This window comes from Nonomuraea sp. GTA35 (genome assembly GCF_041950525.1).
GTDB lineage: Bacteria > Actinomycetota > Actinomycetes > Streptosporangiales > Streptosporangiaceae > Nonomuraea.
In genome coordinates this window covers 1-110,680 of record NZ_JBGNUV010000013.1, presented here as the reverse complement: position 1 = coordinate 110,680, position 110,680 = coordinate 1, and the positions used below count along the sequence as shown (strand labels likewise).

Annotated in this window: 109 protein-coding genes (1 of these 109 cut by a window edge); 58 read left to right on the top strand and 51 right to left on the bottom strand. The window is 72.2% G+C overall.

Annotated features, from left to right (window positions below; genetic code table 11):
• On the top strand, positions 1-509 hold the 3' end of the coding sequence (locus ACBJ32_RS43345) for an ROK family transcriptional regulator (RefSeq protein ID WP_375131767.1). 658 nt of this gene lie to the left of the window's left edge; 509 of the gene's 1,167 nt are visible here — the last part of the coding sequence; its start codon lies beyond the left edge, outside the window; its stop codon occupies positions 507-509.
• A gap of 7 nt (positions 510-516) precedes the next feature.
• On the opposite strand, the gene ACBJ32_RS43340 is transcribed toward ACBJ32_RS43345, so the two are convergent.
• The 3 genes from ACBJ32_RS43340 to ACBJ32_RS43330 are packed head-to-tail and all read right to left on the bottom strand — an operon-like array spanning position 517 to position 3,243.
• On the bottom strand, positions 517-1,176 hold the full coding sequence (locus tag ACBJ32_RS43340; RefSeq protein ID WP_357878194.1) for a response regulator transcription factor: 660 nt from the start codon (positions 1,174-1,176) through the stop codon (positions 517-519).
• Positions 1,177-1,219: 43 nt separating this feature from the next.
• Positions 1,220-2,425: a sensor histidine kinase gene (locus ACBJ32_RS43335; protein ID WP_375131766.1), complete on the bottom strand. Its 1,206-nt coding sequence runs from the start codon at positions 2,423-2,425 to the stop codon at positions 1,220-1,222.
• On the bottom strand, positions 2,422-3,243 hold the full coding sequence (locus tag ACBJ32_RS43330; RefSeq protein WP_375131764.1) for a lysostaphin resistance A-like protein: 822 nt from the start codon (positions 3,241-3,243) through the stop codon (positions 2,422-2,424). The genes ACBJ32_RS43335 and ACBJ32_RS43330 overlap by 4 nt, the downstream gene beginning before the upstream one ends.
• Before the next feature lie 571 nt (positions 3,244-3,814).
• Here ACBJ32_RS43330 and clpX point away from each other — a divergent pair.
• The 3 genes from clpX to ACBJ32_RS43315 all read left to right on the top strand — a co-directional run bounded on the left by clpX (position 3,815) and on the right by ACBJ32_RS43315 (position 7,213).
• The gene (gene clpX, locus ACBJ32_RS43325) at positions 3,815-5,101 is read left to right on the top strand and encodes an ATP-dependent Clp protease ATP-binding subunit ClpX (RefSeq protein ID WP_375131763.1); all 1,287 of its coding nucleotides are present in this window, start codon (positions 3,815-3,817) and stop codon (positions 5,099-5,101) included.
• Positions 5,102-5,405: 304 nt separating this feature from the next.
• The gene (locus tag ACBJ32_RS43320; protein ID WP_375131762.1) at positions 5,406-6,383 is read left to right on the top strand and encodes a Ppx/GppA phosphatase family protein; all 978 of its coding nucleotides are present in this window, start codon (positions 5,406-5,408) and stop codon (positions 6,381-6,383) included.
• A gap of 173 nt (positions 6,384-6,556) precedes the next feature.
• Positions 6,557-7,213: a YqjF family protein gene (locus tag ACBJ32_RS43315; RefSeq protein WP_375131761.1), complete on the top strand. Its 657-nt coding sequence runs from the start codon at positions 6,557-6,559 to the stop codon at positions 7,211-7,213.
• A gap of 133 nt (positions 7,214-7,346) precedes the next feature.
• Here ACBJ32_RS43315 and ACBJ32_RS43310 read toward each other — a convergent pair whose 3' ends face one another.
• The 3 genes from ACBJ32_RS43310 to ACBJ32_RS43300 form a co-directional block, all read right to left on the bottom strand.
• On the bottom strand, positions 7,347-8,528 hold the full coding sequence (locus ACBJ32_RS43310; protein ID WP_375131760.1) for a serine hydrolase domain-containing protein: 1,182 nt from the start codon (positions 8,526-8,528) through the stop codon (positions 7,347-7,349).
• Between the two features lie 121 nt (positions 8,529-8,649).
• A complete protein-coding gene (locus tag ACBJ32_RS43305; RefSeq protein WP_375131759.1) occupies positions 8,650-9,027 on the bottom strand; it encodes a hypothetical protein in 378 nt (125 codons plus the stop codon).
• 124 nt (positions 9,028-9,151) lie between these two features.
• Entirely contained in the window at positions 9,152-9,610 is a 459-nt protein-coding gene (locus tag ACBJ32_RS43300) for a MarR family winged helix-turn-helix transcriptional regulator (RefSeq protein WP_375131758.1), read from the bottom strand.
• A 66-nt stretch (positions 9,611-9,676) separates the two neighbouring features.
• On the opposite strand from ACBJ32_RS43300, the gene ACBJ32_RS43295 reads away from it, so the two are divergent.
• Positions 9,677-10,177, top strand: a complete 501-nt coding sequence (locus tag ACBJ32_RS43295; RefSeq protein ID WP_375131757.1) for an SgcJ/EcaC family oxidoreductase — start codon at positions 9,677-9,679, stop codon at positions 10,175-10,177.
• 38 nt (positions 10,178-10,215) lie between these two features.
• On the opposite strand, the gene ACBJ32_RS43290 is transcribed toward ACBJ32_RS43295, so the two are convergent.
• A complete protein-coding gene (locus tag ACBJ32_RS43290) occupies positions 10,216-10,665 on the bottom strand; it encodes a winged helix-turn-helix transcriptional regulator (protein ID WP_375131756.1) in 450 nt (149 codons plus the stop codon).
• Between the two features lie 66 nt (positions 10,666-10,731).
• Here ACBJ32_RS43290 and ACBJ32_RS43285 point away from each other — a divergent pair, with 66 nt between their 5' ends.
• Positions 10,732-11,214: a pyridoxamine 5'-phosphate oxidase family protein gene (locus ACBJ32_RS43285; RefSeq protein WP_375131755.1), complete on the top strand. Its 483-nt coding sequence runs from the start codon at positions 10,732-10,734 to the stop codon at positions 11,212-11,214.
• Positions 11,215-11,216: 2 nt separating this feature from the next.
• On the opposite strand, the gene ACBJ32_RS43280 is transcribed toward ACBJ32_RS43285, so the two are convergent.
• From ACBJ32_RS43280 to ACBJ32_RS43260, 5 genes are read right to left on the bottom strand one after another with little or no spacing between them, the layout of a single operon-like run.
• On the bottom strand, positions 11,217-13,304 hold the full coding sequence (locus tag ACBJ32_RS43280) for a hypothetical protein (RefSeq protein ID WP_375131754.1): 2,088 nt from the start codon (positions 13,302-13,304) through the stop codon (positions 11,217-11,219).
• Positions 13,301-14,419: a VWA domain-containing protein gene (locus ACBJ32_RS43275; RefSeq protein WP_375131753.1), complete on the bottom strand. Its 1,119-nt coding sequence runs from the start codon at positions 14,417-14,419 to the stop codon at positions 13,301-13,303. The genes ACBJ32_RS43280 and ACBJ32_RS43275 overlap by 4 nt, the downstream gene beginning before the upstream one ends.
• The gene (locus ACBJ32_RS43270) at positions 14,416-16,779 is read right to left on the bottom strand and encodes a DUF5682 family protein (RefSeq protein ID WP_375131752.1); all 2,364 of its coding nucleotides are present in this window, start codon (positions 16,777-16,779) and stop codon (positions 14,416-14,418) included. Before ACBJ32_RS43270 ends, ACBJ32_RS43275 begins: the two co-directional genes overlap by 4 nt.
• Before the next feature lie 2 nt (positions 16,780-16,781).
• Complete coding sequence (locus ACBJ32_RS43265) at positions 16,782-17,861, bottom strand: AAA family ATPase (RefSeq protein WP_375131751.1); 1,080 nt, start codon at positions 17,859-17,861, stop codon at positions 16,782-16,784.
• Entirely contained in the window at positions 17,858-21,331 is a 3,474-nt protein-coding gene (locus ACBJ32_RS43260; RefSeq protein WP_375131750.1) for a DUF4132 domain-containing protein, read from the bottom strand. The genes ACBJ32_RS43265 and ACBJ32_RS43260 overlap by 4 nt, the downstream gene beginning before the upstream one ends.
• A gap of 169 nt (positions 21,332-21,500) precedes the next feature.
• Here ACBJ32_RS43260 and ACBJ32_RS43255 point away from each other — a divergent pair, with 169 nt between their 5' ends.
• Complete coding sequence (locus tag ACBJ32_RS43255; RefSeq protein ID WP_375131749.1) at positions 21,501-21,677, top strand: hypothetical protein; 177 nt, start codon at positions 21,501-21,503, stop codon at positions 21,675-21,677.
• Positions 21,678-21,955: 278 nt separating this feature from the next.
• On the opposite strand, the gene ACBJ32_RS43250 is transcribed toward ACBJ32_RS43255, so the two are convergent.
• Positions 21,956-22,708, bottom strand: coding sequence for a TetR/AcrR family transcriptional regulator (locus tag ACBJ32_RS43250; RefSeq protein ID WP_375131748.1), 753 nt, complete (start codon positions 22,706-22,708; stop codon positions 21,956-21,958).
• Positions 22,709-22,862: 154 nt separating this feature from the next.
• Here ACBJ32_RS43250 and ACBJ32_RS43245 point away from each other — a divergent pair, with 154 nt between their 5' ends.
• Both ACBJ32_RS43245 and ACBJ32_RS43240 read left to right on the top strand, forming a co-directional pair.
• Positions 22,863-24,302, top strand: coding sequence for an MFS transporter (locus tag ACBJ32_RS43245; RefSeq protein ID WP_375131747.1), 1,440 nt, complete (start codon positions 22,863-22,865; stop codon positions 24,300-24,302).
• A gap of 95 nt (positions 24,303-24,397) precedes the next feature.
• Positions 24,398-25,114 (top strand): NAD(P)-binding domain-containing protein, encoded by a 717-nt coding sequence (locus ACBJ32_RS43240; RefSeq protein WP_375131746.1) that lies wholly within the window; start codon positions 24,398-24,400, stop codon positions 25,112-25,114.
• Between the two features lie 61 nt (positions 25,115-25,175).
• Here the strand turns inward: ACBJ32_RS43240 and ACBJ32_RS43235 are convergent, their stop codons facing one another.
• Complete coding sequence (locus tag ACBJ32_RS43235) at positions 25,176-25,790, bottom strand: TetR/AcrR family transcriptional regulator (protein ID WP_375131745.1); 615 nt, start codon at positions 25,788-25,790, stop codon at positions 25,176-25,178.
• Between the two features lie 188 nt (positions 25,791-25,978).
• Here ACBJ32_RS43235 and ACBJ32_RS43230 point away from each other — a divergent pair, with 188 nt between their 5' ends.
• The 3 genes from ACBJ32_RS43230 to ACBJ32_RS43220 all read left to right on the top strand — a co-directional run bounded on the left by ACBJ32_RS43230 (position 25,979) and on the right by ACBJ32_RS43220 (position 29,494).
• Entirely contained in the window at positions 25,979-26,416 is a 438-nt protein-coding gene (locus ACBJ32_RS43230) for a hypothetical protein (RefSeq protein ID WP_375131744.1), read from the top strand.
• A 31-nt stretch (positions 26,417-26,447) separates the two neighbouring features.
• On the top strand, positions 26,448-26,978 hold the full coding sequence (locus ACBJ32_RS43225; protein WP_375131743.1) for a nitroreductase/quinone reductase family protein: 531 nt from the start codon (positions 26,448-26,450) through the stop codon (positions 26,976-26,978).
• Between the two features lie 161 nt (positions 26,979-27,139).
• Positions 27,140-29,494: a polysaccharide lyase 8 family protein gene (locus ACBJ32_RS43220; RefSeq protein ID WP_375131742.1), complete on the top strand. Its 2,355-nt coding sequence runs from the start codon at positions 27,140-27,142 to the stop codon at positions 29,492-29,494.
• A 30-nt stretch (positions 29,495-29,524) separates the two neighbouring features.
• Here the strand turns inward: ACBJ32_RS43220 and ACBJ32_RS43215 are convergent, their stop codons facing one another.
• Positions 29,525-30,574 carry an alpha/beta fold hydrolase gene (locus ACBJ32_RS43215; protein ID WP_375131741.1) on the bottom strand — a complete coding sequence of 350 codons (1,050 nt, stop codon included), beginning with the start codon at positions 30,572-30,574 and terminating at the stop codon, positions 29,525-29,527.
• 94 nt (positions 30,575-30,668) lie between these two features.
• Between ACBJ32_RS43215 and ACBJ32_RS43210 the strand changes: the two genes are divergently transcribed.
• Entirely contained in the window at positions 30,669-31,241 is a 573-nt protein-coding gene (locus ACBJ32_RS43210; protein ID WP_375131740.1) for a helix-turn-helix domain-containing protein, read from the top strand.
• Positions 31,242-31,261: 20 nt separating this feature from the next.
• Here ACBJ32_RS43210 and ACBJ32_RS43205 read toward each other — a convergent pair whose 3' ends face one another.
• Entirely contained in the window at positions 31,262-33,103 is a 1,842-nt protein-coding gene (locus ACBJ32_RS43205; protein ID WP_375131739.1) for a serine hydrolase, read from the bottom strand.
• Between the two features lie 316 nt (positions 33,104-33,419).
• On the opposite strand from ACBJ32_RS43205, the gene ACBJ32_RS43200 reads away from it, so the two are divergent.
• The 4 genes from ACBJ32_RS43200 (at position 33,420) to ACBJ32_RS43185 (ending at position 38,569) form a co-directional block, all read left to right on the top strand.
• The gene (locus ACBJ32_RS43200; RefSeq protein ID WP_375131738.1) at positions 33,420-34,028 is read left to right on the top strand and encodes a hypothetical protein; all 609 of its coding nucleotides are present in this window, start codon (positions 33,420-33,422) and stop codon (positions 34,026-34,028) included.
• 253 nt (positions 34,029-34,281) lie between these two features.
• Positions 34,282-36,654 carry an ATP-dependent Clp protease ATP-binding subunit gene (locus ACBJ32_RS43195; RefSeq protein ID WP_375131737.1) on the top strand — a complete coding sequence of 791 codons (2,373 nt, stop codon included), beginning with the start codon at positions 34,282-34,284 and terminating at the stop codon, positions 36,652-36,654.
• A gap of 444 nt (positions 36,655-37,098) precedes the next feature.
• Positions 37,099-37,422: an STAS domain-containing protein gene (locus ACBJ32_RS43190; RefSeq protein ID WP_375131736.1), complete on the top strand. Its 324-nt coding sequence runs from the start codon at positions 37,099-37,101 to the stop codon at positions 37,420-37,422.
• Between the two features lie 334 nt (positions 37,423-37,756).
• The gene (locus ACBJ32_RS43185) at positions 37,757-38,569 is read left to right on the top strand and encodes a YihY/virulence factor BrkB family protein (RefSeq protein ID WP_375131735.1); all 813 of its coding nucleotides are present in this window, start codon (positions 37,757-37,759) and stop codon (positions 38,567-38,569) included.
• A 58-nt stretch (positions 38,570-38,627) separates the two neighbouring features.
• On the opposite strand, the gene ACBJ32_RS43180 is transcribed toward ACBJ32_RS43185, so the two are convergent.
• From ACBJ32_RS43180 to ACBJ32_RS43160, 5 genes are all read right to left on the bottom strand, one after another.
• The gene (locus ACBJ32_RS43180) at positions 38,628-39,566 is read right to left on the bottom strand and encodes a LysR family transcriptional regulator (protein WP_375131734.1); all 939 of its coding nucleotides are present in this window, start codon (positions 39,564-39,566) and stop codon (positions 38,628-38,630) included.
• A gap of 174 nt (positions 39,567-39,740) precedes the next feature.
• On the bottom strand, positions 39,741-40,781 hold the full coding sequence (locus tag ACBJ32_RS43175; RefSeq protein WP_375131733.1) for an acyl-CoA desaturase: 1,041 nt from the start codon (positions 40,779-40,781) through the stop codon (positions 39,741-39,743).
• A 27-nt stretch (positions 40,782-40,808) separates the two neighbouring features.
• A complete protein-coding gene (locus ACBJ32_RS43170) occupies positions 40,809-41,120 on the bottom strand; it encodes a UBP-type zinc finger domain-containing protein (RefSeq protein ID WP_375131732.1) in 312 nt (103 codons plus the stop codon).
• Positions 41,121-41,352: 232 nt separating this feature from the next.
• Positions 41,353-42,729: an LVIVD repeat-containing protein gene (locus ACBJ32_RS43165; protein ID WP_375131731.1), complete on the bottom strand. Its 1,377-nt coding sequence runs from the start codon at positions 42,727-42,729 to the stop codon at positions 41,353-41,355.
• 137 nt (positions 42,730-42,866) lie between these two features.
• A complete protein-coding gene (locus tag ACBJ32_RS43160) occupies positions 42,867-43,286 on the bottom strand; it encodes an HIT family protein (RefSeq protein WP_375131730.1) in 420 nt (139 codons plus the stop codon).
• A gap of 166 nt (positions 43,287-43,452) precedes the next feature.
• Between ACBJ32_RS43160 and ACBJ32_RS43155 the strand changes: the two genes are divergently transcribed.
• Positions 43,453-44,409: a hypothetical protein gene (locus tag ACBJ32_RS43155; RefSeq protein ID WP_375131729.1), complete on the top strand. Its 957-nt coding sequence runs from the start codon at positions 43,453-43,455 to the stop codon at positions 44,407-44,409.
• Positions 44,410-44,452: 43 nt separating this feature from the next.
• Here ACBJ32_RS43155 and ACBJ32_RS43150 read toward each other — a convergent pair whose 3' ends face one another.
• Together ACBJ32_RS43150 and ACBJ32_RS43145 are read right to left on the bottom strand one after the other, a co-directional pair.
• Positions 44,453-47,035, bottom strand: coding sequence for an FtsX-like permease family protein (locus tag ACBJ32_RS43150; RefSeq protein ID WP_375131728.1), 2,583 nt, complete (start codon positions 47,033-47,035; stop codon positions 44,453-44,455).
• Positions 47,032-50,064, bottom strand: coding sequence for an ABC transporter permease (locus ACBJ32_RS43145; RefSeq protein WP_375131727.1), 3,033 nt, complete (start codon positions 50,062-50,064; stop codon positions 47,032-47,034). Before ACBJ32_RS43145 ends, ACBJ32_RS43150 begins: the two co-directional genes overlap by 4 nt.
• Before the next feature lie 251 nt (positions 50,065-50,315).
• Here ACBJ32_RS43145 and ACBJ32_RS43140 point away from each other — a divergent pair, with 251 nt between their 5' ends.
• Together ACBJ32_RS43140 and ACBJ32_RS43135 are read left to right on the top strand one after the other, a co-directional pair.
• Positions 50,316-51,212, top strand: a complete 897-nt coding sequence (locus ACBJ32_RS43140; RefSeq protein ID WP_375131726.1) for an ATP-binding cassette domain-containing protein — start codon at positions 50,316-50,318, stop codon at positions 51,210-51,212.
• Positions 51,209-52,771, top strand: a complete 1,563-nt coding sequence (locus ACBJ32_RS43135) for an ABC transporter permease (protein ID WP_375131725.1) — start codon at positions 51,209-51,211, stop codon at positions 52,769-52,771. The genes ACBJ32_RS43140 and ACBJ32_RS43135 overlap by 4 nt, the downstream gene beginning before the upstream one ends.
• A 169-nt stretch (positions 52,772-52,940) precedes the next feature.
• On the opposite strand, the gene ACBJ32_RS43130 is transcribed toward ACBJ32_RS43135, so the two are convergent.
• Together ACBJ32_RS43130 and ACBJ32_RS43125 are read right to left on the bottom strand one after the other, a co-directional pair.
• Positions 52,941-54,365, bottom strand: a complete 1,425-nt coding sequence (locus ACBJ32_RS43130; protein ID WP_375131724.1) for a serine hydrolase domain-containing protein — start codon at positions 54,363-54,365, stop codon at positions 52,941-52,943.
• A 119-nt stretch (positions 54,366-54,484) separates the two neighbouring features.
• Positions 54,485-55,300 (bottom strand): class I SAM-dependent methyltransferase, encoded by an 816-nt coding sequence (locus tag ACBJ32_RS43125; RefSeq protein WP_375131723.1) that lies wholly within the window; start codon positions 55,298-55,300, stop codon positions 54,485-54,487.
• 87 nt (positions 55,301-55,387) lie between these two features.
• On the opposite strand from ACBJ32_RS43125, the gene ACBJ32_RS43120 reads away from it, so the two are divergent.
• Positions 55,388-55,870, top strand: coding sequence for a MarR family transcriptional regulator (locus ACBJ32_RS43120; RefSeq protein ID WP_357892577.1), 483 nt, complete (start codon positions 55,388-55,390; stop codon positions 55,868-55,870).
• Positions 55,871-56,036: 166 nt separating this feature from the next.
• Positions 56,037-56,171 (top strand): hypothetical protein, encoded by a 135-nt coding sequence (locus tag ACBJ32_RS43115; protein WP_375131722.1) that lies wholly within the window; start codon positions 56,037-56,039, stop codon positions 56,169-56,171.
• A gap of 124 nt (positions 56,172-56,295) precedes the next feature.
• Here ACBJ32_RS43115 and ACBJ32_RS43110 read toward each other — a convergent pair whose 3' ends face one another.
• From ACBJ32_RS43110 to ACBJ32_RS43090, 5 genes are all read right to left on the bottom strand, one after another.
• A complete protein-coding gene (locus ACBJ32_RS43110; protein WP_375131721.1) occupies positions 56,296-56,658 on the bottom strand; it encodes a DUF4189 domain-containing protein in 363 nt (120 codons plus the stop codon).
• 404 nt (positions 56,659-57,062) lie between these two features.
• Positions 57,063-57,488, bottom strand: a complete 426-nt coding sequence (locus tag ACBJ32_RS43105; RefSeq protein WP_375131720.1) for a hypothetical protein — start codon at positions 57,486-57,488, stop codon at positions 57,063-57,065.
• A gap of 615 nt (positions 57,489-58,103) precedes the next feature.
• A complete protein-coding gene (locus tag ACBJ32_RS43100; protein ID WP_375131719.1) occupies positions 58,104-58,934 on the bottom strand; it encodes a CPBP family intramembrane glutamic endopeptidase in 831 nt (276 codons plus the stop codon).
• A 234-nt stretch (positions 58,935-59,168) separates the two neighbouring features.
• Complete coding sequence (locus ACBJ32_RS43095; RefSeq protein WP_375131718.1) at positions 59,169-60,707, bottom strand: alpha/beta fold hydrolase; 1,539 nt, start codon at positions 60,705-60,707, stop codon at positions 59,169-59,171.
• 151 nt (positions 60,708-60,858) lie between these two features.
• Positions 60,859-61,041: a hypothetical protein gene (locus tag ACBJ32_RS43090; protein ID WP_375131717.1), complete on the bottom strand. Its 183-nt coding sequence runs from the start codon at positions 61,039-61,041 to the stop codon at positions 60,859-60,861.
• Positions 61,042-61,255: 214 nt separating this feature from the next.
• Here ACBJ32_RS43090 and ACBJ32_RS43085 point away from each other — a divergent pair, with 214 nt between their 5' ends.
• Both ACBJ32_RS43085 and ACBJ32_RS43080 read left to right on the top strand, forming a co-directional pair.
• The gene (locus tag ACBJ32_RS43085; protein WP_375131716.1) at positions 61,256-62,965 is read left to right on the top strand and encodes a sensor histidine kinase; all 1,710 of its coding nucleotides are present in this window, start codon (positions 61,256-61,258) and stop codon (positions 62,963-62,965) included.
• Positions 62,956-63,600 carry a response regulator gene (locus ACBJ32_RS43080; RefSeq protein WP_375131715.1) on the top strand — a complete coding sequence of 215 codons (645 nt, stop codon included), beginning with the start codon at positions 62,956-62,958 and terminating at the stop codon, positions 63,598-63,600. The genes ACBJ32_RS43085 and ACBJ32_RS43080 overlap by 10 nt, the downstream gene beginning before the upstream one ends.
• Positions 63,601-63,785: 185 nt before the next feature.
• Here the strand turns inward: ACBJ32_RS43080 and ACBJ32_RS43075 are convergent, their stop codons facing one another.
• Complete coding sequence (locus ACBJ32_RS43075; RefSeq protein ID WP_375131714.1) at positions 63,786-64,295, bottom strand: hypothetical protein; 510 nt, start codon at positions 64,293-64,295, stop codon at positions 63,786-63,788.
• 423 nt (positions 64,296-64,718) lie between these two features.
• Between ACBJ32_RS43075 and ACBJ32_RS43070 the strand changes: the two genes are divergently transcribed.
• Entirely contained in the window at positions 64,719-65,456 is a 738-nt protein-coding gene (locus ACBJ32_RS43070) for an NAD(P)-dependent oxidoreductase (protein WP_375131713.1), read from the top strand.
• Positions 65,457-65,637: 181 nt separating this feature from the next.
• Positions 65,638-66,060, top strand: coding sequence for a pyridoxal-phosphate dependent enzyme (locus ACBJ32_RS43065; protein WP_375131712.1), 423 nt, complete (start codon positions 65,638-65,640; stop codon positions 66,058-66,060).
• 245 nt (positions 66,061-66,305) lie between these two features.
• On the opposite strand, the gene ACBJ32_RS43060 is transcribed toward ACBJ32_RS43065, so the two are convergent.
• Genes ACBJ32_RS43060 through ACBJ32_RS43045 form a run of 4 tightly spaced genes read right to left on the bottom strand, consistent with a single transcriptional unit; the run spans position 66,306 to position 70,735 of the window.
• On the bottom strand, positions 66,306-66,926 hold the full coding sequence (locus ACBJ32_RS43060; protein WP_375131711.1) for a response regulator: 621 nt from the start codon (positions 66,924-66,926) through the stop codon (positions 66,306-66,308).
• A complete protein-coding gene (locus tag ACBJ32_RS43055; RefSeq protein ID WP_375131710.1) occupies positions 66,923-68,131 on the bottom strand; it encodes a sensor histidine kinase in 1,209 nt (402 codons plus the stop codon). The genes ACBJ32_RS43060 and ACBJ32_RS43055 overlap by 4 nt, the downstream gene beginning before the upstream one ends.
• A 34-nt stretch (positions 68,132-68,165) precedes the next feature.
• On the bottom strand, positions 68,166-69,983 hold the full coding sequence (locus ACBJ32_RS43050) for a hypothetical protein (RefSeq protein ID WP_375131709.1): 1,818 nt from the start codon (positions 69,981-69,983) through the stop codon (positions 68,166-68,168).
• On the bottom strand, positions 69,968-70,735 hold the full coding sequence (locus ACBJ32_RS43045) for an ABC transporter ATP-binding protein (RefSeq protein ID WP_375131708.1): 768 nt from the start codon (positions 70,733-70,735) through the stop codon (positions 69,968-69,970). Before ACBJ32_RS43045 ends, ACBJ32_RS43050 begins: the two co-directional genes overlap by 16 nt.
• A 214-nt stretch (positions 70,736-70,949) precedes the next feature.
• Between ACBJ32_RS43045 and ACBJ32_RS43040 the strand changes: the two genes are divergently transcribed.
• On the top strand, positions 70,950-72,017 hold the full coding sequence (locus tag ACBJ32_RS43040) for a class I SAM-dependent methyltransferase (protein ID WP_375131707.1): 1,068 nt from the start codon (positions 70,950-70,952) through the stop codon (positions 72,015-72,017).
• Between the two features lie 126 nt (positions 72,018-72,143).
• Here ACBJ32_RS43040 and ACBJ32_RS43035 read toward each other — a convergent pair whose 3' ends face one another.
• The 3 genes from ACBJ32_RS43035 to ACBJ32_RS43025 are packed head-to-tail and all read right to left on the bottom strand — an operon-like array spanning position 72,144 to position 73,607.
• The gene (locus ACBJ32_RS43035) at positions 72,144-72,884 is read right to left on the bottom strand and encodes a sulfite exporter TauE/SafE family protein (RefSeq protein WP_375131706.1); all 741 of its coding nucleotides are present in this window, start codon (positions 72,882-72,884) and stop codon (positions 72,144-72,146) included.
• On the bottom strand, positions 72,881-73,141 hold the full coding sequence (locus ACBJ32_RS43030; RefSeq protein ID WP_375131705.1) for a nuclear transport factor 2 family protein: 261 nt from the start codon (positions 73,139-73,141) through the stop codon (positions 72,881-72,883). The genes ACBJ32_RS43035 and ACBJ32_RS43030 overlap by 4 nt, the downstream gene beginning before the upstream one ends.
• Positions 73,134-73,607: a hypothetical protein gene (locus ACBJ32_RS43025; protein ID WP_375131704.1), complete on the bottom strand. Its 474-nt coding sequence runs from the start codon at positions 73,605-73,607 to the stop codon at positions 73,134-73,136. The genes ACBJ32_RS43030 and ACBJ32_RS43025 overlap by 8 nt, the downstream gene beginning before the upstream one ends.
• Before the next feature lie 70 nt (positions 73,608-73,677).
• Here ACBJ32_RS43025 and ACBJ32_RS43020 point away from each other — a divergent pair, with 70 nt between their 5' ends.
• Positions 73,678-74,154 carry an Lrp/AsnC family transcriptional regulator gene (locus tag ACBJ32_RS43020; protein WP_375131703.1) on the top strand — a complete coding sequence of 159 codons (477 nt, stop codon included), beginning with the start codon at positions 73,678-73,680 and terminating at the stop codon, positions 74,152-74,154.
• Positions 74,155-74,182: 28 nt separating this feature from the next.
• On the opposite strand, the gene ACBJ32_RS43015 is transcribed toward ACBJ32_RS43020, so the two are convergent.
• A complete protein-coding gene (locus tag ACBJ32_RS43015) occupies positions 74,183-74,818 on the bottom strand; it encodes a TetR/AcrR family transcriptional regulator C-terminal domain-containing protein (protein WP_357892609.1) in 636 nt (211 codons plus the stop codon).
• Positions 74,819-74,887: 69 nt separating this feature from the next.
• Here ACBJ32_RS43015 and ACBJ32_RS43010 point away from each other — a divergent pair, with 69 nt between their 5' ends.
• The 4 genes from ACBJ32_RS43010 to ACBJ32_RS42995 all read left to right on the top strand — a co-directional run bounded on the left by ACBJ32_RS43010 (position 74,888) and on the right by ACBJ32_RS42995 (position 78,515).
• Positions 74,888-75,847 carry a hypothetical protein gene (locus ACBJ32_RS43010; protein ID WP_375131702.1) on the top strand — a complete coding sequence of 320 codons (960 nt, stop codon included), beginning with the start codon at positions 74,888-74,890 and terminating at the stop codon, positions 75,845-75,847.
• Between the two features lie 35 nt (positions 75,848-75,882).
• Positions 75,883-77,073 (top strand): FAD-dependent monooxygenase, encoded by a 1,191-nt coding sequence (locus tag ACBJ32_RS43005; protein WP_375131701.1) that lies wholly within the window; start codon positions 75,883-75,885, stop codon positions 77,071-77,073.
• Complete coding sequence (locus tag ACBJ32_RS43000; protein WP_375131700.1) at positions 77,070-77,207, top strand: hypothetical protein; 138 nt, start codon at positions 77,070-77,072, stop codon at positions 77,205-77,207. The genes ACBJ32_RS43005 and ACBJ32_RS43000 overlap by 4 nt, the downstream gene beginning before the upstream one ends.
• A gap of 279 nt (positions 77,208-77,486) precedes the next feature.
• A complete protein-coding gene (locus tag ACBJ32_RS42995) occupies positions 77,487-78,515 on the top strand; it encodes a hypothetical protein (RefSeq protein WP_375131699.1) in 1,029 nt (342 codons plus the stop codon).
• 179 nt (positions 78,516-78,694) lie between these two features.
• Here the strand turns inward: ACBJ32_RS42995 and ACBJ32_RS42990 are convergent, their stop codons facing one another.
• On the bottom strand, positions 78,695-79,069 hold the full coding sequence (locus tag ACBJ32_RS42990) for a hypothetical protein (RefSeq protein WP_375131698.1): 375 nt from the start codon (positions 79,067-79,069) through the stop codon (positions 78,695-78,697).
• Between ACBJ32_RS42990 and ACBJ32_RS42985 the strand changes: the two genes are divergently transcribed.
• The 8 genes from ACBJ32_RS42985 (at position 79,058) to ACBJ32_RS42950 (ending at position 87,075) form a co-directional block, all read left to right on the top strand.
• Positions 79,058-80,929: a BTAD domain-containing putative transcriptional regulator gene (locus tag ACBJ32_RS42985; protein WP_375131697.1), complete on the top strand. Its 1,872-nt coding sequence runs from the start codon at positions 79,058-79,060 to the stop codon at positions 80,927-80,929. The two genes, ACBJ32_RS42990 and ACBJ32_RS42985, sit on opposite strands and share 12 nt — an antisense overlap.
• A gap of 157 nt (positions 80,930-81,086) precedes the next feature.
• The gene (locus ACBJ32_RS42980) at positions 81,087-81,287 is read left to right on the top strand and encodes a hypothetical protein (protein ID WP_357892622.1); all 201 of its coding nucleotides are present in this window, start codon (positions 81,087-81,089) and stop codon (positions 81,285-81,287) included.
• Between the two features lie 31 nt (positions 81,288-81,318).
• The gene (locus ACBJ32_RS42975) at positions 81,319-81,849 is read left to right on the top strand and encodes a MauE/DoxX family redox-associated membrane protein (RefSeq protein ID WP_375131696.1); all 531 of its coding nucleotides are present in this window, start codon (positions 81,319-81,321) and stop codon (positions 81,847-81,849) included.
• 9 nt (positions 81,850-81,858) lie between these two features.
• Complete coding sequence (locus ACBJ32_RS42970) at positions 81,859-82,368, top strand: hypothetical protein (RefSeq protein WP_375131695.1); 510 nt, start codon at positions 81,859-81,861, stop codon at positions 82,366-82,368.
• A complete protein-coding gene (locus ACBJ32_RS42965) occupies positions 82,365-84,260 on the top strand; it encodes an ABC transporter ATP-binding protein (RefSeq protein ID WP_375131694.1) in 1,896 nt (631 codons plus the stop codon). Before ACBJ32_RS42970 ends, ACBJ32_RS42965 begins: the two co-directional genes overlap by 4 nt.
• A complete protein-coding gene (locus tag ACBJ32_RS42960) occupies positions 84,257-84,730 on the top strand; it encodes a S26 family signal peptidase (protein ID WP_375131693.1) in 474 nt (157 codons plus the stop codon). Before ACBJ32_RS42965 ends, ACBJ32_RS42960 begins: the two co-directional genes overlap by 4 nt.
• Before the next feature lie 114 nt (positions 84,731-84,844).
• Positions 84,845-86,770 (top strand): BTAD domain-containing putative transcriptional regulator, encoded by a 1,926-nt coding sequence (locus tag ACBJ32_RS42955; protein ID WP_375131692.1) that lies wholly within the window; start codon positions 84,845-84,847, stop codon positions 86,768-86,770.
• A 110-nt stretch (positions 86,771-86,880) separates the two neighbouring features.
• Entirely contained in the window at positions 86,881-87,075 is a 195-nt protein-coding gene (locus ACBJ32_RS42950) for a hypothetical protein (protein WP_375131691.1), read from the top strand.
• On the opposite strand, the gene ACBJ32_RS42945 is transcribed toward ACBJ32_RS42950, so the two are convergent.
• The gene (locus tag ACBJ32_RS42945; RefSeq protein ID WP_375131690.1) at positions 87,072-87,422 is read right to left on the bottom strand and encodes a hypothetical protein; all 351 of its coding nucleotides are present in this window, start codon (positions 87,420-87,422) and stop codon (positions 87,072-87,074) included. The two genes, ACBJ32_RS42950 and ACBJ32_RS42945, sit on opposite strands and share 4 nt — an antisense overlap.
• A gap of 209 nt (positions 87,423-87,631) precedes the next feature.
• On the opposite strand from ACBJ32_RS42945, the gene ACBJ32_RS42940 reads away from it, so the two are divergent.
• The 8 genes from ACBJ32_RS42940 to ACBJ32_RS42905 all read left to right on the top strand — a co-directional run bounded on the left by ACBJ32_RS42940 (position 87,632) and on the right by ACBJ32_RS42905 (position 92,182).
• A complete protein-coding gene (locus ACBJ32_RS42940; RefSeq protein WP_375131689.1) occupies positions 87,632-88,147 on the top strand; it encodes a MauE/DoxX family redox-associated membrane protein in 516 nt (171 codons plus the stop codon).
• Between the two features lie 91 nt (positions 88,148-88,238).
• Positions 88,239-88,676, top strand: a complete 438-nt coding sequence (locus ACBJ32_RS42935) for a hypothetical protein (RefSeq protein WP_375131688.1) — start codon at positions 88,239-88,241, stop codon at positions 88,674-88,676.
• 10 nt (positions 88,677-88,686) lie between these two features.
• The gene (locus tag ACBJ32_RS42930; RefSeq protein WP_375131687.1) at positions 88,687-88,845 is read left to right on the top strand and encodes a hypothetical protein; all 159 of its coding nucleotides are present in this window, start codon (positions 88,687-88,689) and stop codon (positions 88,843-88,845) included.
• An 18-nt stretch (positions 88,846-88,863) separates the two neighbouring features.
• Positions 88,864-89,406, top strand: a complete 543-nt coding sequence (locus ACBJ32_RS42925) for a hypothetical protein (protein ID WP_357892641.1) — start codon at positions 88,864-88,866, stop codon at positions 89,404-89,406.
• A 47-nt stretch (positions 89,407-89,453) separates the two neighbouring features.
• Positions 89,454-89,972, top strand: a complete 519-nt coding sequence (locus ACBJ32_RS42920) for a hypothetical protein (protein WP_357892643.1) — start codon at positions 89,454-89,456, stop codon at positions 89,970-89,972.
• Entirely contained in the window at positions 89,972-90,499 is a 528-nt protein-coding gene (locus ACBJ32_RS42915) for a hypothetical protein (RefSeq protein WP_357892645.1), read from the top strand. Before ACBJ32_RS42920 ends, ACBJ32_RS42915 begins: the two co-directional genes overlap by 1 nt.
• Positions 90,496-90,828, top strand: coding sequence for a hypothetical protein (locus tag ACBJ32_RS42910; protein ID WP_357892647.1), 333 nt, complete (start codon positions 90,496-90,498; stop codon positions 90,826-90,828). Before ACBJ32_RS42915 ends, ACBJ32_RS42910 begins: the two co-directional genes overlap by 4 nt.
• 169 nt (positions 90,829-90,997) lie before the next feature.
• The gene (locus ACBJ32_RS42905; protein ID WP_375131686.1) at positions 90,998-92,182 is read left to right on the top strand and encodes a DUF2786 domain-containing protein; all 1,185 of its coding nucleotides are present in this window, start codon (positions 90,998-91,000) and stop codon (positions 92,180-92,182) included.
• A 139-nt stretch (positions 92,183-92,321) separates the two neighbouring features.
• Here ACBJ32_RS42905 and ACBJ32_RS42900 read toward each other — a convergent pair whose 3' ends face one another.
• Positions 92,322-92,561: a hypothetical protein gene (locus ACBJ32_RS42900; RefSeq protein ID WP_375131685.1), complete on the bottom strand. Its 240-nt coding sequence runs from the start codon at positions 92,559-92,561 to the stop codon at positions 92,322-92,324.
• Positions 92,562-92,724: 163 nt separating this feature from the next.
• Between ACBJ32_RS42900 and ACBJ32_RS42895 the strand changes: the two genes are divergently transcribed.
• Together ACBJ32_RS42895 and ACBJ32_RS42890 are read left to right on the top strand one after the other, a co-directional pair.
• Entirely contained in the window at positions 92,725-93,096 is a 372-nt protein-coding gene (locus ACBJ32_RS42895; protein WP_375131684.1) for a PadR family transcriptional regulator, read from the top strand.
• Positions 93,097-93,158: 62 nt separating this feature from the next.
• Positions 93,159-93,689, top strand: coding sequence for a hypothetical protein (locus ACBJ32_RS42890; protein WP_375131683.1), 531 nt, complete (start codon positions 93,159-93,161; stop codon positions 93,687-93,689).
• A gap of 70 nt (positions 93,690-93,759) precedes the next feature.
• Here the strand turns inward: ACBJ32_RS42890 and ACBJ32_RS42885 are convergent, their stop codons facing one another.
• The 3 genes from ACBJ32_RS42885 to ACBJ32_RS42875 all read right to left on the bottom strand — a co-directional run bounded on the left by ACBJ32_RS42885 (position 93,760) and on the right by ACBJ32_RS42875 (position 95,343).
• The gene (locus ACBJ32_RS42885) at positions 93,760-94,401 is read right to left on the bottom strand and encodes a TetR/AcrR family transcriptional regulator (RefSeq protein ID WP_375131682.1); all 642 of its coding nucleotides are present in this window, start codon (positions 94,399-94,401) and stop codon (positions 93,760-93,762) included.
• Between the two features lie 20 nt (positions 94,402-94,421).
• A complete protein-coding gene (locus ACBJ32_RS42880; protein ID WP_375131681.1) occupies positions 94,422-95,072 on the bottom strand; it encodes a hypothetical protein in 651 nt (216 codons plus the stop codon).
• A gap of 88 nt (positions 95,073-95,160) precedes the next feature.
• Positions 95,161-95,343 (bottom strand): hypothetical protein, encoded by a 183-nt coding sequence (locus ACBJ32_RS42875; protein ID WP_375131680.1) that lies wholly within the window; start codon positions 95,341-95,343, stop codon positions 95,161-95,163.
• Positions 95,344-95,668: 325 nt separating this feature from the next.
• Between ACBJ32_RS42875 and ACBJ32_RS42870 the strand changes: the two genes are divergently transcribed.
• Positions 95,669-96,196 carry a nuclear transport factor 2 family protein gene (locus ACBJ32_RS42870; protein ID WP_375131679.1) on the top strand — a complete coding sequence of 176 codons (528 nt, stop codon included), beginning with the start codon at positions 95,669-95,671 and terminating at the stop codon, positions 96,194-96,196.
• Positions 96,197-96,329: 133 nt separating this feature from the next.
• Here ACBJ32_RS42870 and ACBJ32_RS42865 read toward each other — a convergent pair whose 3' ends face one another.
• Together ACBJ32_RS42865 and ACBJ32_RS42860 are read right to left on the bottom strand one after the other, a co-directional pair.
• Positions 96,330-97,973 (bottom strand): AMP-binding protein, encoded by a 1,644-nt coding sequence (locus ACBJ32_RS42865; protein ID WP_375131678.1) that lies wholly within the window; start codon positions 97,971-97,973, stop codon positions 96,330-96,332.
• Positions 97,974-98,172: 199 nt separating this feature from the next.
• Positions 98,173-98,955: a helix-turn-helix transcriptional regulator gene (locus ACBJ32_RS42860; RefSeq protein WP_375131677.1), complete on the bottom strand. Its 783-nt coding sequence runs from the start codon at positions 98,953-98,955 to the stop codon at positions 98,173-98,175.
• 61 nt (positions 98,956-99,016) lie between these two features.
• Between ACBJ32_RS42860 and ACBJ32_RS42855 the strand changes: the two genes are divergently transcribed.
• Positions 99,017-99,913, top strand: a complete 897-nt coding sequence (locus ACBJ32_RS42855; protein ID WP_375131676.1) for an NAD(P)H-binding protein — start codon at positions 99,017-99,019, stop codon at positions 99,911-99,913.
• Positions 99,914-100,070: 157 nt separating this feature from the next.
• Complete coding sequence (locus tag ACBJ32_RS42850) at positions 100,071-100,457, top strand: hypothetical protein (protein WP_375131675.1); 387 nt, start codon at positions 100,071-100,073, stop codon at positions 100,455-100,457.
• Here ACBJ32_RS42850 and ACBJ32_RS42845 read toward each other — a convergent pair.
• Positions 100,432-101,304: an oxidoreductase gene (locus tag ACBJ32_RS42845; RefSeq protein WP_375131674.1), complete on the bottom strand. Its 873-nt coding sequence runs from the start codon at positions 101,302-101,304 to the stop codon at positions 100,432-100,434. The genes ACBJ32_RS42850 and ACBJ32_RS42845 overlap by 26 nt on opposite strands.
• A 70-nt stretch (positions 101,305-101,374) precedes the next feature.
• Positions 101,375-102,136 (bottom strand): alpha/beta fold hydrolase, encoded by a 762-nt coding sequence (locus tag ACBJ32_RS42840; protein ID WP_375131673.1) that lies wholly within the window; start codon positions 102,134-102,136, stop codon positions 101,375-101,377.
• Positions 102,137-102,222: 86 nt separating this feature from the next.
• Here ACBJ32_RS42840 and ACBJ32_RS42835 point away from each other — a divergent pair, with 86 nt between their 5' ends.
• The 3 genes from ACBJ32_RS42835 (at position 102,223) to ACBJ32_RS42825 (ending at position 105,230) form a co-directional block, all read left to right on the top strand.
• Entirely contained in the window at positions 102,223-103,146 is a 924-nt protein-coding gene (locus ACBJ32_RS42835) for a LysR family transcriptional regulator (protein WP_375131672.1), read from the top strand.
• A gap of 213 nt (positions 103,147-103,359) precedes the next feature.
• Positions 103,360-104,544, top strand: a complete 1,185-nt coding sequence (locus tag ACBJ32_RS42830) for a sensor histidine kinase (protein WP_375131671.1) — start codon at positions 103,360-103,362, stop codon at positions 104,542-104,544.
• Complete coding sequence (locus ACBJ32_RS42825) at positions 104,541-105,230, top strand: response regulator (RefSeq protein ID WP_375131670.1); 690 nt, start codon at positions 104,541-104,543, stop codon at positions 105,228-105,230. Before ACBJ32_RS42830 ends, ACBJ32_RS42825 begins: the two co-directional genes overlap by 4 nt.
• Positions 105,231-105,265: 35 nt before the next feature.
• Here the strand turns inward: ACBJ32_RS42825 and ACBJ32_RS42820 are convergent, their stop codons facing one another.
• Positions 105,266-106,096, bottom strand: a complete 831-nt coding sequence (locus ACBJ32_RS42820; RefSeq protein WP_375131669.1) for a lysostaphin resistance A-like protein — start codon at positions 106,094-106,096, stop codon at positions 105,266-105,268.
• Between the two features lie 743 nt (positions 106,097-106,839).
• Positions 106,840-107,145, bottom strand: coding sequence for a DUF1330 domain-containing protein (locus ACBJ32_RS42815; RefSeq protein ID WP_375131668.1), 306 nt, complete (start codon positions 107,143-107,145; stop codon positions 106,840-106,842).
• Between the two features lie 188 nt (positions 107,146-107,333).
• Between ACBJ32_RS42815 and ACBJ32_RS42810 the strand changes: the two genes are divergently transcribed.
• Positions 107,334-108,236, top strand: a complete 903-nt coding sequence (locus ACBJ32_RS42810) for a LysR family transcriptional regulator (RefSeq protein WP_375131667.1) — start codon at positions 107,334-107,336, stop codon at positions 108,234-108,236.
• Positions 108,237-108,698: 462 nt separating this feature from the next.
• Positions 108,699-110,633: a hypothetical protein gene (locus ACBJ32_RS42805; protein ID WP_375131665.1), complete on the top strand. Its 1,935-nt coding sequence runs from the start codon at positions 108,699-108,701 to the stop codon at positions 110,631-110,633.
• Positions 110,634-110,680 lie beyond the last annotated feature (47 nt).

Here is a 110,680-nt window from a genome sequence, read left to right as displayed (position 1 = left end):
TGGCGGGCATGCGCACCGGCGCCGGCCTGATCATCGACGGCACGCTGCGGCGCGGCTACGGCGGCGCCGCGGGCGAGATCGGCGCGCTGCGCGCCGTCCGCTGGCTCACCGCGCCCTCCCACCTGCAGAGCTGCCCGAGCCTGCCCGCGGGCATCGACACCGACGACGCGGCCGCCTGGGTGTTCAACGCCGCCCGCTCCGGCGACAAGGCGGCCAGGACCGCCGTCCGCCGTTACACCCGCGACCTCGCCGTCGGCACCGCCGCCCTGGTGCTCACCCTCGACCCGCAGGTCGTCGTCCTCGGCGGCGGCTTCTCCCGCTCCGCCGACCTCATCCTCGACCAGCTCGCCCGCGAGCTCGGCCGCACCTGCCTGCGCGTCCCCGAGATCCGCGCCTCCACGCTGGGCGCCGAGAGCGTCGCCCTGGGCGCGCTGCGCCTGGCGCTCAACGAGGTGGACGCCCGCCTGTTCGAGGCGGGCCTGCCCGCGCCGGCCGCACCGCGCGCCTGACCAGGACTCAGGTCACCAGGCCGTTGCGGTAGGCGTAGACCACCGCCTGCACGCGGTCACGCAGGTCGAGCTTGGTGAGGATGCGCGACACGTACGTCTTGACGGTCTCCTGGCTGATCACCAGCGTGGCGGCGATCTCGCTGTTGGACAGGCCGTCGGCGATGAGGCGCAGCACCTCCAGCTCGCGCGGGGTCAGCGCGACGTCGTCGGAGTTGTGCTCGGCGGGACGGATCCGGGAGGCGTACCTGCCGACGAGCTGCCGGGTCACCTCCGGCGCCAGCAGCGCGGCGCCGGCCGCTACGGTGCGGATGCCGTGCAGGAGCTGCCCCGGCGGGGCGTCCTTGAGCAGGAACCCGCTGGCCCCCGCGCGCAGCGCCTCGTAGACGTACTCGTCCAGGTTGAACGTGGTCACCACGAGCACCTTGACGGGGTCCGCCACCCCGGCGCCGGCCAGCAGGCGGGTCGCCTCGATGCCGTCGAGCACCGGCATGCGCACGTCCATGACCACGATGTCGGGGCTCAGCCGGCCGGCGAGGTCGACCGCGGCGCGGCCGTCGCCGCACTCGCCCACCACCTCCAGGTCGGGCTGGGCGTCGATGATGGTGGCGAAACCGGTGCGGATCAGCGCCTGGTCGTCGCAGACCAGGACCCGGACCGGCGCGGTCACGCCGTGCTCCCCGCGGGGACGCGGCCCCGGCCGGACCGGCGCGTCACGCCGGGCTCCCCGCGGGGACGCGGGCCTTCACGAGGAAGCCGCCGCCCTCCTGCCGGTCGGCGCTGAACTCGCCGCCGAGGGCCTCGACCCGCTCGCGGAGCCCGGCCAGGCCTCGCCCGCTCCCGCCGGGAGAGGCGGCCCGGGATCCCGGGCCGTCGGTGCTGACCGCCACGCTGATCTCCTTCCGGCCGTAGCGCACGTGAACCACGGTGCGGCTGCCGTGGGCGTGTTTGAGGGCATTCGTCAGGGCTTCCTGCACGACCCTATAGGTGACGAACTCGGCGCTGCCCGCCGTTTCCGCGCGGTCGCCCTCCTCGGCGAGCTCCACCGGCTGCCCGGCCTGGCGCGTCCGCTCCACGAGCGCGTGCAGGTCGCCGGCGGACGGAGTCCTGCCGTCGGTGTCGTGACCGGGGTTGAGCAGGTCCAGCATGTGCCGCAGGTCGGTGATGGCCCGGCGGCCGGTGTCGGTGACGGCGCTCAGGGCCGCGTCGAGGCGGTCCGGCACGGCGGTCAGGTAGCGGGCGGCCTCGGCCTGGACGACCATCGCCGTCACGTGGTGGGTCACGACGTCGTGCAGCTCGCGGGCGATGCGGGTGCGCTCGGCGGCGCGGGTGGCCTCGGCGAGGTGGCGGCGGCGTTCGGCCTCGGCGGCCCGGCTGGAGCGCAGCCAGACGCCGATGCCCCAGGCGAGGGCCAGCGCCAGGTAGAACACCACGTACCCTTCCGGCCGCTCGGTCGCGCCCAGCCGGTTGAGCACGACCGCCAGCGGCACGTACGCCGCGGAGAGCACGGCCACGGCGACGCGCCGGCCGCGCTCCAGATGGGCGCCCGCGCTGATGAGCGCGATGGGCATCGCGTTGCTCGCCAGCACGTGGTACGCGCGGATCTGGTCGAGGACGAAGCCGAGCGACACCAGGACGAGGCAGACGGCCGGCCACCGCCGGCGCACCGCGAGCGGGAGGGTCTGCAGGGCGATCGCCAGGATCGCCAGCTCGTCGAAGGGGCGGGCCGGCAGGTCGCCGACCTGCGTCCCCTTGCCGTGGAGCGCCGGGAGCAGCGACACGGCGGCCAGCAGCAGCCCGAACGGCAGGTCCCGGACCGTGACGTCGCACCGCTGCCACAGCTCCGTGGCGCGCCGGAGGTCGATCGTCGGGAGGGCGTAGCGGGCACGCCGCTCCGCAACTCGCCTGAGGCCGGTCACCGGGAGAGCGTAGCGGTCGCGCGGCGCCGGAGCGGGACCAGATTGCCGCGCCGGCGGGCCAGCCACAGGAACACGGCCGTCAGCAGCAGGCCGAACACCACCGCGTACGGGCTCGCCTCCGGCCCGAACTCGCCACCGGTGAGCAGGGCCGGGCCCGACGTCACACCGTTCAGCAGCCCCTCCGACGCGCCGCTGCCCGAGACCTCGGTGGCGAAGATGCCGGCCGCGGCGAAGTTCCAGCCGAAGTGCAGGCCGATCGGCAGCCACAGGGTGCGGGTGGCGGCGTACGCGGCGGCGAGCATGCCGCCGGCCTCGATCGCGATGGCGATCGCGCCCCACAGGGTGGCGTGCGCGTTGAACAGGTGCATCAGGCCGAACAGCACCCCCGTCAGCACCAGCGCGAGCGACGTGCCGATACGCTCCTCGACGATCCTGAACAGGATGCCGCGGAAGAGGACCTCCTCCGTCACGGCGGCGGCGGCCATGAACCCGACCATCGCCACCGCGCCGGTCACCGACCCCATGCCGTCGACCCGGTAGCCCCCCACGAAGGCGATGTTCAGGATGACGGCGGCGAACATCCCGGCACCGATCAGCATCCCGCGGCCGGTGGCGGCGACGGCGCCCGCCACGGCCACCTCGTCCGGCGCGCGGCGCTCGGACCAGCGCACGGTCCGGGCGTACACGAACAGCGCGAGCGCGGCCGTCGCGACGCCGAGGACCAGGGTGAGGTACGGATTTCCCCCCACCGCCTGCACGGCCGCGCCACCGGCGGCGGCGACCAGCGCCGCGGGCACGAGTTGCTTCAACAGACGCATGACGACTCCCCTTGCGGCCTCCCGCGGCCGGTGCGCCGCGGTCACGCCGAGAACGCTAGGGATCCGGCGGCCTGGAATCGTCACCGCCCGGTGGACAGTCGCGGGTAGCTCTCACGGGGGACAGACACCCTGCGACCGCCCCGGCCCGGCGCCGAGTGCGGCACAGCGGGCGCGGCACGGCGGGCGCGGGGAATCCACTCGCGCACCCGGCTGAATGGCCGAATTCGACCTCCCGGTCGGCCGTGGCATAAAGCGAACCCGCCGGCGTCAACTCTTTCCGAGCCGAAATTCCCGGGTCCCGGCCGGCCATTTACGGCGGGCCCGTCCGCCACCGTGATCGTCCGCCCGCGCAGCCTGTCGCGGGCGCGCCCCGGACGTGTACGCTGTGGAGCGAAAAACGCAGAAGTCCTCGTTCGTCCGCCCGGGATCCTCGCCCCGAGCGGAAGGTCAAGGCAAGCGGATGTCCACCGCCATCACACCTTGACCTGCGAATGTCTCTCTGCCCCCCGAACCCGTCACGGTGGGTGGTGTTCTGGCCGGGCAAAAAGGCCCCGGCGAAGGAGCGATGGAAATGGCGCGCCTCGGTGATCGTGCGGATCAGCTCAAGTGCTCGTTCTGCGACAAGAGCCAGCGGCAGGTCAGAAGGCTCATCGCCGGCCCCGGCGTCTACATCTGCCAGGAGTGCATCGAGATCTGCAACGAGATCATCGAGGAGGAAACCGAGGAGACCTCCGAGGTCAGGCGCGACGATCTGCCCAAGCCGCACGAGATCTACGCGTTCCTCGACGCGCACGTCGTCGGCCAGGAGAAGGCCAAGAAGACGCTCTCGGTCACCGTCTACAACCACTACAAGCGCATCTTCTCCGGCAACACCGGCTCGCGCGGCGACGACGTCGAGCTCGCGAAGTCCAACATCCTGCTGCTCGGGCCGTCGGGATCGGGCAAGACGCTCCTGGCGCAGACCCTCGCCAAGCTGCTCGACCTGCCGTTCGCGATCGCCGACGCGACGGCGCTCACCGAGGCCGGCTACGTCGGCGAGGACGTCGAGAACATCCTGCTCAAGCTCATCCAGGCCGCCGGCCACGACGTACGCAAGGCCGAGACCGGCATCGTCTACATCGACGAGATCGACAAGATCGCCCGCAAGAGCGAGAACCCCTCGATCACCAGGGACGTGTCGGGCGAGGGCGTCCAGCAGGCGCTGCTGCGGATCCTGGAGGGCACCACCGCGTCGGTGCCGCCGCAGGGCGGGCGCAAGCATCCGCAGCAGGAGTTCATCCAGATCGACACCACCAACGTCCTGTTCATCTGCGGGGGCGCCTTCGCGGGCCTGGAGCAGCTCGTCGAGCAGCGCGCCGGGCACAGGAGGACGGGCTTCGGCTCGGTGCTGCGCCCGGCGGGCGAGCAGCCAGGCGGCGGCTCGCTGGCGGCGCTCATGCCGGAGGACCTGGTCAAGTACGGGATGATCCCGGAGTTCGTCGGGCGCCTGCCGGTCATCACGACGGTGCACGACCTCGATCGCGCGGCCCTCATCCGGATCCTGACCGAGCCCAGGAACGCGCTCGTCAAGCAGTACGCGCGGCTGTTCGAGCTGGACGGCGTGGACCTCGGGTTCACCCGCGACGCGCTGGAGGCGATCGCGGAGCTGGCGCTGCTGCGCGGCACCGGAGCGCGCGGGCTGCGGGCCATCATGGAGGAGGTGCTGCTGCCGGTGATGTACGACGTGCCCAGCCGCACCGACGTGACCCGCGTGCTGATCACCGAGGACGCGGTGCTGCAGGGCGTCAACCCGAGCCTGATCCCCCTCGGGCGCGCCGCCATGGCCAGGAATCGCGGCCCCCAGGAGCAGTCGGCGTAACTACCGGCGGGCGTAACTACCGGCGAGCGTAACTGCCGGGCGGGCGTAACTGCCCGGGCGGGCGTAACTGCCCGGGCGGGCGTGGCGCCACAGCGGGAATGGCCGCGGCGGCGTAATGCCCGCCGAGGCGGGGCGCTGCTTTACTGCGCACTCTTAACACCGGCAATAGCATGCCGAAACCCGCCGAGGGCCCACCGGACAATCCCATTGACGGCCGCGAGTGAACACGCTCGTTAACCGGAGAAATTCGTTCCGGACGGGCTCGCGAAGATTGTTCGCGTCATTGCCGGGTATTCGCCTGACCATGCGACTCGGCGTTCTCGACATCGGCTCCAATGCCGCCCATTTACGTATCGCCGACCTCACGGCGGGTTATCCGCCGCAACCGGTGGCCACGCTGAAACGCCAGATCCGCCTGGCCGAGGCGATCAGCCGGGACGGGATCATCGGGCGGGCGGGGATCGACCGGCTGACCGAGGCCGTCAGGGAGGCGGCCGCCGTCGCGGCCCAGCACCGGGTGCACGAGCTGGTGCCGTACGCCACCTCGGCCGTCCGGGACGCCGCCAACCGCGACGCGATCCTGACGGAGATCCGGGCCACCTCGGGGGTCCGCGTCGGCTACCTGGACGCCGAGCAGGAGGCCCGGCTGACCTTCCTGGCGGCCCGGCACTGGTTCGGCTGGTCGGCGGGGCCGATCCTGCTGGCCGACATCGGCGGCGGCTCCATGGAGCTCGCCTACGGCAGCGGCGAGACCCCTGACCTGGCGCTCTCCCTCCCTCTGGGCGCCGGGCGGCTGACCCGCCACCACCTGCCGGACCCCGAGCGGGTGAAGCGGAAGCACCGCAAGCGGCTGCGCGCGCACGTGGAAGCGGTGCTCGCCAGGGATGTCGGCGACATCTCCGCCAGGCACCGCATCGGCCAGGCCACCGCGGTCGCGACGTCCAGGACGTTCGCCCAGCTCGCCCGCCTGTGCGGGGCGCCGAAGGCGAAGGCGGGACCCCATGTCGTCCGCGAGCTCCACCGTGTCGACCTGGGCGGGGCCATCGAGCTCCTGGCCGCCAGGACGCCCGCGGAGCGCGCACAGCTCCCGGGCGTCTCGGCCGCCCGCGCCCGCCAGATCCTCGCCGGCGCCGTCGTCGCCGACGCCACCATGGCGGCCCTGAACCTGGCGGTGGTGCGCATCTGCCCCTGGGCACTGCGCGAAGGCATCCTGCTGGACCGGCTGCACCACTCGGCGGGCCATGCCCGGCACCTGTACGCGATCCAGGGCGAGAGCGCCTGACCGGGGTCACGCGAACGACTCCAGGAAGGGATCGTCCGCACCTGCCCTGCCACGGCTGACGGACACGGACGAACTCCCTGATTGCCCGCGTCGCCGGCGGGCAGAAGTGCGGGATGCGAGCTCCACCGTCACCCCGTGTCGCCTTGCCCGTGATGTACCACCGGTGGTCGCGCATGACCTTCGTCCATTGGCGCTACCGGCCGGAGCAGGTGCAGGCGCTGCTCCCGGCCCAGCTCCGGGTCGAGACCTTCGACGGGGCGGCGTGGGTCGGGCTCACCTGCTTCCTCATGCGGGACGTGCGGGTGCCGGGCGTTCCGGCGCTGCCGTGGCTGTCCACGTTCCCGGAGACGAACGTGCGGACGTACGTGCGCGATGCCCGCGGCCGTACCGGGATCTGGTTCTTCTCCCTCGATGCGGGGCTCCTGCCCGCCGCGCTCGGCGGGCGAGGCGGTTACTGGCTGCCCTACTTCTGGTCCGACATGTCGGTCGACGCCGAGAACGGCCGTACCCGGTACAGGTGCCGCCGGCGCCTGCCCGGGCCGGTCGGCGCGCGGTGTGACGTGGACGCGGAGATCGGCGTGCCGCTGGTGGAGCGCGAGCGCGACGAGCTGGCGCACTTCCTGACCGCCCGGTTCCGGCTGTTCACCCTCGTGGCCGGCCGGCTCGCCGCCGCCCGGGTGGAGCATCCGCCGTGGCCCCTGCACCACGCCCACCTGAACGGCATCGACCAGAGCCTGGTGCAGGCCGCGGGGCTACCCGCCCCCGAGGGGCAGCCCGTCCTGCACGCCTCTCCCGGGGTGCGGACGCGGATCGGGATGTGGCGCTGGTGACGGGCGGCCGAGGAGGCGGGGACGCCAGGCGCGCGCCAGCACCGCCTCCTCGGTAGCGCCTCAAGTGCGCCTGCACCGCCGCGCCCGTGACAGCGCTACAAGCGTGCACCTGCGCCGCCCCCGTGACAGCGCTTCAGGCGTGCGCCTGCGCCGCCTCCTTGACGGCCTCGAGCAGGCGTGCCGCCCGCGTGTCCGGTACGCCGTCCCGGATGCGGTTCATCACGTAGCCGAACGCGAGCCCGCTCTGCGGGTCGGCGAAGCCGAGGGAGCCGCCGAGACCGCCGAATCCGAAGGCCGTGGGCGAGTACCAGAACGCGTCCGGGGTGGGCAGGCCGAAACCGGTGCCGATGCGGACGGGCACGCGCAGGATGCGGTCGAGGCCCGCGACCTGTTCCGCGGTCGCGGCGGCCAGGGTCGCGGGGGTGAGGACGCGGTGCCCGTTCACCTCCCCGATGAGGGCGGCGTAGAAGGCGGCCAGGGCGCGCGCCGTGCAGATGCCGTTGGTGGCGGGCATCTCGGCGGCCTGTGCCCTGGGGTCGTTGTGGTCCAGCCCGGGCTGGACGACCGTCATCGCGCGGACGGTCAGCGAGGCCGGGTCGGCGTAGGCGGCCATCACGTCCCGCATCGGCTCGGGGACGGCGGCCAGGTCGATGGCGGAGGGTTCGAAGCCGCCCGGGTCGGTGACGATGCGGCTGACCCGGTGGTGCTCCCGCTCGGGCAGGCCGATCCACAGGTCCAGGCCGAGCGGCCGGGCGATCTCCTCGGCGAGGAACGTGCCGAGGCTGCGACCGCAGACCCGGCGGACCACCTCGCCGACGAGCCACCCGTAGGTCTGCGCGTGGTAACCGTGCTCCGCGCCCGGTTCCCAGAACGGCCGCTGGGCCGCCAGCGCGTCCACCACGGGATCCCAGGCGATCGCCTCGGCCGGGGTGACCGGGTGGTCGAGGGCGGGCAGGCCGGCCTGGTGGGTGAGCAGCCACCGCACCGGGATCCGTTCCTTGCCGTTGGCCGCGAACTCGGGCCAGTAGCGGGCCACGGGCGCGTCGAGGTCGAGCGCGCCCCGCTGGGCCAGCAGCAACGCGCACGCCGCCGTCACCGCCTTGGTGGTGGAGTAGACGACCTGCAAGGTGTCGCGCTCCCACGGGCGGCCCGTTCCCGGGTCGGCGAGCCCGCCCCACAGATCGACGACCTTCCGTCCGCGCAGGTAGACGCTGACCGCCGCGCCGACCTCCGCCCCGGAGGCCAGGTTGGCCGCGAACGCCTCGCGCACCGCCTCGAACCCCGGCGCCGTCTCCCCGCCCACCTCAGGGCTCATCCCTGGGCCCGCCTCTGGGCCCGCGCCCGAGCCCACTTCTGCGCCCATGCCTGGGCCCGCCTCTGGACCGTTGTCGAGCATGCGTCATCGCCTTCTGTTCGTGATGCGAAGAAAGCGGGCGTCAGCGGCGGAACTTCTCGATGAGCCAGGCGTACAGCTCGGTCTCGCTCATCTCGGGGAACTCCGCCTGGAACGTGGCCAGCGCGCGCAGCGCCTCGTCCCGGTCGAGGCCGCGTGCCATCGCCGCCTTGAGGTACTCCTGGCGCACGGCGGTGGGACGGCCGCCGCCGGCCCCGCGCCCCGGCAGGCCCGCACGCCATCCTACGATCTCCTGCACCCGATCGGGCCGCCAGCCGGGAGCCCCGTCCACCTCGACGTCCGGCTCGGGGAACGGGTGCTCGGAGCCGCCGGGGTAACGCGTGCGCCACTTGTGCACCGCGTGCCGGCTCACTCCCAGGGCCTCGGCCACACCGAGGACACCGAGATAGCGCTCGGTCATGGGCGCACCAGCTCGTCCTTCCGGCCTCCTTCGCGGATCTCCAGTAGTACCACGCCCGGCACCTCACCCTTCGAGGCGCCGAAAACATTGTCTCTATAAGAGACGATGTTTTCAACCCTCCGGCTCAAGACAGGGTCCTGACGCGGGCGGCCTGCTCCTCCTGGACCCTGCGGGCCGTACGCAGGAAGTCGAGGATGACCGCCAGCGCGTCCGCCCCGTACGCCCGCAGCGCCTCGGCGCCCGCCCGGCCGACGGGGACGAAGATCTCGGCCTCGGCCGAGCGGGCGGCGTCGGTCGCGGCGACCAGGACCCGGCGGCGGTTGCCCGGATCGGGGGAACGGGACACCATGCCCGCCCGCTCCAGCCGATCGATGACCGTGGTGGTGGCCGCCGGGCTCAGCTTCAGCGCGGCGCTGATCCGGCCCGCGGCCACCGGCCCTTCGCCCAGCACCACGTCAAGGCAGCGCAGGTCGGTGCGGTTGAGGCCGAGCCTGGCGGCGGCTGCCTCGTCGAAGGCGTCGAAGCTCTGCTGCAACTGCCGGAGCTCCATGGCGATCTCTCCGATGACACCACTTTTCGACATTCGAATCTTTCTGTTATCGTACATTTCGCTGCTCGAAACGACGATACCATCTTCGGAGGCACCGCCATGCGCTCGACCACCCTTACGCAGACCGCTGACACCGCTCAGATCGAGACGCTGTTCGCCGACTTCATGGCGGCCTGGACGGCGAACGACGCCGAGGCGTTCGGGGCTCTGTTCACCGACGACTCCGACTACGTCTCCTACGACGGCACCATCGCCCGCGGCCGGGCGCAGCACCAGCACAACCACGACAAGCTCTTCCGCGGCGTGCTGGCCGGCTCTGCCCTGATCGGCGACCTGGAGTCGGTCCGCTACCTCACGCCGGACGTGGCCGTCGTGTACGGCACGGCCTCCGTCCTGATGCCGTGGCGATCCACGCTCCCCAAGCGGCGGCTGTCGCGGCAGACCATCGTGGTGGTGCGCACGGAGGCCGGCTGGAAGATCGGCGCCATCCACAACGGCCGCGTCCGGCCGGTCACCGTCCCCGAGCCCGACGCGTTCCCGTCGAAGATGTCCCAGCTCATGGCCCGGATCGCCCACCGGCTCGGCCTCGGCCGGCGCTGAGCCCACCGGCTCGGGTTCTGCCGACGCTGAGCCCAGCGTCACCGGGTGACGGCCTGGAGCTCCCGCTCCTGCTCCTCGGCCCGCTCGTCGTAGGCCGAGCGGGCCTCTGAGATCTCCTGCTGGTGCTCCTCCGTCCAGATCACCAGCGACTTGATCACCTCGTGCAGCGAGACGCCGAGCGCGGTCAGCTCGTACTCCACCCGGGGCGGCACCACCGGATAGACCGTCCGCCTCACCAGCCCGTCCCGCTCGAGCTGCCGCAGCGTGACCGTCAGCATCCGCTGGCTCACGCCGTCCACGGCCCGCCGCAGCTCGGTGAACCGCATCGTGCGCCGCTCCAGCAGCGCGATCACCAGCAGCGACCACTTGTCGGCGACGCGGTCGAGGATGTGCCGCACGTCGCAGTCCGCTCGCACGTCCCACTGCCTGGCCTCGTCGTCCTCGGTTCCCGTGCAGTAACCCGGTGCCTTTGAAGTGCCGTCTTCCATGGCTCCCCATGGTGACGCAAGACTCCTTTGTCACCAAAGAGAACCACGTAAAAGGGGGCAACCAGGATGACCGCCACGGTCACGTCCTTCGCCGAGATCGAGAGCGAGTTCAACGCGTTCGTCGGCACCACCGTGTACGCCACCATGGTCACCGTCGACGCGCGGAACCGCCCCCGCACCCGCATCCTCATCCCCGTCTGGGAGAGCGTGGACGGCCGCCCGCGCGGCTGGCTGGCCACCTACAGAACGCCCGTCAAGGCCGCCCACCTGGCCCGCAACCCGCACACCTCCTTCTCGTACTGGAAGCCGGGCAACAACTCGGTCGCCATCGAGGCCGAGGCCACCTGGGCCGAGGAGCCGGCCGTCAAGCGCCACGTCTGGGACCTCTACCGCGCCACCAGCCCGCGCGGGGCCGGCTACGACCTCGGCAACTTCTGGCGGTCGCCGGACGACCCCAAGCTCCACGTCCTGCGCCTGAACCCCTGGCGCATCCAGGTGATCCGCGGGACGGACCTGCGCAGCCGCATCTGGACCCCGCGCCAGGAATGACGTCAGTGCAGGTCCAGAGCGACCTCCAGGCGCAGGTACGCATCGACCCAGGCCCGCTCGGCCGCCTCCTCCGAGCCGTCCGCCCGCGCCGCCGCGAACGCCGTGACGGACTGCGCGGCCCGGCGCAGTCCCAGCACGGCCAACCGCTGCGCGGCGGCGGCGAGCCGTCCGCCGTAGGTGGGGGGCAGGTGCGACAGGCCGTGATGGGCCACCTCGGCGAGCAGCCCCCGCGTGTCGATCAGGACGGCGGCCAGCGGCTCGGGCCGCTCCTCCGCGGCGACCTCGAGCCTGCCGCTGCCGCCCGCGGGCTGCAGGTCGGGGACGATCACCCGGTCGCCGGCCGCCAGGCCGAGCGGTTCGACGACGAGGCCGCCCGCGGTGCGCCCCACCACGCCGCTGACGAACCGCGGCTCGCCCTCCTCCCCGGCGAGCACGGCTGCCAGCGAGTCGAGCCGCCCGGAGGCCGCGGCGGCGTGGGTGGCCGTGACGGTGGCCGTGCTGCCCGCCTGGTCGGTGATGACGGCGTCGAGCCGCTGGTCGCCGGGGGCGTACCGGACGGCCTCCACCCGGGCGACCGCGAGGACCCGCACCAGCTCCGCCTCGATCCGCGGGCGGACGGGCCGCAGCGGGAGGGCGTCGAGCTCGCGGCCGAGTGCCGCGTAGTCGGTGACCAGCAGGGACGGCGGCAGCCCGCCCCAGTCGCCCCGTGACGGGGTGACCGTCGTCCTGGAGATCCGCCCGGTGGCCAGCCGCACCGTACGGCTCGCGCTGCGCACGGCGGACTCCGTCACCAGGTTCCCCGTGGCCAGGGCGGCCAGCGTGGACGTGGCGATCCGCCGCCGTGCCAGCGCCGCCCCGTCGTCGTCGCCGTCCCATCGGCGGCGCAGGACCAGCACCATGGCGTTGTCGCCGTGAGCCAGGTAGACCTCGGCGATCCGCTGGTCACCCAGGCCGCGGACGCGGCAGCCGAGGCTCTCCAGCCGGGCCCGGCGCAGCGGGGTCTCGGCGGCCTCCGCGGTGCCGAGCACGCTGCCGCGCAGGGTGGCGTCCGGCCGGGTCACCGCGCGGTGCCGGGCGTGCAGCTCGGCGACGTGGCCGGCGAGCAGCTCGGGACGGTAGTGGGTGCTGCGGTCGCGGTAGGAGGCGAGCTGCTCGGCGAGGTCGCCCACGGCCAGCAACGGCCAGCGCAGCCCGGCCGCGTCCAGGTGGCGCTGCACGTCGGCGATGCCGGCTTCGAGGCCGTGGCCGAGATGCGCCGCGCCCTCGCGCAGGACGGTGCCGGCCAGCCCCAGCGCCCGTTCCAGCCCGGACCCGGCGCCCGGTGCCACCTGGCCGCCGACGTCGACCCGCGCCTCCGGCGCGCCGGGGTGCAGCTCGTCGGCCACCCGAAACGCCCACACCGCCAGCGCGATGACGTCGTCGCGGCTACCGGCGACGCTGTCGGTGTGCACGAACCCGAGATCGCCGGCCACCAGGAAACGCACGGTCGCGGTGGCCAGCTCGACCTGCGGCACCGGATCGGCGGAGCTCGCGCGGCGGACCCGCGCGGTGTACCCGGCCCGCTCCGCGCGGCGGGCGGCGGCCATCAGCCGGGCGCCGATCCTGGCGGTGAGCTCGTCATCGGTGACCTGCGCCGGCGACCAGGGCCCGGGCGCCGCCGGACCGCCCTCGACGGAGCCTGCAGGCGAACCGGCGGCGTCGGCGGAGCCCGCAGACGAACCGGCATCTGCGGAGCTCACGGACGGACCGGCCCCAGCCGAGCCCGCGGACGGGCCAGCCCCCGCGGAGCCCTCGGACGGGCCGGCGGCGGAGCCCGCGGGTGCGTCGGTGCCGGCGGGCCGGCGCTGGTAGGCGAGGATCACCGCGATGACGTGCCGGCAGACGCCGGTGGCGCCGCAGGTGCAGCGGGCCGCGTCCAGGCCACCGGGAGGCAGGCTCGCCGCCGGCCCGCCGGGGAAGTCACCGTGCACGGTGCCGTCAACGTCGGTACGCAGCTCCGGCACGGCCTCCTTGGCGGCCCGCTTGACCAGCCCGCGGTTGGTGAGCGCGGCGAGGGAGTCGGTCGAGAGCCCGAGCAGATCCGTCCTCATCGGCCCACGTACTCCGCCACGAAGGACGCCAGCTCGCCCGGCGTCATCGCCCCCACGTGCGCTCCGACGTCGGCCAGCCGCTGCGCCAGCTGCCGGTCGTAGGCGGGATTGGCCTGCTCGTCCAGGGCGGCCAGGCCCAGCACCTTGCTGCCCTGCCCCACCAGGTCGCGCACGATCCGTACCAGCCGGTTCGGATCACCGCCCTCGTAGAAGTCGGAGATCAGCACGACGATCGCCCGCCGCGGCTGATCCACCAGGCCCGCACCGTACGCCGCCGCGCGGGCGATGTCGGTGCCCCCGCCGAGCTGGACCTTCATCAGCAACTCCACGGGATCGTCCACGTCGGCCGTCAGGTCCACCACCTCCGTGTCGAACGCCACCAGGTGGGTGCGCACCCCGGGCAGCCCCCACAGGCAGGCCGCGGTGACCGCCGAGTGGATCACCGACTCGACCATCGACCCCGACTGGTCGACGAGCAGGATCACCTGCCACTGCTCCAGGTGGCGGCGGGTACGGGAGAAGAAGTACGGGGTCTCGATCACCACCTTGCCCGTTTCCGGCTGGTAGCGGCCAAGGTTGGCGCGCAGGGTCCTGACCATGTCGAAGTTGCGGGCCAGCCGGAACCTGCCGGCCCGCCGCGCCTTGGTGCCGGAGAACGCGCTGCGCACCTCCGTGGCCAGCTTGTCCATGAGCCGGCGGACGACCTCCTCGACGATCCGCCTGGCCAGCCGGAGCACCTGCGGGTTCATCAGGTGCTTGGTCCGCAGCACCGCCTTGAGCAGCGCCGGGTTGGGCTCGATGCGCGCCAGCACGGCGGGGTCGGTCACCACGTCGTGGATCTCGTAGCGCTCGACCGCATCACGTTGCAGGCGTTCCACGGTCTCCTTGGGGAACAGCCGGACGATGTCGTCGAGCCAGTCGAACGTGGTCAGCGCGGACGAGCCCGTGCCGCCCTGCCGCACGCCACGCCGGCGCAGGTCCTCGTCGCGGCCGTAGAGCCAGTCGAGGGCCGCGTCACGGGCGGCGGCCTGCCCGTCGAGCGGCGCGCCGCCGAGGCAGGCGCCGCCCGCCTCGCCGAGCAGCAGGCGCCACCGTTCAAGGGTGGGGTCGGTCATGATGCGATCAGTCCCTCCCGGCGCAGTGCCGTCTCGACCCGCTCGTCCAGTGCCATGCCGGCGGCCACCAGCTCGGGTGCCGCGTCCAGCCGCATCAGGTCCCAGCCTGAGCCTCCCCCTCCGCGCCGCTCGACCAGGCGGGTGGCGATGAGGTGCCGCTCGCGCGGCGGGAAGAAGCCGAACGCCTGGCGCAGCGCGGGCAGGGCCACCAGGAAGTCGTCGTCGGTCAGCGCTGCGACCAGCTCGTCGAGCAGCTCCAGCATGCCGTCGGTGTGCAGCACCTCCTCGCGCGCCAGCGCGAACAACCCGGCAAGCCAGTCCCCGGCCGTCGCCGGGACGAACGCGCCACGCACCGTTCTGGCCAGGTCACCGGCCACCGCCGGGGCGGGCGGGTTGCGCATGCCCCCGCCCGGGTCACCGGCATCCGGGCCGCCCACCGCCCCGCCACGAGCATCGGCATCCGTGCTCCCCACCGTCCCGGCGGGGTCGTCGGCGGCGGTGCCGCGCAGCGACCAGCCCAGGCCCAGCGACGCTCCCCGCAGGTCGGGCGGCGCCTCCTGGCAGGCGGCGAGCCGGTCCGCGACGCCCAGGGCGAGCTGCGGGTCCAGGCCGAGCGACGGGCCCGCGTGCCTCACTGCGTCGCGGACGGCGATCATGGCGTTGATGCGTGGCAGGTCGGCCGGGGCGGGCCCGCCGCGCACCCCCTCGGCCAGCCAGAGCGCCCGTTCGGTGGCGGCCCTGACGACCGTGCCCAGCATGGTGCTGCCGCTGGTGCGGAACAGGTCGTCGTGACGCCACATCGCCAGGGCGACGGTAAGGGTACGGCCCAGCGGCCCCAGATCGGCCGCCGCGCCGACGGCCAGGGCCATGTCGTCCAGCACCCGTCCGGCCAGCTCGCCGACCCCGCACAGCGCCGCGTCGAACAGGATGCCGGCCAGCAGGTCCAGGTCCGCGCCCGGAACGCGTTCCGCGAGGGCGGCGGCCGCCGCCTCCTGCGGGTCCACGCCATACGCACCGGCCTCGATCAGGGCGGGCAGCCGGTCCTCCGCCTCGGTCAGCACCCACCGCTCCACCAGCTCCGGGTCACCCCCGGGGCGGGGCCCCGAGGTGCGCTCCACGCCGGGGATGCCCAGCACCCGCAGCCGGTGCAGCAGCCGGCTGCGCTCGCGGCCGGCCTCCTCGCCGAGGTCGAGCCGTTCCTCGCCGGGATCGCCCAGCACCGCGAGAACGGCGTGGACCAGCGGCGGCAGCGGAGTCGAGCGATGCAGGCGGCCCACCCGGTCACCGCTGAGCGCCGCGATCATCTCCACGATCACCGGATGGCTGCCGGCCTGCAGTGGGCCGCGGGTCGCCCAGGGCAGCGGGGTCTCGATCGCCTCGCTGACCAGCGCGCTCGCCAGCCCGTCCAGCACGTCGACGCGGGCCGGATGCGGATGGCCGCGCATCAGCGCGATCCCGTCCGCGGTGGCGCGGGCGGCGATCAGGTCCGCGGTGGACACCGGCTGGCGGCGGGCGCGCAGCCGGGCCGTCACCGCCTCGGTGAGCCCGCGGGCGGCCGCGGCGGGGCCGGACTCCCACAGGCGCTGGTAGTAGGCCGGCGACGGCATGCCCGACTGGTAGCCGTCGAAGGCGTCCAGCCGCCGGAACGAGTACGGCACCAGGTAGCTGCCGACGGCCGCGCCCGCGGGCGGCTGCGGCACCTCCGGCCAGCTCCGGTCGCCCTGCTCGGCCAGCCGGATCAGCGCGGGCCGGTGGAAGCCGCCCGTGACCACGACCACCGGCCGGTCGCCGGCGTCCGCCGCGGCGGCCCGGATCCAGTGCGCCATGTACGCCTCGCGCGCCGCGTCGTCCGGGCCGGTCCGCGTGTCGCCGCGCACCAGGTCGAAGTAGGTGGCCAGCCGCTCGGCCAGCCCGCCGGCCGGCTCGAGCTCGAACAAGTGGTCCCACAACGCGTCCACGTTGTCCACCGAGAAGGTGCGGCACAGCTGCCGGGTCACCTCGTCGTAGCGGGCCTCGGCGTCGGCGTACCGGTTGCGGACGTCGGCCAGCGCCGGATGCCAGGCGGGCAGGTCGATGAAGCGCAGCTCGGCACCGACGTCCCGGCCGGTGGCCAGCGCCGTCCACTCCGGGGAGTAGTCGCACAGCGGCGTCCACGAACCGTGACGCCGTCCCGGATCCCGGTAGCTGCTGTAGACGGCGATCGGCAGCTCGTGGCCCAGCAGGAGCTCGTCCATCCTGTGGTTCATGTCGGCGGGGCCCTCGACCAGGACGTACGCCGGCCGTACGGAAGCGATGGTGTCGGCGACCAGCCGGGCGCAGGCCGGGCTGTGGTGCCGCACGCCGATGAACGTGACCGCCATCGTCAGCCCGGCAGCAGGTGGCGGGCCTCGTACAGGGCCTTCCACTGGTCGCCGTGCCGCCGCCGCTGCTCCAGGTACCTGCGCAGCTTGGCCAGGTCCTCCTGGTTGTCCTTGGCGGCCGTGCCGGCCAGGCAGGAGACCAGGTCGGCGGCCGTGCCTGGCTCGCCGCGCAGGAACCAGCCGCGCAGCCCGACGGCGTGCGCGACCGAGACGGCCTCGGCGGTGCTCATCACCCCCGACAGCCGGTCGGTGGCGTCGCCGCGCGCGGTCCGCCCCTCGCGCAGCTCCCGGAACGCGGTGACCAGCACCTCCAGCACGTCCCTGCGGGGCGGGGCGGCGACGCCCGAACGCTTCAGCAGCGCGGTGGCCTCCGCCTCCACCAGCATCAGCTCGGTCTCGAAGTCGGCGATCGGGAAGACGGTCTCGAAGTTGAAGCGGCGCTTGAGCGCGGCGCTCATCTCGTTGACGCCGCGGTCGCGGGTGTTGGCGGTGGCGATGACGGTGAACCCCTCCCTGGCGAACACCATCGACTCGGGGCCGGTCAGCTCCGGCACGGCGAGCACCCGGTCCGACAGCGGCGACAGCAGGCAGTCCTGCACCTCCAGCGGGCAGCGGGTGATCTCCTCGAAGCGCACCACCTTGCCCTCCGCCATGCCGCGCAGCAGCGGAGCGGCCACCAGCGACCGGGTGGACGGGCCCTCGGCGACCAGCAGCGCGTAGTTCCACGAGTACTTGATCTGGTCCTCGGTGGTGGCGGCCCCGCCCTGGATGGTCAGCGTCGAGGTGCCGCTCACCGCCGCGGCGAGCAGCTCCGACAGCAGCGACTTGGCCGTGCCGGGCTCGCCCACCAGCATCAGCCCGCGGTTGGTCGCCAGCGACACCAGGGACCGGTCGATGAGTGAAGGGTCGCCCACGAACTTGCGGCTGATGCCCAGCTTCTCGTCCCCGAGCACGAAGCGCCGGGCGGCCCGCAGGCTCAGCGCCCAGCCGGGCGGGCGGGCGTCGGTGTCGTCCTCCCGCAGCCGGGCCAGCTCGTCGGCGTAGCGGATCTCGGCCGGGGGCCGCTGCACGTGCTCGTTCATCGGGTGATCTCCCGCAGGTCCCGGATGATCTCGGAGGTGGTGATCGGGTCGAGGCCTTCGACGGAGACCCCCACCAGGCTCTGCTCCTCGGCGAAGTCGAGGTAGCCGATCGCGATGCCGGGTTCGAGGCCGATCGTGACGACCCTGCCGCCGGGCACGTCCCGCTCGATCCAGCCTTGGATGCCGGCGTCCTGCGGGTCGCCCCGCCGCCAGCCGCGCCGTTCCAGGCCGATCACCGCGCGGGTCGGGATCATGGCGGCCTCGATCTCGGCGAGCAGCGTCTCGTCCCGCTCGTACGTCTCCCTGCCGAGTTGCGGGAACGGCTGGAGGATCTCGTAGTCGGCGAACACCTCGGCCCAGGCGGTCAGCTCCTCCCCCAGCTCCAGCGGGTGCACCACCCCGACAGCGGCGTCGGCGGGCAAGGTCAGCGGATCGTCTGCGACGTCGGCGAAGCTGCGGTCCTCGGCCACGCGCAGCGCGCCCGTGAGCTCGCCGGAGGGGTCGTAGATGCCCCAGACCAGCCGCCGTACGATGTGCCAGAGCAGCGGGTGGCCGACGAGCAGCCGCCCGAACTCCTCGGCGCTCCAGCGGCGCCGGTTCACCATGGCCTGCTCCAGGCGGCGGATGTTGTCCGACGCCACGGCGCGCACGTCCTTCTTCAGCCCGGCGAACCGCTGGTAGGCGGCGGGCGCGAGCTCCGGGTCGTCGTTCGCGCCCGGCTTGGGCAGGTTCTTCAGCCGCTTGCCCGCGCCGTCGGCCACGTACGGCTTGAGCTGCTCGTCGAAGCCGACGACGAACTGCCTGCGGCCGTAGTCGAGGGTCATGCTGCCGTCGGCCGACAGCCCGAAGTCCGGCACCAGCCGGTCGGCCAGCTCCTGCGGCGTCAGCCCGAGCTCCGCCGCGACCTCGTCCATCTTCTGCCTGGCCCGGTTCTTCAGCCCGCTGAACTTGACCTTCTCCGCGATGCCGTGCAGGTGCATCAGCGCGACCTCGGAGCCGATGCTCGCCAGCAGGTCCAGCCCGGCGACCGCGCGCGTGTGCCCGCCCTCGCCGGGCCAGGTCCTGATCAGCGGTGTCAGCCGCCGGACGGTCTCGTCGTCGCCGAGCAGCGCCAGCGCGTCCATGATCCAGCTCTCCTTGGACGGGTAACCGGCCGCCTGCCAGCGCTGGAACAGCGCCCAGCTGAAGTCCGCGAGGCTGCGGCCATCACAGATCTCCTTGACCAGGGCGAGGCCCGCGTACGGGTGGCCTGGCCTGGAGATCGCCAGCATCGTCATCACGTGGCGGACCGCCTCGAGCGGCAGCGCGCCCGCCTCGCCACGCAGGTGGATCGGCGTGAGGACCGCGGCGTCCGCCCATTCGGGCAGCGCGGGCATCCTGGCGGGCAGCGCGTCGAGCGGGTCGGCCGAGAGCAGGCCGGCGATCGCGGCCTCGGCGTCGGGGCCGTAATGTGCGGCGGCCCGCAGCACGGTGTCGCGGTCACCGCCCGCGTTCATCGCCGCCAGCGCCTGCTCGGCCTGCCGCCTGGCCGCGCCGGGCTTGCGCAAGGCCGGCGGGATCAGCGCCCTGGCGGCCGCCTCCGGGTGGCGTGCCAGCCACCCCAGCGCGGTGGCGCGCACGGACTTCAGCCGCGACAGCCAATCGGCCATCAGCACGGCGATCTCGGGAGAGGCGAACGGGAGCAGCGCCGCGGCGGCCGTGGCCGGGCTGCGGCGGGCGGTGCCCAGCGCCAGAGGCAGGGCCGCCAGCTCGAACCTGGCGACCACCATCGGCAGCCAGTCGCCGGCGCCCCAGTGATCGGTGGGGTACCACTTGTCGAGCAGCGGCGCGGCCAGCTCCTCGGGACCGGCGACGAACAGGGCGCTGTCGTTCCAGTAGCGCCGTTCGCCGCCGTCGGCGATCCGGCGGGCGATGTCCTTCCAGCTCTGGTCGTAGGGCCGATCCCACCGGGCCTCGCCCGCCCCGGCGCGCCAGTTGTCCCGCTCGCCCGGCGCCCATGCCACGGCCGGCTCGTCGGCGCACTCCAGGCCGCTCACCACGACCGGCTTGCGGGCCTTGCGGGGGCGGGTCCAGGGCGGGCTGACCAGCACCTCGGGCAGGGCCTCCGGCGGGGCGGTGGCGACGGTCGCGGTGGCCACGATCTTGCCGATCCGCGCGGCGGCGGCCTCGTCCACGCTGTCCAGCACCTCCGCCACCAGATCGGGGTGGGCCAGCACGTGGCCGCGCAGCAGCGGGTCCACGGCCTTGCCGCTGGAGGCGGCCAGCAACCGCATCGCCCGGCGCGGGAAGCGGGCCGCCGCGCTCATGAAGGCCGGCTGGGTGTACTTCTCGTCGATCCGGTCGAGGAGCACCCGCATGGCCGCGTCGGACGGCAGCTCGGCGAGCATGCCCAGCGCCCGCCGCTCGGCATCCGCGCCGTAGGCGTCGCCGAGCCATCGGGCCAGCACCGGCACGGCCGCCGCGACGCCCATGCCGTCGACGAGCGTGGCGGGCAGGGCCAGCGAGTGCAGCACCAAGTAGCTGTGCACGTGGTCCACGATGAGCTCCGCCTGCTCCGGCGTGCTGATCGCGGCGACCAGGCCATCGGCGAGACGCACGTTGACGTTGCTCACCTCGGCGCAGTCAGCCGTGACCCAGTCGACCTCGGTCGGCGTCAGGTAGGAGGCCGCCACCCGGTGGTGCAGCCCGCCTTCCCTGCTCACCGCCAGCGCCGCGACGGCCTCGGCGTACTCGGCGTCCGGCGCGGCCGCGAGGGCGGCGCGGATCCGCGTGCCGAACGGCGGCCGTCTCCAGCCGTACCTGTAGTGGGGGACGTGACCGGCGGCCAGCCGCTGGACTCCCCAGACGCGCTCGTCGATCACGTTGTCCAGCGAGGCGGCCTCGGCCGCGGCGACCGCCGCGAACGCCAGGCCGTGCTCGGCCAGCCACGCCTCGGGGAACAGGAGCGCCAGCTCCGGGTCGTCGCCCTGCAGGGACGTGACCACCACCGCGGCCCCCAGCGGCGTGGGCTCCCCCGCCAGGTACGCCGCGCCCGCGGCGGCCAGCTCGGGGTCGCGGCACTTCGCCAGGGCGTCGAGGATCCTCTGCCGGCCCGCGTCCAGTCTCGCGGCGATCTTGCCCGACGCGCCCGCGTCCGGCTGCTTCACCGTGACCTTCGCCCCGCCCCGCCGCGGATGAAGCGCGCGCAGCCAGGCGGCCGGCATCGTCAGCCGATCCTCGTCCTCGGCGGCGCCGGTCGCCTCCGGGGCGGCGACCGTCTCGTCCTCGGTGTAGCCCTTGCGTAACTTCTCCGCCACCAGCTTGCCGGCCGCCGCCGTGGCGGCCTGCGCGGAGTCGAACGACTTGACCTGCGTCTGGCCGTACGCTCCGACCTTCCCGTACCGGATGGTGAGCTCCGTGCCGTCCTGCCGCACCTGCCAGAACTTCGCCGAACCGCCGCCGGCGAAGGTCAGCGTCCTGTCTGCGCTCATGCCGAAAACACCTCCACGCTGCATGTGATGCGGGACTCGCCGGTCGAGCGACGAACGGACCGGCGTCCTCGTGATCATTCGCGGCGAGTATGGCGTGCCGGACCGACAAAGTCGCGCCATGGACCCGTTGGCCCGGTTGTTGTCGGTGCCGGCCCGTAGCGTTTCCCGCGTGACCTCGCTCCTCCAGACCTACTCCTACGTGCACGCGTCCGCGACCGGTGGCTCCCTCGCGCTGGAGACCTCCGGCGGCGTCACCCCCGCGGACGAGGCGGCCGACCCGACGTTCTTCGACGGGGCGGGCTGCCGCGTCAGGGCTCGACGCCCGTGGCCGCGGCCCTGGGTGTGAGCGGCCATGGCGCGGGGCGTCGAGTGGCCTGCCGGGAACATCGGCGGCCCCGCGGTGGTTACATCTGTCGTGACCGGTGTGCCCAGTGTCCCCGGGCCTCACCTTTCGCCTTCGCGGACTACCGTCCGGCTGGAGCCGCGTTGTGCCTTTCGCCGAGAGGCGACACGCACACCGGTACGCACACGTCGAAGGCCCTGCCGTCCCGTCGGGCGGCAGGGCCTTCGCCATGTCCAGGGCCGGTCGTCCCGCTCGGCGCCCGCGATCCGGGCGGCTGCCGTTCAGGAAGCCGAAGGGATTCCCAGCAGCGGCAGCCACACCTCGTCCACGATCTCGGCGATCGCCTCGTCCGGCACCGGGCGCATCGTCATGAACAGGTCGTGCCGCAGCAGGTCCAGCGGCAGGTTCACCACGCGGGGCGGGCGCGGCACGTCGGGCAGCTCGCCGCGTTCGACCGCGCGGGCCACGATCGTCTGGAAGGCGGTCGGGTGGCCCGGCGGCAGGAGGGTGTCGCGGAGCTCGCCGAGGCTCGTGCCGGTGTCCTGGAAGTAGTCCACGAGCTGCACGCTCATCAGCGTGATCATGCCCGCGCGGTCGGCGTCGGCGTTGCGCAGGAAGCCGATCGCGTCGTCGCGGAGGCTGCCGGTGTCGGGCACCGCGATCGGGCGCCAGTACCTGGTGAGCGTGGCCAGCAGCAGGTCGTCGCGGTGGGGCCAGCGGCGGTAGAGCACGGGACGGCTCGTGCCGGCGCGGGCGGCGACCGCCTCGTAGGTGAAGCCGTGGTATCCGTGCTCGAGCAGGACGTCCCAGGCGGCGTCGAGGAGCGCGTCCTCCAGCTTGGCGCCGCGCCGGCGAGACGCGCCACCGTCGCTGGGCGGGGCGGTGTCGTTGAGCGAGGCCGGGTCGCCCGACGGGGCCGGGTCGCTCGACGGGGCCGGGTCGCTGGACGGTGTGGCGGTGTTGGCACGGCGTTCCGCCGCCTGCGCGCCGGTCGCCCCCCGCTCACCCGCGTTCCGCTCGTGCTCGCGACTCACTCGCGTACCTTATCGCGGCCCTTCGCGGCGACCCCGGCCCCACCGCGAGGCGGCCCGGCGCCGGTGTGTGACCATGTTCACCGAGCACCTGAGCCGGTCGCCCGGCCTCGGACCGGCCTGAGGCCCAGCGCGTCCGGCACCCCCCGGAGAGAACATGCCGCACGTCCCCCGCGATCCGCTTCAGAGAGCTCCCCGGCGGGTCGCCCTGATCGTGGCCGTGGCGTGGTTCATGCAGAACCTCGACACCACGATCATCAACACCTCACTCCCCCAGATGGCGCGGACGTTCGGCGTGGACGCCGTCAGCGTGAACATCGGCATCACCGCCTACGTCGTCGCGGGCGCGGCCTTCATCCCGCTCGGCGGCTGGCTGTCGGACCGGTACGGCGCCAAGCGGGTGTTCGCGACCGCGATCGTGGTGTTCGGCCTGGCCTCTGTCGGCTGCGCGGCCTGTACGGAACTGTGGCAGTTCGTCCTCGCCCGCGTCGTCCAAGGCGTCGGCGGCGCCCTGATGATGCCGGTCGGCCGCATCATCGTGCTCAGGAACGCCGGCAAGGAGGACCTGCTGCGGGCCACGGCGCTGATCACCTGGCCGGCCCTGATCGCGCCGGTCATCGCCCCGGTCGTCGGCGGAGCCCTGACCACCTGGTACGGCTGGCAGTGGATCTTCCTGCTCAACGCGCCGCTCGCCCTGATCGGCACCGCGCTGGTGCTGGCCTACGTCCCCGGCCTGCGCGAGCCCGATCCCAGACCGCTGGACCGCACCGGAACGGTCCTGATCATCACGGCGCTGAGCCTGACGATCTACGGCCTGTCGGAGCTGGCGCAGCCGTCGGCGGTGGGCCTGGATCTCGCCCTGCTCGCCGTCGGCTCGCTGGTGGGCGTGGCCGCCGTCCGGTGGTTCCGCCGGGCCGCCCATCCGCTGATCGACCTGGCGCCGCTGCGGGTGCCCACGTTCGCGGCCTCCACCCTGCACGCCGGGAACCTCATCCGGCTGGCGATCAGCGCGACCCCGTTCCTGCTCCCGCTCATGCTGCAGGAGGCGTGGCGGCTGACGCCGCTGGAGGCCGGCCAGATCGTGCTGGTTTACTTCCTGGGCAACCTGGTCGTCAAGACGATCACCACGCCGCTGCTGCGGCGGCTCGGGTTCCGTACGGTGCTGATCGGCAACGGCGTGGCGGTGGCGCTGTCGATCGGGGCGCTCGGGCTGCTGGATGCCCGTACGGGGTTCGCCGTGGTCGCCGTGGTGGCCTTCGCCGCCGGGGTGACCCGGTCGATCGAGTTCACCGGCATCAACACGCTGTCGTTCGCGGACATCGGCCCCGCCGACCGGGCCTCGGCCTCGACGTTCTTCAGCATGATGCAGCAGATCTCCATGGCCCTGGGCGTGGCCGCCGCCGCGATCGTCCTGCAGGTCGCGCACGGCCCGGCCGCGACCCCGCTCACCCAGGGCGACTTCGCCCTCGCGTTCGCGCTGTCCGGCGCGGTCGCGCTGGCCGGCGCCCTGTTGATGGTGCGGCTGCGTCCCGACGCGGGGCACGAGGTGACCGGGCACCGGCCGCGGAAGAAGGGCGAGGTCCCCTCCCGGGCCTGAGCGGAGCTCGCCGATATCCTCGCGGTGGCACATCACCAGGAGGTAGCGACAGTGCGCATCGGCATCGTGGGGTCGGCGAGATCGGCCGGGCGATCGTGACCGGGCTGTGCGAGGGGGACGACGGGGCGCCCGAGGTGTTCCTCTCCCCCCGCGGGGCTCGCACGGCCGCGGAGCTGTCCGAGCGCTACGAGAGCGTCCAGGTGTGCGCGGACAACCAGGACGTGGTGGCCCGCTCCGAGGTGGTGATCATCGCCGTACGCCCCCAGGACCGGCACGAGGCGCTGACCGGCCTGCGGGTTGACGACGACAAGACCGTCGTCAACGTGATGGGCGGCGTCGCCAACGAAGACCTGCGCCGCACGCTGGCCACCGGCGCGCCGCTGGTACGGGCCATCCCCCTGCCGGCCTTCCGCGAGCGCCGCTCCGTCACGGTGACCTGCCCGTCGCATCCCGTGGTGGACGCGCTCTTCGAGCCGCTGGGCGGTGTCCTCCCGGTCGCCGACGAGGCCGCCTTCAACGTCTTCTCGGCGCTGACCGCGACCCTGACCTCCCACTACTGGTACCTCGCCACCCTGACGTCCTGGGCCACCGGGCACGGCATGGCCGCCGAGGCGGCGGACCGCTACGTCCGCGGCCTGTTCCAGGGCGTCGGCAGGAGCCTGAGCGACGAGTCCCGCTCCCTGGACCGGCTCGCGGCCGACCACGAGACCCCGAACGGGCTCAACCAGCGCATCCGCACCACCTGGTTCGACCAGGCCAACTCCGACGCCCTCCGCGCGGCTCTCGACGCTCTTCTCGCCGACCTGCGGTGATCACAGCTCACCACGGGACCAACCCGCCCCCAGCTCCTCGCCGGTCCCGGGCGATCCTGGCTCAGGCCGGCTCCGTGCCCCAGATGCCGCGCAGCGGACGCAGGCCCTCCTCGACGTAGTCGGCGATGGGGCGGTTGCCGCCGTCGAGGTACCACTGCTCGAGGGCGGCGAAGTAGCCGAACGTCAGAGCGTTCGTGGCCACCCGGGCCTGCGTCTCGCTCAGCCGCCCGGCCGCCGCGATGAGCGGCGTGATGCGCCGGCTCGCGCGATCGAGCGTGCCGCAGACGGCCATGCGCACCGAGGGCTCGGCGAAGAAGTAACGGACCCTGCGCCACGGGCTCCTGCCTGCCTGAGGGCCGTCACCGGAGCCGGAGGTGCCGGCCGCTTGCGGGGACTCGTAGGCGCGAACGGCCCGGAGCAGGCTGCCGACGGGATCGGCCGGGTCCAGGATGCCTTCGAGGGCCTCCGGGCTCATGCTGTCGAACTCGACGTCGGCGACCACGATCCCTTCCTTCGTACCGAAGATGCGGTACACCGACGACGGTGAGACCTCGGCCGCCGCCGCGATCTCCTCGATCGTGACGGCGCCGAACCCTCTCTCGTCGAACAGGTCGAGGGCGCGTTCCTGGATGGTGCGCATGGCCTTGAGCCGCCAGCGTTCGCGAAGCCCGGTCATGCGGGACACCGTACCAGAAAGCCACTATCTCAAGCTTGTGACTGCCGTTCAGACATTGACTGTCTGAAACGGGGAACCTAGAGTCACTCGCTGGAGACAGTGACTGTCCCATTCCGTTGACCGGGGCCGGGCGCGCCCGCGCACACGGGCGCCGACGCCCTCCGCATTCACCTGGAAGGACCCATGCCATGACGCCGGAGCAGAGATCGCGCAACCGGACCGTGCTGGCGGCGATGTACCTCGGGGCGGCGCTCACCGCGATCGCCGCCCTGTTCCCGCTCGTGGACCAGGCGGTACTGGCGGATCACCTCAGGGCGAGCTATCCGGGCTACGAGCCCGGCGCGATCGACGCCGCCGTCTCCGCGTACCTGGTCATCCTGGCCACGGTGGGGGCGCTGGGGCTCATCGGCTGGCTCAGCACGATCTGGGCGGCCCGCGCCGGCAAGCGCTGGACTCCGTGGCTGGCGATCGGGCTGCTGGCGATCGCGCTGTGCATCGCGATCGCCGGGCTGACCGTCCGGGACGTCTCCGGCGATGTCGGGCTGGCACCGCTGCTGGGCTGGCTCCTGGTGCTGCCGTGCGTTCCCGGCGTCGCCGCGGTCGTGCTGTGGAAAAGGGCGGGATGAGAAAGGGGCGCCCAGGGTGGAAGAGAGCGGGATGAGCAAGGGGCGCCCAGGAGCGAAGGGCACCGGCCCCGGCGCCGGCCGTGCCGCCGCGCGGGGGCTCGCGGCGCTCAAGCGTGCGATGTATCGGGGCGGGCGGCCGAACGCGTTCATGCGGTGGTGGAACCGTCTCGATGTCCTCGCCTACGGGGCCCGGTGGCTGTCACCGCGTCATGCCGCCGTTCTGAAGGTGGCGGGGCGCCGCAGCGGGAACCTCACGTCGGTTCCGGTCGCGGTCACCCGGCACCGCGGGGCCGACCATCTCGTCTCGATGCTCGGGCCGGACGCGAGCTGGGTGCGCAACGTCAAGGCCGCGGGCGGCCAGGCGGCGCTGCGCCGTCAGGGCCGCGAGTCCCCGATCCGGCTGGAGGAGATCCCTTCCGAGCACCGTGCCGAGATCCTGCGCCGCTACCTCGCCGTCGCGCCCGGCGCCCGGCCGCACCTGGGGCTGGGACCGTCGGCGCCCCTGTCGGAGTTCCGCCGCATCGCGCCCCGGCACCCCGTCTTCCGCATCCGCGAGCCCTAGACAGGCCCCGGCCACGAACACATGGGAGAGCGGCGGCCTTCCCGAAGCAGGCGGGCGGCGGCGTCGCGGAGAACGTGCCCGCCCGGCCGAAACCCGGACCGCGGCCAGGTCGAGCAGAACGCGGGGATGCGCGAATATCGGGTGTCCATATCCTAATACGCATGGTGATCCACCCCCTTAGCCGACGTTCCGCCCTGCTGGCCGCCGCCGCCGCGGCCGGCCTCGCCCTGTGGGACAGGCCGGCCGAGGCGGCCGGGACCACCCTCGGGGGCGGAGCGGCCAGGGCGGCGGCGACCAGCGGAGCGGCCGGCGCCGCCGCGTTCGACGCCGCGCGGGAGCGGTGGGTGGGCTTGTTGGCCGGCGGCGAGTACAACACCGCCTACGCCGACAAGACGCAGGCGGTCGAGGGCTCGGCCAACGCGGTGCTGCGCAAGCTGCGCTTCTCCCCCGGCCGCCGCCCGAGCCTCTGGCCCGACCTGCCGCTCGACGACCCCCGTACGGGCAACTTCAACCGCGCCTACAACCGCATGCGCACGCTGGCGCTGGGCTGGGCGACGCCGGGCACCGCCATGCACGGGGACGATCAGATCGCCGAGACCGCGGTCAGGGCGCTGGACTTCCTGTACGAGCACGCCTACCACGAGAGCCTCGACCCGCGCGGCAGCAACTGGTACTGGTGGGAGATCGGCGTCCCCCGCTCGCTGACCGACACCTGCGCCCTGCTCTACGACGGCCTGCCCGAGGACCGCCTCAAGCGCTGGCTGCGCCCGTTGCGCCGCTGGTGCCCCGACCCGGAGCGCCGCGTCAGCCATCCCGGCGTGGTCGAGACCGGCGCCAACCGCGCGGGCAAGGCCATGGCGGTGGCCATGCGCGGGCTGCTCACGCACGACGCCCGCCTGGTCAGGCGGGCCAGGGACGCTGTCTCCGACCTGCTGCGGCCGACCAGGGGCCCGGGCGACGGCTTCTACCGTGACGGCTCCTTCATCCAGCACGACGTGTACCCCTACACCGGCGCCTACGGCGTGGACTACCTGGAGAGCGTGGCCAAGCTGATCGTCATGCTCGCGCGGTCACCGTGGGAGATCTCCGGCATCGAGAAGGTCTACGACATCGTGGATCGCTCCTTCGTGCCGTTCGTCTTCGACGGGCTGATGATGGACTGCGTGCGCGGCCGGTCCATCTCGCGCCAGGGCCACCGCGACTACCACTCGGGGCAGAAGACGGTCGAGGCCATCCTCACCTTGCTGGACGCGGCGCCCGAGCGCCATGCCCGGCGCTGGCGGCCGCTGGTGAAGGGCTGGCTCACCCGCAACCAGGCCATCCCGTACGACACGATCGCCCCGCTGTCGAGCATCGCGAAGGCGAAGGCGCTGCTGGACGACCCGTCGGTCCCGGTCGGCCCGCGCACGACGGGCACGTACGTCTTCGCCGACATGGACCGGGTCGTGCACCGCCGCCCCGGCTGGGCCTTCGCGATCGCGATGAGCTCGCGGCGCATCGGCGCGGCCGAGGCCATGAACCGGGAGAACCTGCACGGCTGGCACACCGGCGACGGCATGACCTACCTCTACACCGGCGACCTCACCCACTGGAACGACGAGCTGTGGCCGACGATCGACCCGTACCGGCTGCCGGGCACGACGGTCGACACCCGCGAACGGGCCGATCTCCAGCACGGGCATCGCCGCCTGCCGCCCACCCCGTGGGCGGGCGGCGTGGCCCTGGACGGCGAGTACGGCGTGGCCGCCATGAAGCTGGTCGCCGACGGCTCGTCCCTGCGGGCCAAGAAGGCGTGGTTCCTGCTCGACGACGTGGTGATCGCCCTCGGCGCCGGCATCTCCGCCTCCGACGGCCGCCGCGTCGAGACCATCGTGGAGAACCGCAACACCCACGACGGCCATCCGCCGCTGGCACGGGGCGACGGCTGGATCCACCTGCCCGGGGTGGCCGGCTACGCGCTGCTCGACGGCGACAGCGCCGGCGCCAAGGTGATCCGCGAGAAGCGCACCGGCCGCTGGCGGGACATCGACAAGGGCGCCACCACCGGCGGCGACAGGACCCCTGTCACCAGGCACTACACGACGATCGTCATCGACCACGGCGTCGATCCGCGCAAGGCGCGCTACGCCTACGCCGTGCTGCCCGGCGCCTGCGCCGCGCGGACCGCGGCCTACGGCCTGCAGCTCAGGATCCTCGCCAACTCCGGATCGGTGCAGGCCGTCTCCCGCGGCGACCTGCTGGCCGCCGTCTTCTGGCGTGCCGGGACCGTCGAGACCGCGCACGGGCCGCTCGCCGCCGACGGCCCGTGCACGCTGCTGGTCCGCCGCGACCACGAGGTGGTACGGCTCGCGGTCGCGGACCCGTCCAGGACCGCCGACGAGGTGAGGATCACGCTGCCCTGGCCGGTCAGATCGGTCAAGGAGGGCGACCGCGGCGTGCGCAGGGCCAAGCGCGCGATCAAGGTGGAGCTCGGCGGCAGCCGCGGGCACGCCCGCACCGCCGTGGTCCGGGTCTGAACCCCGCGACACCAGCCGGCCGTCGCGACGTCACCTGGCCGTGAACGCGAGGATCTCCCGCGCCACGGCCGCAGGGTTCTCCTCCGCGAGCCAGTGCCCCGACTCGGGGATCTCGACCGCGCGCGTGATGTTGCGCAGCAGCGGCGCCACGGTCGGCCGGGTGGCGGCGAGGGAGCCGGTGGCCGTGAGGAGCAGCGTGGGGGTGTCCACGCGGGCGGCCGCGACGTTGTCACGCTCGTCCTCGTCCAGGGTCCGGTAGAGCTCGAATCCCGCGCGCAGGACGTCCTGGCGGCTGTAGGTGCGGACGAACTCGTCGACTTCCGCGTCGGTGAAGGGGGACCGGGTCCTCGTGCCGCCGAACGCCGTTCCGCCGTAGGCGACCTGCGGGTAGAACGCCGTGAGGTACTCGCGCACGTCGCCCGCGTTGTCGACGAGTCGCTCCGGAACCGCCTGCTGGCTGTTGAAGGCCATGTGCCAGGAGAAGGTCCGGTACTGCGCGGCGGGCAGCTTCGGCCCGGGGAGCGGGTAGTCCAGGTGCACGTACGACCTCACCCGCTCGGGGAACTGGGAGGCGTACTGGAACCCGACCCCGCCGCCGAGGTCGTGCGCGACCAGGTCGAAGCTGTCGAGCCCGATCCGGTCACGCAGCAGGCCGTGGACGTAACGGGCCAGGGTCTTCTTGTCGAAGCTCGCCGGGCTGCCCGCGCTGTCGCCGAGGCCGGGCAGATCGACGGCGTAGACGGTGTGACGCTCGGCCAGGGCCGGCATCACCTTCCGCCACTCGTACCAGGTCTGCGGCCAGCCGTGCAGCAGCACCAGCGCCGGGCCCCTGCCACCCGTGACGTAATGCATGCGCACGCCGCGGACCTGCGCGAACCTGTGCTCGAACGTCGCGTTGAACGCCGCGTCGTGCTTGGTCGCCGCGTCGTACGACGTCGCCGGTCCGGCCGTCGAGGCCGAGGCGGCGGCGGGAGGCGCCCCGTCGAGCATGTTCCACCCGGCAGTGCTGCCCGCGGCGAGCGAGAGGGCCAGCGCGGCGGCTCCGAGGAGCAGGCGCCGCCGGCTTCGAGTCGGTGTCATGCCACCAGCTTGAGCTGCGGCCTTGCAGTTCCGCATACTTTTTTGCAGGATTGCAAAAACTGTCCGCGCGTGGATCGGAGTGAAGGTGTCAGCGGTGACGGAGGACGAGGCGGTCCTGCAGAACGTCGGCCCGAGGCTGCGGCACTTCCGCAAGGCTCTCGGCATCACCCTCGCCGACCTGGCGGAACGCACCGGGCTCACGCCGAGCACCCTCTCCCGGCTCGAACGCGGGCACATCCGCCCCACCCTCGAACAGCTCCTGCCGCTCGCCCGCGCCTACGCGGTGCCGATCGACGAGCTCGTCGCCGCCCCCGCCACCGGCGATCCGCGGGTTCACCTGCGGCCCTTCCACAAGCACGGGCTGACGTTCGTGCCGCTGGGCGTCAAGACGGGCGGCGTGCAGGCGTACAAGGTGATCTATCCCCCCGTCTCGCAGCTCCCGCCGCCGAAGTTCCACAGGCACCCCGGCCGGGAGTGGTTCTACGTGCTGCACGGGGCGGTCCAGCTCGTGCTCACCGACACCCGGACGGTGCTGACGGCGGGCGAGGCGGCGGAGTTCGACACCAACACCGCGCACTGGATCGGCAACGCCCGGGACGACATGCCGGCGGAGACCATCGCCATCTACGGACAGCAGGGCGAGCGGGTGCACATCACGGATGTCTGAGGCGCCGTGCCGGGTGCCGGTCAGGGCCAGCCGTACACCTTCATGACGGCGGCGGCGATCTCGGTGACCAGGCTCGTGCTGCTGCCGTTGGCCAGGACGGCGAAACCCGCGCCGAGCTTCGGGTAGCCGGTGAACACGGACCTGAAGCCGTAGTTGGAGCCGTCGTGGCTGTAGGAGAAGCCGTCGGTGCCCGCGCCGGCGAGGAACAGGCCGCGGCCCATGCCGGGCTGGGGGCCCTGGCTGAGCAGCGTACGGACCGAGGCCCTGGTGAGCGGGCCGGCGATGTCGCCGGAGGCGGTGTAGGCCCGGTTGACGTAGGACACCAGGCGGCACAGGTCGAGCACGTTGGTGTAGAGGCCGGCGGCGGCCGACTCGGGGTAGCGGTTGCGCCTGCCGGGGATCACCGCGCCGGTCGTGGTGTGGCCGGCGGCCAGCTCGAAGGCGGGGGCGAGGGCGTAGGAGCTGGTGGTCATGCCGAGCGGCGCGAACACCTCCTGCTGCATGTACCGGGCCAGCGTCATGCCGGTCTGCTGCTCCACCATCCGCTGCAGGAGCACGAACCCGGCTCCCGAGTAGTGGTACCCGGCGCCCGGCGCGGTGGTCAGCTCGATCTTCGGGGTGTTGCCCGCGCCGTTCATGACCTCCAGCAGCGTGGGGACGGTCGCGTCCGGGCCGTAGCCGGGGAAGCCGCCGCCACCCGCGTCGAACCCGGTGCAGGCGCTCGCCGGGGTGGTGGAGCCGCGGCCGATCACGCCGGCGCGGTGGGTCAGCATCCGGTCGATTGTGGGCACCGCCGTGGAGGTCACGCAGGAGCGGCGGGGCAGCGTCCAGCCGAGGTAGGGGCGGATGTCGGCACCGAGCGCGATCTTGCGGGTCTGCAGCAGGCGCAGGACGCCGATCGCGGTGACGGCCTTGCTGATCGAGGCGGCCTGGAACGCGGTCTCGGGGTGGGCCGCCGCGGCGCCGCCTGCCTCCAGCAGGCCGTAACCGGTCGACCAGGCGATCTTGTTGCCGACGACCACCGCGACAGCGACCCCGGGCGTCCGGTAGGCGTTCATCCGCTGCCAGATCGTCGAGCCGCCGACCGCGTTCTCGACCTGGCGCACCTTGTCGGCGGGCAGCGCCGGGACCTTGCCGCGCGAGGCGAGCGCCCAGCCGCCGGACGGCGAGAAGGCCACGTTGTGCACCTGCCAGCCGCCGGACGCCAGGGTGTTCATGCGGTCGAAGCAGGCGTCGGGGATGCCGCGGGCGTGGAACTCGTCCTGGGCCACGACCGTCCAGCCGCCGGCGCGGGGGAAGGCGACGCGGGTGATGCGGCGCCCGCCCTGCGTGAGGTTGCGCATCATCTGGTAGCACTCGTCGTCCACGCCCTTGGCGTGGTAGCCGGCGGAGGCGGTCACCACCCAGCGGTCGCCGCCGGCAGGCGGGAAGGCGACGTCGACGACCTGCTGCCCGGCCTGGTAGAAGGCGTCGATGCGCAGCTTGCACGCCTCGGGGAGGCCGCGCGCCGTCACGCCCCGGTCGGTGGTGATCACCCATCGGTCGCCGCCCTCCGGCGGGAAGGCCACGCAGTGGATCTTCCTGCCGGCGGCGCTGAGGTTGCCGATCTCGGCGAAGCAGGCGTCGGGGATGCCGCGGGCGAAGTAGCGGCCGTCCTGGGTGACGACGACCCAGCCGCCGGAGGGGGTGAAGGCGAGCGCCGTGACACCGTACGCGGCCAGCTCGCCCAGCTTGGTGCGCGCCTCGTCGGGGATGCCGCCGTCGTAGTGGGGGTAGCTCGCGGCGTGGGCGGGGGCGACGTGTCCGGTCGCGGCACCGAGGCCGGCGGCGCCTGCCAGGGCCAGGAAACGTCGGCGGTCCATGTGGTCACTCCTCCTCGGGACGGGGCCCAACGATCTTAGACCTACGCCGCCGGGTCGCCGTCGCCGGTCCGCCTCGCACTCCACCGCCCGCGAGGAGAGGGCTCTGACCGGGGGCGGTGGCCGCCGAGTGGGGCGTTTGCCGGATTCGCCGCCATCGGCGCCCGGAGAGCGTCCCGGACATGGACCGTTGAAGCGGATTCCTTGGTCAAGTCATGGATGACCGGCTGCCCGTTACGGAATCCTGGAGAAGGCGAGAACGCCGCAGCCCACCAGGCCGGCCGCGCCCGAAACGACGAACGAGTGCGATGGCGGATTCGTGGAACAGCTGGAATACCGAAAGCTCATCAAGGTGCTGGAGCAGGTGGCCGCGGCCCGGCGGGGGACGCTCTATCCGGTGCTGGCCGAGGCCCTGGCCGTTCACCTCGGGTGGGTCGACGCGTTCGTGGCCGAGAACCCCGCGTACCTGGCGCTGGGAAACGGCGGCGAGGAGCAGTACCTCACCACGTTCCGGCCCGACTTCGTGGAGGAGTACGTCGAGCGCTGGCGCTGGAACAATCCGTTCGCCTCGCGCGACGGGGTCTCCTGCCTGACCCGCCACGGCATGGCGACCCTCGGGCAGCTCCGCCTGCGGGCGACCGGCCCGGAGCGGGACTTCGCCGACAAGTTCCTGCGCCGCAACGGCATCGACGACATGCTGAAGATCGTCGTCAGGTCGCGGGCCACGAGCGCGGTCAGCACGCTGGGGGTGCCGTTCGACGGCGCGCGACGGGCCATCGAGCCGGGCGACCGGCTGATGGCGGCCACGCTGGGCCCGCTGCTGAGCCCGTACTTCGACGCGGATCTCGCACCGGCCTCCGCGCGGGATGTCACTCCGGCTCGTTCGGCCGATGGCGCAATCAGGAGCAATCACCGCGATGAGTACTAAGGTGGCAGTTAGCCGGGATATCCGCTTGAGCCCGACGAGTTCGCCCACGCAGCCCCCTGCGTAGGGCAGTAGTCGCCGATTCAGTACGCAGGACGATGTCGCGCGGTGATCACACCGCCCGTTCCGTGGAACGCGTGGGATCTACCCGGGGACATCATGGCCGGCACCGACACCCGCTGATCGAGTACGGCTCCGCACCGAGCCCGTGCGCCCCGCTGTCATCCGGCATTTCCGCTCCGCCAGGAGGCTTGAGATGTTCGAGAAGTTCACCGACCAAGCGAGGCGTGCCGTCGTGCTGGCGCAGGAGGAGGCCAGGACGCTCAACCACAATTTCATCGGCACGGAGCACCTTCTGCTCGGCCTGATCCATGAGGGCAAGGGTGTGGCCGCCCAGGCCCTGAAAAGCCTGGGGGTCAGCATCGACGGGGTGCGCCTGCAGATCGAGGAGATCATAGGGCAGGGCCGGCCGGCCGAGTCGGGGCACATCCCGTTCACCGCGCGGGCCAAGCGGGTTCTGGAGCTGTCGGTTCGTGAGGCTTTGCAGCTGGGGCACGACTACATCGGCACCGAGCACCTCCTGCTCGGGCTCATCCGCGAGGGTGAGGGCGTGGCCGCTCAGGTGCTGATGAAGCTGGAGGCCGATCCCCGGCGAGTGCGGAGCTGGGTCCTGCAGTCGCTCTCCGGGCGCGGGGACGGCCAGCAGGCCCCGCCCCTGGCCCTTGAGGAGCAGGTCCGGCCGACCGCCGTGGTGCTCGACCAGTTCGGCCGTAACCTGACCCAGGCCGCCCGCGAGGGCAAGCTGGATCCGGTGATCGGCCGCGAGAAGGAGATCGAGCGGGTCATGCAGGTCCTGTCCCGCAGGACCAAGAACAACCCCGTTCTCATCGGCGAGCCCGGCGTCGGCAAGACCGCCGTCGTCGAGGGCCTGTCGCAGAAGATCGTCAGGGGCGAGGTGCCCGAGACGCTGAAGGACAAGCAGCTCTACACGCTTGACCTCGGCGCCCTGGTCGCCGGCTCCCGTTACCGCGGTGACTTCGAGGAGCGCCTGAAGAAGGTGCTCAAGGAGATCCGCACGCGCGGCGACATCATCCTGTTCATCGACGAGCTGCACACGCTCGTGGGTGCGGGCGCCGCGGAGGGCGCGATCGACGCCGCCAGCATCCTCAAGCCGATGCTGGCCCGCGGCGAGCTGCAGACGATCGGCGCGACCACGCTCGACGAGTACCGCAAACACTTCGAGAAGGACGCCCCTCTCGCCCGCCGCTTCCAGCCGGTCCTGGTCGCCGAGCCCTCGCTCGGCCACACGATCGAGATGCTCAAGGCCCTGCGCAAGCACTACGAAACGCATCACGCCGTCTCCATCACCGACGACGCGCTGGTCGCCGCCGCGCAGCTGGCCGACCGCTACGTCAGCGACCGCTACCTGCCCGACAAGGCGATCGACCTGATCGACGAGGCCGGGGCACGCCTGCGCATCCATCGGATCACCGATCCAGCCGGCTCACGCGCCCAGGACGTCGTCACCGAAGAGCTGATCGCCGAGGTCCTGGCGACCGCCACCGGTATCCCGGTCTTCAAGCTGACCGAGGAGGAGTCGCAGCGTCTGCTGCGCATGGAGGACGAGCTCCACAAGCGGATCATCGGTCAGGACGACGCCATCAAGGGTTTGTCGCGTTCGATCCGGCGTACGCGCGCCGGTCTGAAGGACCCGCGTCGTCCCGGTGGCTCGTTCATCTTCGCCGGTCCCTCGGGGGTCGGTAAGACCGAGCTGTCCAAGGCTCTGGCGGAGTTCCTCTTCGGTGACGAGGATGCGCTGATCAGTCTGGACATGTCGGAGTTCATGGAGAAGCACACCGTCTCCAGGCTGTTCGGTTCGCCTCCCGGTTACGTCGGTTACGAGGAGGGTGGTCAGCTCACCGAGAAGGTGCGGCGCAAGCCGTTCTCCGTGGTGCTGTTCGACGAGATCGAGAAGGCTCACCCGGACATCTTCAACTCGCTGCTGCAGATCCTGGAGGACGGTCGTCTGACCGACGCCCAGGGCCGGGTGGTCGACTTCAAGAACACGGTCATCATCATGACCACCAACCTCGGTACCCGGGACATCTCCAAGGGCATCGGGGTCGGGTTCGCGAAGTCCAACGACACCGAGTCCAACTACGAGCGGATGAAGGCGAAGGTGCAGGAGGAGCTCAAGCAGCACTTCCGGCCCGAGTTCCTCAACCGTGTCGATGACATCGTGGTCTTCCACCAGCTGACGCCGAACGAGATCATCAAGATCGTGGATCTGATGCTCGCTCAGGTGGATGCCAGGCTGAAGGACCGCGACATGGGGCTCGAGGTCTCGCCCGAGGCCAAGCAGCTGCTCGCCGACCGCGGTTACGACCCGGTCATGGGTGCCCGGCCGCTGCGGCGTACGATCCAGCGCGAGCTGGAGGACTCGCTGTCGGAGAAGATCCTCTACGGCGAGCTCCGGCCCGGCCAGGTCGTCAAGGTCACCGTCGACGATCTGGGGCTCGTCTTCACCAGCGAGAGCGCGCTCGCCCCCATGGACGACGCCGACAGCGGGGAAACCGGCGCCGCCGGCGGGGAAACCGGCAATTCATGCACAGCTCATCTCTTCACCTGATAACCAGAGCTGGAGTGAATCGGCGCATCTATTCCAGGGCAACATTCAGGGCCATTCATAAGGTAAAGTACAGAAACCGAGGACTTATCGAGCGTTGGCATTCAGGTCGGCGACGCCCCCGGCGAACCACCACCGGCCCTTCGGAGGGCCCGGACAGGCCAGGCGCCCCATGACGTCGATCCCTCCTTCTCGGCCCGCACCACTCAGCTCCGCCTCATCGGCGATTCCTCAGGTCTCCTCCGCGCCACGGCTCAGCCTCCACCCGGTGCCGGACCGGCAGGCCGTGATGGACGGGGCCGGCGAACGGCCAGCTCCGGCGTGACCCCACGTGCGTCTGCCGGCCGGATCGAGCGGTTCAGGGCACCGCCCGCTCTGGCGGCGGAGGACCGATCTCCGGCCGGCAGGCATCCCGTCCGTTCCGGCTTCTCCAGTGAGGAGACCTCCATGACCGCCATCGACTCCGCCCCACTCGGCGAACCGGGCACCGCAGCTCCGACTCTCGTGCATCTGTCGGGGGACATCGGCCTCTTCACCACGGCCCGGCTGCGCCAGCGGCTGATCAACGTCCTCGGCTCCAGCACCGGCCTGCTCGTCCTGGACCTGTCCCAGGTCACCTTCTGCAGCACCGGCGGGCTCGGGGTGCTGATCGGCGTCCAAGGCCGCGCCCGGGCCCGGGGCATCACGCTCGCCCTGACCGGAGTTCCGCCGCGCGTCGCCCGGCTGCTGCAGATCAGCGGGCTGGACCGCCGCTTCCCGATCAGAACGTGATCGGCATGCCGACCCGCGCCGTCTCGCCGCGCTGAGCCACCTCCCCGCGCCCAGCCATGACGGATTTTCGCCGTCCCGCAAGCCCGGCGCGCTTCGAGCCAGTAAGGGGTAGGCCGGAGAAATGAAATCCGCGTCACGGGGTAGGGGCCGTTTCCCCTATCAGATATCCACGACGGCGCGGTGAGCCATTTCCTGTGAAACGACCACGGCGCGCGATCACGGTCGCGTCCCCCGGCCTTCCGGCCCGGCCATGAGGACCGCCCGGCGCTGGGCCGGCCGGATCGCTGCCTGCTGGAAGCGAGCCAGGAGCCGGCACGCCTGGCTGGATCACACGGTGCGGGCCCTGATCCGCTACGACAAGGCCGACGCCGGCCGGCTGGCGGCCGCCCTCACCTACTACGCCTTCTTCGCCACCTTCGCCCTGGCCCTGCTGGGGTTCGCCGTCCTCAGCCGCGTCCTGGACCACCCGGCGGTGCTCACCGAGATGCAGCGCTACCTGAGCGACACCTTCCCCCGCCTGGACGTCCAGGCGCTTCGCGACGCCGGAGGAACGGCCGGGCTGGTGGCCTGCGTGGTGCTCCCGCTGACGGGCCTGTTCTGGATGGACACGCTCCGCTCGGCGACCAGGGCGATCTGGCGGCTGGAGGAGTATCCGGGCGGCTTCTTCCTGCGCCAGCTCATCGACCTGGGCATCCTGGCGGGGCTCGGGGTGCTGCTCTCGCTGTCGCTCGCCGTCGCCTTCGCCGCCGAATGGGTGCTGACCTGGCTCGCGGTGAACACCGTGGGCGTGCAGGCCGCCCCCGCCCAGTGGGTGCTGTCCGTGGCGGCGTTCGTGCTGGGATTCGGGGTCAACACCTTGCTGGCCATGGCACTGCTCACCGCGCCACCACGGCTGCACCTACCGCCGCGCCGGGTGATCGGGCCGGCGCTCGTCATCACGATCGGCCTGGAGATCCTCAAGACCATCGGCCAGGCCCTGCTCAACCTCACCGCCGCCAACCCCGCCTACCAGGTCGTCACCGGAGCGGTGGCGATGCTGCTCTTCCTCAAGGTGCTCAACCAGCTCATCCTGTTCGCCACCGCGCTGGCGGCCACCAGCACCACCGGAGCCGTCACCGACCTGGCCGACCGGGCAGATCCGCCGTGACCTCGGGATGGGTTCGACGGTCGCGGTTCGCGCGACGGGGCCGGCCGGCCGCGCCCGTTCACCTGATGACGTTCGAGGCCCCCTCGCCGGGTGCGGGCCCGGTGGCGGAGCTGATGGGTTCCAGCCAGCCGAGCCGCTCCGCCAGGCGCTGGGCGCTGTCGATGACGGTGGCGATGTGGGAAGAGGGGTTGTCCTGGTGCCACAGCAGTGACCAGGGGTAGTGCGTGGCGGGCTCGATCAGGGGCCGCCAGGTGGTGCCCGGCCGGTTGGAGGTGCGGAAGGAGGAGGGGACGCAGTACACGCAGCGGTGCTGGAGGACGAGGTCGGCGGCGGCACGGCTGCTCTGCACGGTGCCCTCGTAGACGGTGGGCACGAACCCGGCAGAACGGCACAGCGTGATGACGAACTGGTTGAGCTCCGGGGTCTGCGACTCCTCGCCGAGGAGCAGGTACTCCTCGGAAAGGGCGGCGACGGGTACGCCGTCGAGTTCGGCGAAGTGGTGCTCGTCGGGCACCAGCACGCCCAGCGGGTCGAGCCTGACCAGCTTGGCGGCGACGTCGGCCGGGGCCTGGGAGGCATGTCCGATGGCGACGTCCAGGCGGCCGTCGGACAGTTGCCGGTACTGCTCGGGGGTGCCCGCCTCGACCTGGTGGATCGTGATGCCGGGGTGGGTGTGCTGGAGCTCGCGCAGGATCTGCGGCATGGTGTCGTAGCCGGCGTCGATGATGCCGGCGCGCAGCGTGGGCGCGGACGTGGCGGCGTTGCGCGCCGCCTGCGCGGCCCGGCCCACGTGGTCGAGGATCTGCCGGGCCTCGGCGAGGAGGGCGGCGCCCGCCGGGGTGAGGTCGACGTGGTGGGTGCTGCGGTCCAGCAACCGCACCCCCAGCTCGCGTTCCAGCCGCTGGATCTGCTGGCTCAGCGCGGACTGCACGATGTGCTCGCGTGCGGCCGCCCGGCCGAAATGCAGTTCCTCGGCCAGCGTTACGAAATAGCTCAACTGACGCAGCTCCACGCCCGCCACCCCTTCCCATCCAGGCGGCGCCTATCCGGGCCCTCGCTCCCACTCTAGGCAACAGGTGGTGGCGCGGACCCGTGGAGTAACGTCGGTGTCACTCGCCGTGCTGGACCGGCGCGGGGGCCGCGACACCGGCCCCCTCGTCGCGGGACCCCGTCATGGGCCCGGACGTGGGCCTCGGTCGTCCGCTGACGGCATCGGAGACCGGGCGCGGGACTGCCGCTGCGGGGCGGCGCGGCGGCGCTGGATGCGCTCCTCGTCCGGCCAGTGCACGTTGCTCACCCAGCCGAGCCGCTCGAACAGTCCGATCATGGCGGCGGACGGGTCCAGCTGGCCGCGATCGACACCGTGCCGGGCGCAACCGGGCTCGCTGTGGTGGCCGTTGTGCCAGCTCTCGCCGAAGGACAGCAGGGCCAGCGGCCACAGGTTCGTCGAGCGGTCGTGGCGGCGGGTCTTGAAGGGCCTGGCGCCGATGACGTGGCACAGGGAGTTGACGCTCCAGGTGACGTGCTGCAGCAGCGCGACGCGGATCAGCCCGGCCCACAGGAAGGCGGTCAGCCCGCCGTACAGGGTGCCGGTGATCGCCCAGCCCGCTGCGAACGGCAGCGCCAGCGACAGCGCGCACAGCGCGGGGAAGGCGCGGGCGACGCGGCGCATGGCCGGGTCGGCCAGCAGGTCCGGGGCGTAGCGTTCGGCCGGGGTCGGATCGCCGTCGAACAGCCAGCCCAGATGGGCGTGGGCAAGCCCCCGAAGCTGCCCGCGCAGGCCGGTGCCGTACCGGTAGGGAGAGTGCGGATCGCCCGGCCGGTCGGTGAAGGCGTGATGGCGGCGATGCACCGCCACCCAGTCGATCACGTTGCCCTGGAAGCCCATCGACCCGGCGACCGCCAGCGCCACGCGCAGCCAGGGCCGGGCGGTGAAGGAGGCATGGGTGAGCTGCCGGTGGAAACCGACCGTCACCCCCAGGCCGGTCACCACGTACAGGACGGCGGCCAGCAGCAGATCGGTGAGCGTGACTCCCTGCCCCCACGCCAGGAAGATCGCGACCGCGAGCGCGACGAACGGCAGGACCACGATCCCCGCCGTCAGTCCCACCTGGAGCCGACCGGCGGGAACGTGCTCTTCCGCCCCGGGGAAGGGCGAGGTGCCGTCGTAGTCCTGACGGCGTTGCGCCGCCTGCTCGGAAATGGTGGTCATAGGTTCTCTTCCGTCTCGTTCATGCGCCTATACCGTGCGGCGGTGCACGTAACACCAGCGCCAGGTGGATCCGGGCTCCAGGGTGGCCACGACCGGGTGGTCGGTCTCCTCGTAGTGGGCGCGGGCGTGGCCACCTCGCGCATCGTCGGAACAGGCCACCCACCCGCAGCTCAGGCACACCAGCAACCGCGTCCAGACCCGGCCCAGAGCCAGGCACGCCGTGCACTCGGGTGGCCCGTACGCCACGGCCGAGGGCTGATCGACGTGATCACAGCGCGGAGCCTGACCGTTCAGGCCCGCGCGGTCGGTCGCCTTCGTTCCTTGTGCGTCCAGGGTCATCACGACGCCCTCACGGTGACAGCGACGCAGGTTGCGCCGTCTGGTCACCAACAGTCAAGGTGACCAGCGGGCCGAGGGAAACACGCAATCCCAGCTCGCCTCATCAGCTACGGCGATTGCGGGGCTCCCGGCAGGAGGACGAGGCGAGCCCGGTGGAGGGCCTTGTGCCGGTACGAGCCGTGCCGGGGAACCCGTCCGAGGACACCGGCGACGTACAGCCGGCCCGAGCCGGTCAGCCGGTGTAGCGCAGGATGTGGACGCCCTGGTTCTTGTCGGAGATGTAGATGTAGCCACGCCGGTCCACGACCACGTCCTCCGTCTGGGCCACGAGCCTGTCTTCGGGCATCGGGCCGTACCTGCGGGTGGGGTCGGGCGGGACGAAATAGCCGACCTCGCGCGGCAGCCGGGTGTTCGAGACGTCGTAGACCCGCAGGCCGGCGTTGAAGTGCGCGACGTAGAACAGGTCGCCCTGCCGCTGCACGTCGGGGTGGTGCTGGTGGTGGTTGATGTTGTGCGGCCCGCTCCAGCCGCCCCTGCCGGAGAAGTCCGGGTACGGGGCCCCGGGCGGGGGTTCCGGCGTCGGCAGCAGCGACAGCAGCCACGGGTCGGCCGGGTCGGAGATGTCGACGATCGAGGCGTGCGGGGCGGCGCCCTTGCCGTAGGAGACGTCCTCGGAGTTGGCGAAGGCGATCTTCCTGTCCGGGATGGGCAGCACGCCGTGCACCCCGAAGCGGGAGTGGAAGGGCGGGCTGAAGTTCAGCCCGCCGACCGGCTTGGGCGCGGTCACGTCGGAGATGTCCAGCACGATCAGTCCGGCGGCGCCGTAGGGCAGGTAGGCGAGGTCGCCGGCCACGTACGGGGGGCCGTGCAAGGACACGTCGGCGCCGTTGGCGCAGCAGAAGCCGTGCGTGTGCGGGCGCTGCGCCGAGGGCGAACTCCCCTCGCCGTCGCGCTGCCCGGGCACCCACCAGCGGGCCACCTCGCGGGGCCGGGCCGGGTCGCCGATGTCGACGATGGTGTAGATGTTGCCGCGAAACCCCTTCGCCCCGGCCGCCACGTGCACGTGGCGGCCGCCCGGATAGAGGTTGCGGTGCGTGCCGGTCCCGCCGGTCGTGTAGTGGCCGAGCCTGCGGGGGCGTACCGGGTCCTTGATGTCCCAGACGTACAGGCCCTCCTCGAAGGCGGCGGCGGGGTCGCCGCCGAAGTTCGGGAAGATCTGCTCCAGCGCGGTCACCATGAGGTCGCCGTGCAGATCGACCTGCAGCGTCCAGGTGTTCTCGGGCCCCGGCACGAACGCCACCACCTCCGGCCGCCGCGGATCGGTGACGTCCACGACGCTCCAGCCGGAGTGCCAGAAGTGGCCGGTGTAGAGATACCACCTCCCCTTCACCTGGCGAATCGCCATCTTGAAGGCCGGCCGGTGGTCCATGTCGGTGTAGCCGACGACCTCCACGTTGCGGGCGAACTGCCCCCTCGGACCGGCGGTCACCGCGTCGGCCTGCGCCGGTGCGGGGACCGCCTGGGTGGCCGCCAGGGCGGAGGCCGCCGTCAGCGAGGTACGCAACGCCTGCCGCCGGGACACCCCGATGCCTTGTCGCTCGACTCCCACGTCTCTCCTCACGCAGACGATCAAGAACGCGACCAGCCAAGCCGACCCCCGGTGAAATCTCCCGAAAGATCATCTTTATCCGGCCGAGCGTCCCGAAGGGCCCTTGATCGGAACCGCGCGAAGCCGGCGGGCCGCTTTCAGGAGGCCGCGGCGGCCCTGATGTGATCGGCCAGTGGCGACAGCGACGACAGCGGCAGTTCGCGATGCGTCCATGCCTGCGTGAGATCCTCGGGGGTGTAGCGGGGCAGCAGGTGAAGGTGGAAGTGGAAGACGGTCTGCCAGGCCGTGGGGCCGGTGGCGTGCCAGATGTTCATCCCGCCCGGTTCCAGCGCGCGCCGCAGCAGGGCCGCGGTGTGCACGGCGGCCCCCATCAGCAGGCCCGCCCGGTCCGGGCCGATGTCGGTCAGGTCGCGGCAGTGCTCGCGGGGGACGACCAGGGTGTGGCCGCGCGTCGCCTGCGAGATGTCGAGGAAGGCGACCGCGTGCTCGTCCGAATAAATGATCTCCGAGGGGATCTCTCCGGCGACGATGCCGCAGAACGTACAGGTTCCGGTCATGACCGCCCTTCCTCCCACATGATCGAGCCAGAGTGTAGCGACACCTCCCGGGCAACGAGGGGATTTGCCCGCCTCAGCGCCTTTTTGTCACATTAGTGAGCTGGTCACTCCCGATCGGTGATCCCGTCTCTGGTTCGTGAACCCGCACGTCAGCAGGCTTTGTTGCATGACGAACACACTGAAGCCGGCGCATCGGCCGCTGGCCTACTGCACGGCCGCGATGGCGCTCCTGACGGTCGTGAGCGGCATCGGGCTCATCGTGGACGAGCGGACCGTGCTGGGCGAGGCTGTCTGGCTCAAGCCGTTGAAGTTCTCCGTGTCCTTCGCGCTGTACGCGTTCACGCTGGCCTGGCTGATCGGCCAGATGGACCGCTGGCGGCGGACGATGTGGTGGCTGGGCACCGTGATCGTCGCGGGCTTCGTCGTTCCGGAGGTCTCCGCCATCACCTTCCAGGCCGTCCGTGGGGTGAGCAGCCACTTCAACCTCACTCCCGGGCTGGACGAGACCGTGTTCATGGTCATGGGCGGCGCCGCCTACCTCGGCTGGCTGTCGACGTTCGCCCTGGGCGTCTTCCTGGTGCTCCAGCGCCGCGTGGACCGGGCCATGGCCTGGGCGATCCCGCTGGGCTTCGTCATCTCCCTGGCGGGCATGTCCGTCGGCTACCTGATGACCGCCCCGACCCCTGACCAGGCGCTGAGCCTGGCCGCCGGGATCGACCTGACCACCGTCGGCGCGCACGGCGTCGGCGTGACCGGCGCCGGCTCCGGCATGCCGCTCACCGGCTGGGAGACCGGCGCCGGTGACCTGCGCGTCGCGCACTTCGTCGGCATCCATGCCCTCCAGGTGCTCCCGCTGCTCGCCGTCGTGCTCAGCCGCCTGCCGTGGCGCATCCTGGACGGTGCCAGGACCGGCCTCGTGGTCGTCGCCGCCGCAGGCTACGCGGGCCTCACCGGCCTGCTGCTCTGGCAGGCCCAGCGCGGCCAGGCCCTCATCCACCCGGACGCCCGGACCATCGCGGCGGCCGCATCGCTCGCCGCGCTCGTGGTTCTCGCCGCGGCGGCCGTCCTCGCCTGCGCCGCCCGGCGCGTACCCGCCGCCGCCCCGGCGCCCGCCGCCGGCTGACCCCGGCACCCGAGGCGCCGACCGGCCCGTGCGGGTGTCCGGGTCAGGGGTCGCCCACGCGGAGGGCGGCGTCGAGGTTGCGGCGGCGGCTCATGGCGGTGTGCGCGTACGCCCCGAGCACGGCGCACAGGCCCAGCCCGGCCGACAGCGCCACGGGCGTGAGCAGCCCCGGCGTGTGATCGGCGACGGGCAGGCCACCGGCGAAGGCGGACATGTCCACACCCGGCCCGAGCGCGGCCGGCAGGCCCATGCCCAGAGCCACGCCCACCGGCGCCGTGGCCAGGACGACGGGCAGCAACTCCAGCAGGGTCAGCCGACGGGCCTGCCGGTCGGACAGCCCGAGCGTACGCAGGAGCGAGACCGCCCTGGCCCGCCCGGCCGCCCCGGCGACCAGCGACAGGACGATCGCGACCAGCGCGTACGCCCCCAGCGCCACCGTCACCACGACCATCGTCGTGCGGACCGTCCCGGTGAGCGGGTCGGCCCGGATGGCCTCCAGCGCCGCCTCCTGCGTCTCCACGGTGGCCGACGGGACCAGCCGCGCCAGCTCGGCGGGCGAGATGTCGCCCCTGATCAGCAGGGTGTTGGCCGCGGGCCAGGGCAGCACCTCCCGCGACACGAGGAGGAACTGCCCGCCGGCGTAGAACCCGGGCACCGCGTCGATCACGCCCTGGGCGGTCAGCCGCACCGGCGACAGCCACCTGATCTCCAGGACGCCCTGTCCGCCCAGCGCGGGCGAGAGCAGCGCGGACGTGCCCCCGGACAGCGCGGGCAGGCTGATGGGCGCGCCCGCGTTGACCCGCCGCCACTGCGCGAGGTCCACGGCGACGGCGTACGGCCACTCCCCGGTGGCCCCGAGCTGCACCCGGCCGGTCAGCGCGAGCGCCACCTGTTCGACGCCGGGGGCCCGGCGCACCCGCTCGACAGCGTCGGGCGGGATGTTCCCGGCCGACGTCAGCTTGATCGGCGCACCCACCTTCTGCCAGGACGCCAGCCGCTGCGTGGTGGTGATCCCGTCGTGGACCACCGCGGCGAACACCGACAGGCTCAGCGCGGGCAGCAGGATCAGCACCGGCAGCGCGCCCGCGGACCGCTCCCTGGCCGCCCTGACCAGCCCCAGGAACGGCACGGCCGCCCGGCCCCGCGCGGCCAGCCGGACGAGCAGCCGCAGCGGGTACGGGTGGCACCGCAAGGTGATCAGCGCGGCCGCGAGCGTCAGCGCGACCGGGATCAGCAGCAGGAACGGATCCTGCTGCCCGGTGCCCGACTGCCCCCGGGCCCGCAGCGCGTACGCCCCCGCCAGCGCGAGCACGACGGCCAGCGCCTCTCCCGTCACCCGCCGCGCGGACGGCCGGACGGCGACCAGATCGGCACGGCGCTCCCGCAACGGCGCGCGATGCGCGAGCACCAGGCGTGCCACGGCGAAGGCCACGGCGACGACGACCACGACCGCCGGTCCGAGGTGCACGATCGGCAGCACGGGCCCCGGCAGGAGGAACGACAGGGCGTACCCGGCGAGGGCCGCGGGCCCCACGGTCAGCGCGGTCAGCGCGGCCCCGGACGCCACCACCTGCCACAGCGAGGCGCCGCGCGCCCGCGCCAGTGCCAGCGTGCGCTCCATCCGGTCGGTCAGCAGCCGCCCGGCCAGCGCGATCACGCCGAGCGCGACCGCGAACAGGCCGCCGAGCACCAGGTACATGACGGTCTGCGCGGCGGACATCGCGGCCAGGAAGCCGGCGAGCAGCTGGGGCAGCCCGGTGACCATGCGGTAACTGGTGGTGCCCGTCCCCTGGACGTCCACCTGCCGCTGGAACTCGGCGGCCGCGGCTTCGACGCCCGGCACGTCCAGGGCGCTCGCGGCCCGCCCGTCGAGGGGGAGGACCCAGCGGTAGGTCAGGGTACGGGCCTTGTTGCTCAGCGCGCTCAGCCCGTCGTCCGACATCAGCGTCGTGATGTGCAGCTCCTCCGGCCCGTCCGCCGGCACGATCCTCGTGACGTGCAGGACGTCGGCGTCGTGGCTCCAGGAGCGGCCGGCCGGGTCCCTGGCCCTGAAGACGCCGACGATCTTCACGGCCGTGTGCACGCTGTCGCCGAGCATCCTGGTCTGGCCGACGCGCAGCCCCATCCGGGCCTCGGCCTCCGCCACGACGCCGACCTCGATGACCGGGATGGTCGCGCCCCGGTACCGCATGGTGGACGGCCCGCCGGGTGCGCGGCCGCGCACCCAGTCCACTCGCCGGGCGGCGTCGGACAGCCAGCCGAGGTTGACGAACCTGCGGATCCCGCTCGTCTCGTTGACGGGCGTGCGGTAGGTCTTGGCGCTGATGTGGCCGCCGGGCGCGATCAGGGGCCGCAGCGCCGCAGGGAGGAGCCGGCGCCAGTGGAGGTCGCCGCCCTCGAACTGCGCGCGCGAGTGCAGCTCGCCGGCGGGCAGGGCCGGAGCGCCGGTGACGGTCAGGTCGGTCCGCACCGCGTCGGCCTCGGCCAGCGACCGGCGCAGCGCCTCGTCGAACGACGCCTGCATCGTCCTGGGCAGCCCGGCGACGAGCAGGCAGGCGACCGCCGTCAGCACGACGAGCAGCGCCGGCGTACCCGCGTACGCCCGGACGCCCAGGGGGATCCTCACCGCTCCTCCAAGGTCTGTCCCCGCCACATGCGCCGGGCCAGCCCGGCGACGATCGCGACCAGCACCAGCGTCACCAGGGCCAGCATCGCGGCCACGGACGCCCACGGGATGTGGAACAGCACGTCAGGCGTGACCGCCGTCGCCTGCCCGGTCAGCACGACCCGCGGGACCACCAGGTTCCCGATGACCACGGCGAGCCCGGTGCCGGCCGCGAGCGACAGCCCGATGACGAACGCCTGCTCCGTGGCCAGCATCCCGAACACCTGGCGGGAGCCGGCGCCCAGCGCCCGCAGCACGGCGAACTCGGCCCGCCGTTCCCGCGCCGCGACCACGGCGTTCACCAGGAAGCCGAGCACCGCGAACCCCAGCGCCGCGGCGAACGCCAGGGTCAGCCCGCCCTGCAGCGCGCCGACCAGCGGATCGTCGCGCAGCTTGGCCGCCAGCTCCCGCCGGTCCACCGCGGTCACGTCCCATGGGGGGTTGCGGCGGAGGATCTCCCGCGCGGGCGCGGAGTCGGCGGTGGCGAGCCACCATTCGGTGGCGGGCCGGGACGGCTGCGCGGCGGCCAGCTCGTGGGCCTGCAGCGTCTCCCAGTCGGCGAGCACGGCCTGCTGTCCCGGGGCGCTCGTGGGCATGCTCGTCACGATGCCCACCACCTCGATCCGCAGGACCCGGCCGGCGAAGCGGACGTCCCCGCTCTGCCCGACGCCCAGCTTGAGAGCGGCGGCCAGGCCGGAGGTGACCACCACGGGCAGCGGGCGGGGCTTCCGCGACGGCCCGAAGGCGATCACGCCGTCCGGATGAGCGACGGCCCCGGCCACCGGCACGTCGCGGCCGTCCGCGCTCAGCCCGGTCAGCCTCAGGCCGCCCTGCTTGCCCGCCACGAGGCCGCGTACCGACAGCGGGTAGGCGATCGTGCCGGCGCGTCCGGCCAGCGGGGCCAGGTCGAGCTCGATCCGGTTGGCGCCCAGCCGCAGCTCGCCGAGCGGCAGGTCGCGCCACACGCCCAGCGCGTCGGACAGCACCAGCCGGGCCGGCCCGGCGGCGCGTGACTCGGCCCGCACGTTGAGGGCGCGCGGCCGTCCGGGCAGCTCCAGCCGGCCCGCCCGGTCGCCGGCGAGGGCCGCGGACAGCTCCGCGACCGTGCGCGCCGACAGGTCGGGGCGCAGGCGGAACAGCTCGCGGAGCCTGCCCGCGTCCAGCGCGAGAAGCAACGCGCTCTCGCCCCCCACCTCGGTCGGCGCCCGGAGGGCGGGCGAGGCGGCGGTGACGCCGGGCAGCGCCGTGAACGCCGTGCCGCGGCCGAGCGCCCCCAGCTCGGGCCCCTCGGACGGCCCCGACAGGCGCAGGTCGGCCGCCGCCTGGTGATCGGCCTGATCGCGTTGCGAGGCCTGCCAGGTGGAGGTGGTGGCCATGGAGACGACGCCGATCGCGATGGCCAGGGTCAGCAGCAGCGCGGGCCCGGCGTACCTGAGCGGCCGCCTGCTGACCTGCCAGGCGCCCAGCGCGGGGGCGAGGGTGGGCCGGCGCGAGGTCAGCCGCTCGGCCAGCCGCGACACGCGCGGCACCAGCCGCAGCCCCAGCAGGCCACCCGCGAGCAGGGCCAGGACCGGGCCGGAGACGATCAGCGGGTCGATGCCGAGCCCGCCCGCCGCCGTCGCGGTGACCGGCGCGCCGTAGCGCTGGAGCTGCCAGATCGCCAGCGCGGCCACCGCCAGCAGCGCCAGGTCCGCGCCCGCCCCCTGGATCAGGCCGCGCCGGGCGCCGCGCCCGCGCGCCGACTGCTCCTCCACGTACGTGCGCCGCGCGCCCGCCAGCGCGGGCAGCGCCAGCAGCACGGCAGCGGCCAGCGCCACCCCGGACGAGACGAGGTACGTCCCCGCGTCCGCCACCGGCGCCAGCCGCACCCCGGAGGACCTGATCCAGGGCAGCAGGCTGATCAGCGCGAGCAGCGGCGGCCCGAGGAACGGCGCCACGACCGCGCACGGGACCGCGACCAGCAGCGCCTCGCCGCCCGCCAGCGCCGCCAGCCGGGGCGCGCCCGCGCCGCGCGAGCGCAGCAGCGCCACCTCCATGCGCCGGTGATCGGCCAGCAGCCGCGCGGTGAGCACCAGCGCGTACCCGGCCAGCAGCAGCAGTTGCAGCACCGGGATCAGCATGCTGGAGCGGGTCACCAGGGACGCGGTGTCGAGCTGGGTGAGGAGCTCGGGCAGCTCGCCGGCGGTCAGGCAGTTCACGCAGCCGGCCGCCGTCAGCCGTTCGCCGACCCGGCCGACAGCCTCCGCCAGCGGGCGCAGCCGCTCGGGTGCCAGCGCGCCGAGCTGCGGCTCGGCCGCCCAGACGGCCCTGACGCCGGTGGCGAAGCGCGCGACGAACGTCTCCTGCGTCACCATCAGTGGCCCGTACGTGGTGTACTCGCCGCGTTCCACGCCCCTGCTCAGCAGCTCCTCACCGGCCCAGCGCTCGCCCACGGGGTCGTCGAGCCGGAAGACGCCGACGACGCGGACCCGGACCGGGCGCCCGTCGAGCCGTGCCTTCGTGACGAACTCCCCGCCGGGCGCGAACCCGGTGCCCGCGGCCGCCGGCGCCGAGATCGCCGCCTCCACGGCCTGCCCGCCGGTCCGCGGCCACCTGCCCTCGACCAGCCGGGCGTGCCGGTCGAGCCCGTCGTGGCTGCCGAACCGCAGCAGCTCGGGCAGCTCCTCGCCGTCCTGCCCCGGCATGACGTAGGAGTCGGAGCGCAGGCTGGTGGTGACGGCCGGCGGCGCTCCATGGGCCGCGGCGAGCTCGCCGCGCACCATCCGGTCGTACTGCGGGAAGGTCCTGGCGTCGACCTGGGCGCTGACGGTGGTGGTCGTCTGGCGGTACGAGGCCGTCTCCATCGCCCTGCGCACACCCGCGCCGGCGACGGAGGAGGCGTACATCGTCAGCGCCACCAGCGTGGTCGTCGCCAGCAGGATCGACCCGAACGCGGCCAGGAGGAGCAACGGCTCGTCAAGGGCCCGCTTGACGACCAGCGGCGCCCGCATTCCCGCTCTCCTTCCCCCGCTGATTAGACCTTCGGGGGCGGGCAGGACCGGGGGCAAGGGCGGTGACGCACCTGATACGCGCATGTGATCGACGCCGGCCCGCCGGCCGACGATCATGAGCGCGCCCGGCCGGGCCGCCCGCCCCGCCGTGGGCACCGGCTGATTAGGGCACATGCCCGATACCTTCGGACGATCGCCGCTTCTACCGTCTTGACCAGCACCAGGGGAACGAGACGAGGAGCGTGGCGGCCATGGAACTGGCCATCGAAGTGGAAGGACTGGTCAAGTCCTTCGGCCGGGCCCGGGCACTGGACGGGCTGGACCTGAGCGTGCGGACCGGGGAGGTGCACGGCTTCCTCGGCCCGAACGGCTCCGGCAAGTCGACCACCATCAGGACCCTGCTGGGGCTGCTGCGCGCCGACTCCGGCCGGGCCGTGCTGCTGGGCGGCGACCCGTGGCGCGACGCGGCCGAGCTGCACCGGCGGCTGGCGTACGTGCCGGGCGACGTGAGCCTGTGGCCGGGCCTGACCGGCGGCGAGGTGATCGACCTGCTCGGGCGGCTGCGCGGCGGCCTGGACCCGGCTCGCCGGACGGAGCTGCTGGAGCGCTTCGAGCTGGACCCGCGCAAGAAGGCCAGGACCTACTCCAAGGGCAACCGGCAGAAGGTCGCCCTGGTGGCGGCGTTCGCCTCCGACGCCGAGCTGCTCGTCCTGGACGAGCCCACCTCCGGCCTGGACCCGCTGATGGAGGCGATCTTCCAGCAGTGCGTGGCCGAGGAGAAGCAGCGCGGCCGGACCGTCCTGCTCTCCAGCCACATCCTGTCGGAGGTCGAGGCGCTGTGCGACCGCGTGACGATCATCCGGCACGGCCGCACGGTCGAGGCCGGCCCGCTGTCCCAGCTTCGCGGCCTGGCCCGCAGCCGGGTCAGCGCCGAGCTGGCCTCCCCGCCCAACGGCCTGACCCGGATGCCGGACCTGCACGCGGTACGGGTCGACGGCAACCGGATCTCCTTCGAGGTGGACCGCACCCGGCTGGACGCGGCGCTGGCCGAGCTGATCCGGGTCGGCGTGCGCGACCTGACCTGCACCCCGCCCTCGCTGGAAGACCTGTTCCTGCGCCACTACGAGAGCGCGAAGGCGGAGCGATGAACGGCACCTGGACCCTCACCAAGCTCGTGCTCAAGCGCGAGCGCCTCATCGCGCCGCTCTGGATGCTGCTGCTCGTCGCCCTCGCGGCCGGGCAGGTCCAGCGCTACGCCACCGGCATCCCCGACATCGCCGCCTTCGCCCGCGAGATGGCCGCGAACCAGGCGCTGACCGCGTTCGCCGGCGAGGTGCACTCCGCCACCCTGGCCGGCATGGCGGTCTGGAAGAACGCCGACGCCATCTACACCGTCCTCGGGTTGATCATGATCCTCACCGTCGTCCGGCACAGCCGGGGCGAGGAGGAGTCCGGTCGCGCCGAACTGGTCGGCGCCGGCGTGGTCGGCCGTCTGGCGCCGCTGACCGCCGCGCTGGCCGTCACCTGCGGCTCCGCCGTCCTGGCGGGGCTGCTCACCGCCGCCGCCATGACCGCCGTCGGCGCGGACGCGGCCGGCTCGCTGGCCTTCGGCGCCGCGATCGCCGCCGCCGGCCTGGTCTTCGCCGGCGTGGGCGCGGTGGCCGCCCAGCTCACCCAGAGCGCGCGCACCGCCGTCGGCGTGGCCGCGCTCGGCCTCGGCGTCAGCTACGTCCTGCGTTTCCTCGCCGACGGCAGCGGCCTGACCGCGCTGAAGTGGCTCTCGCCGCAAGGCTGGTCGCACCTGGTGCGGCCGTACGGGGACGACAACGTGTCCGTCCTGCTGCTCAGCCTCGCCTTCACCGCCGCGGCCCTCGCCCTGGCCTACCGGCTGCTCACCCGGCGCGACCTGGGCCACGGCCTGATCCCCGAACGCCAGGGACCGGCCGCCTCCGACCGGCTGCGCAGCCCGCTGAGCCTGGCCTGGCGGCTGCAGAAGGGCCTGCTCGGCGGCTGGATCGCCGGGTACGCCATCGCCGGGCTGGCCCTGGGCGCCCTGGCCACCTCCATCGAGGAGGTCGCCCGGCAGGGCGCCGCGGTCGAGGAGTTCTTCCGCCGCTACACCGCCTCGCCCGAGGCCACCATGACCGACGCCTACCTGTGGCTGATCACGCTCAGCCTCGGCTACGTCTCGGCCCTCTACCCGCTGCTGGCGCTGCTGCGGCTGCGCAGCGAGGAGACCTCCGGCCGCGCCGAGCTGCTCCTGTCCGCCCCGGTCTCCCGCGTGCGCTGGGTCGCCGGCCACCTGCTCTTCGCGCTGGCGGGAACCGTCCTGATCCTCACCGCCGCCGGGCTGACCATGGGCCTGGTGGCGGGGGCGCCCGGCAAGGTGCTCGCGGGCGCCCTGGTGCAGGTGCCCGCCACGTGGATCCTGGCCGGGGTCGGCGTCCTGGCCTTCGGCCTGCTCCCCCGCGCCGCGGCCGCGATCTCCTGGGCGGCCTTCCTGTTCGTCAACCTCTTCGGCGAGGTGCTCGGACCGATCCTCGGCATCGACTACTGGATCGCCAGGTACGCCGTGCCCTACCCCAACCTGCCCATGGTCGTCTCCGGCGAGCCCTTCACGGCCACCGCCGTCCTGATCATGATCGGCATCGCCGCCGCCCTCACCTCGACCGGCCTCGCCGCCGTCAGGCGCAGGGCGCTCACCTGAGGGATCGGCGTGGAGATCTCCCGTCCGGCTCACCGGGCGGGATCTCCCCGTGCCCGCGTCGTGCCGGACCTCGGGCATGGATACCCGAGGTACCGGCCGCTGAGGTGAGCGATGGACACGGCGTCCGCGCGGTGCGCGAGCCTGCCGCACCTCGCCCCGCCCCCGGCGGTCAGGCCCGGCGGGCCAGGCGGCCGCCGCCGTTGCGAAAGCGCGCCTGGCCGTCGCGGACGTCGTGGTAGGAGACGAGCAGCAGGCGCAGGTATCCGTCGAACGCCTGCGGCGGGTAGCCGGCGGGGGCGAACAGGCCGGGCCGGATCGGCACGTAGCGCTGCGGCGGGGCGGCGGTGCTGCCGCCTGCGAACGCGGTGAAGATCCGCTCCTGGGCGGCGTCCGCCGGCTCGTAGGTGGTCCGCTCCTCCAGCTGGCCGTCCACGATGCTGACGTCGATGCGGAGCTGGTCGGAGCGGTAGGTGCCCACGTAGGGGGTCAGGTCGGCGTCCGGCTGCACGTCGGTGACCAGGGCGGGGATGGCGACGCCGAGGTGCTCGCCGAGCAGCCACTGCAGGAGCTGATCCTGCAGCATGATCGCCCCGGGGGTGTTGCCGAAGGCGGTGAACACCAGGTCGTGCTCGGGGACGACGCACAGCAGGGACACCCCGCCGGGCGACGCGCCCGACATGGCCAGGACGGTCGTGTCGCCGAACGGGTAGCACACCCAGCCCATGCCCATCGGCGGCACGTTCGGGGTACGCATGTCGAAGGAGACCTGCTGCATCAGCGCCGTGGACGCCGCCGACAGGACGCGCGTGCCGGACGGGGAGATCCCGCCCGCGAGGTGGGTGCGTCCGAACGCGAGCAGGTCGGCGACGGTGCCGATCGGGGTGCCGCCGGCCGGCCCCCAGGTGTCGGGCAGCGTGAACATGCCGGTGGGCCTGGCCTCCATGGTCTCGGGGTCGGGGAAGTGGCCGATCGCCGTGCTGCGCAGGATGGCCTGCTCGGCCGAGGTGCTGGAGTCGCGCATGCCGACGGGCCCGTAGACGTCGCGCCGCAGCAGGTCGGGGAAGGGCAGGCCGGTCACCACCTCCAGCAGGCGGCCGGCGACGATCATGCCGCCGTTGGAGTAGCTGAGCTGCTCGCCCGGCTCGAACAGGGTGCCGCAGCCGCCAGCCAGGCCGGCGACGTACGTCTTGAGGGCGTCGCGGCCCTTGGCGTCGGGGAAGAACAGGTCCGCGTCGATGCCGTTGGTGTGGGAGATCAGGTGCCGGACGAGGATCTTGTCCGCCGCTCCCGGCACGTTCAGCGCGAATTCCGGCAGGTACGCCACGACCGGCGTGTCGAGGTCCAGCACGCCTCGGTCCACCTGCTGCAGGACCAGCGTGGTGGTCAGGACCTTGGTGACGGAGCCGAACAGGAACCCGGTGTCCTCGCGCATCGGCGCGCCGGTGGCCACGTTCGCCGTGCCGTGGGCGACGATGATCTGCTCGCCGCCGTGGTGGACGCCGGCGACGAACCCGGGGACCTGGTCGGAGGCGCAGAAGGCGGCAACCTGCTCGCGGATCCGGGCTTCGACGGTGTGCAGTGCGTTGTCGTTCATGTGGACGATCGTCGAACCTTGCCCCTGGGGCAAGGTCAAGCCCCGCACCGGGAAATCCGGAGATTCGCCCCGTTGCCCGTCCCGACCTCCGGAACGCGCCCGCGCAGCCCCCCTCGCGCTCAGAACCGGAGGCGCACGATGCGGGTGGATCGTTTCATGCCCGGCAGCAGGTTCATGAGGCGGTACATGCGGCGGATGTTCGCGGGGGCCTTGGCCATCAGGATCGGGGAGTCGTTCATCGGCGCCTCGTCGACGTACTCGAGCCGCGGGTGCCACTCGGCCAGCGCGGCCGGGCTGTCGAAGCCACAGTGGAACCGGGTGTCGTATCTGCGCAGCGTGGGATCCCATCTCGAGGTGCGCCACGCCCAGACCGACACCGTGTCGAGCTGGATCTGGCCGGTGGGGAAGGCGTCGGCGACGCCGGTCAGCAGCCGCCGGACGTCCGGCTCGGTCAGGTACGGCACCAGCCCCTCGGCGATCATCAGCACCGGTCGGTCGTGGGGGACGCGTTCCAGCCAGGCCAGGTCGGTGACGCTGGAGCCGATCACGGTGTAGTGCTCGCGCGGCGGCAGGAATCGTCGCCGCAGCTCGATGACGGCGGGATAGTCCAGGTCGTACCAGTCGACGGTGGCGGGCGGGTCGATCCGGTACACCCGGGCGTCGAGGCCGCACCCCAGGTGCAGGACCACCGCGTCAAGGTGGTCGGCCAGGAAGCTCCGGGCCCAGTCGTCGTGGGCCTTGGCGCGGACCACGGCCACGAGGCCCAGCTGGCTGGTGCCGAACCTGCGCTGGTCGTAGCCGGGGTCAAGGCGGCGCATCACCTGCTCGGCGTACTCGTCACCGAGGATGGGGTCCGGCAGCCGGTTGTCCAGGGCCTTGGCCTTGAGGACGGGGCTGAGGGTCTTCTGCACTCCGACGAGTTCGGTCTCCTTCACACCAGCGACGCTACTCTTGTTTCACGAAATTCGTGAAGTATCTGAATGATCTAAACTGTGAGGCTCACGACGAGGGAGGGAGCCGCGGTGACGCGAGCGGACGAGGGCGCCATCGCCGGTTTCCGGGAACGGTTCGCGCAGATCATGGTCGAATCCGGCATGCCCCGGATGGCCGCGCGCGTGTACGCCGCCCTGCTGGTCACCGACTCCGGCAAGCTGTCGGCCGCGGAGCTCGCCGAGCAACTGGGCGTCGGCGCGCCTGCGATCTCGGGGGCGGTCAAGTACCTGATGCGGGTGCGGCTGGTCGAACGTGGCCGCGAGCCCGGTACGCGGCACGACTTCTGCCGGATCCACGAGCACACCTGGAGCCACTTCATCAGCCAGTCCGACCCGATGCTGGTCCGGGTGCAGGCCGGCGCCGACGAGGGCACCGCGCTCCTGGGCCTCGACTCCCCCGCCGGGCAACGGCTGGAGGAGACCCGTCGGTTCTTCGCGTTCATGCGCGAGGAGATCAAGCAGTCGATGGCGAAGTGGTCGCAGCTCCAGGCGGCCGAACGCGAAGCGGGCTGAACGGCAGAACCTTGCCGAGCCGGCCGCCGCACCGCACCGGTTCTTCGCGCGGATCATCTCCCGCGCAGGCGCGTCGGCGCCGCCGCAGCCCCGGAGCATCAGGGCCGGGTCGTTGCCGGCCAGGCCGGCGCCGCTGGTCACATGGCCCCGATCTCCTCGAACGGGGGTGCCGGCCCGTCCGGAGCGCGCCGCCGACGACGGCGCGCTCGACGACGACGGCGGCGGCGGCAACCTGCCCGCGGCAGCCGAGCACATCGCCGCTCCGCCGTGGGAACCGCGTGCTCCGCCGTCGACCCGGTGACCGGCCCCGGTGGGGATCATGCCGGGCGGCTGTGACTTCACGCGCCCGCCGGTTCCGTCACCGGGCTCGCCCGACCACCGCATCCATCCAGCTCAACGAGGCAAAAATGGCTGCCGTACCGGCGTTATCGCCTGGTGCACTGGTAGACGATCCAGCGGCCGCCGCCCGCGTTGGCGACGGCGTTCCTCTTCGCCCTGGCGGGCGTGCTCCCCCTACCGCCCCAGTAGACGTTTCTCCTGGCGTTGTAGGCGACGGCGCCACACCCGTTGGCGAAGGTGACGAGGACCTTGCAGCTGGAGCGGCCGCATTCCTTCAGTGCCCGCCGCTTGGCGGCACTCACTGTTCCGTAGTCCCAGGACCTGCCGGTACGGCCGTCCCGCGCCACAGCGATGGCGCCGTAGTAGTAGCGTGCTTGGCTCTCCCCCGCAGTGGCCGTTGTGGCCGACGTGGCCGCAGTGGCTGCTGCGGGGAACGCCGTAGCCAGCACTCCGCTCGCCATAAAGACGCAAGCGGCCACGGCGGTGAGCTTCTTGCCTAGCTGCACGATGTCTTCCCTTTCACGCCGTCCAAGCGGACGGCAAGCGCGGTTGGTGAGGAAAGTATGCATTGTGCCGCTTGCAAACCACTGAAACCGGTGAATGCTCAAGGGAACGATGTGAAGGCCGGCAGCGGAACGGGCAGGGGTCGAGCCGCTTGCGCGCCTCGTGGACCGATGCCGCGCCGCGGTACTCCCCGCCGGCTGACCGCGCCTCAAGGTACTTCGCGCCGATCTCCACCGCGGTCGCCAGAGCGTCCGCGACCTCCCACGTTGGCCGCCTGGCGAAGCCACGCCAGGTACCGGGCTGGCGACCGCGGCGAGCGGCGAGCCCGAAGGCCCGCCGCTCGGGGAGGTCAGCTGATGAAGAATTCGTTGCTGCGTGCGGTGGATACGCTGCCGTCGCCGAGACGTAGTACGGCGACGAACTCGTACAGGCCGTTGGGCTGGAAGTCGGCCGCGTTGATCGAGAAGGTCGACTGCTTGACGTAGCCGTTGTTGTTCGCCTGCGGACCCACCGAGGCCCAGCCATCGCCGGGGACGCCGGCCTGTTCGTTGAGGACCCTGGGAGCGAAGGTGGTGGTGTTGCCCGAGGTCGAACGCGCGCTCAGGATGAGCTGGTAGTTGACCTTGTGGTCACCCGCCGGATCGCTCGCGTCGGCCTGCATCATCAGGTGGAACGGCGAACGCGGGTTTCCGCCGACCTCGTTGGGGGTGTCGTCCATCGTGCCGTTGGCGACGCTGGAGACATAGAGTCGTACGATCTTCACATCTGTGGCCATATCAGGCCTCCTTCGGGCTGGAGCGTCCGAGCTCGTGTCTCAGTCGCCGGCAGGACGCCCGGGAGGCCATCCACTCCCCGACCGTTCCGGGTCGAGGCGGCCTTCCCAACCGAAGGAAGGCATGGCGTATCCGTCGAGAGCCGAGCCAGTGAAATGAAATCGGCAGATCATCGGGATCTGCCCGACTCTGGAAACCTGCGCCTCGCAAGGCCGATCGGTTCCCGTCACAGAGTCCAGACGCGTGCCTTACCGCCCGAAATTTGTAAGACACCCCATGCATACACCCTCCCTCCGGATACGCCAACACGCGTCCATGACCCGACACAATCAACTTCTTGAAAACCATGAGATCATCGCAGGTCAGAGCCATACCGTACGACTATTTCCGGGGCGTCATTCCGACGTGACCATATCTCCGGAAATCTATATCCGATCGGCCTCTTCAATGAGACGGCCGCCACGACAGTCGGGAGAATGCGAAAATCCGAGATTTCGTCGCAGCGTTGTCCGATCAAGCGTTCTCACCGGCGCCGCACCTTTGTCGGCAGCATGTGCGGCGCCGAAACCCGTCCCATGGCAGTTGCTACGCTGCCTCGCCTCCGGCGCGGACGTCGGTCACGCCGGGTCCGCCGCCGGCCGCCAGGCCTTGCGGTCGAGGATGACGACGGCGGCGGCCACGAGGGTCCAGGCGGTCAGGCCCAGCCACTCCATGCGCAGCACGTCATCGCCGGTGAAGCCGATGTTGCCGAGCGTGATCGTGCCTTGCGTGACATGGAAGAGCAGCACGAGAAGCAGGCTGCCGCCAGTGCGGTTGAACAGCCAGACATAGACGAACGTGATCACGAACGTGGTCGGCAGCCCGATCAGCGACTCCCCCGGGATGACCATGGTCGGCAGGTGCCAGAGCGCCACCAACACGCCCAGCACCGCTGCGCCGGCCAGCGGCGAACGCGTGGCCTGCAGCCTCGGGACGGCGTAGGCCCGCCAGCCGGGCTCCTCGCCCATGGGCCCGTCCATCGGGTTGACCAGCCGCAGCGCGAACAGCAGCGCGACGCTCGACCACGGCAGCGCGGCCAGGTCGAGCGGAGCGGCGCCGAACAGGGCGATGTTCGCCCACGTGGTGACGGCGATGACCGCGAGCGGCAGGCCGAACGCGGCCGCGTACCAGATCCAGCCGACCCGCCAGCGCAGCAGCCGGCCCCCGAGCTCGCGCAGCCCGGGCCGGCCCTCGGTGAAGGCGAGGACGATGAGCGCGGCCAGGACCGGCCCCGCGGGCACGAAGCCCGGCTCCTGGCTGATGCCCGCGGCCTGCAGTGGCCAGGCCCACCACGACAGCGTGAACGCCAGAACGAAGAAGCAGGTGAGACGGTGGCGGCGTGCCCACTCCCTGAAGCCGGATCTCCCGGCTACAGGTGGGGATTCGTCATGGATGATGCGAGATTTCATGCTTCGACGCTCGCAGCCGGAGCCGCCGCCGGTAAGCCGGGTGACCGGCCACTACGCAGGGCGGGTTTCTGGTCGAAGCCCCGCGAGCAAGCCGCACTGGCACGGCCACGACCGGGGATGCGTGGTGCCCGGCGCTCACGCCGTTCCCCATGGACCGCGCGCGCGGCCAGGCCCCGCACCGGCGTCGGGTGCGGGGCAGCCGGGTGGGCCCGGCGTGCGTGGCCGTCTGTGGGCTCAGCGTGCGTGGCCGCCGGTGTCCGCGGGGCAGAACCGGTCGTGGCGAGGCAGGCGTCCGGTGACCAGGAAGCCGTGGGCGGCCATGTCGGCGCAGGCGTTGCCGCGGCCGTACGCGGTGTGGCTGCCGGCGTCCACGGTGACCATCGCGGCGCGCCGGTCCAACACGGTGCGTAGTCCGTAGCCGCTGGTCCAGGGCACGCCGGGGTCGCGCAGGTTCTGCAGGATCAGCACGTTGCGGGGGCCGTGACCCGTCACGGTGACAGGCGGCTCGATCGGGCGGAAGCGCCAGCGGGCGCAGGGCCACACATTGGCCGGCATGCCGTTGGTGAGGGGATAGGCGCGGCGGTCGGAGGCGACTTCTCGCTGGTAGGCCCTCAGGTCGACGGGCCAGGCGACGTCGCCGCAGACGACCGCGAACAGGGCGGCGAGCCCGTTGTCGGCCGGCACGCCGCTGGCCGGCACAGCGCTGGCCGGCGCTGCGGCTGCCTTGCGCATCGCCGGCGCCGGCGCCGTGCCCGCGGCGTACTGCCAGAGCTGGGCCACCAGCGGGAAAGCCTCGTCGAAGTACAGCTCCTCGCGGGTGAGCTCGCGGAAGATGTTGCCGGTCAGCATGGCGAAGCCGGGCACGGGCGAGGGCAACGGGCGGGCGTCGAGCGCGGCTGCCAGTTCGATGTAGCGCTGCTGGACGGCCTCGGGCGTCGCGCCGAGATGGTAGATGTCGTCGCGGGCCGCGGCCCAGCCGGTGAAGTCGGGGAACCGGAGTGCCGACGCGGGTCCCCAGGTGAGCCACTGACGGTGCCAGATCAGGCGCGGGTCCACCCCCGCGTCGAGGATGATGCGATCGCCGCGCCGGGGGAAGAGGGAGATGTACACCGTGCCGAGGTAGCTGCCGTAGGAGCGGCCGTAGAAGGACGCCTTCGCCTCGCCGAGGGCGTCGCGGACGCGGTCCATGTCACGGGCGGTGTTGGCGGTGGTGATGAACGGCAGCAGATCGCCGGAGTGCTCGGCGCACGACCGCGCCGCCGCCTCGGTGTAGGCCACGTTCCTGGAGATGTCGCCGTCCGGGGCGGGCCATGGGATCAGCAGGTCGGGGGCGTCCAACGGCAGCGCGCAGGTGACCGGGGTGCTGTGGCCGATGCCGCGCGGGTCCATGCCGATCAGGTCGTAGCGGTCGAGCACCTCGGCGGACAGCTTGGGGGCGAGCTCGCTCGGCATGTCCAGCCCGCTCTCCCCTGGCCCGCCGGGGTTGGACAGCAGGATCCCCCGGCGCGTCGCCGGTTCGGCGGACGCGATCCGGGAGATCGCGATGTCGATCGTCCGTCCGCGCGGGTCACGGTAGTCCAGCGGCACCCGTAAGGAGGCGCACTGCTGCCGAGGATCGCGGACGCGGCCGGGCGCGACGGGCGGACACGTGCCCCACGCCACGGACGCGGCGGCGGACCCGCGTGAGGCGGCCTCGCCGGCCGCCGGTGTCATCGCCGGCGGGACGATCAGGGTCGTCACCGCAACGGCCACGATCGCGCCGAGATGTCTCATGATGGCCTCCTCGAGGAGCTCTTCGTTTCCCGCGTGGGTGCGGGCGGGCACGGACGGTTCACGACCGCCCCTTCCGGCGCGCCACCGGGGCTGCGCGCGTGGCCTGCGGCTTGGAACACGACCCAGGTCGCGAACCTGGAGCTGACGATGGTCAGGCCGGGTCGCTCCCGGCGGGACGGTCGTCGGCTCCGGCCGGCTGCCCGGGCCGCTCGGAGGGTGGGCAGGACGCCGGGTCACCGGCGTGCAACGGCGGGCCGGGTTCCTCGATCTGGGCCGGTTCGGGATCGAGCGGTGGCTCGTCGTCTGGGTCGTCCTGGATGACCCGGGTCTTCATCGCGGCTCCTGACGGTTTCTCGTTGCCGTTCACGCTGGCAGTCGGGGGCCGGGCCGGTAAGGCGGGCTGCTGGCCGCTTCGGGGGCCGGTTTTCTGGCATCCCTTCACCGCCGAGGGGCCCTGGTAGACGCCCGTCAGGAGGGCGTAGCGTGTGCGCGACGCCTCCTTCCATCGCTGGCGGTCGCCCTGCACGACCGCGGGAAAGGGGTGATGCATGCCGGTCGCTCCCCCGCGAGCCCCGGGGCCCCTGCTGGTGGGTCTCGCTGTCGCCCTCACGGCCGGCTTGGCCGGTGCGATCGCCCTGGCCGTGGCCGCCGGCGCCAACCCGTTGAACGTGGCGCTCCTGTGTGGAATCTCCTTGTCGTACACCGTCAGCGGCCTGATCGCGTGGCGGCGCCGACCGGCCAACCGGCTCGGCCCGCTCATGGTCGTAACGGGCTTCTCCTCGCTCGCGTCGATGCTGTACCCGTCAGGCAACGCCGTGGCGCACACCATCGGGCAGGCGTTGGACCTGCTGCCGCTGGTGCTCATCGTGCACGTGTTCCTGGCGTTCCCTACCGGCCGGTTGGCCGGGCGGCTGGAGCGGGCGTTGCTGGGCGTCGGCTACGTGGCGGCGACCGGCGTGCAGCTCGCCGTGATGGTGCTGGGCGGTCTGGAGCCGCACGTCCTGCGGCTCGTCGAGGCGCCGGTCCTGGCGCAGGGGATCTACCAGGTGGAGCTGGTCCTGATCAGCGGGGTCGCCTTGACGGGGGTCGCGCTGCTGGCCGGACGGCGGCGCGCGGGCGAGCGGCCGCCGCGACGCCCGTTCGCGCTGATGATCGGTGTCTTCGCGCTGGCGCTGGCGATGATCGCGCTCCTGCTCCTGGCCGGGGTGTTCGCCGAATTCTTCTTCCCGAGGATCCAGCAGATCTGCCTGGCGGTGCTCGGCCTGGCCCCGGTCGCCTTCCTGGCCGGGCTGCTCCAGGCGCGGCTGGCGCGGGTGTCCGTGGGCGATCTCGTGGTGGAGCTGCGGGCGGAGCCCGTGGACCTGCGCGGGCCGCTGGCCAGGGCGTTGCGTGATCCGTCGTTGTCGCTGGTGTACTGGCTGCCGAAGTTCGGCGCCTGGGCGGACCAGCACGGCAAACCGGTGGAACTGCCCGCCGACCAGGCCGGCGTGACACTGATCGAGCAGGACCGCAGGCAGGTGGCGGCCCTCATCCACGACCCGGCACTCACCGACGAGCCGGAGCTGCTGGAGGCGGTGTCCGCCGCGGCCGCCATCGCCCTGCGCACCGGCCGGCTGCGGGCCGAGCTGCGGGCAAGCGTCGACGAGCTGCGCGGGTCGCGGGCCCGGGTGATCGAGGCCGGCCAGAAGGAGCGGCAGCGGCTGGAACGCGACCTGCACGACGGCGCTCAGCAGCGCTTGGTCGCCCTCTCGCTCGACCTGGGCATGCTGGAGACCAGGCTCGACGGCGACGCCGGCGCCGGAGCCCTGCTGGCCCGGGCGCGCGACGAGGTCGCGATCTCCCTGGCGGAGCTGCGCGACGTGGCGCGCGGCCTGCATCCGGCCGTGCTCAGCGCCCACGGCCTCGCCGTCGCGCTCGAGTCGCTGGTCGCGCGGGCGCCGGTCCCGGTCCGCCTGACCGTCGGCCTGGACAGCAGGCTCGCCGAGACGGTCGAGGTCGCGGCCTACTACGTGGTCTGCGAGAGCCTGGCCAACATCGGCAAGCACGCCCGGGCGAGCTCGGCCACCGTGGACGTCACCCGGGTGGGCGACCGGCTCGTGGTCGAGGTGGTGGACGACGGCGTCGGCGGTGCCGACACCGAGGCCGGCACCGGCCTGCGTGGCCTGGCGGACCGCGTCGAGGCGCTGGACGGCCGGCTGCGGGTGTGGACCCCACGCGGCGACGGCACCCGGGTGAGAGCGGAGATGCCATGCGGGTAGCGATCGCCGAGGACAGCGTGCTGCTGCGTGAGGGCCTGGCCCGGCTGCTGGCCGACGCCGGCTTCGACGTGCTGGCCCGCTGCCGCGACGCCGACGAGTTGCGCCACGCGATGCGGGTCGAGCTCCCCGATGTGGTCATCGTCGACATCCGGCTGCCGCCCACGCACACGGACGAGGGTGTCAGGGCCGCCATGGAGATCCGCGCCGCCCACCCCGGCATCGGGGTGCTGGTGCTGTCGCAGTATGTCGAGCTCGGCCTGGCCATGAAGTTGCTCGCCGACTCCGCGGAGGGCGTCGGCTATCTGCTCAAGGACCGCATCAGCGACGTCCCGGACTTCCTCCACGCCGTACGTCGCGTGGCGGCGGGCGGTTCGGCCATCGACCCGACCATCGTCTCCACGCTCCTGTCCCGCCGGCGCAGCGACGACCCGCTCGCCCCGCTGACGCCGCGCGAGCGCGACGTGCTCGAACTGATGGCCGTCGGAACGTCCAACCAGGGCATCGCCGACCGGCTGGTGATCACGCTGCGCGCGGTGGAGAAGTACGTGTCCAGCATCTTCGGCAAGCTCGGTCTCCCGGCCACTGGCAGCGAATCCCGCAGGGTTCTGGCGGTCCTGCTGTTCCTGCGAAGTTGAGGAGAAGCCGGCTCGCGGCCAACCGGCAGCCCGGTGTCGCGCCGTCAAGTGGGCCGGGTCGGTCAGCGGGGAGCTCGGAAGGAGATCCGCGGCTCGGCGCCGCCAGGCGGCCCGAGCCTTGAGTAAAGCGCACAGGCCTACGCAAGGGCCGATCTCCTGGACCGGTCCCTGCGTGCGCCTACCCGTTACGGGCAGAGCACCCTGGTTTCGGCTGTGCACTGGTCGAAGCCGGCGCCGCCGTTGGCGGCGTCGTTGCCTCCCAGGCCGTTGAGGACGTCATCGCCCGCCCGGCCGAAGACCACGTCCCTGACCGACCCACCGAAGAAGGTGTCCTTGCCCCGCCCCATGTCCACCCTGGAGCGCAGGGAGGTGAAGTTGCGGAGCACGTCGTTGCCGCCCCTCGTCGCCGCCCTGATGCGGAGGGTTCCCGCAGCCGGGCATGACACCTCGTTGGCGTTCACCGCCACGCACGGCGCGACCGCCGGGACCACGTCGAGGGTATTCCTGACGTGCAGCCGGCCGTTGGCGCCGACGAACACGGTGATGTTGTCCGACACGTTGCCTGCGATGATCTGCAGCGTGCCACCGCCGGTCACGACCACGTTGCTGGCGGCGTGTGCCGGCCCGGCGACGGCCAGCAGCGTGCCGGTCAGCGCGGCCCCCGCTGCCAGCGCGCGCACGCCGTACCTGCGCACGATGGTGGCTCTTGAGCGGCTATCGTTCCCGCGTGTACTCATCTATCCCCTTGCCGGGTGGATGATCGGGCTCCGAAGCCGGTGCCCGATACCCTCAGTACAGCGCCGATACGGCCGCGCCTCAGTGCCGGAGCACACCCGGGTTTCGTGCCATTGGACGTGGACAAGTGGAGGTCCGCCGGTTACCTCCGGTCCGCACCTGGCAACCAGGGCTCGGATCCCCTCACGACCCGCCGCTCCATCGAGCGTCCAGCAGTTATCGGCTGCGCTGATGAATTGTTCGCCTATCGCCCATTTCTCCCTGGTGCTGGCGGGTGTTGGGTCAGAGGCGCAGTGGCCGGTTCCCTGCCCAGTCCGGACGGCGGGTCGTCTGCCCCGCGGGGGGGAGCGAGATCGCCCGCGAGAGAAGACGTGAAGGAAGCCATGCAAACAGGACAGGACCAAGGCACCAGCAGCGCTGCCCGGCGGAAGGTCTGCATCGTCGGGGCCTCCGGGAAACTCGGGCAGTACATGGTGCGGCACGCACTGGATCGGGGTTACGAGGTCGTCGGCGTGTGCCGGGAGGCGAGCGTGCCGAAACTCGACGCGTTCAAGGGACGTATCACCCTCTTTCCCGGAGCGACCGACGATCGCGACGTTGTGAAACGGGCAGTCGAGGGCTGCGACGGCGTGCTGACCGTGCTGGTCCCGCGCGGGGTTCACGGGTACGCGACCGGAACGGCCCAGGCGGTGCTCGACCACGCACGGCCCGGCGCCCGCCTGGTGTTCTCCTGCGGCTGGCACATCACGCTCGACGGCCGGGACGTGTACTCGTGGAAGATCAGGGCGCTGGTCAAGGTCGCCGGCCCGCTCGCCCGGCTGGCTCGCTTCGCCGACCTCGACGACCAGGTGGAAGCCTGCCGGCGGGTGTTCGCCAGCGCCACGCGATGGACCGTCGTCCGCGGCAGCGACCTGGAGGAAGGCGACAGCCAGGGACTGCCCGTCTGGAGCCGGCACGTCGGCGACCCCGTCCTCGGGAGCAACCGCACCCGCCGCATCGACTTCGCCTTGTTCATGGTCGAGGCCATCGGCAACGACGACCTCGTTCATCAGGCACCGGCGATCGTCGGCCGCCAGACCCCCTCGGCACTCGCCCACGCCTCCGCCACCCCGGCCCCGTGATCGATCCCCCGCACGCCGCGTCGCGCTGCTCAGCCGCTTCCCACGCTGCGCCTGGCCGTTCAGACCGAAGCGGTCGCGCCACGGCTGGCGACCGCGGGCATCCACGGGGTCAAGAGCCTGCACGTCACCTGGGACATGTGACCCGCGAGCCTGTCGCGGGCGGCTGATACGCTCCGGGGCCATGCTGCGGACACGCCTCGACACGGCTCGGATCCGGGCGGCTCGCCAGGTGATCGATCCGCTCTTCCTCGACTCCCCGCTGTACCGCTGCGAGGCGCTGGAGCCCGAGCTCGGGTGCGCGGTGAGCATCAAGCTCGAAACGGCGAACCCGGTCCGCAGCTTCAAGGCCCGCGGCACCGAGCTGGTCGCGAGCCATCTGGCCGGCAACGGCTCGCGCGCCGTCGTGTGTGCCAGCGCGGGCAACCTCGGCCAGGCCCTCGCCTGGTCGGGTCGCGGCCGGGGGCTCGACGTCACCGTGGTGGCCTCCCGGTTCGCGCCGGTGGCCAAGCTGGATCGCATCCGCGCGTTCGGTGCCCGGCTGGAGCTGGTGGACGGGGACTTCGACCTGGCTCGCGAACGGGCGGCGGACATCGCGCGACCGTGAGCGCTTCGCGGGCCGGCACGTCGTCACCGTCGTGTGCGGCAGCAACGTCGACGTGGGCGCTTATCACCGCTGGGTCGGCGCGACGTCGGCGGTCCACGACTCCTGACCTCTTCCCTCGCGATCAGCGGGAGTCCTGGCCACCCTTGTGAGACGGCCTGTCGGTGCGGCTGGTCCCACCAGCCGCCATCTGCGCCGTTCCTGCAGGTGGGCGAGGGTGGGCTCCGGTACGGCGGGTGGTTGGCCGACTAACTGAGCAGACCGCGTCGATACCCCTCGCCGACGGCGGCGGCGCGGTCGCGGACGCCGAGTTTGTCGTAGATGTGCAGCAGGTGGGTCTTGATGCTGGCCTCGCTGATGAAGAGTTTGGCGGCCGCCTGGCGATTGGAGGCGCCGTCGGCGACGAGGGCGAGGACCTGCAGCTCGCGGTCGGTGAGGGCGGCCTTGACCGGTCGGCGCACCTGGCCCATCAGGCGGCCGGCGACGGAGGGCGACAGGACCGGCTCGCCGGCGGCTGCGGCGCGGACTGCGCGCAGGAGTTCGTCGGTGGGGGCGTCTTTGAGGAGGTAGCCGGTGGCGCCGGCTTCGATGGCGGGCAGGACGTCGGAGTCGCCGTCGAAGGTGGTCAGGACGAGGGTCTTGATGTGGGGGTGGGAGTGGCGCAGGGCGGTGATGGCGCTGACGCCGTCCGTTTCGGGCATGCGCAGGTCCATGAGGACGATGTCGACCTTGAGGGCGGTGGCGCGGTCGATGCCTTCGCGGCCGTTGGCGGCTTCGCCGGCGACGTGGATGTCGGGTTCGGCTTCGAAGGCGGCGCGCAGGCCGTGGCGGACGATGGGGTGATCGTCGACGATGAGGAGGCGGATCACCGGGGGGTTCCTTGGAGTGCGGGGATGGTGGCGCTGACGGCGGTGCCCTCGCCGGGCGTGCTCTCGATCTCGAGGGAGCCGCCGATGCCGCGTAGGCGTTGTCTCATGCTGCGGAGCCCGAACCCTTCGCCGCTGGGGTTGTGGATGCCGGTGCCGTCGTCGCGGATGTCGAGCAGGACCACGGCGCCGGTGTAGGAGAGGGTGAGGCCGGCGCGGGTGGCGCCCGCGTGTTTGGCGACGTTGGCGAGGGCTTCCTGCGCGACGCGGAAGAGGGTGACCTCGATGGCTGGGCTGAGAGGAACGCGGTCGCCGGTCACTTCGACGTGGAGGTCGACGCCGGTGCTCCGGCTCCAGTCGCGGGCCAGGGTGGTCATGGCCTCGGGGAGGTGGGCGTCCTCGAGCTGGTGGGGCTGGAGGGCGGCGACGGAGCGGCGAGCTTCGGTGAGGCTGTCCTGGGCGAGGTTGAGCGCGAGTTCGACGTGGGTGGCGGAGTCCTCGAGGCGCTGGGCGGCCCGTAGCTGGGTGATGATGCCGGCGAGGCCCTGGGCGAGGGTGTCGTGGATCTCGCGGGCCATGCGCTGGCGTTCGTCGAGGATGCCGGCCTGGTGGGCCTGCGTAAGGAGCTGGGCGTGGAGGCCGGCGTTCTCCTCCATGGCGGCCTGGAGGTCGCTGGCTGCCTTGCGGTATTTGCGCTGCCGATCCTCGATCTTGATGCCCGCGATGTGGCCGCCGCCGATGGCGACGGTCTGCACGACGATGATCGCCAGATAGAAGACGATGAGCTGGATGGTGGCCTGGGCCCAGTCGAGCGTCGAGCCGTACAGGACGAAGGAGGTGGCGGCGACGGCGGCGAAGGTCCACCTGGAAGGAGCGAAGTCGGCGGCGAGGAATAGTCCGGTGATGCAGTAGATGAGGAAGCTTGGGTGGTGGAGGGTCAGCAGCGCGGCCGTGGCCAGGACGCCGGCGAAGTGAACGGTGACGGCGACCCGGCGTCCGCGCACGGCGGCGGGGAGGAGGGTGCGGGCGCCGAGACACCACGCGAGGGCCAGGGCGGTGAGCGCGAGAGTACGGGGGATCCCGCCTTCGGGCTGGACGGGTGAGGCCAGGCTGATGACCAGGGAAGCGGCGAGGGTGATGTAGGGGACGATCTCGACGACGCGCTCGAAGCGTCGCTCCCAGGGGGAAGGCGGGAAGGGGTCGTTCATCCGGGGGCGCCCTCCTCTCGGGTGCGGCTGGGTTTCAGCTGGTGGTGACCGACGAGGACGAGCTTAGGCGCATGGGGATCAGGATGGCGTAGCCGTACATGAGCAGCCCCAGGGCGATCATGAAGATGACGGTGGGCCATTGCCAGACCGGCGGGAGATGAAGGGCGAGGAACCAGCCGCGGTCCTCGATGCCGACGATCTTCATGACCATGGGCACGACTCCTTGGGGGAACAGGGGAAGCCAGGCGATGGTGTAGCTGATCGTGACGCCGATGCGGTGCTGGATGGGCAGGTCCGCGGTGGTGGGCTTGTCGGCCTGGGGCGCCGGGCCGTGCTTCATGAGGTTGAGCAGATCGATCCCGTGGTTCTCGAGTCTGCGGTAGGCGATCCTGCCGAGTCCCCAGGCGCTGAGGGCGCCGGTCAGCACACCGGTGGCGATGCCGGCCCAAGGGTGGAGGAGGAGGGCGCCGGCCGCGGGCAGGGCGGTGGCGGGGACCGCGAGGAGCACGAGCCAGGCGAGGCTGGTTTCGGCGGTTTCGTCGGCGCCGGTGCTGAGCGGGTTGCCGCCGCGCTTGTGGGGGTCGGTGCCGGGGACGAGCGAGGTGACGGCGAGCAGGACGATGATCCCGGCACCGCCGCCGAGGAGGGCGGGGAGCAGGCCGAGGACCCACGGCCAGGCCCAGGTCTGGCCGCTGACGAGGGTGCCGGCCAGGGAGAGGATGACGGCGGCCGGGCCGACGACGAGGAGCCAGGCCCGCTGGCGGCCACGCACGTCGGCGCGCTCCGCGCCGGGGGTCATGAGGGTGAGCCAGAGGGCGGTCCCGTCGGCGCCGTAGAGGTTGGCCGAGGACGCGGCGGCCATCACGATCGCGATGAGTCCCGTGAAGGGGACCATGATCCAGGCGTCGAGGGCGAGAAGCAGGAGGGGGGTGACGATGGCGTAGGAGAAGGCGGTGGCGAGGAGCTGGATGCGGACGAGGTCACGCCACCAGGCTCGCAGTTCCTTGGCGGCGGCGATGCGGGCGCCGCCGGTGGCGGGGAAGGGCCGGGGCGTGCCCCGGCGGGGCGGCGTACCCCCGCGTGCGGCCGAGACGACGCGCCGCGCCAGCAGGCCGGCCCAGGCGGCCAGGAGGAGGGCGATCACGCCGGCGTTGGCGGCGAGGATGGCGAGGGCGAGAGGCCAGGGGGCTTCGATGGCGGCCACGCCCCATCCGGAGGGCAGGACGCGGACGAGGATCTGGGACCAGGCGGCGGCGTCGGTGCCGCCCAGAGCCACGACGGGTGCCCAGCCGTTGCTGCACAGGGCGATGGCGGTGCCGGTCACGATGCCGACGGCGGCCGCGGTGGCGCGCGATCTGACGAACAGCCCGATGAGCGCCACGATGACGCGGGAGATCATCACCATGGTGATGAGCGTGGCGAGGGCTGCCGCCAGGCCGATGAGCACTCCGGCGGGGCCGAAGCGCCAGCCGTACACGGGCAGGGACAGCAGGGCGATGAGATTGACCGCGGGTGCGGGGCCCGCGAAAGCTCCGGCGAGCAGGGCCGTCGCGATCCGGCCTGGCGTGGCCGGGAGCATGGAGAAGTATTCGGGGCGCAGGGCCTCGTTGCCGCCCCCGATGAGGATGGGGCCGAAGATCCAGCCGGTGAGCCACACGGCCAGCGTGAGAGGCAGATAGGCGGGCCACAGGACGGCGACGGCGATCGTTCCGAACGCCAGGAGCAGCCCGCCCGAGACGCCGGCGTAGAGGTTGGCGGCATCATCGCCGCGCAGGGAGTTGCGCGTGATCGCCAGCCGCATGCGGATCATGTGCTGGGCGGCGACCGGGCCGGAGGTCAGGAGGTGAGCCATGCCAGCCCCTCCGTTCCACCGGTACGGGCGCCGACGAGGTCGACGAAGGCGTCCTCCAGGTTTCCGGCGCCGCGTACATCGGCCAGCGGCCCGGCGGCCACGACGCGGCCGTCGGAGATGACGCCCACGTGGTCACAGAGCTGCTCGACGAGGGCCATGACGTGGCTGGAGATGATCACCGAACCGCCATTGGCGGCGAACCTGCGCAGGATGGTCCTGATCGTGGCCGCGGAGACAGGATCGACGGCCTCGAAGGGCTCGTCCAGCACGAGCAGGCGGGGCGCGTGCAGGAGCGCGACGGCCAGGCCGATCTTCTTGCGCATGCCGGTGGAGTATTCGATGACCAGGGTCCGCTCGGCGGAGTCGAGTTCGAGGATCCGGAGGAGTTCGTCGGTGCGCTCGGCGACGACGGCGGGGGGCAGGCCACGCAGCAGGCCGAGGTAGGTGAGGACCTCGCGGCCGGTGAGCCGTTCCGGCATGGCGTTGCCGTCGGGCAGCACGCCGATCAGTGCCTTGGCCTGAACGGTGTCACGCCAGACGTCGACGCCGAAGATCTCGGCGCTGCCGGCGTCGGGGCGGAGCAGGCCGACGGCCATGGCCAGGGTGGTGGTCTTGCCTGCGCCGTTGGGTCCGACCAGGCCGTAGAAGGAGCCGGCGGGGACGGTGAGGTGGATGTCGTCGACGGCCAGGTGGTCGCCGAAGGCTTTGCGGAGTCCGGTGGTGCGGAGGGCGGGCTCCCGGTGTGTTGGCATGCCTTGAGAATCGCGCGGGGCCGGGGGGTGGCGGATCGTCCGGCCGGAGAGCGGGATGGTGGATTCCTGCATCAACCGATCGGTTGATGCAGGAAGGGGGCGACCCGCCCACCGGAACCGAAGTGCCGACTTGCCAATTGGTATCGGCACTTCGTGGGTGCCGCAGAAGAGAGTTCTTCGCTCAGCACGGCCGTTTCCCCGAGAGCGCTCCGAGTTGCTGGACGAGGCAGTCGCGTTCGTCGCCGCCCAGGTGAAGGCCCTCGCCGCCGAGCCGAGCTGGTTCGACTGGCAGGGCCGCACCGCCGAGCGCGTTGCTGTATGGGCATTCGCCCACTATGGTGGGCGCATGCCCATTACGACGCAGAAGCAATCACACCCTTCCGAGAACGAGCCCCACAAGGCCCGGCAGATGGCGGAGTCGTTCGGGGCGGACGTCGAACGCTACGACCGGGCCCGGCCCCGCTATCCCGACGCCCTGGTGGAGCGGATCGTCGCCGCCAGCCCCGGTCCCGACGTCCTCGACGTCGGCTGCGGCACCGGCATCGAGGCCAGGCAGTTCCAGGCGGCCGGCTGCGCGGTGCTGGGCGTCGATCCGGACGCGCGGATGGCCGAGTTCGCGCGGCGCAGCGGGGTCGAGGTCGAGGTGGCGACGTTCGAGTCCTGGGATCCGGCCGGACGGTCGTTCGACGCGGTCGTCGCGGGCCAGGCCTGGCACTGGGTGGACCCGGTCGCGGGCGTGGTCAAGGCGGCCCAGGTGCTGCGGCCCGGTGGCCTGCTGGCGGTGTTCGCGCACGCCTTCGCCCCGCCCCCCGCCGTCGCGGAAGCCTTCGCCACGGCCTACCGGCGGGTGGTGCCAGACTCGCCGTTCCAGGGCCAGGCGCCAAGGCAGGCCCTGGACATCTACCAGACGATGTTCGCCAAGTTCTCCGACGGGATCCGGGAGGCCGGCAGCGGGTTCAGCGACCCGGAGCAGTGGCGGTTCGATTGGGAGCAGTCCTACACCCGCGATGAATGGCTGGATCTGCTGCCCACGACCGGCGGCCTCACCCGGCTCCCGGCGGACAAGCTGGCCGAGGTGCTGGAAGGCGTCGGGACTGCCATCGACGAGATCGGAGGCAGGTTCACGATGACGTACACCACGCTGGCGGTCGCCGCGGCGCTGGCCGCCACGCCCGCGCAGGCCACCGCCGGCAGCCCGACGTCCCAGGCGCGCGGCTCGGGCTTCGGCGCCGGTCAGCAACCGCCGGCCGCTGCCGCTCATCCAGATCGCGCGGACAGCTGAACCACGTTCCGGGCGTGATCGATCCTCCTTCCACGTGGTCACTCGCCACGCGCGGCTTGTGAGCGGCGTCGAGGGCGCGTCATCGTGCAGGCCGAGTGACCGATCACGTCGCTTCCCGCGCCGAGGTCAACCGGCGTACGAGTCCCAGCCCAGCTTGAGCGCGACCGCAAGCCCGCAGGCGGCGGCGAGGTGGCGCAGGCTGTGACCGGGCAGGCGGCGCGCGATCTTGGGCCCGACCCAGCCACCGAGCAGGAAGCCGGCCGCCAGCGGGAGCGCCGCGCTCCAGTCCACCGGCCCGAAGAGCGCGAAGCCGACCGCGGCCACCGCGTTGGCCAGGCCGGACAGCACGTTCTTCATCGCGTTCAGCTTGGCGGCCGGATGGTCGAACATGGCGGCCAGGAGGGCGAACAGCAGGATGCCGCCGGCCGCGCCGAAGTAGCCGGTGTAGCAGGTGACGGCGAACAGCGCGATCCGCCCCAGCGTCCCGTGCTCGCCCCGCCCGCCGCCGGAGGGCGGGCGGACCAGCAGGAGCGAGGCCATCGCGATCAGCCAGGGCGCGATGAGCTCGAACGTCCTGGCCGGCGTCACCAGCAGCAGGAGCGCGCCGGCCGCGCCGCCCAGCGCGGCGATCGGGCCGAGCCGGAGCATCCGCCGGCCCTCCCCGGCCAGCTCGGGGCGCGACCCGGCGGCGGCGCCGACGCCGGTGAAGGCGAGGGCGACGGTGTTGGTGACGTTCGCGGTGAGCGGCGGCAGGCCGAAGGCGAGCAGGGCGGGGTAGGAGACGATCGAGGCGAGGCTCACCACCGTGCTGACCACGCCGGCCGCAAGGCCGACGCCGAGCAGGCCGAGGACGTTTCCGACGATCACCCGCGGGTCTTCCTGTAGGCGTCCTTGAGACAGATCTTCCCGTCGCGGAAGCGCCACAGGTCGATGCCGTACTCGCGGTACGGCGCCCCGTCACCGGCCGACTCGGCATGCCCGCGGAAGGTGCGGCCCGGCTCGGGGCCGACGGACGCGGCGTAGACAGCGTCCTCGGTCATCAGCTCCAGCAGTCCGCCGACGTCATGCCGGGCCCAGGCGTCCGCGAAGCATTCCAGGCACTCACGCGGGCTCGTCTCAGACATGGTCGTTGTACTCCTGTGCGAGGTAGGCGTCCAGGTCCGGGCCATCGGGGTTGGCCAGGACGTGCGTGATCCAGGCGCGCCGTTCGAAGTCGGTGACGCTCAGCTCCCACACGCACCCGGCCGCCTCGCCCGGGTGCGACGCGAGCTGCTCAGGCCGGTCGGCCGGCGCGGAAAGGATCCGCTGGTGGACCTCGTTCTCCTCGGCCCACCAGCAGGCCAGCGCGTAGCAGAGCCGGGGTGCGTCGTGCGCGATGACGAACCCGACACCGTACCGGCCGGGGGCGACGGCGGGCGCGGGGAGCGCTTCCCGTGCGGCACGCAAGGCGGCCTCGGCGACTTGCGCGCGGGCAGGCCGCCCGTACGGCGCGATCGTGTACAGCTTGACGACCCAGTCACCCAGCTCGGCCCGGCGCAGGAAACGCACGACGCGCGGCTGGTACGGAAGGTCAAGCGACGGCGGACGCATGCATCGCTCCTTAATAGGTAAGGTAATATCGAGCATTTCCTTTATATGCTGAGGCTATCGGAGGGTTCCCATGGCTGTGCAGCCCCTGGACGCCATCAACCGCATCCTGCTGGCGGAGCTCTCCCGCGACGGGCGCAAGACCGTCCGCGCGCTCGCCCCGCTCGTGGGGTTGTCCGAGCCCTCCGTACGCGACCGGCTGGACAAGCTCTCCCGGGATGGAGTGATCACCGGCTACCGCGCGGTTGTCGAACCGGCGGAGGTCGGCGCGGGCACGGCCGCGTTCATCGCCCTGCGGTTCAGCTCCGAGCCCGGGGCCAAGGCGGAGGTCAACGCGGCTCTGGAGCGAGAGCCCTGCGTACTGGAGGTGCACGAGGTGGCAGGCGAGGACTGCTACCTGATCAAGGTCAGGGTGGGCACCACCGTCGACCTCGCCGACGCGCTCGACCGTATCCGCGCGATCCCGGCGATCTCACACACCAACTCCACGGTCGTCCTGCGCACGGTCTTCGAACGGCCCGTCACCATCGAGGCCGGACAGCCGAACTGACGGGGACCCGCGACCTGGCCGGGAGCCGTCAGCGCAACCGAGCCGCCAGCCCGTCGAGCACGACGCCGAGCTGCCGTTCGAACCTCCGGTCCCCGTCGTCGCGGAGGTGACCGGCGGCCTTGACCAGATCGGCGCCCTCACCCAGCCACGCATCGCGCTCGGCGAGCGAGTACCGGTCCGGGTCGGCCCCGGCAGACTGGCTGCGCTCCTGCTCCTCGATCACGAAGCCGACCACGAACGCGGTGACCAGGTCGACGGCGTCGTCCGCCTCGGCCAGTGAGAACCCGGCCGCGGTCAAGCGCCCGAGCCAGGGATCCTTCGCCTTCACCACTTCGGGGTCGGAGAAGCGAGTGCCGCTGAAGATGCGCGCTCCGTCCCGGTGGAGCAGGTACTCCGAGCGCAGGACGCGGGCGTAGGCGGCCATGTCGTCCCGCCAGCCGGCGCCGGGAGCGATCTCCGCGAGGGCGTGGATGACGCGGCGCATGACGAACGTGCTCATCTCGTCGAGCAGTTCCTGCTTGTTGCGGACGTGCCAGTACAGCGCGGGAGCTCCGACGCCGAGCCGGGAAGCGAGCGCGCGGACGGTGAGAGCGTCCATGCCCTTCTCGTTGAGCAGTTCGAGCGCCACCGCCACGATCCGCTCTCGCGTGATGCCCTTCGCCACGGTTGACAGCTTAACAAAGTTCAGGCACGGTGGGTGACATCCGAATTGAACTTAGTTCAGGAGCGTGTCATGCGTGCTGCAGTCGTCAACACCCCTGGATCGACACCCGTCTGCGCGGACTTCCCCGACCCGGAACAGCAGCCGGGCCGCTCACCGCTGAGGCTCGTGGGCGCGGGTCTGCACCACGTCGTCCGCGGGCTGGCCTCGGGCCGCCACTACGGCAGCGGCAACGCCTACCCCCTCGTGCCGGGCGTCGACGCCGTGGCCCGGACCGGCGACGGGCGGCTGGTCTACACGGGCCTCGCCCGGTCACCGTGGGGAACGATGGCCGAATGGATGGTCACCCCGTTCGAGGTGGAGCTGCCCGCCGGGGCCGATCCGCTCGCGGTCGCCGCCGGCATGAACCCCGCCATGGCGGGCTGGATGCCGCTGACCACCCACCGCAAGGAGGCCGGCGAGCTCGGCACCGTGCTGGTGCTCGGGGCGACCGGCATGTCGGGCAGCCTGGCCGTGCGGGCGGCACTGTCCCTCGGCGCGAAGCAGGTCATCGCCGCCGGACGCGATCACGAGGCGCTGGAGCGGCTGCGCGGCCTCGGCGCCGTCACCGTCCCGCTCGCCGCCGCGGCGCCCGACGCCAGGGCGACCGCCCTCGCCACCGCCGTCGCCGAGGCGCGGCCCACGCTCGTGCTCGACCTCGTGTGGGGCCCCGTCGCCGAGGCCACCTTCGCCGCGCTGGGGAAGGCCGGCACGGACGACGGCAGCGCGGCGATCGACTACGTGCAGATCGGCTCGCTCGCCGGAACCGAGGCGGCGCTGCCCGCGGCACTGCTGCGCAGCCGGCGGATCCGGATCAGCGGCAGCGGCGCGGGCTCGGTCTCGAAGGCCGAGATGATCAGCGAGATTCCCGAGATCATCGCCCGGTTCGCCGACGGCACCTTCGACGCGCCGTACACCGCCTACCCGCTCAGCCGCGTCGGCGAGGCCTGGGGGCATCAAGGGCACACCCGCGCCGTCGTCGTCCCGGACTGACCGAGCCCCACTCAAGCAGAAAGGGAAACGGCATCATGCGGAAACGCGCATTGGTCGTCGGGCTCGGGATCGCCGGCATGTCCGCGGCGATCGGGCTGCGGCAGGCCGGATGGCGGCCGGTTGTCGTCGAACGGGCCCCGGAACGTCGAAGAGGCGGCTACTTCGTCGGCCTCATGACGGAGGGCAGGCAGGCCGCCACCGACCTCGGCATCGCCGGCCACCTGCACACCCGCAACCCGCCCGACGGCGGGAAGACGTGGTCGCTGACCCGGCGCGGGAACCGTGAGCCGGGCCTGGGATTCCTGCACCAGCCGGGCGAACCCGCGGCAGTGGTCCGCGGGGACATCGAAGCAGCGCTCTGGCAAGGCACCCGCGGGGACGGGACGAGCGAGCCCATCGACGTGCGGTTCGCGACGAGACCCGTCGAGATCGACGGCACCGGTACCGACGTGCGAGTGCTGCTCGAGGACGCCGGTACCGGCGCGCGACACTGCGAGACCTTCGACCTGGTCGTCGGCGCCGACGGACTGCGATCGAACGTGCGCCGCATGGTCTTCGGCCCGCACGAGGACTACATGACCAAGTGGGACGCGATGATCTGCGCGTTCCAGCTCCAGGAACAGGTGCCGTCCTTCGCGCGGGCGGACAGCGTCATCAGCGCCCGCGCGGGCCGTGCGGTGTGGGTGTTCGGGTTCGCCGACCGGCCCCCGACCGCCCTGTTGACCTACCGGACCGGGGACGTCGAAGAACAGTTCACCGGATCCAGGGTCGAGCGGCTGCGCACCGTCTTCTCCGAGATGGACGACCCCGTGGTGCGGCACACCCTGGACTCCTTGGAACGGACGCCGGATTTCCTGTTCGACTCGGTGCACCAGGTGAAGATGCCCCGGTGGAGCAGAGGAAAGGTCGTTCTCGTGGGCGATGCGGCGTGGTGCCCGAATCTCTACTCGGGAATGGGCGCCACCTCCGGCCTGCGAGGGGGCGCCGAGCTCGGCCGGGCCTTGCGGGAGAACCAGGACGACCTCGACGCCGCGCTGACCGCCTGGGAGTCGCGGCTGCGCCCGTTCATCAGGAAGCATCAGCGGATCGCCCGGGTGAAGCAGCAGATGTTCGTGCCGTCGAGCCGTCCCGCCGAAGCCCTCCGCTCGGTGGTCCTGCGCCTGGCGTGCACGGCGCGAGAGCGCAGGTTGGCCAAGGCCCGTGCCGCGGAAGGAACCGCATCGTGACCGTGACCATCGCCGAAGAGCCGTGGGACAGAGCGGACGGCGTCCGGCTGCGCAGGGCCATGCAGGTCGAACTGGCCGCCCGCTACAACCTGCCCGACCAGGAGACCGGACCGCGCACTCTTCAGCTCAGCTGAACCGAACCATCCCCGGACGTGGTGGCCGGAGCGGCCAAAGAGGACCGGCAACTCACGCAAACCTGATCACGTTTCGGCCTCGATCAAGGATGGCTGAGCTGGCGGTATCGCGGAGGGTGACTTTTCAAAGGAAGCCGCGATGGGTGCCGTTACGCCAGGCCAACGGAGGCTTGAACGCCAGTTCGAATATTGAGGACGTCACGCATCGTCGATCTTGACCGAGGCCCAACGGTCTGGCTTGATCAGGGCGTTCCCTCCACCCTCGAAAAGGAGCTGCCTGTGATCATCCGCCGTTTGACCGGCCTGGCCGTGGCGGCCGGCCTCATGGCCACCACCCCGGCGGCTCCGGCTTCGGCCGCCGGCACCACGACCGACCTCGGCGCATCCCTCAGCTACGGCTCGAGCAGCGGTGACCTTGCCGTCGGCGGCGGCAAGGTCTTCGTCTCCGCCGAAGACCGGATCATCGTCACGAACGCCCAAGGCGACCTGACCGGCTCCATCGCGGGCCTGTCCAGTGTGTACGGCCTGGCCGCCACGGCCGACGGCTCGTCCCTCTACGCGGCAGTGGCCGGATCGAACCAAGTGGCCGAGATCGACACCGGCACCCTCGAGATCAAGCGCCGGATTGACCTGCCCGAGCACCCGTGCCCGACCTCTTTGGCGCTGGCCGGCGAGCGGCTGTGGGTGGGCTACGGCTGTTTCGACACATTCCAGGGCGGCTTCCTCGCTCTCGACCTGGCGGCGACCTCACCCACGCCGGTCGCCATCGGGCTCGGCCTCCACAGCGCACCGAAGGTCGTGGCCGCGGGCAACACGCTCGTGGTCGGTGAGGTGACCGGCGTCCCGGCCGACCTGATCGTCTATGACATCAGCGGCCCTGCTCCCACCCTGCGTGGCAAGATCGACGGCGTGACGCATGACCAGTCGGAGGTGAGGGACCTCGCGATGACCTCCGACGGAGCGCATGTGATCTCGGCGTTCGACACGCCGTACCGGTTCGACACCTGGAACACCACGACCCTGTCCAGGGTGCGCCGCTACGGTCAGCCGCACGAGGCGTACCCCACAGGTCTGGCGATCAGCTCGGACGATGCCCATGTCGCCGGCGGACGTGATGGGAACACCGATGTCACGGTGTACGACGCGGCGACGGGCACAACGGTGTTCTCCGGGGACAACCCTGCGGGAAGGTTCGTCACGGGCGGGCTCGCGTTCTCGGGCACAACCCTCTACGCCCTGCTGAGAGGGGCCGGGGACCAGCTGCATCTGTGGCGGATCGAGGACATCACCCACGCCCCTCGTCGCTGACGCCGACCGCCCTCGGGCGCCGTGGCCGGCAAGCTGCTCACCGTCACCAGCCAGTTCACGATGAGCGGCAGCACCCGGGCGCGGTGTCCAACTGCCCATCGCACCCGCCGCCGGCTCGGCGGCGGGTGCCACCCAGTACCTCCCGGCCGTGACGACGGCACGGGATCGACCATCCGGCTTCAGCGGTCTCGTTCCGGCAGCCGCAACCACAGATCCGGCGGCCCAACGACGGCCCGCGCGTCAGGCAGCCGTAGTCCCGCCATGGCGCACGAATATGCCACGGCCTCGCCCTGGTAGAGGTATTCGGCGAGAATCTCGGCGGCCGTCAGATGTCCACCGGCGTCGCCGCCGCCGGGATGCGTGTCGGAGTCCTCGATCGCTCCTTCGCGGCTCACAAGCCCTTGGTTGCCGCTCTTGGGGTTGGCGAACAGGCTGTAGCAGACACCCGGGATAGCCATTTCCCGGGCGACGCGGTGAGGGTAACTTGGATCTTTGCTCGGGCTGGACTCGGGGTGTCCGGCCGGTGTGAAAGGCGGGATCGATTGCGATTTCAACTCCTCGGCCCGATGCGGATCCAGCCCGCCGGCACGCCGCTGCGCATCGCGGCTCCCAAGCAGCGCACGCTCCTCGCCATGCTGCTCGCGCACGAGGGGCGGCCCGTGCCGGTCTCCTCGCTGGTGGCCGAGGTGTGGGACGAGCGGCCGCCGTCCTCGGCGGTGGCGAACCTGCGGACGTACCTCATGCGGCTGCGTCACCTGCTCTCCCCCGACGGCCACCCGGACGGGGAGCGGCTGGTCACCTCCGACGGCGGCTACCTGCTGCGGGTGGAGCCCGCCGAGTTCGACCTCGCCCAGTTCGAGGCGTCGTCCGTGCGTGCCCGCCGGTCCCGTGAGCGGGGGGAGCTGGAGGCGGCGCACGACGAGTACGCCGCGGCCCTGGCGCTGTGGCGGGGAACGCCGGTCGAGGACGTGCCGCTGGGGCCGTCCCTGCGCGAGGTCGTCGCCCACCTGACCGAGCGGTACCTGAGCACCGTCGAGGAGTTCACGGAGGTCCAGTTCGCGCTCGGCAGGCACGCGGCGGCGGCCGAGCGGCTGCGTGCGCTGACGGTGCGCCACCCGCTGCGGGAGGGGTTACGCGGGCGGCTCATGGTCGCGCTGTACCGGTGCGGCGACGTGGCCGGGGCGCTCGATGCCTTCCGGACGGCCCGCCAGGCCCTGGCCGACGAGCTCCACGTGGAACCCGGCCCGGAGCTGCGCCGCCTGCACCAGGCGATCCTGCGCCGGGAACCGGACGTGGAACCGCCGGGCGTCCACATCCCCGACCGCCGCCCCCGGCCCCGGCAGCTGCCCCGGGAGCCGGCGGTGTTCACGGGCCGCTCCACCGAACTCTCCCTCGCCGCCCAGGCCCTCCTCCGCGACGACCCTCCAGCCGCACCACCGCCCCATGCGACCGGCCCCGCCACGCCGCCGCCCTGGGCTGCCGGGGGAGGGTCGCGGCTGCTGGCGCTGCACGGGCCCGCCGGGGCCGGGAAGTCGGCGCTGGCGTTGCGGGCCGCGCACCTGGCCGCCGGGCACTACCCCGACGGCCGCCTCTACTCCGACATGCAGGGTTGTGCCCCCGAGCTGGCCCCGCTGCGGCCGACCGAGGTGCTCGGCCGGTTCCTGCGGGCGCTGGGCGTGCCGCACGGCGACGTGCCGGCCACGCAGGCCGAGGCGGCGGCGGTCTACCAGTCGATGCTGGCCGACCGGCGGGTGCTGGTGTTTCTCGACAACGCCGCCGACGCCGCGCAGGTGGCGCCGCTGCTGCCGGCGGGCGACGGGTGCGCGGCGGTGGTCACGAGCCGTCCCATGCTGAGCACCCTGGACGCCGTGCACGTCTCCGTCGGCATGCTCGGCCAGGCGGAGTCCGTACGGATGCTGGCCCTGCTCGCGGGCGAGGCCCGGGTGGCCGCCGAGCCCGCGGCCGCGGCCGACATCGCGCTCCTGTGCGGTCACCAGCCGCTGGCGCTGCGCATCGCCGCCGCCCGCCTGGCCGGCCGCCCCGACTGGTCGCTCGCCCGCTTCGCCGAGCGGCTGCGCGACCGCGGGCGCAGGCTCGACGAGCTGCAGACGGCCGGTCTGAGCGTGCGTTCCTCCTTCGAGGCGAGCCTGGCCGCGCTGAAGGAGTGCCCGGGCAAGGACGTCGCGATGCGCGCCTTCCGCCTGTTCGGCGCGGCCGACCTGCCGGAGATCGGCCTGGCGCACGCCGCCGAGCTGCTCGGCGTCGCCGCGGAGGAGGCGGAGGCCGCCCTCGACGAGCTGATGAAGGCCCACCTGCTGGAGCTGATCGGCGCCGACCGGTTCCGGATGCATGAACTGCTGCGCATCTTCGCCGGTGAACTCGCCACTCCCCTGAAGCACGCCACCCCGCTGTAGCGCTTCCGGGAAGCGCCTCGGTTTCGGGGAACGCCACCTCGCTGCAGCGGTTTCGGGAGCGTCCCGTCCCGTTGTAGCGCCCGTGTATCCCCCTTGTAGGCCCTCTCCTTACCGTCGTGACCGACTCGCTACGGCGGAAGGAAAGGTGATTTTCCTCATGACCGCAACCCTGCGCGTCCTCGGCGACCGGGTGCTCGAACGGCTGGTGCCGAGGGCCACGGCGAAGGCGGACACCAGCTACTACAAGCGCTGTGCCTGCTACACCAGCCCGGTCGTCGAAGTCATGAAGCTGTGCCACGTGGTCGGCGGCACGTCCGGATGCACCGGCTGCATCTACTACTTCCTGCGTCCCTGCTGACGGCGGCGCCGGGCGGCCGGGTGGACGAGCGATGACGTTCCATCTGCTGATGACCTGCCGGCTGCTGCTGGCCGGGGTCTTCCTGGTGGCGCTGGCGGGCAAGGTACGCGGCCGTGCCGCCTTCGCGGCGTTCACCGCCTCCATCAGGGCGCTCGGCCTGCTGCCGCGGCCCTGGGCGGCGGTGGCGGCGTACGCGCTGGTGGCGGCCGAGCTCGTGACGGCGGCCCTGCTGCTGGCCACCCGGGTGGCGGGGCTCGCCGCGGCGGCCGTGACCCTGGCGGTCATGACCGGCGGCGTCCTGGCCGCGCTGCTCCGGGGGCGGCGGGCGCCGTGCCGCTGTTTCGGTCCCTCCACCCGTCCGCTCGGCCGCACGCACGTGGCCCGCAACCTGCTGCTGATCGCGGTCGCCGGCGCCGGGCTGGCCGCCGGCGGCTCCGGCGACCCCGCCCATCCCGCCGGGCTCGTCCTGTCGGCGGTCGCCGCCGCCGTGGGCGTGCTGGTCGTCGTACGGCTCGACGATCTCGCGGCCCTGTTCTCCGCCCCCTCCCACGTCCGGAAGTGAGATCGCCCGATGCCCTTCCTGATCGCCGCCGTCGTCCTGGTCGGCGTGTTGTGCCTGTTCGACCTGCTGCTGACGTTCGCGGTGCTGCGCCGGCTGCGCGAGCACACCGCGGAGCTGGAGCGCCTGGCCGGTGAGCCGCGGACGCTGCCCTACGACCCGTCGTTCCTGATCGGCCGGACGCTGCCCGGGACGGCCGCGAACACCGAGCCCCGCCCGCGGCTGGTGGCGTTCTTCGACGCCGGCTGCGACACCTGCCACGAGCACGCGCCGGTGTTCGCGGCGGCGGTCCGGCCGGGCATGTCCCTGGCGTTCGTCACCGGCGCGGGCCCGCAGCTGCGCAGCCTGGTGGACGCGGTCGGCGGCGCGGCCACGGTGGTCTCCGGCGAGGACGCGGACGCCGTGGTGGCCGAGCTCGGCATCCAGGCGTTCCCCATGTTCCTGCGGCTCGACGCGGACGGCAGGATCACCCAGGCGGACATGGACGTGGAACGCCTGGCCGAGACGGCCGCGACGGTATGAGCGCGGCGACCGCCGGGGACCTGCCGCGCCGGCCGTCGCGGCACGCCGCCACGGTGGCGCTGCTGGCCTGGCGGGCCGCGCCGGGGCCGGCGGCGTGCCAGCTGGCGGTCACGCTGGTCACCGGCCTGCTGCCGACCGGCACCGTGTGGGGGACGAAGCTCCTCGTCGACGGGCTCACCGCCGCGGACGCGGGCCCGGCCTTCCGCGCGGCCGGGCTGCTCGCCCTGCTCGGGCTGGCGGCAGGGGTCGTGCCGCACGTCACGGCGTACCTGCGGGCGGAGCTCGACCGGCGGCTGGACCGGCTGCTGCAGGACCGGCTCTACGCCTCCGTCACCGGTTTCCAGGGCCTGTCGCGTTTCGAGAGCCCGGCGTTCCTCGACCGGCTGCGCATGGCGGCGGAGGCGACCGGAGGCTCTCTCACGCCGTTGACCTCCGGCCTGTTCGACGCCGTACGCAACGTGATCGCGCTGGTCAGCCTGCTGATCAGCCTGCTGGTGCTGAGCCCGGTCATGGCGGGGCTGGTGACGGCGGCGGCCGTGCCCGCCCTGATCGCGCGGATGGCCATGGTCAGGCGGCGCGTCGGGACGCTGGCGGGGCTGTCGGCCACGGCGCGGCGGCAGATCCTGTACTCCTCGCTGATCACCGACGTGAAGGCGGCCAAAGAGGTCCGGATGTTCGGGCTCGGCGGCTTCCTCAAGTCCAGGGTGCTCGGCGCGCTCGCGGCGGCCCAGGAGGGTGAGCGGCGGCTCGACCGGCGGGAGGCGCTCACCCAGTCGCTGCTCGCCCTGCTGTCCACGGCGGTCTCCGGCGCGGGCCTGCTGTGGGCGGTGTCCGCCGCGCTGGACGGACGGCTGAGCCTGGGTGACGCCACGGCGTTCGCCGCCGCCGTGGCCGGGACGCAGGCCGCGCTCGTCGGGCTGGTCGAGACCGTGGCCGGCGCGCATCACGCGCTGCTGCTGTTCGGCTACCACGCCGAGATCACGTCGCTGCCGGACGACCTGCCCGCGCCGTCCCGCCGTCCCGGCGACCTGCCCGCGCCGTCCCGCCGTCCCGGCGACCTGCCCGCGCTGCGGCGCGGCATCGAGCTGCACGACGTGTGGTTCCGCTACGACGACGCCCATCCGTGGGTGCTGCGCGGCGTCACCCTGACCATCCCGTACGGCGCCACGGTGGCGCTGGTGGGCCTCAACGGCGCCGGCAAGAGCACCCTGATCAAGCTGCTGTGCCGCTTCTACGACCCCTCTCGTGGCTCGATCCGCTGGGACGGCGTGGACCTGCGCGAGGTGCCGCCCGCCGAGCTGCGCCGCAGGATGGGCGTGCTGTTCCAGGACTACATGTGTTACGACCTCACCGCCGCCGAGAACATCGCCATGGGCGAGATCGAGGCGCTGCACGACCGCCCCCGCATCGAGGGCGCGGCGCGGCTGGCGGGCGTGCACGACGTCGTGCGGGCGCTGCCGCGCGGCTACGACACGATGCTGAGCCGCATCTTCTTCCACGAGGAGGAGGCGGCGGCGGACGAGGCCGGGGTGGTGCTCTCCGGCGGGCAGTGGCAGCGGCTGGCGCTGGCCCGCACCCTGCTCCGCGAGGGCCGTGACCTGCTCGTCCTCGACGAGCCGAGCGCCGGCCTGGACGCCCGCGCCGAGCACGAGATCCACACCCGCATGGCCCGGCACCGCGCCGGCCGCACGAGCCTGCTCGTCTCCCACCGGCTCGGCGCGGTACGGGCGGCGGACCTGATCGTCGTCCTGCGCGACGGGGAGATCGCCGAGCGGGGCACGCACGACGAGCTGATGGCCGCCGGCGGCGGCTACGCCGAGCTGTTCGACCTGCAGGCCAGGGACTACCTGGCCGGGGCCGCCGTCACCGAGGTTCACGAGGGGTGCCGATGAACGCGGCCGGATGGGTGCTGTGCGGGGTGTCCGCGGCGGGGCTCGCGCTGGTCGCGGTCCTGTGGCGGGCACGCCGCGCCTACGTGGTGGTCACCGTGGAGGGCTCCAGCATGGCGCCGGCGCTGGCGGACGGCGACCGGGTCCTGGTACGGCGGCGGCGGGCCGGGCAGGTGCGCCGGGGCGACGTCGTCGTGCTCGAACCGCCGCCGGACCCGTCCGGCCCGTACCAGGCGGGGCCGCCCGCGGCGGACGGGAGCCGCTGGAACATCAAACGCGCCACCGCCCTCCCCGGCGACCCGCTGCCGCCGGGGGTGCCCGCGCCCGGCGGGGTGGACCGGGTACCGGCCGGGACGGTGGTCGTCCTCGGCGACAACCCCCTGGACAGCATCGACTCCCGCCACCGCGGCCTCTTCCCCGCCGACCGGATCCTCGGGGTGGCACTACGCAGGCTGAACGGCCCGCCCAGGTAGACGCACCGGACAAGGCGGCATCAGCCGAGCGGCATCGGGCGGGCGACATCAGCCGAGCGACATCAGGCAGGGACATCAGGCACGCGACATCAGGCCGGTGACGGAAGCAGACACGTGAGGTTCCAGCTGCTCGGGCCCCTCCGCGTCCAGCCGACGGGGACGCCCATCCAGATCTCGGCGCGCAAGCAGCGCACCGTCATCGCCATGCTGCTCGCGCATGCCGGACGCGCCGTGCCGATCCGTTCGCTGGTGACGGAGGTCTGGGACGGCTGCCCGCCGCGCTCGGCCGTGCCGAACCTGCACACGTACGTCATGCGGCTGCGTCACGTCCTGTCGGCCGCCGATCCCCCGGCGGGCAGCCGGCTGGTGACCTCCGACGGCGGCTACCTGCTGCTGGTCGAGCCGCCCGAACTGGACCTGTTCCTGTTCGAGGAGCAGCTCGCACGGGCCAGGAAGGCCTTGTCCGGCAAGGACCTCGGGGCGGCGGAGGCGGCGTACGCGCACGCCCTCGGGATGTGGCGCGGCACCCCCGCCCAGGACGTCCCCCTCGGCCCGGCCCTGCGCAACGTGGTCGCCGACCTGACCGACCGCTACCTGAGCGCGGTGGAGGAACACATCGACGTCCAGCTGGCCCTCGGCGCGCACCGAGCGGCCGCCGGCCGGCTCCGCGCCCTGACCGGGCGGTACCCGCTGCGCGAACACCTCCACGCCCAGCTCATGCTGGCGCTCTACCGCTGCGGCGACATGCCGGGAGCCCTGGAGGCGTTCTCGGCGGCCCGCCACGCCCTGGCGGAGGAGCTGGGCCTGGACCCGGGCGCCGAGCTGCGCCGCCTCCACCGCGCGATCCTGAACCACGACGCGGACCCGGGCCCCGCGGGCGTCTCGATCATCAACCTCCTCGGTACCCAGCCAACCCAACGCCTCCGCCTGTTGCCCCCGATCCCACCGACCTTCGTCGATCGCCCCCAGGTACTCGTGCTCGCCACAACCGCCCTGGGCGCACCGCCCCCGGCGGACCAGCGGAGGGGACGGACGCCCAGCCCGGCCCATCCCCCGGATGGCGCCCCGGCCGGCCAGGGCGGCGTGGGCGGGGTGCGGGTGGTGGCGTTGCACGGGGGCGGCGGGAACGGGAAGTCGGCGTTGGCGCTGCGGGTGGCGCAGCGGGTGGCCGGGCGGTACGCCGACGGCGTGCTCTACGCCGACCTGCGGGGATCGGGTGCCGGCGTGCCGCCCGCGCGGCCGGTCGAGGTGCTCGGGCATTTCCTGCGCGCGTTGGGTGTGCCGGGTCGCGAGGTGCCGGTGACGGAGGCCGAGGCGGCGGCCCTGTACCGGTCGATGCTGGCCGGTCGCAGGGTCCTGGTGGTGCTCGACAACGCGACCGGTGCCGCGCAGGTGGCGCCGCTGGTCCCGGCGGGCGACGGGTGTGCCGCGCTGGTCACCTGCCGGGGAGTGCCGGCGACCCTGGACGCGGTGCCGATCGCGGTGGGCCTGCTGGAGGAGGCGGAGGCCGTACGGCTGCTGGCGTTGCTGGCGGGCGGGCCCCGGGTGGCCGCCGAGCCCGGGGCGGCGGCGGATGTGGCCCGTTCGTGCGGCTACCTCCCGCTGGCGGTGCGGGCGGCGGGCACCCGCCTGGCCGGGCGCCCGGACCTGTCCCTGGGGACCTTCGCCGCACGGTTACGGGACCGGGGCAGCCGCCTGGACCTGCTGCCGGGTGTCCGTTCCTGCTTCAGGGCGGGTTACGATCAGCTGTCCGAGCGGTCGGACGCGGCCCGGGCCTTCCGGTTGCTGGGCGAGCTGGACCTGCCCGAGGTCGACGTGGCGGTGACGGCGGCGCTGCTGGGAGTGCCGACGGAGCCGGCGGAGGCCGCGCTCGACGTGCTGGTCGAGCTCCGCCTGCTGGAGCCCGCGCCCGGTGGCCGACTGCGCATGCACGACCTGGTCAGGCTGGTGGCGGCGGAGCTGTGCGCCACCCGCGACACCCCCGAGGAGCGATCCCGGGCCCTGCGACGGGCCCGGCGGGCGACCCTGCGGCACGGATAGCGACCACGCCGTACAACCGCTCGCGACCGCGCTGTAGCGCGGGTATACGGGCGGCTGTATGCGGTGCCGATAACTTTCAGGAACACCCCCCGCAGAAGGAGACAATCGCCATGACAGGCGTCCTGGAACGGCTCGGCGACCGCGTGCTCGGCAGGCTCGTGCCCAAGGCCACCGCGAGGGCCGACACCTCCTACTACGTCACCTGCTCCTGCACGAACATGGTGCGCAAGCGCAAGCTGTGCCACGTCGTCGGCGGCACGTCCGGCTGCACCGGCTGCATCTACGTCGACGTCTGGGTCTGCTAGCGCAGGGTGTAGGTGAAGCAGCCCGCGGCGCGGCCGATGCCGACCGTGATGCGCACATGCCCGTCGGGCGGCAGCAGGATCTGGCCGGGGTAGATCCTGTCCTCGGACGGCGAGCCGTCGTCGTTGAGCACGGTGGAGGTCGCGGAGGCGTCGCGCACGTAGTAGGCGACGGTCCCCGACTCGACGTGCTCGACCCGGATCAGCGCCTCGGCCCGCCCCTTGCCGGGATCCTGCGCCACCCACAGTTTGGCCACGCCGCCGCGCTGCTCGCGCAGAACCGCGCCGAACGGCCCGGCCCGTACGCCGCCCGCCGCGGCGCCCTCGTCCCCGGCGCGGTCCGCGTCCACGCAGGGCACCCCGTCGCCGGACGGGGTCGGGGGCGGCGAGACGGACGTCGTCCAGCCCACGGTGCTCGGCGGCGGCTCCTTCGCCGCGGCCTGTTTCTGGGCGGGCGACCCCGCGGAACAAGCGCCCAACAGAAATAGCAACGCCGAGAACGGAAGAAATGTCGACCTTCTCATTCGTCAAAGTATTACCAGCGTCCACGATGATGTCCATGGATGCCGCCGATCTCGCGGGAATAGGTTGCGGGCTGCTCGCCGCGCTTTTCCTGGCGAGCGGCGTGCCGAAAATCAGGCGGCCGTTCGGGCTGGCGCTCGCGCTGATCCGTTTCGGCGTCGTCAAGCGGGTGCGGCCCGGCCTGGGCCGGGTGCTCGGCGTCGTGGAGGTGGCGGCGGGCGTGGCCGTGGCGGTCAGCCCGGTCCTGTTCCCGGCCGCCTTGGCCGCGCTCGCGCTGCTGGTGGCGTTCACCGCGGTGGTCGTGCGGTCGGTGCTGGCGGGGCAGAGCGTGGAGTGCGCCTGCTTCGGCACGGGCGAGACGACCTCGTGGGCGACGGTGGCGCGCAACCTCGTCCTGATCGGCGTCGCGGCGTTCCTCGCCGCCGTGCCGGCGGTCCCGAGCATGGAGCAGCGAATTTCGGGATTACTCATCGGCGGGGCGATCACGTGTGGATATCTGCTGATTTCCACGCTGGCCGTGCTCAAGCCTTTCAGCGTCCGGATCGACGGGTGAATGGAACGTCATGGGATACACCGCGTTGTTCGTCGTGTGCGCCGTCTGGCTCATTCTGCTTTCGCTCGGCCTTTTGGTCGTACGCCGTGAATTGTCGATTCTGCAGGACCGCGTGGCGGTGAGCGGGGCCGCGCCGGCCGACGGGCTCGCCGTCGGAGCGGTCGCGCCGCCCTTCCCCGGACTGCGCGACAACGACGTGGTCATGTTCTTCTTCGGCGACTGCGAGCCCTGCCACGAGGTGGCGACGGAGGTCGCGCGCTCGTCCGACCCGGCCGGGTTCGCCTGCGTGGTCAGCGACGGCACCATGCCGGGCTCGGCGGAGGGTTTCCGGCGGATCCTGCACGAGGACTCGCGCGCGCTCATCGGCGCGGAGGCCGGCACCGTCCGTGAACGGTACAAGGTGCACTCGGGCCCGTTCGGCGTGGCGGTGTCGGGCGGCCTGGTGGTGGCCAAGGGCGTGCTGCGGTACGCCGACGACATCGAGCAGCTCTACCACGCCGCCTACGGCCCGGCCCCGGTCGGCAGGTGAGGAGACACCGATGCCCGCCCTCCTGACCAGCCCGCGGACCAGACCGGCACTGGCGCTCCTGCCGGCCGTGCTGGGCCTGCTCGCGGGCCATTTCCTGGGGCTGCAGCCCTGGGCCCTGCTCGTCGTGGCCGCGCTCGTCGTGGGGATCGCGCAGCAGACCCTCCCTTGAGGCCCCAACGTGATCATCATGATCACGCGCGCCCGCGTGTCCGGGTGCTTCGGTTCCTCGGTGGTGGCCGGTGCCGTCCTCGTGCTGTCGGCGATGACGGGCGCGGCGCTCGCCGGGGCTTCGGCCGGTCTCCTCGGCGCGGCCGTGGAACCCTCGCTGCGGGCGTTGCTCGCGGTGGCCGCGGTGACGGTCTCCGTCGCCGGCGCGGCGTTCAAGCCGGTCCCCTGGCAGCTGGACCGGGAGACCGACACGCGCTGGCTGGGCTACAACGACTGGCGCACCGCCGCGTACAACGGGTTCGCGCTCGGGCTCGGCTTCACCACGCGCATCGGTTTCTGGCTCTGGTACGTGGTGCCGCTGGCCGCCTTCGCCACGGCCGACCCGCTGCTCGCAGCGGCCGGTTACGTCGTCTTCGCGCTGACGCGGGTGGGCCTGTCCGCGCTGCTCACGTCGATGGACGTGTACGTCTCGGGCGGCATCGCGCGCGCCCGCATGATCACCGATCCGCTGGCCGTCGCCGCGCTCTGCGCGCTCTACCCCGTGCTCGCGCCCCTGCTGTAACCCCCCGAAAAGCCCCCGTAGTAACCCCCCAAAGAAAGGAAGCAGTAATGAAGGAGGAATCGACCAGACGCGGGCTGTTCGCCGGCATCCTCCGGGATCCGGCCGGCGCCACGCCGCTGCCCCCGTCCGACGCCCCCATCGGGGTCCTGGTCAGCGGCGCCGGCCAGGACGTGACGGTGCGCCGTTACGGCGCCTCGGCCGGCGTCGCCGCGGCCGCGCCCGTCGCGGCGAAGGCGGAGGAACTGCCCTACGGCTGGACGCTGCGGCCCGGCGACCTCGTCGTCATCGACGAGTCCGTCCCGGGATCTCCCGTGGCGGTCACCCTGCACCGCAACGTGCACGGCACCGTGGCGGAGGTGTCCGAGGACCGCATCACGGTCAACGGGCAGGTCTGCCTGCTCGACCCGCGCACGCTGCACTACGAGGGCATGGCGGGCGAGCCGTCCGCCAGGCCGCTGGCCCAGCCGCTGAAGCCGGGCGACAGCGTCGTCCTGGAGTGCTTCGACAACCGCGTGGACGGCACCCTGACCGTGCACTTCATGCGGCGGCTCAGTCGGGCGGCCTGATGGAACAGGTTCTGGCCGTGGTGCTGGTGGCGGCCTGCGTCGTCCTCACGGTGGCCTTCCTGGCCTGCCTGCGGGGAATCGCCGAGCTCCGGCTGCGCCTGACGGGGCGCGGCATGGATCCCAGCGCCCAGCTGATCATCGGCAGGAAGCTCCCCGAGAGCCTGGTCGGGCTCATCCCCGACGCGACGCAGGACGCGCTGGTGCTGTTCATGTCCAGCACCTGCGGCACGTGTCACGGCCTCGCGGCGAGTCTGGGCGAGTTCGAGGGCCGGCAGACGGTGGCGATCGTCGCCGGCGACTCCGCCTCGGACCTGCTCGCGACGCTCCCGCCGCACGTCGCGGCCTTCGACGGCGAACGGGCCAAGGCCGTGGACGCCGACCTGCCGATGGCGATGTTTCCCACCGTGCTCCTGCAGCGCGACGGGTTCCTGGTCGCCTTCGCCAGCGGCAGCGACGCCGACAGCGCCGCGGACCTCGAAGTGCTGTGGGAACAGAGATTGGACGTACCAGAGGGGATGAGCGCATGATCGTCGAGCACGTGAAGAAGACGCGGCTGACGAGGAGCAAGTTCCTCGCCGTCGCCGGGGCGACCATCGTCGGGGTCGCCAGCAACGCCTGGTTCCCCGGCCGGGCCGAGGCGGCGCCGGACGGCTGCTACGGCTACCCGAGCTGCAGCTGCTGCTCGGCCACGACGTGCTGCGCGAGCGGCTGCACCAAGCGGTACAGCTGCGGCGGCAAGCAGTGCTGGACGACGTGCGCCTACCTGGGCAGCACGCTGTACCGCTTCGACTGCTGCGACTTCACCAAGAGCGGCGCGGGGTGCATCTGCCGGGTGAATCACCGGGCCTGCACCTGACCCGGGGCGCGGTGCGGTGGGCGCCTCCGCCGCCCACCGCACCGATCGCCTCCCCCGCCGAGAAATCGCGAGGAAACTGCTGTCCCGCCCGGCCGATGGCGACGAAGAGCTCAAGGCTGCGTCACGGTAGGGTTCTGGCGGACTTTCTTCAAGGTGGACGGCAGCACGGGTGAGTAAGGCAAATGAGCTGATCGGCGCGGCGATGGAGGCCCTCGCCCGCGAGGACGAGGCAGCCTTCGACTCCGCCGCCGCATTCCTGGCCGACCGGGACGACGCCGATCGCGTGCTGGTGGAGGTCGTGACCCGTGCGATCTCGGGGTTGTGGCGGAACGGCTGGCAGCCCGCCGACGTGGTCAGGATCGCGGCCAGGCGGCTGAGCGACTGGCACGGGCGGGTGGCGGCTGACCTCATCGCCTGGGAGATGCGGGCCTACGCGCCGGCCACCGTGGATGAGCGCTGGCGCGACCAGCTCGCCGCCCTGGAGGCCGCGGTGTGGTGGAAGGGCGGCTACCTGGCGGCGCGGCAGGCACGCGACGGGGTCAGCCGGCTGATGACCGTCTCCGGCGGGCTGGAGCTGCTGGGGTTGCTGACCGGGCTGCCCCGGCTGGAGTCGCTCGGCCCGCCGCCCGGGACCGCTCGCCGTACGGTCCGGGCGCGCCCGCGCGCGGTCAGCGAGAAGACGTTCGCGCGGGTGCGGGCGCTGCTGGCCAAGGCGGAGTCGACGACGTACGAGGCGGAGGCGGAGACGTTCACGTCGGCGGCGCAGAGCCTGATGGCCAAGTACAACATCGACGCGGCGATGCTGGACGCGCAGCCAGGCGGAGCTGAGGCCCCGGCGGGCATCCGGGTCGGCATCGACGCGCCGTACGAGCACCCCAAGGCCGTGCTGCTCGACCGCGTCGCCGAGGCCAACAGGTGCCGGGTGATCTGGTCGAAGGAGCTGGGGTTCGCCACCGTGCTGGGGTTCTGGGCGGACCTGTCCTGGGTGGAGGTGCTGTTCACCTCGCTGCTGGTGCAGGCGCAGACCGCGCTGGTGAACTCGGGCACCAAGAAGCACGGCACCGGCCGGTCGAGGAGCAAGACGTTCCGCCAGTCGTTCCTGTCGGCGTTCGCCTCCAGGATCGGGGAGCGGCTCGCCGAGGCCACGGCGGGTGCGGTCGCGCAGGAGAGCGACAGCCGGGGCACCGACCTGGTGCCGGTGCTGGCGGCCCGCGAACAGGAGGTGGAGCAGGCGGTCGTGCGCATGTTCCCGAACCTGGTCTCGCACAGGGCCCGCACGTCCTGGGACCGGGAGGGCTGGGCGGCCGGCCGTACCGCCGCCGACCAGGCCAGCCTCGGGACGCGGGAGCGATAGCGGGATGTGGAGGTGGAGCGCGGCGCGGCAAGCCGTACAAGGTGGCTGACCGCTCCACCATTTCCGGCAAAAGGCCGGCGCCTCCCGCAAGACCTCCGCCGGGCATTGCTGACCCGCCCGCCCAGCTCCGCCCGTCCACTCAGCTCCGCCAGACCGCGCCCGCACCGCGAAAGCGGGCGAGCGGGGCGGCCAGCAGCGCCGTGACCGGGCGGACGAAGACCGGGGCGAGCAGCCCGACACCGGCGATGAGCAGCATGACGACGGGCATGAACGTCTTGTTGTTGGTCGCGCCGTCCGGGTCGCCGGCGGCGTTGACGGCCATGCTGATGACCGCGGTGGCCGGCAGGCCGCCTCCGGCGATCCAGCATCCGGCCGTCATGGCTTCGGCTCCACCGCCGCCGCGCGCAGTGCCTCCGCCGGCCGCACCCTGGCGGCGCGCCAGGCGGCGGCGACAGCGAACAGTTCCCCGGTGTGGAAACAGTCGCGGCGGAGAGATGCGAGGAAGCCTTTCGCAGCTTGTTTCACCTACGTACGATAACCGCATGGCAGGCATCCAAAGAGTCACCGGGCCGACGCTCGACGTGATCGAAGCCCTGCTGGAGGCTCACCAGCGCGGGGTCAAACTGCACGGCTGGGCCATCTCGAAGGCCACCCGTCGTGCGGGCCCCACCGTGTACAAGGCGCTCGACCGGCTCGAGGACGCCGGCATGATCGTCGGGGAGTGGGAGGAACTCGGGCCCGACGAGTCCCGGCCTCGCCGCCGCCTCTACACACTCACCGGCGACGGCGTTCCCGCTGCCCGCGCGCTCCTCGCCCAGCGCCGCCCCACCACGCCCGTGCTCAAGGTGCGCCCCGCTCCCGGCTTCGCGGTCGGCGGCCGGCTGCGCACCCCGTTCTCGGGAGGCGCCCGGTGAATCCCGTTCTTGCCGGCGTCATCGCCGGTGTCATCGTCGGTGAGTGCGGGCCGTGGACCGCCTTGCTCGCCGTCAAGCTCGTACGGTGGTCGGCCCGTCTGCGCTATCTCGACGCGGCGCGTGGCGAGGTCAGGGCCGAAGAGCTGGCCGCCTACGTCCGGGACATGCCGGGCAACCTGTTCAAGTTGTTCATCGCGCTGTGGTTCATGGCCGGCGCGTCGGTTGCGTGGGCGCATCGCGGCCGGCGCTGGTTCCGGAGGTGGCAGGAATCCCGGGCCGTCAAGGCGAGTGAACGGACGCAGCGGCCGGCGACCCTTGTCCGGCGCATGTCCCAGGGGGGACTTCGGCTCGGTGCCAGAGTGTCGCCGAGGTCCGCTCTGAAGGCCGCCGTCATGGTGGGGGCCGGCGGGGTGCTGCTTCAGCTGGTGATCGACCTGTTCCAGGTTCCCTCATCGCTGGTGAACCTGATCAAGGTGTTCAACGGGGTGCTCATCGGAACGGGCGCTCTCGTGGCGCTTGCGTACGCCGGCGGGGGGCGGCGTGTGGGCTCCTGGGTACGGCAGTACAGAGCGCGATCCGGAAGACGGCGGTGATCGTCGTTCGGTTGGGCATGGTGCGACCGGGTCGGCTCGACTGCTCGTTGCCGGGCCGAGAACGCGATGGTCAGAGGTTCGGCGGCGGGTTCAGGAGTTCGCGGGCCAGCGCTTCGCCCCACCACCGCTCGACCCGGTCCGGGGACCAGCCGCGTTCGGCGGTGAGCGTGGTGTAGACGTCGATGCTGCACAGGCCCGCGTAGATGTCGGCGGCGGCCGGCACGTCCAGGCCCGGGCGGAGGGTGCCGGTCTGCCACGAGGAGAACACCGCCACGCGGGTCTCGTCGGCGCGGGCGCGGCTCTCGCGGTAGAGGGCGGCCAGTTCCGGCTCCGTACGGGCGGCTTCGCGCAGGGGCACGATGACGTCTCCGGCGTGTTCATACAAGCGCCGGTCGAAGGCCGCCATGACCGCGAGTTGCCGCTCGGGCGTGGCCTGCGGCGCCTCCAGTTCGGCGAGTTGCCGGGAGGGGTCGGCGGACAGGCCGGCGGCGTCCACCAGCGCCCTGGTCAGGCCGGCCTTGTTGCCGTACACGGAGTAGACCGTCGGCACGGAGACTCCCGCCTCGCGGGCGACGTCGCGTACGGTGGTCGCCGTCCATCCCCGCGCGACGAAGAGCCGGCGCGCGGCCTGGGCGATCTCGGCGCGGGTCTCCATCGCCTGTGCCGTGCGGCGGAGCGAGTCGTAGCGGCGCCGGGTCCCCTCTGCGCTCATGACGGGTAGCGTAGAGGAAGCTATCGCAGCAGCAGGGACAGGCTGTACGCCACTGTCCAGGTGATCCAGCCCAGCCACCCGATCAGCCCCGCCGGGCCGAGGCGGTTGCCGCCCTCGACGTTGAACGGGGCGGCGAGCGAGGCGACGAGAAGCAGCGCGGCGCTGAGGTATCCGAGGCACGCCTGCCAGAGGGGAACGAGACCGCCACCGACGCCGGCGGCGGTGAAGCCGAGCAGCGCCATGGCCAGGAATGCCTGGTTGAACCCGAACAGCACGTTGCTCATGCCCCACAGGCCCGCCATGGAGCCGTGTCCGTGGCGGGCGGCGGTGGCCATGCCGAACCGGAGCGCCTCGACGCAGGTGAACGTCGCGTTCTGCAGCAGCACTCCGGCGAAGCCCACCAGCGCCCACGCCCTCTGATCGGCGCTTCCGTCCCACAGCACCGACAGCAGCCCGGCCGCGAAGAGCGTCAGGCACAGCCACGTCACCGGTACGAGCACCGACGGCTTCTTCAGCGCGTCCGCGACCTTCTCGTACGAGTCGGTGGCCGCTTCCAAGCCCTTGCCCGACGTCGGCAGCGGGAGGCCGGAGCGGAGGTAGAGGACGTTGACGGCGACTCCGACGAGCACGAACCCGACCCCGCCCAGCCCTGACAGAACCATGAACCCCATGCCGGCGCTCCCCTGCTATTGAGTTAACGCTACTTATAATGAATATATAGCACGTCAATCGAGCGCCAGGCTGTCCCCTGCCGCGAGGTCAGCCGGCAGGCATCCGCCGATGCGCGCCGGAGAGCAGGTTGTGCATGGCGGCGTGGAAGACCTCCGCCTGGAACAGGCCGATCAAGGCCGCATGCCCGACCCCTTCCAGGACCACGAGGCCGCGAACCTGCGGGAGCCGGCGGCGGTACGGCCGTCGGCGGGCGCTTGGTAGTGCACCCATCGCGGGGTCCTCTCCGAGGAGCCCGCGACATCGGCTCATCGACCTTCCCGGACCGGCTCCTCCACCGGAGGGACGTTCCCCCAGTATTCGTGCAACGCGCTGATCCGCTCGCCCGCGACCCTGACGATGATCGCCCGCAAGGGTGCCGACGGCGGCCCCGAGCAGCGTCCGCCGGGACCCGGTTCGGGCAGGATCATCGGTCGTCCGGGTGTCGCTTCTGTCGATCATGAGATGGGATTGGAGCAAGAGCAACCGAAAGATGGCGTGAACAGCCGTTCGTGAGAAACGTCGGTGCTCGACCGCCTGATTTGGAGGATGAGGGCAGATGGCTGATCGCCAGGCGATGGCGCGCACGTGGGACGAGCACACCTCGGCCGAGTTCGTCACCCGCGACGTGGAGGCCACGATGCGCACGATGACGGACAATCCAAGCGTCATGCACGTGCCGACCGGCATGGGGGGTGTCGGCTTCGACGGCGTACGTGACTTCTACCGGCGGTGGTTCGTGGGGCGGAACGCGGCCGACATGTCCATCGAGTCGCTGAGCCGTACGGTCGGGGAGGCGAGCATCGTCGACGAGATGATGATCTCCTTCACCCATGACATCGAGATCCCGTGGATCCTGCCCGGCGTGCCGGCGACGGGCAGGCAGGTACGCGTCCCGGGGATCGCGATCGTGGGCTTCGAGGGGACAGCCGTCGCCAGCGAGCGCATCTACTGGGACCAGGCCTCCGTGCTCGCCCAGGTGGGCCTGCTCGACCAGGAAACGGTGAAACGACTGCCCGTCATCACCGATCCCCAGGGCCTGCTGGCCGGCACCGTGGCCCCCAACCAGCTGGCACAGCCCCGGTAGCACGGGTTGCCGGGCGGCTCTCGTACCGGCCGAGAACACCGCCCGGATGCCTGCCTTGTGCCAATGTGGATGGCCGGTCCTGACCGAAGTGCGGCGACGTCCCCCGCGGATCGCGGCGCTGGACGCGATCCGGTCAGGAGGTGGCGCCGCGCTGCCTGAGCTGGTCCTTGCGCACCTTGCCGAGGTCGTTGCGAGGCAGGGCCGGGGCGAGGAGCAGGCGGGTGGGCAACTGCCAGCGGGACATGCCGCGGCCGGTCAGGTGGTCGCGCAGCTCCTCCAGGGACGGGGGCGGGTCGGCGGCGGGGACGACGACGGCGCAGGGCAGCTCGCCGTGTTCGGCGCTGGGGTAGCCCACCAGGGCCACGTCGGCGACGCCCGCGTGCTCGCGCAGGCCCTCCTCGACGTCGTGGACGGGGATCATGCTCGCGCCGGGTCCGGAGATGCGGTCGGCGGCGCGGCCGAGGTACTGCAGGCCGCCGCGCCCGTCGTCGCGGACGAGGTCGCCGGTGTCGTACCAGCCGTCGTGGTCGCGCGGGACCCAGACCGGGCGGCCGGTGTCGCGCCGGAAGGTGCCCAGGCAGACGGACGGGCTACGCACGGCGAGCCGCCGGACGCCGCGCCCGGCGCCCGGCTCCTCCCGCAACCGCACCTCAACGCCACGGCGGGGGGTGCCGATGCTGCGGGCGGCCCAGCCTGGCGGGTCCGCCGCGCTGGTGCTGAGGCCGCCGCCGGTCTCGGTCATCCCCCAGTTGTTCATCAGCTCGGCGCCCAGGTGCTCGCTGATCAGCAGCGCGTCCGCCGCAGTCAGCGGCGCGGCGAGGCTGTTCAGCCTCCGCAGCTCGGGGAGCGGCCGCGGGCGCAGCCGCTGCTCGGCGGCCAGGTCGCGCAGCAGACGCGGAATGGCGATCATGGACGTGGCACGGTGCTCGGCCAGCAGGTCGAGCCAGTGCGCCGGGTCGGGGCTGTCGCTGATCAGCACGCGGCGGCGGCGCAGGACGGTCTCCAGCACGATCTTCCTGAATCCCGCGGGGACACCGATCACGCTCGCGACGGCGACCGGGTCCGGGACGGGTCCCTCGGCCCGGGAGATGGCCGCGTGCATGGTGTTGAAGCTGTGCAGGACGCCCAGGGCGTCACCGGTCGTGCCCGAGGTGAAGGCCACCAGCGCCACCTCGTCGGCGCGCAGGGGCGTCGGCGGCGGGATCGGGCCGCGCGCGCCGCGCAGCCGGGCGTCGAAGTCGACGGCGGAGGTGGCCGCCGCGTCACCGAGGACCACGCGGTGGCGCAACTCGGGCAGCCCAGCGGCCGCCTCGGCCAGGACGCCGGCGTGGTCGACACCGTCCCAGCGGTCCACGGTGACGCATACGCCCGCGCCGCAGACCCGCAGCCTGCGGCGCAGCTCGTGCGCGCCCATGCCCAGCTTGAGCGGCAGCACGACCGCGCCGAGGTGGGCACAGGCCAGCGCGAGCGCGACGGCCTCCCACCAGTTGGGCAGCTGGAAGGCGACCACCTGGCCGCGCCGCACGCCCAGCCCGTGCAGGCCGGCGGCGAACCGGTCGGCCTGTTCGCCCAGCTCGCCGAACGTCAGCGTGCGCGTCCGCTCCCTCCGGTGCGCCGACGAGCTGATGAGTGCGACCTGACCGGGGACGGCGGCACGGGCGCGGGCGAGATCGTCGACGACGGTCTCCTCGCGCCAGTGGCCGGCGGCGCGGTAGCGCGCCGAGGTGATCGGATCAGGGTGGACGGTGGTGGCCAGCTCGCGCAGTTCGGCGTTCACGGCCCGGCACTTCCTCTCCTTTGCCTAGTACTGACAAGGAAGTACTACCCAGAGTAATTATTTGGTAACTTACCGTGGCATCGGGTGATTCCTGGAGCGTGGTCGAGCCGAAGCTGACGTCCAGGTCCACCGCCACGACGTGGCTCTCATCGAACCCTGTGCGCAGCATCCGGCACCCACACGTGCAGGAGACCTCCGCTCACGACCTGACCCCCGACGCGCCCCCGCCTTCCGGTCCGGCGCCCGTGGCGGCGTGGTCGGGGCGGGGGCGGCGGCCGAAGTCGGTGGCCAGCCAGGCGGCGAGGTCCTCTGCCGGTCTGCGGCGCTCGCCGGGCCCCGGCTCCCCCGTCTCCGGCTCCCGCACCCGGTCGAGGCGGAACACCCGCCAGTCGCCGGCGTCGAGGTCGTGGGCGAGGAGGTACCAGTGGCCGCGGGCGTAGAGACAGCGCACCGCCTCCACCCGCCGCTCGCTGGCCACCCCGTGCCGGTCGCGGTAGGCGAACCGCAGCACGAGGTCCTCACCGGCCGCCCGCAGCAGCACCGACAGGATCGCCGGGTCCACCTCCCCGCTCTCGCCGCCGACGTTCTCGCTGCCCGCGGCGGCCTGGTCGAGCACGGTACGCAGCCGCCGCGGCAGCACCCGCGACAGCTTGGCCAGCGCCCGCTGCGCGGCGTCTCCCGCGAGCACGCCCTCCGCCATGCGCAGGGCCGTGACCAGGGCGAGAACCTCGTCGTCCTGGAAGATCAGCGGTGGCGTCCTGCTGCCGGGGCGCAGCGCGTAGTGGCCGCCCGGCCCTGGGCGGCTCTCGACCGCGTAGCCGAGGCGCTGCAGGCGGGCCACGTCACGCCGCACGGTGCGGGTGCTGACCGCCAGGCGCTCGGCCAGCTCGCCCGCCGACCAGCCCGGTCTGGCCGCCAGCAGCTCCAGCAGGTGGAGGGTACGGCCGGCGGGATCGCCGTCGATCGGCTCGAAAACGGTCATGGTTCCAGTGTGCCGACCATCGCGGACAGGATCCGGCCACATCTCCTCGTACGGTGACGGCATGGAAATCGCCATCACCGCACCGTCCGGCAATGTCGGCCGCCACCTGGTCGGCCACCTCGTCCGCGCCGGCGTCCGCCCGCGCCTGCTGAGCCGCCACCCCGAACGGGCCCGAGCGGGCTGGGGCGACCTCGTGGACGCGCGCGAGGTGGACCTGCGGGACGCCGCGGCCGTCACCGAGGCGACCCGCGGCGTCGACGCGCTGTACCTGATCGTGCCGCCCGGCGAGGGCGACGACCCCGTGGCCGGCTACGCCGAGGCCGGCGAGGCCGTCGCCGCCGCGATCGCCGCCAACCAGGTCCCCCGGACCGTCCTGCAGAGCAGCGTGGGCGCGGAGCTGCGCAAGGGCGCCGGCGAGATCGACGGACTGGGCCACGTGGAGGAGACGCTGGACCGGCTCACCGCCGCCCACCCCGGCCTGGCCGTCACCCACCTGCGGTGCGGCTACTTCTACAGCAACCTGCTGTTCGAGCTCGATGCCATCCGCTCGGGCTCCGTGGCCGTGCTCCTTCCCGCCGACCAGCGGTTCAGCTGGGTCGCGCCGGCCGACATCGCCATGGTGGGCGCGTCCCTGCTGCTGCGCCCCGACTGGTCGGGACGGCACGTGCGCGCCGTGCACGGCCCCCGGGACCTGTCCTGGAACGACGCCATGGCCGTGGTCGGCGAGGTCCTCGGCCGCACCGTCACCGTCCGGCGCGTCGAGGACGACGTCATGCGCGCCACGCTGGCCGGAGCGGGCCTGACCGAGGCGCAGGTCGAGGCCATCATGGGCATGTCGACCGGGTTGCGCGACGGATTCGTGCCCGAGCAGCCCAGGACTCCGGAGACCACCACGGACACGACGCTCGGCGCGTGGGCCTGGGCCGAACTGCGCCCCGCCCTGGCCGCCTCGGGCTGAACCCGCCCCGGCCCCGACCAGGTAGCGCTCTGCCGAGGACGAGCGGCGTTCAGGGTTGGATCGTGGGTTGAGGCTTGCCCGCCCGCCCGCCGGCCTGGCCGCGAGCGGCGGATGGCGCGGAAGTTTCCGGCAACGGTTCAACGACATCGTGGAACGCATGAGTGCTGACCACTACGAACGGGTCGCCGGCCCACCCTCCACCCCGCCCGCCCGGCGGGAACTACTGGGCCGCGAGCACCTCGGCTCGGCGATCGTGCTGGCCGGCGGGGTGCTCGTCGGCGCGATCAACATCTACCTGGCGGCGAGCCTGCTGCCGACCGCGGTGGCCGAGCTCGGCGGCGCGAGCTTCTACGCCTGGAACATGACCGGCCGCCGCCACGACGGCTGGGCGTCGGTGACCCTTCGCTCCGTTCGGACAAACAGCGCTTTCCATGGCGCACCGACACGATCCTTACCCAACCTGGGCGCCTGCCCGATGTTTCTGGTGATCTACAGCCCGGCCGGGTCAGATCGGCCGCTCAGGCGGCAGGCAGGGGAAACTTGATATGTGTGAGGAGTTCGGAAACCTCCCAGAGCTTTTGCGCGGTGTCATCGTTGAGTGCTTCGCCGGACAGTTCTTCGAGGGCGGCGGGGCCGCGTACGCCGAACCGGCTGGGGCCGGAGAAGCTGGCGCCGGGAACGTTGCCGACGGTGGCCAGCAGGGTCGGCCGGGCCCCGCCTTCGGGGCTTTGGGCCAGTAGCCGCGTTCCCAGTGCGAGGGTGTGGTCAAGGATCCGCCGGCCGGTGGTCATGGTGAATCCGGTGGCCGCCCAGCCGGGATGCGCTGCCGTGGCCAGGATCGGTGAGCCGGCCCTGTTCAGGCGGCGCTGCAGCTCCCGGGTGAACAGCAGGTTGGCCAGCTTAGTCTGTCCGTAGGCGCCGAACGGCCGGTAGGGCCGTCGTTGCCACTGCAGGTCCTCGAAGTCGATGCGTGCGCTGCGGTAATTGGTGGAGGACACGGTGATCACCCGCCTGGTGATCTGGCTCAGGAGCAGGTTCGTCAAGGCGAAGTGCCCGAGATGGTTGACGCCGAGCTGGCTCTCGAAGCCGTCGGTGGTGTGCTGCAGGGTGTGGGTCATGGAACCGGCGTTGTTGATCAGATAGTCGATGGGGCCGTCCGTCGTGCGGGCGAACTCACGCACGGAGGCCAGCGACCCGAGGTCGAGCGGGCGCGACTCGGTGAGGCCGCCTATCTCGGCGGCGGCCGCGCGGCCGCGGGTCTGGTCGCGCACGGCGAGGATGACCCGTGCGCCCTTCGCCGCCAGTGCGGCAGCGGTGGCCTTGCCGATGCCGCTGCTGCCGCCGGTGATGATGACGGTCCGGCCGGTCTGATCGGGGATGTGCATGGTCATGAGGTGATGGCGGTCTTTCCGTGATCGTGTTGCGCGGTGTTCAAGATCGATGGCTTCCGGATGTGCGGCTTCACAGGCTGTCCCAGAAGTCCGACATCATGCGGGCGGCCCGGGCCGGGTCCTGAAGCATCCACCAGTGACCGAGCGCGTCGAGGTCGACGGCACGGGCGCCGGCGCGCTGGGTGGCGCGGTGGCGGAGGGCAACGCTGCCGGCAGTGAGGTCGTCGGTGGCCACAGGAACCAGACCGGGCCGGGCTGCTGCCGCCGGCAGGTTGCGCCCGCGTTCGGCCAGCATGTTCTCGGGTACGGAGCGGTACAGCGACAGGATGGCTCTGCCCATCTCGGGGCCCTGCCCGAGCGCCACCTGGCCGGCCGCCGGCTCCGGGATGCCCCACGAGATCATGCGCGCCGTCCGTTCCGCGGCGTCTCCCGAGAAGGTCTCCTCGATGTGGCGTTCCCCATCCCCCGGCGTCTGCCAGGTCTTTGCGATCTCATGCCACGAGAAGTCCGGTTCGTACCCGCCAATGGTGTCGCTGATCCAGCTGCGCACCAGGTCGGGACGGGCCATCGCGACTTCCAGCACGTAACCGCCGCCGAAGTCGTGACCGACCAGGTCCACCGGGGTCCTGAGCTGCGACAGTTCGTCAATGAGCCAATCCCGGTAGTCCAGGAAGGTGGCCCCGAAGCCTGCAGGAAGTGCGGCACCGAAGCCCGGAGGTGAGAGCCGGACCACGTCCTGCTGCTGGGACTTGGGCAGCTCGCTGATCAGAGGGGTCCAGACCGCAGAGGTCACCGGGACGCCGTGGACAAAGACAATGGTCATACGAGGCATGACACCACCGGACCGGCGTAGGCGTCCAAGACCTGCATTGCACCCCGTTATGCAGGAAGTGCATGACGGGGGACTAGTCTGGGGACATGCTTCCCGATCTGGACCTACGGCTGGTCCGGTACTTCACGGTCGTCGCCGAGCAGCTGAACTTCGCCCGGGCGGCCGAGGAACTGCATGTTGCCCAGCCTTCCCTGAGCCGTCAGATCCAGCGCCTGGAGAACACTCTCGGCGTGCGTCTGCTGGAGCGCACCACCCAGGGCAGCCGCCTCACCGCCGCAGGCGCGGCTTTCCTGCCCAAGGCACAGCAACTGCTGCACGGCGCCCAGCAGGCGGTCCAGACCGCCTTGGCCGCGGCGCCGGCGCGCACCATCACCATCGGGTACGTCGACGATCTCGTCATCACACCCGCCGTGCGCAACCTGCGCCGGCGATATCCCGACGCCCACGTCCGTACTCGTCACCTCGGCTCGCAGGACGCCTCCATGCTGCTGGAGCGGCAGGTCGATGTCCTGGTCACCCGTACGCCGCTGCCGATCCCAGCCGAGGATCTGGCGGTGACGGTCCTGTACTCCGAGGCCCGGGTCCTGCTCGTGCCCGCGTCGCACCGCCTCGCAGGGAAAGAGGCGGTCACGGCCGACGACATTGCCGCAGAACCACTCGTGGGCTGTACCGGGATGGGCGTCGAATGGACCACCTTCTGGCGGCTCGAACCCCGATCGGACAGTGAACCCGCCCCGGTGGGTCCTACCCTGGCCGAGACCTACGAGGACAAACTCGAGGCCATCGTCGACGGCACCGCCATCGCCATCGTCCCTGCCGGCGACCGGCGCTACACCCTGCGCCCCGGCCTCGTCACCGTTGCGCTCGACGGGATCGAGCCTTGCCAGATCGTCGTAGCCACCCGGACCGCGGACACGAACCCACTCGTCACAGAGTTCGTGCGATCCGCGAAGGATCTCCTGGTCGGGCACATCACCAGCGTTACGGCCCCTCCCGCCCGTTCTGCGTAGTATTGTCCCGCTGATGGGAGGGTTCCCGGGCGCGGTGTCACGACGGAAGGGACCGCCGCCTTACGGCACCCGTCCCAGGCCCGGCATGCTGCCCGGTCAGCTGGCCGCTGCGGAGGTAGCGGGCGAGCGCTCCGGAAGAGCAGCTTCCCGCGCGAGATGGCGAAAGGCTCTGAGTGCCCCAGGTACGGGCAGAGGGGCCATTAGACTGCACCAATGATCGCGAGCGTTCCCCTGGCCGTCCGCTCATGGCCGATCTGGTGGAGAGCCCGGCACGCCTCGGTCAAGGACAGCGCGCTCGCGGTGACGCTCACTGCGCTGGCGTTCGTTCCTACGCTGTCCCTCATCGGAGCGCAGCTCAGCGACCTGCCGAAGCGCCCGGCCGACGCCTTGGCGGTGGTGCTGACCGTGGCGCAGTCGGCGCCGCTGGCGCTCCGCAGCCGTCACCCGGCGGCCTGCCTCGCCGTCATCGGCGCCGCCTTCGCCGTTCATCAGGCACTCTGCTATCCGCAGACGTTCGCCAGCATCGGCTTCTACCTGGCCCTGTATACGGCCGGAGCTCAACAGTCCCGGCGGCGTCGCACGCTCGCGGCGGCGGTGAGCGGCGGCTACGCCGCGCTGGCGGTCGTCCTGAGCCAGTTGGGATCCCCCAACCGGATCTCGGACTTCCTCGCCTTCTACCTGGTTCTGGTGGTGATCTGGATGGCCGGCGTCGGCGTGCGCCGATGGCGGGCCGAGGAGGCCGAACGGCAGCGGCTCGGCGCGCTGGCGGCCGGCGCCGACGAACGCGCCCGCATCGCCCGCGAGCTGCACGACGTGGTCACCCATCACGTGACCGCCATCGTGGTGCAAGCCGACGCGGCACAGTTCCTGGTCGGCACCGCGCCGGAACGCGCAGGGCAAGGACTGGCCGCCATCAGCGACACCGGCCGGCAGGCGCTGACGGAACTCCGGCATCTGCTCGGTGTGCTGGAGGCGACCGGCGACGCCGCGCTCACGGACCGCACGCCGGCCCTCGACAGGGTCGCCGACCTGGTCGAACAGGCCCGCGTCTCCGGCCAGCCCGTCGAACTGACCGAGCACGGTGAGCGCCTGCCCCGGCCCATCGACGTCGAGCTGGCCGCGTACCGGGTGGTTCAGGAAGCCCTCACCAACGCCATCAAGCACGCGACGGGCCGGCCTACCAGGGTCACGGTCCACCACCGCGCCGACCACATCGACATCGAGGTGACCACCGACGGGTCCGCTCTCGCAGAAGGCCCCGCCGTGCCGTCCGGGGGACGAGGGCTGGACGGGCTGCGCCAGCGCCTGCACATGCTGAACGGTGAGCTGACCGCCGCAGCCCGGCCCGGGGGCGGGTTCAGCGTCCGGGCCCTCATCCCGTCCAGGAGCACCGCATGACCAGTACGCCGATCCGGGTGCTCATCTGCGAGGACCACGAGCTGGTGCGCACCGGCTACACCACGGTCTTCTCCGCCCAGCCCGATATGGAGGTCGTCGGGGAGGCCGCGGACGGCCGCGCGGCGCTCGAGGCCGCGCGGCGGCTGCTGCCGGACGTCGTCGTGATGGACATCAGGATGCCCGTCCTGGACGGCATCGAGGCCACCAGGCGACTGGCCGGGCCCGGCGTCGCCGATCCGGTGAAGGTGCTGGTGGTGACCACGTTCAACGTCGACAAGTACGCCTACGAAGCGCTCAGGGCAGGCGCCAGCGGGTTCCTGCTCAAGGACGCGCGGCCGAAAGAACTGGTGGACGGCGTACGCACCATCGCGCGTGGTGATTCCCTGCTGGCGCCCGCCGTCACCCGTGCCCTCATCGGCCGCTTCGCCGAGCGCTTGCGCCCCACCGACTCCTCCCGCACGGCCCTGCAGGAGGTCATGCGGGCACTGACGCAGCGGGAGCTGGAGGTACTCGAACAGCTCGCTGAGGGCCTGTCCAACGCGGAGATCGCCGGACGATTGTCCATCAGCGCCGAGACCGTCAAGACGTATGTGTCGCGGATCCTGACGAAACTCGACCTGCGGGACCGTGTACAGGCGGTCGTTCTCGCCTATCGGGTGGGATTGGTGCCAGCCGATCAGGGTTGACGCGGCGTCGGCTCCCGCGGCCGGCATCGTGCCGGTCAGGCGGAGAGCTTGGCGCGGTGCGGGCGGGGCCGGATCTGACCGGTGCGGGCGGCCCGCCGCAGCAGGAAGATCGTGGGCACCATGCAGACCAGCAGGGCGAAAAGGCTGGCCTCGGGGCCGAAGGTGCCGCCGGTCAGCGCGGACGGACCCGACAGCGTGACGTTCAGCAGGCCCTCGGGCGGTACGCCCGATCCGGAGACCGTGACACCGAAGATCCCCGCTTGGGTGAAGTTCCAGGCGAAGTGCAGGCCGATGGGCAGCCACAGCGAGCGGGTGGCGACGTAGGCGGCGGCCAGCATGGCTCCGCCCGTCAAGGCGATCGCGAACGCACCCCACAGGGTGGCGTTGGGATTGACCAGGTGTATCGCACCGAACAGCAGCATGGATACGACCAGGGCGAGCACCGTGCCGATACGTTCCTCCATGATGCGGAACACCACCCCGCGGAACAGCAGTTCCTCGGTGGCGGCGACGCCCGCCATCAGGCCCGCGGCGCCGAGGAAGCCGCCGAAGGAACCCCAGGACACCTCCTGCCAGCCACCGAATACCGCGATCAGCACCATCAACCCGGTGAACAGGCTGAACCCGAGCACCGCGCCGCGCCGCAGCTGGGACCATCGGCCCGTCTTCCCGAGTTCGGAGATGTCCGGGCGGAGCTCGACGGCCCGGCACAACCAGTGGTAGCAGGCCACAGCGGTGATGGCCAGGCCGACGCCCACCGGCAGGGCGAGGATGGGGACGGGCGAGACGAGTTGGTTGATCCCGCCCGTCACCACCATCACACCGAACAACGCGACCAGCAGGACGGGGAATCGGAACCTGCGCAACCGGCCGCGGCCCGTGGCAGGGCCGGCTTGCGGGAGGGTACTTTCCGGGTGCTCCGGGGACGCCACGATCGCGATCCTCTCGATCAATTTCCGCGGTGTCTTCCGCGGCTTATGTGAGGTTAGGGATCGGAGCCGGGCGTGCCATCCCCCTGGAACGGACATCGCGGTAGCTCTCACGGGGGATCAGGAACCTGTACCGCGTCGAAATTCAGTCGCGATGGCTCTGAGCTGCGGATTGACTGCGTCCGGCCCTGACGACAAGATCACGCTTTGTCTTGTATCGGGCGTTCTCGCGGCGCTGGCCCGGTGGTTGCCGGCGGTACTGCGCGCTCATCGGCCGGACACCGTCCTGCGCCGGCACCGTCCGGCGTCCGCCCCGGGCCGAGGAACGCCGCGTGCGAGGTGCCGGCCGCAGCAGCGACCGCACGCCGGTCCGCGTCCGTCGCCGCCGGGTCGTCGTCGGCGACGGCCGTGGGGCTGCCGCCCCGGCCGTCGCGCCGCACGCACGCATCGACCACCGTGACATCCGGCCAGGACATCGGCCCCCCTTGACGCTCAACGAACCGGCAACCGCGAACGGCGTCCGCCGATGGCCGGACCTGGCCGCAACGGCCGGCCGAACGCGTCCCGGAGCGTACCGGCCTGCCTCAGCCGGTGCCGTCCCGCACCGGGTAGTGGATGATGACCGCACCGCCGGTGGCGTGCGTATCAGGTGACGGATGCTCGATGGCTGGGCCCGCCGGTCAGTCGATGCCTTCGATGATGCGGAAGTCGCGCTCGAAGCCGTCGGGGAGGGCCACCAGCGCCTTCTGGTATGCCTCGCTCTCGTATGCCGCGACGGCCTGTTCAAAGCTGTCGAACTCGATCAGAACGACGCGTTGCGCGATTCCGGCCTCGTGGGCGACGACTCGACCGCCACGGGACGGGATCCGGGACAGGACGCGCCCGCCCCCAGCCTGGACAGCCGGACCGGCCAGCTTGTCGTAGGCAGCCAGACTCTCAGAGCCGGAAATGGCGGGGTAGACACTGACCCAGTAGCCCTTGGCCATGGAAACCTCCTGTGTGGGGCCGGACACGTCCGGCTTCGAAGTGACACTCGGATCGATCGATCCCGGCGACGGGTACTGCGGTCGGCTGAATCGTCATATGCGCAGGTTAGGGCTCGATGTGCGGTCGAGGGAAAGATCGGTACGGGATAGGCTCAGAACGGATCGTTATCAATCGGCGGGGAGGGCGCGTGGCGCCGGACACGGTGAGCCTGCGGTACTTCCTGGTGCTGGCGCAGGAGTTGAACTTCACCCGCGCGGCCGCACGGATCGGTATCGCACAGCCCGCGCTCAGCGCCCGGATGCGCCGGTTGGAGGCGGAACTCGGTACGGCCCTGCTGGTCCGCAACACGCGTAGCGTCGTATTGACCACGGCCGGTGCGGCCTTGGCGGAGTCCGCGCCGCCCGCGCTGGCGGCGCTGGACCGGGCATGGGACACCGCCCGGAGCGCGGCGGCCGGTGAACTGGGCACGCTGCGCATCGGATACAGCCTCAGCGCCGGGGCCGAGACGGCACCGGCCCTGGTGGACAGGCTGATTCGCGGCAACAGCGGACTCGAGGTCAGCGCGGTCCCGATGGCGACACCGGAGATCTCCCCCGCGGTCGCCGACGGGCGCATCGATGCCGGGATCACCCGCGGTGAACAGCCGGGCCGTGGCGTGCGCCGATTCCTGCTGCGGCGTATGCGCGTCGGGGTCCAGCTGGCGCAGCACCACCCGCTGGCCGAACACCCGGAGATCGAGATCGCCGACGCGGCCGCGTACCCGCTGCGACTCCCGGACCGTGCGGCCAACCCCGTGATCCACGATCAGCTGTCCGCACTGTTCCGAGACACCCGACCACACCCCCGATTCCACACGCCCGCAGTCTCTTTCGACATGTCTCAGCGCGACCTGCTCGACGGGGTCACCCTCGCCCCGGCCGGAGAAGCCGCGGCCACGGCACAACCGGCCGGTCTCACCTGGCGACCGCTGCGGGGCGCGCCCAGCCTGACGATCCACCTGGTCCTCCCACGCGAGCAGTCGCCGCTGCACCGCCGCGTCCGTGCCGTCGCCAAGACCCTGGCGCGCGAGCTGCACTGGCTGCCGGACTGACGCCCAAGAGGTCAAGCGAGACGGACGTCTGCGGTGGCGAGGCCGAAGACCTTGCGCCCGGCGGACTTCGCGGTGATGACGACGACGGCGGTCTTGCTGAATGTCCGACACGACCTCGCTACGCCGGCGGATCAGCATGGCCGGAAGGTGTCGGAGGTTCGCAGGCTGCGCTGCGGGTGGCCCCTGGGTGGGAGGCGCGAGTGAGCCGGCTCTCGATCTTGAACGTGACGTTCGACTGCGCGGTCACGCCTGACGAACAACCGCGGTCAACTCTCGCGAACAAACCCAACAGCATCATGTGCAGTTGCTGCCACGCACTGAGGCGCCTGAAATATGTGATGCAGATCATAGAAGAAACAAACTCGAAAGAGCGCCTTATGCGAGAGGGCGACTTGACCAGCGATCTTGTCAAGCCCCTGGGACGGCTGGCTGGGCCAGCCAACGGCCCCCATCGCCACGACCGTGAAACGACTGCTGTCAGGCACCGGCGCCGATGCGCTGTGGCTGTCCAGTCACAGCTATGAGGACGGTTTCGGGCGGCCCAGAGAAACCCAGACAGCATCACCCGTGGGTGGCCGCATCGTCGAGATCAGCACGTACGACTCCCGCGGACTGGCCCAGGCCGTCACCGAACCCGTGCACAACACCGAGCAGCCTGGCAGCGGCCTGCTGAACCCCGCGCTGACGGACGTGCCGCAGTGGACCAAGATCTCGTACGACGACCAGGAACGCCCCGTCGCCGCCGTCTCCTACCACTTGGGGACGGAATTGCGCCGCACGACCACGGCCTACCCCGGTGCGGAACGGGCCGAGGTGACCCCGCCGGTCGGCATGAAGACGGCGACGGTCACCGACGTCTTCGGCCGTACCGTCAAGATCGAGGAGTGGGCGGACGCGTCCACGCATCACGACACCACCTTCGCCTATGATCTCAACGGCAACCTGTCGCAGATGACCGATGCGAATGGCAACGTTCGCACGTTCACGACCGACCTGCTCGGCCGCCGCACCGCCGCCACCGATCCCGACGCCGGATCCAGCTCGTACGGCTACGACCTGGCAGGGCGCATGCGCTGGAGCATCGACGGCCGTGGGCAGAAGATCTCCTACACCTACGACGACCTCGGACGCCGCACCACTCAATGGGCCGGTGAGGCGGACAGCGGCACGAAGCTGGCCGAGTGGACCTATGACACGGTGGCCAAGGGCCACCCCGCCACCGCCACGCGCTACGCGGGTGACAGGGCCTACACGCAGGCGGTCACCGCGTACGACGACGACTACCGGCGCAGCGGCACCAGCATCGTCATTCCTCCCCCCGAAGGGGCCCTCGCCGGAACCTATGCCTTCGCAGCCGGCTTCGACGACGCGGGCAACCTGCGGGAACAGGGGGTGCCGGCGGCCGGCGGCCTGCCCGCCGAGACGATCACCCACACGTACACCGGTCTCGGTCTGGCCAAGGGGATCGCTTCTGACCATGCCGGTGGCTTCACCTACGTCAAGGACACGACCTTCACCGCCACAGGCAAACTCGCGACCCGAGCCCTCGGCGGCGACGGCCAGGTCAAGCGCGTTCTGGAGCGGGATCCGGTCACCGACCGGCTCAGCAGGATCACGACCCAGGCCAAGGCCAACACCTCAGCGCCTGACACCATCCAGGATGACCGCTACGCCTACGACGCAGCGGGCAAGCTGACCAGGGTCCTCGATTCCACCTCCACACCCGCGCAGGCGGAGTGCTACACCTACGACGGTCTGCGTCGGCTCATCGCCGCCTGGACGACCACGGCCGCGGCGTGCACGACCGGCTCGGCCGACAACCTGGGCGCCGACCCCTACAACCAGAGCTATTCCTACGACAAGGTCGGCAACCTCACGGCCTTGACCGACAACGGTCAGACCGCCGCCTACGCCTATCCCGCACCTGGCTCCACCGCCGTCCGGCCGAACGCGGTCACCTCCATCACCAGGCCCACGGGTACCGATTCCTACACCTACGACAACGCCGGCCAGCTCACCTCCCGCATCGTCGGCGGCAAACAGGGCACCTTCACCTGGAACGAACTGGGCCAGCTCACCCGTGCCACCATTGCGGGTCAGAACACCGACATGGTCTACGACGCCGACGGCCAGCGCCTCATCCGGCGCGACCCGAACGGTACGACCACGCTCTACCTCGACGGTACCGAGCTGACCCTGAGCGGTGGGCAGGTATCAGCCAAGCGCTACTACGCCACTTCCGACGGCTCGGTGATCGCCATGCGTGACAGCGCCGGCGTCACCTGGCTGCTCTCCGGCCTGCACGGCAGCCAGCAACTAGGGCGTGTATTTGGTTGTGATCAATCTGCGGGATCCGCCCTCGTTTCGGGGTCCGATCCGGTAGATCGTTTTGCGTGACGCGAGTGCAATTGACGGATGTGGAGTGGGAGTTCATCGAGCCCTAC

What these genes read in the sequence shown, in the direction of transcription:
- ACBJ32_RS42970 (WP_375131695.1), top strand. Translation starts at nt 81,859, where the DNA reads ATGCCCTTCCTGATCGCCGCCGTCGTCCTGGTCGGCGTGTTGTGCCTG.
- ACBJ32_RS43290 (WP_375131756.1), bottom strand. Translation starts at nt 10,665, where the DNA reads ATGGAAGACGGCACTTCAAAGGCACCGGGTTACTGCACGGGAACCGAG.
- ACBJ32_RS43285 (WP_375131755.1), top strand. Translation starts at nt 10,732, where the DNA reads ATGACCGCCACGGTCACGTCCTTCGCCGAGATCGAGAGCGAGTTCAAC.
- ACBJ32_RS42860 (WP_375131677.1), bottom strand. Translation starts at nt 98,955, where the DNA reads ATGACCGTTTTCGAGCCGATCGACGGCGATCCCGCCGGCCGTACCCTC.
- ACBJ32_RS43170 (WP_375131732.1), bottom strand. Translation starts at nt 41,120, where the DNA reads ATGACCCTGGACGCACAAGGAACGAAGGCGACCGACCGCGCGGGCCTG.
- ACBJ32_RS43010 (WP_375131702.1), top strand. Translation starts at nt 74,888, where the DNA reads ATGCGTGCTGCAGTCGTCAACACCCCTGGATCGACACCCGTCTGCGCG.
- ACBJ32_RS43070 (WP_375131713.1), top strand. Translation starts at nt 64,719, where the DNA reads ATGCAAACAGGACAGGACCAAGGCACCAGCAGCGCTGCCCGGCGGAAG.
- ACBJ32_RS42835 (WP_375131672.1), top strand. Translation starts at nt 102,223, where the DNA reads ATGCTTCCCGATCTGGACCTACGGCTGGTCCGGTACTTCACGGTCGTC.
- ACBJ32_RS42925 (WP_357892641.1), top strand. Translation starts at nt 88,864, where the DNA reads ATGATCACGCGCGCCCGCGTGTCCGGGTGCTTCGGTTCCTCGGTGGTG.
- ACBJ32_RS43190 (WP_375131736.1), top strand. Translation starts at nt 37,099, where the DNA reads ATGACCGCCATCGACTCCGCCCCACTCGGCGAACCGGGCACCGCAGCT.
- ACBJ32_RS43020 (WP_375131703.1), top strand. Translation starts at nt 73,678, where the DNA reads ATGGCTGTGCAGCCCCTGGACGCCATCAACCGCATCCTGCTGGCGGAG.
- ACBJ32_RS43225 (WP_375131743.1), top strand. Translation starts at nt 26,448, where the DNA reads ATGAGCAAGGGGCGCCCAGGAGCGAAGGGCACCGGCCCCGGCGCCGGC.
- ACBJ32_RS43280 (WP_375131754.1), bottom strand. Translation starts at nt 13,304, where the DNA reads ATGAGGACGGATCTGCTCGGGCTCTCGACCGACTCCCTCGCCGCGCTC.
- ACBJ32_RS43100 (WP_375131719.1), bottom strand. Translation starts at nt 58,934, where the DNA reads ATGAAATCTCGCATCATCCATGACGAATCCCCACCTGTAGCCGGGAGA.
- ACBJ32_RS43320 (WP_375131762.1), top strand. Translation starts at nt 5,406, where the DNA reads ATGCGACTCGGCGTTCTCGACATCGGCTCCAATGCCGCCCATTTACGT.
- ACBJ32_RS42960 (WP_375131693.1), top strand. Translation starts at nt 84,257, where the DNA reads ATGAACGCGGCCGGATGGGTGCTGTGCGGGGTGTCCGCGGCGGGGCTC.
- ACBJ32_RS42980 (WP_357892622.1), top strand. Translation starts at nt 81,087, where the DNA reads ATGACCGCAACCCTGCGCGTCCTCGGCGACCGGGTGCTCGAACGGCTG.
- ACBJ32_RS43095 (WP_375131718.1), bottom strand. Translation starts at nt 60,707, where the DNA reads ATGAGACATCTCGGCGCGATCGTGGCCGTTGCGGTGACGACCCTGATC.
- ACBJ32_RS43195 (WP_375131737.1), top strand. Translation starts at nt 34,282, where the DNA reads ATGTTCGAGAAGTTCACCGACCAAGCGAGGCGTGCCGTCGTGCTGGCG.
- ACBJ32_RS43140 (WP_375131726.1), top strand. Translation starts at nt 50,316, where the DNA reads ATGGAACTGGCCATCGAAGTGGAAGGACTGGTCAAGTCCTTCGGCCGG.
- ACBJ32_RS42930 (WP_375131687.1), top strand. Translation starts at nt 88,687, where the DNA reads ATGCCCGCCCTCCTGACCAGCCCGCGGACCAGACCGGCACTGGCGCTC.
- ACBJ32_RS43005 (WP_375131701.1), top strand. Translation starts at nt 75,883, where the DNA reads ATGCGGAAACGCGCATTGGTCGTCGGGCTCGGGATCGCCGGCATGTCC.
- ACBJ32_RS43050 (WP_375131709.1), bottom strand. Translation starts at nt 69,983, where the DNA reads ATGGCTCACCTCCTGACCTCCGGCCCGGTCGCCGCCCAGCACATGATC.
- ACBJ32_RS42850 (WP_375131675.1), top strand. Translation starts at nt 100,071, where the DNA reads ATGAGTGCTGACCACTACGAACGGGTCGCCGGCCCACCCTCCACCCCG.
- ACBJ32_RS42920 (WP_357892643.1), top strand. Translation starts at nt 89,454, where the DNA reads ATGAAGGAGGAATCGACCAGACGCGGGCTGTTCGCCGGCATCCTCCGG.
- ACBJ32_RS43230 (WP_375131744.1), top strand. Translation starts at nt 25,979, where the DNA reads ATGACGCCGGAGCAGAGATCGCGCAACCGGACCGTGCTGGCGGCGATG.
- ACBJ32_RS43105 (WP_375131720.1), bottom strand. Translation starts at nt 57,488, where the DNA reads ATGGCCACAGATGTGAAGATCGTACGACTCTATGTCTCCAGCGTCGCC.
- ACBJ32_RS43330 (WP_375131764.1), bottom strand. Translation starts at nt 3,243, where the DNA reads ATGCGTCTGTTGAAGCAACTCGTGCCCGCGGCGCTGGTCGCCGCCGCC.
- ACBJ32_RS42950 (WP_375131691.1), top strand. Translation starts at nt 86,881, where the DNA reads ATGACAGGCGTCCTGGAACGGCTCGGCGACCGCGTGCTCGGCAGGCTC.
- ACBJ32_RS43090 (WP_375131717.1), bottom strand. Translation starts at nt 61,041, where the DNA reads ATGAAGACCCGGGTCATCCAGGACGACCCAGACGACGAGCCACCGCTC.
- ACBJ32_RS42815 (WP_375131668.1), bottom strand. Translation starts at nt 107,145, where the DNA reads ATGGCCAAGGGCTACTGGGTCAGTGTCTACCCCGCCATTTCCGGCTCT.
- ACBJ32_RS43315 (WP_375131761.1), top strand. Translation starts at nt 6,557, where the DNA reads ATGACCTTCGTCCATTGGCGCTACCGGCCGGAGCAGGTGCAGGCGCTG.
- ACBJ32_RS43065 (WP_375131712.1), top strand. Translation starts at nt 65,638, where the DNA reads ATGCTGCGGACACGCCTCGACACGGCTCGGATCCGGGCGGCTCGCCAG.
- ACBJ32_RS43055 (WP_375131710.1), bottom strand. Translation starts at nt 68,131, where the DNA reads ATGAACGACCCCTTCCCGCCTTCCCCCTGGGAGCGACGCTTCGAGCGC.
- ACBJ32_RS43155 (WP_375131729.1), top strand. Translation starts at nt 43,453, where the DNA reads ATGACGAACACACTGAAGCCGGCGCATCGGCCGCTGGCCTACTGCACG.
- ACBJ32_RS42870 (WP_375131679.1), top strand. Translation starts at nt 95,669, where the DNA reads ATGGCTGATCGCCAGGCGATGGCGCGCACGTGGGACGAGCACACCTCG.
- ACBJ32_RS42910 (WP_357892647.1), top strand. Translation starts at nt 90,496, where the DNA reads ATGATCGTCGAGCACGTGAAGAAGACGCGGCTGACGAGGAGCAAGTTC.
- ACBJ32_RS43215 (WP_375131741.1), bottom strand. Translation starts at nt 30,574, where the DNA reads ATGACACCGACTCGAAGCCGGCGGCGCCTGCTCCTCGGAGCCGCCGCG.
- ACBJ32_RS42940 (WP_375131689.1), top strand. Translation starts at nt 87,632, where the DNA reads ATGGATGCCGCCGATCTCGCGGGAATAGGTTGCGGGCTGCTCGCCGCG.
- ACBJ32_RS43305 (WP_375131759.1), bottom strand. Translation starts at nt 9,027, where the DNA reads ATGACCGAGCGCTATCTCGGTGTCCTCGGTGTGGCCGAGGCCCTGGGA.
- ACBJ32_RS42895 (WP_375131684.1), top strand. Translation starts at nt 92,725, where the DNA reads ATGGCAGGCATCCAAAGAGTCACCGGGCCGACGCTCGACGTGATCGAA.
- ACBJ32_RS43025 (WP_375131704.1), bottom strand. Translation starts at nt 73,607, where the DNA reads ATGCGTCCGCCGTCGCTTGACCTTCCGTACCAGCCGCGCGTCGTGCGT.
- ACBJ32_RS43220 (WP_375131742.1), top strand. Translation starts at nt 27,140, where the DNA reads ATGGTGATCCACCCCCTTAGCCGACGTTCCGCCCTGCTGGCCGCCGCC.
- ACBJ32_RS42825 (WP_375131670.1), top strand. Translation starts at nt 104,541, where the DNA reads ATGACCAGTACGCCGATCCGGGTGCTCATCTGCGAGGACCACGAGCTG.
- ACBJ32_RS43175 (WP_375131733.1), bottom strand. Translation starts at nt 40,781, where the DNA reads ATGACCACCATTTCCGAGCAGGCGGCGCAACGCCGTCAGGACTACGAC.
- ACBJ32_RS43205 (WP_375131739.1), bottom strand. Translation starts at nt 33,103, where the DNA reads ATGGACCGCCGACGTTTCCTGGCCCTGGCAGGCGCCGCCGGCCTCGGT.
- ACBJ32_RS43130 (WP_375131724.1), bottom strand. Translation starts at nt 54,365, where the DNA reads ATGAACGACAACGCACTGCACACCGTCGAAGCCCGGATCCGCGAGCAG.
- ACBJ32_RS43245 (WP_375131747.1), top strand. Translation starts at nt 22,863, where the DNA reads ATGCCGCACGTCCCCCGCGATCCGCTTCAGAGAGCTCCCCGGCGGGTC.
- ACBJ32_RS42855 (WP_375131676.1), top strand. Translation starts at nt 99,017, where the DNA reads ATGGAAATCGCCATCACCGCACCGTCCGGCAATGTCGGCCGCCACCTG.
- ACBJ32_RS43160 (WP_375131730.1), bottom strand. Translation starts at nt 43,286, where the DNA reads ATGACCGGAACCTGTACGTTCTGCGGCATCGTCGCCGGAGAGATCCCC.
- ACBJ32_RS43275 (WP_375131753.1), bottom strand. Translation starts at nt 14,419, where the DNA reads ATGACCGACCCCACCCTTGAACGGTGGCGCCTGCTGCTCGGCGAGGCG.
- ACBJ32_RS42900 (WP_375131685.1), bottom strand. Translation starts at nt 92,561, where the DNA reads ATGACGGCCGGATGCTGGATCGCCGGAGGCGGCCTGCCGGCCACCGCG.
- ACBJ32_RS43145 (WP_375131727.1), bottom strand. Translation starts at nt 50,064, where the DNA reads ATGCGGGCGCCGCTGGTCGTCAAGCGGGCCCTTGACGAGCCGTTGCTC.
- ACBJ32_RS43235 (WP_375131745.1), bottom strand. Translation starts at nt 25,790, where the DNA reads ATGACCGGGCTTCGCGAACGCTGGCGGCTCAAGGCCATGCGCACCATC.
- ACBJ32_RS43270 (WP_375131752.1), bottom strand. Translation starts at nt 16,779, where the DNA reads ATGGCGGTCACGTTCATCGGCGTGCGGCACCACAGCCCGGCCTGCGCC.
- ACBJ32_RS42845 (WP_375131674.1), bottom strand. Translation starts at nt 101,304, where the DNA reads ATGACCATGCACATCCCCGATCAGACCGGCCGGACCGTCATCATCACC.
- ACBJ32_RS42885 (WP_375131682.1), bottom strand. Translation starts at nt 94,401, where the DNA reads ATGAGCGCAGAGGGGACCCGGCGCCGCTACGACTCGCTCCGCCGCACG.
- ACBJ32_RS42965 (WP_375131694.1), top strand. Translation starts at nt 82,365, where the DNA reads ATGAGCGCGGCGACCGCCGGGGACCTGCCGCGCCGGCCGTCGCGGCAC.
- ACBJ32_RS43085 (WP_375131716.1), top strand. Translation starts at nt 61,256, where the DNA reads ATGCCGGTCGCTCCCCCGCGAGCCCCGGGGCCCCTGCTGGTGGGTCTC.
- ACBJ32_RS43030 (WP_375131705.1), bottom strand. Translation starts at nt 73,141, where the DNA reads ATGTCTGAGACGAGCCCGCGTGAGTGCCTGGAATGCTTCGCGGACGCC.
- ACBJ32_RS43265 (WP_375131751.1), bottom strand. Translation starts at nt 17,861, where the DNA reads ATGAACGAGCACGTGCAGCGGCCCCCGGCCGAGATCCGCTACGCCGAC.
- ACBJ32_RS43135 (WP_375131725.1), top strand. Translation starts at nt 51,209, where the DNA reads ATGAACGGCACCTGGACCCTCACCAAGCTCGTGCTCAAGCGCGAGCGC.
- ACBJ32_RS42880 (WP_375131681.1), bottom strand. Translation starts at nt 95,072, where the DNA reads ATGGGGTTCATGGTTCTGTCAGGGCTGGGCGGGGTCGGGTTCGTGCTC.
- ACBJ32_RS43295 (WP_375131757.1), top strand. Translation starts at nt 9,677, where the DNA reads ATGCGCTCGACCACCCTTACGCAGACCGCTGACACCGCTCAGATCGAG.
- ACBJ32_RS43080 (WP_375131715.1), top strand. Translation starts at nt 62,956, where the DNA reads ATGCGGGTAGCGATCGCCGAGGACAGCGTGCTGCTGCGTGAGGGCCTG.
- ACBJ32_RS42840 (WP_375131673.1), bottom strand. Translation starts at nt 102,136, where the DNA reads ATGCCTCGTATGACCATTGTCTTTGTCCACGGCGTCCCGGTGACCTCT.
- ACBJ32_RS43300 (WP_375131758.1), bottom strand. Translation starts at nt 9,610, where the DNA reads ATGTCGAAAAGTGGTGTCATCGGAGAGATCGCCATGGAGCTCCGGCAG.
- ACBJ32_RS43260 (WP_375131750.1), bottom strand. Translation starts at nt 21,331, where the DNA reads ATGAGCGCAGACAGGACGCTGACCTTCGCCGGCGGCGGTTCGGCGAAG.
- ACBJ32_RS43045 (WP_375131708.1), bottom strand. Translation starts at nt 70,735, where the DNA reads ATGCCAACACACCGGGAGCCCGCCCTCCGCACCACCGGACTCCGCAAA.
- clpX (WP_375131763.1), top strand. Translation starts at nt 3,815, where the DNA reads ATGGCGCGCCTCGGTGATCGTGCGGATCAGCTCAAGTGCTCGTTCTGC.
- ACBJ32_RS42830 (WP_375131671.1), top strand. Translation starts at nt 103,360, where the DNA reads ATGATCGCGAGCGTTCCCCTGGCCGTCCGCTCATGGCCGATCTGGTGG.
- ACBJ32_RS42875 (WP_375131680.1), bottom strand. Translation starts at nt 95,343, where the DNA reads ATGGGTGCACTACCAAGCGCCCGCCGACGGCCGTACCGCCGCCGGCTC.
- ACBJ32_RS43310 (WP_375131760.1), bottom strand. Translation starts at nt 8,528, where the DNA reads ATGAGCCCTGAGGTGGGCGGGGAGACGGCGCCGGGGTTCGAGGCGGTG.
- ACBJ32_RS42975 (WP_375131696.1), top strand. Translation starts at nt 81,319, where the DNA reads ATGACGTTCCATCTGCTGATGACCTGCCGGCTGCTGCTGGCCGGGGTC.
- ACBJ32_RS42915 (WP_357892645.1), top strand. Translation starts at nt 89,972, where the DNA reads ATGGAACAGGTTCTGGCCGTGGTGCTGGTGGCGGCCTGCGTCGTCCTC.